Raw genomic sequence first — 115,343 nt, forward strand, 5'->3', positions numbered from 1 at the left:
TGTGACCGACGTTGCTAAGTGTTATGTTTTAGCAGGAAATGATAAACAGGTAGAGGTTTATCGTAATCTTGGTGCTGATAGTAATGTGATTGCCCAATACTATGCACGAACTAATAATCATAAGATGGTTGAACATTTTCGAACAAAGCTTAATGCTGGTGTTAATATGATTGCTCAAGGTTACGTGTTGGCTGGAAATCATGAGCGAGTTGAATTTTATCGTACAAAAAATGGAGCCGGACCCAATGAGATAGCTCGAAGTTATGCGCTGGCTGGAAATCATGAAAAAGTAGATGAATATCGGGTAACACATCAAGCCAAAGCCGATGTAATCATTGTAGGCTATATTTTAGCTGGAAATCATGGGAAGGTTGAAGAATACCGCGTGAAACATGGTGCAAGCATTGAGAAAATTATCCAAGAGTATGCTTCCCTTGGAAATAAGAAAAAAGTCAGAGAATATGACATCAGTGCACTCCTTACCGGCTATCTTGAGGATAGAAAAAAAGTAGTGGATTCTAAAGGGAATACTAAAGAGTATTTTCATAATTTTTTTACCCCCTTTCAGAAAAGTTTTAAACAAAAAAGGGAAGCGGTTGATGCCGTACGCGAAGCCTTAAAGGGAAAGCACGTTGATTTAACCCCGCATATACCGACTTTGGAAAACGGTAATTTAGGTAAAGAATTAAGCGCCTTTATTAAGGCAGGTAAAGCCGACTGCCTTTTGGGTCAGGAGGTGCGTACAATCAGAAGTTTTGTGAGTGCATTGCAACAGAAAAATCAGCCTCACCCTACAGTCCCTTGAAATTTATTATACGGCTCAAATCAGATTCGACGGAATAATTCGAAGTATCGAGTCTGATCCATTGGTTCAGTAACCTCTGATAGACTCATTTTTAAATTTTAATTTGTCTAATTTAAAATTGCGATATATTCTAGATTTTCATCAGAGTTCTGGCATATTTTGTAGATTTTGCTTTAACACTCGGTTTCTTTGTTTCAAGAGGCTGTACATGAACAGCACATCAACAGAGATAGGTAGCAACAAAAAAGCAGATTATGCAAAAGCTCTGTTATCGATAAGTTATAAGGACTATTATGCACCGGTTTATGAATAGAGTTTTATATAACATCCTTTTTTTAGTGAGCACTTCTGTTCTTGCTTCTCCTGTTGAAATTAATCTTGAGCCTAATAAATCAGTGGTTTTAACGAACACCAATAAACAGAAAATATCTATGCTTTGTGAAGTGCATGCCGTTTCAAGCGTAAAAAGCCAGATTTCTATTCAGATAATTCGTGGGAGAGGGACATTTAATGGAACTACATTTAAACAGGGTGATTTTTTAGTATCAACTGTAACCAACATGCAACAGATTCCTGTGTTAGCAGAGTCTGGCACTCAAGCGCAAGTTAATAATTTAGGCACTTATCCGATAAGATCAATCTGTAATTAAATAACCAGTTTGTAGGGCTGGTAGCCCTACTCCGATCTCATTGCTTACTTAATCCAATAAGCGGATCATATTCCCGACTCTGTTTTCCTACGCGATCATTATCCCAAATACCCTCTTATGTAAATCCTCTATCCGAGCCCCGTGTTCTTCCGTTTTTATTATGACTATTGTTTTTTATTTAAAAATTCAACCGTTTTAGAAGAATAAAAATTAAATTTTTAAAAATTCTATAGCTTACCGGTAATACATTGGCTATCCTCAGTGAGGAAGTAATCCATTTACCATCACAAGGAGTGACCGACTATGAATCGTTTCTTTTTAAAAGGAATCGGTATAGCTATTCTTGCAATGTTATGTTCCTTAGCTACTTATGCTGATACGCCCGACGATTTTCAATCTCGTTGTACTAATGCCTGGATGAAAAAAGCAGATGATGTAAAAGACAAAGTAGATTTTAAGAATTTTGGGGAAAAATATTGTGCCTGTGCAGCTAAACAACAATTAGATAGTGAAGCAGCCGTTCAAAAAGCCGCCCAGGTGTGTATCTCAAGAACATTGCTCCATGATGCGATGGATTCCATAGAAGCTGATGTTGGTTTAGATAAAGCCAAAGATAGTGATGTAACTGATTATTGTCAGGATCGCTGGGCCCTGGTTATTCCCAAACAATCTGACGAAGATAAAAAATTAATCACTACTTTCTGCGATTGTGCCAAACCCAAATTAGTGGATTTGCTCAAAAAATCCAATGATATGACGGACAAACAATATGACGCAGAAATTGATACTATTGCTGATGCTTGTGCCGAAAGTACTGCTGCTTCTTCCAAATCTGAACCTGCACCAGCCACTACATCAGCTCCAACTTCTACACCAGAACCTGCATCTAAACCTGCACATTAAGTAGTTTGAACCGTTGAAACCGTAACCCAGGTTGATTTGATAAATAGATCATCATGGGGTACGGTTCACATACATCACGCTTGATTTTCGCTGCTTTTGCCTTATATCTTATACAATCACGTAGGGTCCGACATATTAATGGAAACGTTCTCTAAGAATAAATACGGTCTTTTTAAGGAGTTAGCCCACCCTCTCCCCCAACAGGTTTGACAAGGTATAAACCGCTTGATACAGGCAATTTTTTCTTTGGTGATATAAATCATGCAGGTTCGAAACGCAATATGATATTCCAAACCCGCACCAATTTTTTTTGCTATAGCGTCACAATCCGGCTCTACCACCTGTGTTGCTAATGCTTCTGTTGCAGCAATTGATGCAACAGGGGTTAAATTACTATAGAGCTGGCTAAATTTATTGTCATAGAAGACCATCTCTTTTTCCAAACAATAAGCATATCTATCGCGAGTCAATGTAAACTGACATCTACCACTATAGTTAAGATAAGTTGCATGTACATGAGCCGAAAATAAAAAAAGACCTGAAAAAACGATATGTGATGTTTTTTTCACAAATATACTCCCTGTTTCGATAGAGTGCTTCATACTTCCATCGAGTTAATAGAGCTCCTTAAAATTACTATAAATGTTAATGCAACATTAATTCAACTAAACCATATGTTATGATAACAACCTGATAAAAGAGATAATAAAACGCATGCACTACTCTAAATTTGGTTATAGGATAAAACAACAGAAGGAAGGTTTTGGCTATTCCTGGCTATTCTTACCTGCTGGTCCAGGTTTAGGATCGGAATATCTCACGGATTTATGTAACACATTACATTTGCCTGGCTCTTCTTTTCTTTTAGACTTCCCTAAAGATGGCACCAATACTCAAGGTGAACTGGGTATTCAATATTGGCAAGATGGTTTAATTGATTTATTAAAATCATTTCCTAAACCGATATTGGTCACGCACAGTTTTTCAGGAATGTTCGCTTTAAATCTACCCGAATTAAAACACCATCTGGCCGGTTTAGTATTAATGAATACTACTCTGGAAAACAGTTTCTTCCAACATGTACATGCCATGCAGCAACTGTACCAGTTACCCGATCTGGTTCCTGCTGCCGGTCAATATCATTTGAATCCATCAAATGATACCTATAAAGAATTTTGGAACACTTATAAATATTATTGCTTTACATCCGATGAATTGGAGGCAGGAGAGAAAGTTATCGCTCTTTTTGCGTTTAATAATGCAGCTTATTATCATGCTATTGAACATTTTTATCCAAATTATTCCTGTAAATGGGTTCCAAAATTCATACCTACAATGACAATTGCGAGCGAACATGACTTTATTTGTCCGCCCAAAATCTTTGTCGAAAACCAAAGCTTTCAAGAAAAAAACATTATCAATAAAATAATCACTAAAGCAGGGCATCTACCATGGTTAGTTGCTTTCGAGCAAGTTCAACAGTGCTTTTCGGATTTTATAGATTCATTTTTAGAGGAGGGATAAATGTATCCGGTAACAACCATCAGCAGTTCCTTATTGGCTCTAGCTTATGTTTATCTCTCAATTTATGTTGTGACCTTGCGGCGAAAATATAAAATTACTATCGGCTGTAACGAATGTGTTGATCTGGAAAAGGCAATAAGAGCTCATGGCAATTTTAACGAATATGTTCCGCTCACATTGATATTGCTTTTTTGTGCGGAAGCAAATAAGGCTAGCTGGATAACTCTGTCTATCTTGGTATTTCTCTTTTTCCTGGGGCGATTTTTCCATGCATATGCATTTCTTCAGAAACAACATCATTTAAAATTTCGTGTCCAGGGAATGATTTTGACCTTTCTCGTAATTGCGTGCCTTTCATTTTTAAATTTGGCATTAATCCTTCTAAAATAATAAGCATACTTCTTATTTGATATTTTTGAGCCGATCCATTATTTTCTTTTAATAAAGATCATAAAGCCTAGGTTATGGATGACCAATCACCTTATCAATAAAAATATTGATATTTATAAATTTCCAAATGCGTTGGAATCCAATTTAGGCTCCATCACTCTCGGAGATTTACATGGCAATCCAATCAATCTCCTTCATTTCCTTTTTCGGCATCAAATAATTCGATTTAAAGATTCCGTTAAAAATGCTGAAACAGCCTATCAACAATTTGTAGCACTTTATGAAGAATATGGTGAGATCCTTGAAGAGTACCTGGAAGCTCGTACTCTTTTACAATTAACTCAAATCAAAATAGATAATGCAAAAGAACGCATTGCCCATCTTGATAAATTATTATCCGTTGAAGGCAACAATGAAACTCAACAGTATCAAGCCCTGCGGCAACAAACACTAGAAAAGTTACAAACAGCTGAAAAGGAACACCTAAAATTAAACAACAAGTTAACTGAACCTAAAGATAAGCTGTCTCATTATGTTGCCCAATTTAATCACTTCTTGGAACAGATAGAAGTCCATGATAATCAAACCATGATTCGCCTTCTTGGTGATGAAATTGCGGATCGTGGAAATTGTGATTACTTCACACTCAAAATTCTCAACTTACTTCAACAAAATCGTTGTCCCTTAAATATTCTTATCTCTAATCATGGCAGTGAGTTCCTCTACGCGTTCGAGCAGTTGATGGCAGGGAAACCTTTTTTGCCTGCAGGTTATATAGGCGATTTCCAAATCCCTTCATTTTGGGGACTTAAGCTCTTACTTGAAAACGATATAATTTCCCATGAAGAGCTAAGGCGTTTAGTCAATGAACACTATAAACCCACTTTAAAAGTACTGGACTACACAATAAGTGAGCAGGGAATTACTTTATTTAGTCACGCTCCCATCCGTTTTGATGCCATTCAATTGATGGCTAAAAGTTTGGGGGTAGACTATGATGACTCCACCGCTGAAGCTTTAGCAGCAACTATTGAACGAATAAATCATCAATTTCAATTCTATCTTGACAGTAATAGTGTTCACACTCTTTTTCATACGGATGCAATCCACGACAGAACCAATATGTTAGAACAAGAAAGAGCAGCATGGCCTTTAGTTTATCTTTTCTGGAACCGCTGGGATGCAACAAAAGAAACCGAAACAGCAAGACCAGTAATACACAATAACTACCATATTACTTATGTTCACGGACATGATGGTTTTCAAAGTCTCCTAGCACATATTTTCAATTTAGATACACTTTGTGGAAAGGAAGCACGCAAAACTGAAGAGAAACAAATCGAGCAGGTATTTCGCTATATTTTGGAGAATCGTGATAAAGCAGTGGATAAAACAACTGCAGAATTTTACCTGCGCAATGTTTTAAGATGTAAAGTGCTTAATTCAGATGAAGGCCCGTTAGCATATAAAGAACGAAACAAAGCAAGGAGCCAAAAAATTCTTCCGGATAATGAATTAAATAGCAGTATACAAAAACTAAGTCTCCTTGGTAGACCTGTAGTACCATCCCCAATATCATTCATGGAGTTAAACACCTTAAACAAAATCAATCCCAAAGAATTGATCCTTGCATCGAAGGAGGAAGAAATCGTCCTTCCCCCGGTGCGTTTAGTGAACTAAAGATTAAATGATTAATAAATCATGTAGCCTATGCTGCAATCAACTCGGGCTTGATATAAAGATGGCGCCCCTGAGCTTAGGCTACGATTGATGGATTATCTTTGATGCTGAAAGAATAGTTTTTTGTCACCATAATTTGAAGCCAATAAAGGACTTTCCAAGACTAAGGTGCCAATATGGTACTCTGTGCCTTGATATTCTCCATAGACTTCATATAGAGGTCCCATAGGTACTTGCAAGAACGAAACTCTAAAATCCTCTCGAGAGGTTTCCGGAATCAAATCTTTGACAGAGCTAGTGGGTCTAAAATAAAGTCGCTCAGGAAACACAGGTATCCCATTATATTTCCCTTCACTTGACCAGGCGGCCAAATGCCATAGAGGTAGATTATTCGCTGGGTCACGAGTAAATTCGAATATTTTCTCAATGGCAATCAAGGTCCAACTGGTAGGATGGGGGATTTGATTGGAAAAATCTTTTGCAAAATAATTCCAATTCTCTTTTTGTCCCTCAAGCAAATTCATGACGTGTAAATTTAAAGAAGAATGATTCGAGATTAAAATTTTAATTGCCATTCCCGGAATATAAGTATCATCTGCAGGTGGCGTGGCCAGAGAAAGACGTACAAGCCCAATTCCACCGGATTGATAAAAACCGGTGAACGGATGACCCTCTGCAGGAATCCAAGCAATTTTTCCTACCGAGCCATTCGCATGAATAATTTTTACCCGCCCCTCGGGCAGTTCATCACTGGCATAATCAAAGGTGGGTTTTAAGTTAAAAAGACCTTTTAATTTTTCGAGTACTTCGTTAAAGCTACTACCCGTTAATGGGGGTAATTGATCTTCTGCATTACTTAAGATGATTTCATTCCATAATAAATTTTGCTTTTCTGCAGCAGATAATTCCTGATAATCACAGGGTAACTGAGCATATAAACCAAAACTCAGGAACAAATAAACGAGTCCATGAATAACCAAAGTCAAACAACGGCGCATCCCAACCTCCTTGTCAAAGTTTAATTTTGTGACAGAGTATACGAAATAAGAGAGCTTTTCTAACATTTTTTTGAAAAATTCGTCGTATTTGGTGCAGCGCAGCGAAACCCGGGTTTATGTGATAGATACCGGGGTTAAATGAATAGGATGACAATTATGACTTCATAAAATGATCATAAATAGCGCGACTGGCAAGTGCAATAGCGCGGCTGCGAGGATAATCACTCGCTGATTTAGATTTAACATATACTGCAATTGCAATGTGTCCCTTATTCTTGGGTAAAGTAATAATCCCAACATCACTGACAAAACGATACAGTTTTTTGGAACCGGGATATCGTAAATAATCCCGTTCATAAATTGACCAAGTCCCCGTTTTATGAGCTACCTTCACATTGGGTGGTAGTAACCCTTTTATTCTACTTCGACCCGTTCGGCATTGCTCCATAATATTCATCAGAAGATCAGTACTCGATTCCGAGAGTGCTTCCTTTTTGTATAATTTAACGAGTAATTTTGCCATATCATCAGGCGTTGTGGTGTCGCGAATATCTTTTTCAAAACGTTGCCATGCTTGCTGCTTTTCTTTGAGAGGCACACGATTGGATATTTTTTGCCAGGAAGAGATAGGTTGACGTTTTCTTAAAAATGAATGGTCTACATGGTTGGTATCCAAAAACATTTCCATAATAGATCGATTAATAAAAATATTTTTAAATCCCAGTACGCTCATCCGTTTTGCTACATATTTAGGCCCATTAGCCGCTTGTAATAACGCATCACTCGCACTGTTATCACTATTTTTGAGTGTATGCATCAATATCTGCTTTAATGAAATGCTGAGTTTTTTCTTTTCAAATAGATAGTGCAATGCTCCAGAACCTGGAACAGAATCACTCGAGTCCATTTTAATCACGCGATCTAAGGAGTCTTTTTTTTCATCGACACGGTGCAGAAATGCCATTGCGATGGGTAACTTGATAGTACTTGCCATGAAAAAACGCTGGTTACTATTGTGTGTAATTGTTTTATTTTTCTCTATGTAGATAGCAGTAATCCCCATTACTGTATTCGAATTCTTTTCGATAGCTTGTAATTTTTTAATGAGTTCAGCCTCGCTAGGAGCCGTAAAACCATTCACTGAAAACACAAAACAAAAAAGCCAACATATTAAGGTACTTTTTTTCCTTAAAATATTGACGCATTGCGCCAGTAATTTTATTTTCATAAAGTATTAATCCATTTCTCATTATTTTTATTCAATATTTTTTAGCGTACCTATTGTGTAAATAGGTCCATTTCTGGGTAGTTCAACTCATGTGATCCACGTAATTAGACATTTCCCTATCCGCATGTAACAGTCCATAGTTTTTATGAAGGTGTGGCCTTGATAAGGGTGTACTTTGTATCAATGAGACGGTACAAATTACTATTCAATTTTTTATTCTATTTTTAGGTTGATTACAACCTATTTTACATTTCAACCCGACAATCTGTTTATCATTTTTTTGAAAATTAATCACTCATGTTTGAGATGATATAATTTTTACGCATGGAACAAAAGATGACAATTCAAATGTCTTCGATGAAGTTCATATAAGCCCGATAAAGGATATGCCGTTTTGGAACGCAATAATGTATAATCCTGAATCAAATTTGAGCTTCCACCTGCAAATAAGTATGTTCCATATATTCCAGTAATGCTTCCTTATTGACTGGCATTTGAGTTAAACCAATATATTTATCCGGACGAATCAAGACGGCAGTGGCTTGATTGAGTTTAAAGTACTGATGCATTTTTTGATTCTCGTCAATTAATAGCGACATCTCTTCAACAGGTAATGTTATTTCAGAATTAGAACATATTATGTGTGTTTGGATTAACCCTTTAAATCGCTCCTCCATAGCGGCTGCAATTTTAAATAAAAGAGCGGATTGATTCGATGCAAGACCAGTAAACAATAATAAATGATGTCGTATCCCTTGGGTTATTTGGTGTAACTCCTTTTTCTCTTTACTGTGGGCATCAACCAAAGGAAAATCAAGAAGAAATCCACCTATTTTGAACTGCGTCTTTTGACCCAGAACTCTTACGATGGGGCTCTTAGCATAATTCACGGACAATTCAGCCAGATCATTAAGGATGAAATTTTTCATCGCATCAAACGACATGGCATTATGTAAAATAAAATTGCGTAACCTAATTAGCAATGGATTGCTTATCATAATTAAATGGGTCATTACCCCGGTTTTTTTCAAAACTCCTGCTGCAATGGGGTGACGTTCACTGTGGTAACTATCCAGTAAGGCATCATGTGCCAATCCTTTATGTACGAGCGCTAATTTCCAAGCCAAATTATAGATATCTTGTAAGCCAGTGTTTAAACCTTGTCCCCCCATAGGACTATGAACATGCGCTGCATCACCTGCAAAAAATACCCGACCATAACGATAATTTTGGATCTGTTTGTGATCGATACCGAATTGGCTGATCCAAACAGGATCATGAAGTGTGGCTGGATCCGTACATCGCAATTTAAAAGCCTGGACTATATCCTCCATTGTGGGCTCCTGGCTCATAATTTTTCCGGGGGCGGTCATAACGATACGATATCGTTTGTCTCCCATGGGAAAGCATGCGGCTGGACCTTTGTCACTGACATAAAGAATAAATTTATCTTCAGGTAATTTCCAATCAATCAATACATCAGCCAACCACCATGTTTGCTTATACGAAGAACCTATAAATTCGGCATTAACTTGCTTTCTTAAGGTACTATGTGAACCATCACACGCAATAACCCAACTCGCCTGAACTACTTCGATACGGCCATCAACATGTTTTAGGGTAGATACGACATGATTGGAGGCTTGTTCTATTTGTGTAAGTTCCGTTTGCCACTCAACATGCAATCCTCTATCAATCAACCCTTGATGGAGAATTTGTTCTGTTTTACTTTGTGGAAGATCAATAACAAAATGGTAATTTGCTTCGACGTTTGCATAGGTTGCATGAATTAACTCTTGACCTTTAGATTTAAACAAGACGCCATCAACTTTATGTCCTTGAATCAGAATTTCTTCGATAAAACCACAATCCCTAAGAAGATCAAGTGTTCGAATATGAATCGCTAATGCTTTGGATTTATCACTAGTTGTTAACTTTTTATCAATTATCCGACAATTCAAACCCTGACGAGTTAGTTCATTTGCACAAAATAAACCCACAGGTCCAGCCCCAACAACCAGCACATCTAGTAATTCGTCCGACATAGTCGCTCCATGCATTGAATCGGTCTCTCATAAAGCACACTTATTTATTGTAGCAATTTTATTTCTACAAGTTCGAAGCTCTAAATTTTTCCCTTATAACTATCATTAAAAAGTTGAGTTAATCCTTCTCTATAAGAAGGATAAAGCAGGTCTATCTTTAATTTTTCTTTAATCTTAGCATTAGAAACCCGACGATTACTTGCATAAAATTGTTGTTCCATTGGAGATAGGGTTGCTGTTTCCCATGAGAGAAGTGGTAAAGGCGGCCGATTGAGTAATGATGCAGCGTAGGCATCCACAATATGCGCCGGGGTAGGTTCATCGTCCGCAACATTATAAATTGAATAAGGCTGCGAATTCATTATAGAGGCCTTAATGACTGCAGCAATATCTGCAACATGGATTCTGGAGAAAACTTGTCCCTCTTTGTAAATACTGACTTTTTTTCCGCCGATGATTCGTTCTATTGCATTACGATGTGGTCCATAGATTCCTGCCAATCTAAAAATATGAAGTGGAATTCCATGTTCTCTGGCAAAAATCATCCATTTATTTTCAGCAATTAATCTTAACTTACCTTGACTTCCTGCTGCTTTAGAGTCCGATTCCTCCGTTACCCACGCCCCCTGATGATCCCCATAAACACTTGTAGAAGAAAGATATCCCATCCATTGAATATGTGTTTTGTTTTGCGTGATTAAATCACTAAAACATGAAAGGACAGGATCACCATGGCCTGAAGGGGGGATACTGACTAAAATGTGAGTTGCCTTATTTAAGTAATAGGCTATTTCCTCCCCATTAAAATCAATGAATTTGTAATCTTTTTGAACATTATTTAGAATTTTATCTTTATCTCGAGTTGTACCAACCACTCTAAAATTCAATTGAGAAAGTTCTCTCGCTAAAAATTCGGCCGTATAACCAAAGCCAAAGATAAAAAAGTATGGGAATTCAGGAAAGTGTTCCATGACTGTAAGCCTATAAATTGATAGTAATAGTTGATCTTATTCTTTGACCACCAGGTCCGCTAAACTAAATCCCACCACATTTTAATTCTGTTACTAACCGTGAACTAATTTCATGACACGCTTTCGAAAATTTGGACCGGGATCCTCTTTATCGGTTTGATAATTCGGATCGCGTTCAAGCCAAAGTGAGGTGTTTTTAAAATTCAAATATTCATTATGTCCAATAACATATTCTATTTCAGGATATTTCTTTTTGAGATAACACACTAAAAATGCATTGGCTTTAGTTTGGGCCTCAGTTAGATCATCCTTACCATCTATACCGCCTATATTTTCAATGCCGATCGCATAATGGTTCAATCCAATAACATGTCTTGCCATCCAGTGTTCTGGCATGAGCTGATAAATACTTCCATCACGATCAACTAAAAAATGACTTGAGACATTCAAGGTACCCGGCAATTCTTTAATACGGGGTGAATTCTGTGGGAACGTAGGAGGATCAAAAACACGAAAAGTTGCCTTGAGCGTGGAAATACACGTCCAATGTAAGACGATCATTTTAGGTTCAATTTCAATTGATTTAGAGTCAATCCCATAATGAGCTAATTGATATTGACGTGTTAAAGCAATTCGTTGTTTATTAAATTGGATAGGTTTCTTATGAATAACTTGCGGATCATAACACGAAAATGCATGGGCCAAAGAATTTAAAAAAAATAAGCAGAATATGAAAATTTTCATTTTTTCAATACCATAAAGTAGGCAGCCACATAATCGGGCAAATGGCGAGCTGCTTGGGTGAACTCCTCTCTCCCCGCATAACTCCCTGCTAGAAAATCAACTTGGTATAAATTGTTTTGGAATGCACCACCTGTATCTGCAAAAATACCAGCTCGGGTCACCATTTTACCTGCTCGATCGGGATATTGGATCAACAACAGTTTCCCTAAACCAAAATGTTCAAGATCTGCGGCAAAAGTGACCGCTGGATTTACTGTAATTTTATGATCTGCGTCTTTTCCATACCCTTTAATTCCTGCTACCGGTTTAAAATACCAGTAACGTTCTTGTTGATAGGGGTTTTTAGCTTTGTCGTATGCAATATTATTGCAACGATGAACATTAAAGATTTTTGTCTGGTTCTTGCCAAAATCTGCGACCAGAGTGCCCTGCATTAATGCCGCCTCTAGATCATCTCGGTTAAAGTAAGCCAAGACAGGAACATTCTTATCCCTCAATGCACCTTTTAATATAGCTTGCTTGCCGTAGTGGAACCGTGTCAGTCCGGGTTTTGCATCGGCCTCTTCAAGTGTTAATGATTCCTCATCTCGAGGAAGTCCGTACAGAGCAAATGGATAGGCTGCGCTAGGCTGGGTTGATGCCTTCGCACGGTGTACATAATATTTGGTCATTAAAATTTTATCTTGGGGCAAATGAGCAAGAAGTGATTTTTTTCTCTTTAAAGGTTTCGCTTGTTCCAGATCAGGATACCAGCGAACAAAATCAAAATGTTTTTTTATGAACGCAGGATTGTTCAATTCGTTTTGGTGTTGGCAAATGAATAGTAAAGTGGCTTTGACTCGTGCTACGGGTACAGGGAAAACAGTACCCTCATGAATAACACGTGAATCATAATGGTTGCCCTTATTTAAATAAGCCAGGGTTTCTTTAGCAGTGGAACATAATGCAGCTCCGTTGATCTCATACTGACTGGCCGAAGATGGTTCCGCCGGTACAAAATGAGGAGCAGCAAAAACTTGAAGATTTACTAATAATCCATAAAAGAAAATTTTTATTTTCATTCTTTACAATAAGTACGTGTGAAAACAAAATGATACCACATGCACCCCTTGAAATTCTAAGAATTACATAAGAAGAACTTTATACATCCTGGATTATGAATTTAATCAGAGTCTTCGTTGGGTAAATAACGTGCAGACTAGGCAGCTTCTGCCTCACGCAATCCTGAGTCATCCGATTCGGCTGTTAGACGATTAAAATGCCAAGAACTATAAAGCGCACCAAGTCCACAAACAATTAAACCTAAAGGCAAGGCATTTAGCGTTTGAATTAGCAAATAGGCACTTATGATTGTTAAAACCGATGAGCCAAACATACGCACGGTATGGATTATAGCCAGTGCAAGTCCGGTATTTTCTTTATAATCTGCGAGCATGATGGACATGGTAGCAGGAGCAGCTAAGCTAATTCCTAAATTACAAATTAATGCAAAAGATAGAGCATACAAATTGAATTCATAAAAAGCTGCACATACTAACATCGCAAATCCACCAATAATAATAAACCATGCTCCAAGACTAATAGTCGATGCCATGCTGAAATATTTACGAAGCCAAATACCTAAATAGTTGCCCACAATAATATTTAAACCATTAATAATAAAAATAACACCGTATACCAAAGGGGAAAACCCAAATTGATCAATAATAATATAGGACGAATTAATCACCGAAAGCATTACGGCTGCGAAACTAAACATCATAATAAAAGAACCACTCCAAAGAGCGGGAGATGGAATGATCTCTTGATAGGCTTTAATTACTTTTTTAACCATAAAAGATTCTTGGGGTTGTTTCCAAAAGGGAGACTCAAACAATCCTTTACGCGATTGCAGTAATAGTGTTAATCCAATTACCGCCATTAATATGAAATTAGCCTGCCAACCATAATAGGTAAAAATCAGTGAACCCAATACCGGAGCAAGAATAGGTGAAATTGAAACAATCATCGAAACATAGGACAGAACCTTAGCTCGCTCTATGGTATCCTCAAAATCCCGAGATATTGAAAAAGCAATCAAATTCGCACAACACAAAGCAAATCCTTGTAAGGCGCGTCCCAGAATGAGTACATAGATATTCGTTGCAAAAGCACAGATTAAACTGGCAAGAACAGCAAGAAACAAGCTGCCAGGTAACAAACGGCGTCGTCCAAAATGATCGATTAATGGTCCCCAGATCAATTGGGTCACACCAAACACAAGCAAATAAATACTTAAGGTTAATTGACTTAAGCTATGAGTGGTACCAAAAACATTAGTGATATAAGGCAGCGAAGGTTGATAAAGGTCAAAGGTAAGTAAGGAAAAGGCTGATAATAATCCAATTAGCAAAATCGAAGTTCGTGGTTGGGACATAATATTCATTTTAAAAAAGAAAGCGGGCCATTATAGTAAAATCTCGCTATTTTTGCTCTAAGTTTAAGAAAAAATTTGGGACCTTCGGCCATGATTTCTTGAGGCTTTAATAAGCGCAGCAAGACCTACAACTCACGGGAGATGGTAGCAAAATTCCCAAGGGTATGCTGCGCCCCTAGCGCTATTTCCAATTAACCTTTACGAATCAAATAATTGCTCCCAGCATGAATTACTTTTTTCATCCGATTGTCTTCTTCTGGGTTAGGTTGACATGCTTTAAAGGAGTCTTTTAGTGAGGCTACACTAATAGGTAAAACAGGACGACTATCCGTTTCTAAATAACCTTCTTTATTCTTAAAAATAGTAAAATGGTCCGAGGCAAATTCTTCACATTCGCTTAACATTTCATCCTGACATATCGAAAATTTAATCGATCGTTCCACACGGTAAGACTCACCTACTTCATCCGCAAACACCATATCCCCATATACTATGCTATGCCGGGTTCCACAAAAATAATAGCCATACCTATATTGACCATTCTCTGTAACATCAGTTCGAATATATCGTCCATCTCCTTGAGTGAGCCCATTGAGTGTCACAATATGGCGGACTTCCTCTTTGGGTCCGCTTTCCGCAATTGCTCCACCCGTTAGGGCCAATCCCATGATTAACAAAGTAATTCTTTTCATTTTTATTCCTTATCTGAAAAAACATCCTCAAGGAACCAGTCTTTAAGGATCAATGACCTAGTCTAATATCAATTTGGAGGAAAAAATTTTTACCAAACTGACATCGTGGTCTCATTATCCTAATAAAAAATCCCTTTGAACAGATAAAAAAATATTGCTTTTTGATTAAATTAAAGCCAAGTTGAGCGCAATAGTACTAGATCAAAGCCTTTAGCACAAAGAGTCTCTGTGTATACCTAAAACGAAAACACAGTATTTTAAATAGACCTTCAGGATTCGCATGATTCATGTTAGAATGATTTTTGTACATTGGGGGTGCCCGTTAAGGGCTGAGAGGAATTAAACCAACCCTTTGAACCTGATCTCATTCGTCTGAGCGGAGGAAAATGTGTCTATTGTTATGCTCTCAGGTATGATTGCTTTTATTACTTCCTTTATTGGTTTATTACCACAAATTATTAAATCGTTAAAAACCCGATCCACCCAAGATCTCTCCATGATTATGCTGATTAATTACCTCATTTGTTCGATAGCTTGGATTATATATGGAAGTAGCACCGACTCATTTTTTGTAACCAGCTCGAATGTAGTGGGTTTAATTGTCAGTTTGCTCCTTATTTTATTAAAAAGACATTATGATACACGATGTAATTAATTTAACTGGGTATCAATCCATTTTATGTCTCAATGGAAATTTACCTGATTCATCTTTTTTCATTGCGATGAATTTGCCAATTATTGCAGCTGATGGCGCGGCAAATAGTTTATTTGAACAGGGAATTCGTCCTCAATTAATCACTGGGGACTTAGATTCAGTCCATCCAGCTCTTCTGAAAAACCACCCTTTTCTTCATATCCCGGATCAAAGCAGTAGTGATTATCAAAAGGCCCTGGGTTATTTAAAAGACCAGGATTTATTACCCGCTATTGTGGTTGGGGTAAATGGGGGACATTTGGATCATGTACTAAATAACATGAATATCTTTATGGGGACCAACTGTCTTTTATATGCACCACCGATAAGGGGATTTGTGATGAATGCACAATCCAAGATTAATCTTTCCTTGCCAGTCCATACAAAAATTTCATTAATGGGAATACCAGAAGCAATCCTCTCTTCAATTGGTCTGCGATGGGAGCTCAATAATACTCATCTTTCATTTCCAGGACAAACCTCATGTTTTAATCGAGCTCAAACACCTGATATTGTTTTGGAGGTTCATCATGGTTCAGTTTTAGTTTTGGTTTATGAACAAATGATCGAGGATGCAGCACTATCATTCCGATAGACTCCATCTCGATGATGTTTCATTGAATACATCATAAAGCATGAACTAATTCTATAGTTCCTATTTAATTTACTACAATTGAGCAACTATCACCTTTAGTAATTAAAGTGACAATACTATCTTTAGTTAGAACTTGAGATCCGCATAGCACGTCGGGACCAAAGGCCGAATTTTTCCTAAATCCAAACACATATTCTCTATTTGCCGGCCCTTTTCCTTCATAATACTTTCCTCGAGCTCCTGCTTTTTTACCATCTACAGTATATCCTAATGCAGCAGCTGTCTTTTCATTCGTTTTGACATGCACTCGAATCGTATCATGGGCAAGGGCTTGAATTGAAAAAGAAAGAATGACAAGACCACTCAAATTTTTTATGGAATTTCTTATCATAATAAACACTCCTTGTTTATGAACTTTTAATATACCTCATTTAATGAATTAAATTATAGATAAAAAATATTATGGCCTCTCTTCAGCTTTTTTTCTAATAAAACGACGAAGCTCAAGAAAAACAAATATTCTTATCTTTCAACGAATACTAGTGAAAACTTAGAAGATCTTCTTGAATTCCAAACTAGATACACTATGATAAACATATGCTCTTATTGATTATTTTATTGCCCGCATAACCAAAGGAAAACTGGAGTCCATTGCGATATATGCACAAAAGTTAAGGATCTAGATTATGTTAGGTCGGTTGAGATTTTTCAGAGGTCGTGTATCTGCAAATGACATTTATTCTACCATTCATGAGGTTCACTCCTCACATAGACCCAACCTTCTGACAGGAAGCTTATCTGGTAATCTTTGGCGTCATGATAGTATCCACGAAACAATAATTAAAGTAACTACTCCCAAGGAATATCTAGATTTACAGAAAACGGCAATTAGTAATTTCGAACGTTGGAAAAAATTAAAACCTGTGGCTTCTTCGGTTGACCCGAAAGTTGAAGTCCAATATCAAGATTGGGGAAGTGCCACGTTAACAGCAACCAAAAAAAATGCGGTAATTTACACCGTATTGAATATGGCAAATTCTCGATATCCCGGAGGTGCTGTCCTAGAAGGTGGGAGTGCTCAAGAAGAAAATATGTGGCACCGAAGTTCATGTTTACTTTCATTGATGGATAAAATCGTCAAACTCGATAAGACTTCAAACCTGTTTATATATACTGAAGAAGGAGCCTCATTAGTAGAAGCTAGAAAAATGATGACCCAACTCGAGTACGATATTGTAAAAGCACGTTGTCCTACATTAGATACTGCAGATATTTATAAAACCCTCCATAGTGCAGAACCTAGAATATGTTTTAGAGGTCCGGAAGTATTGCTGCCTTCGACGGTAGATGACTATGGAGGATCTGGACTAACATCCAGTCCAGAATTGAGTTATGCGTTTCTCCCTTCAGAGAGTATTTTTTCTTTTTATGAATTAAGATCCGCTGCGCCCGAGCACTTTGCTGAATCGCAATCACAGGAGGCTAGTGTATTAAAAGAACATAGAGAAGATTTACGTCGACGAATCGCGGCTCAACTGGATACCTTAATCCTTGTGGGACAAACCCATGCAGTTCTGGGTGCCTGGGGTTGTGGTGCTTTTAAAAATGAGCCTGAGCTTGTAGCAGAGACCTATGCCGAAGAAATCGAAAAAAGAGCCGATTTTTTTCAACATCTACTTTTTCCCATAATTAATACCAATTCCCATTCCAATAATTTTGAGGTATTCGAAAAAATACTTAATGGTATGAAGCTTAGCCCCTCAACCAATAATAGTTTTAAAATGTAAGATGGATCCAAATATTCTTTGAATACTTTTTAGCCAAAGAATTTCCGCTCAGTAAATAATTGTTCTTAAAATACTTTTTTATTAAAACATGTGATTTAAATATTGTTTAATTTATAATGTGGCGCGAGGATTATTTTTTTGGATCACGAATTAGGAGTACTAATAATGTCTTATGAAAAGCAAGAAAAAACCCCCTTACAACCCGTATCTATGTACAACCTTTTGAACTGGAGTACTGTCTATCGTGGCTACAATGCCCTAGTTGCAACCTTAGTTATGGTTCAGTACCTTACTAATCCAGATGCCGCAGCAATTGAATATCTTCCCGACGTGGCAATTCACGCATTTGAAGCAATTGCCCCTAACTCATATAACAGTTTGGGTATAGGTGGTAATGTTGCCCGAGGAATACAAGCAGGATTCGCCTTTTTTTCAGGTAACTCTACAATTCCCAGCGTTGCAAACGTGGTTGATGTCTTTAACCATGGAGTGAATGTTTATCATCGTTTGTCATGATAGGCAAAATAAATCCTATGGCATCACTGAAAGTTCCTCATTGGAACTAATCGATTAAATTATTTGTTTTATCTCAATTCATTCATCGTTTACATGCTACTTCATTTGCATGTAAACGTTAGTATTTGCAATTATTACGCTTCAAGTTTTATGGTTCTATGTCTTACTAAACACTTGATTCTCAATGAAGGGTGGATACCGTATGAGTCTTGCCTCATTAGTCACTCCTATTAAAGCTTAGCCCATGGGTTCTTATGATAGCCCGGGAGTTTTGTCTCCCGGGGCTAGTTTAATGTAACTAGTGAGTGGTTTCTTTGGTTTCTCCAAACAACCAATCCATACTGACCTCGAGCTCATTAGCAACTTTTTGCATGGAGGTAGAGTCCAAAGCGATGACTCCATGTAAAAGAGCTTCAATTTTAAATTTAGGTAATTGGAACAACTTAGAGCACACTTGTACGCGTTCTGTCATTAAAGCAGGAACTCCAAGCTCATCAAGTTCTCGATTTAAACGTTCAGTTAGTTTCTTGTTTGACATGGTAGTCTCCTCTTGACTTTTTATCAGTGTAAAACACATAAGCTTAAGGATTGATTAACACGGAAAACTTTATATAAAAAAATTAAATTAAACGAAATGCAAAAATTTTAAGGCCTAGTTTTCCCCTTAAACGCCTTGCCCTAAGTTTATTAAGAGGGGATTGAATTGCCAGCTAATTTTTATCTCAACATGCCTTATGTTTTTTTACACTTACATATAAATGGAGTAGGTAGAGCAAATTTTGTTCTTTTGCGGTTCAATCTCAAGTTTGAGAAATTTCTTACACGAATATGAGATAAAAAGGCAATGCTAATTTAAAACATTTTGTTATGCTTACTACAACGAGGAATGACAGTGGATGTCTTAAAAGGAATTTATAGCATCATGGAAGACGCTATACCACAAGGATGTGGTTACTCTCCTCGTTGTAGTCTGCATGTAAGTCTGGTTATCGCCCATTAATCAGACTTACTCCCATTTCTTTACCTCCTATTTCAGTGTATTTCTCATGCATCAAGCTAGAATATTTTTTGCAACTCCCACTAACAACTAAATCCACAAACCTACTGTTTTTTTTTAATGCATACCATGCTCTATTTTTAGAGTGGTTAATATTTTTTTTCATTACCGATCTTCCAATATCACTGAGCTCAAATTTGACTCTGAAAGCACAAATAATATCTTGACTCAAGATCATTTGTAGTACATCTTATGCTTACGTTACCCTTTCGAGCCAAAAGATGATCACTAAGCTTTTTAACTGGCTTCAAAGTGATGAAAAAATTTTTCATCTATCTAATCAACACCTATCTCGAGAACTTCTCGAACGGGAAGAACTTCAAGCACGTCACACTAACCGTGTGCTTCTGAGTAATGCCCGTCTTGGCAAGCTACAAGGTCTTGATACTCAGGAAGACATTAAGAAGGTAGAGCAACACATTTTATTCATGGATTATCTTCAATTTTGCAGAAAAACATTCGAAGAAAATCCGCAGGATTCTTTATTTTTAATTACCCTTAAATATCTACTACCTAAAGTGGATAAAGAAAATTCGTTGCTCCATGCTAAATTGTTCAAATTGTTTCGAGCTTTATTGCAGGAAGACAGCGACCATACACTTAATTTTTATCAACAAAATGAAGCATTGTTTAAAAATCTTCCTGAAATCCAAAAATGTGTTGATTCTGAGTTGCATAACCAGAAATTTATTGACGACATTCAACAGGTTGAACACCATCTAAGCCTGTTTAACAAAAAGCTATCCCAGCAAAAAAATCCGTTAGGGATCATAGGATTATGTAGAGATTGGATCTCTGATACACAGAAGTTCGCGGCATTTATACTCTGGTTAGTTCAGCGCAATACTAGCCCGGAACAGATTTTGCAAACCTATTTACTTCATGATTTTTTGAAATACAATTTATTTACATTACACTCCGAAGACAACGAAGTGTTTCTCTTATATGCTTTACTTAATCATTTTCCGGAAGCCAAGCCCCTTGTGGAAGCGGTTAAAAAAACAAGTAGTGATGAACGAGGATTTCAAAGCTACTCACTCCAGGGAGTGTTTAGTGAGCACGAACTTCAGAATATTCCTCAAAAAGAAGAACCCCTACAATTTACCTTAACCGCAACGAATTTTTCAGCCCTATATGAACTATTTGGGACAACATTTTTACACGCAGCACTAGTAACTTGTGAAGAAGATACCGATTCGAAATGGGTGGAAGCCTTACGACATACTCTGAATGAGGCTGAGACGCTCACCAAAGTATTACCTGGCCTCATTAATGTAATTGCCCGCGAGTCTTCCCCTGCTATCCTAGAACATTTAGCATGTTTAATTGACGATCAACATGCACAAGAATTATTATCCAACAATGAAGGCGCCATATTTTACCTATTACCTTATAAACCAAAACTTTCTGAATACATCAATGAAAAAAATATCAGTGAATTTATTCAGCAAATCACGCTAAAACATACTTCTGATCCCGAACTCATTTTCCAATTAATGGCATTATTTCTGATACTTTCAAAGAAAAAAGGGCCCGTGACGCAACTTGTATTCCAAGCAATTATTGATAATCTTGTTCAACATCCATTCCTATTAGAAGATGAAAGATTACTACGCCAACTCAAAAGATACCCAGATTGCGAAGCCATACTTTCCCAACGAAGTGAACAAATAAAACAACGTGTCATCGAATGTATTGTTGAACAAACTACCGATTGTGAATTCAGTAGTCGTAATTATCAAATTATCGAAGATATTTGGCTTGAAGCGTCTCGCAAACTTAATGTATTTAAACTCATCCAACCGCAAGCAAAATACATCCTCAATAATAAATATGCATTGCAGGCAAAAATCGCTCAAACTGCCTTTCTTTGTCATGGAAATGAATTTAACCTGGATGCCTTTATTGAGGCTCTATCTTTACCCCTTGTAATTCCAGAAGATGGGGTCAGTGAATACGAGCGTGTTCTTATTGAAATTCTAGCGGCCATTGATAACGAATTAATCAGAAAAAAAATCATTAAACAATTAGAAAGTCCCCCAATACAACGGCTTAACTGGACAGAGAAAGAATATGAAGGTAAAAACGTTATTCTTAAGGCTGCAAAATATGGCAATCTTGGTTTAATTACTCTGTTGGAAGAACAAATCCCATTGGAAGATTGTAACCAAGCGATAATTATTGCTGCCAAAGCAAATCAATGGGATGTTGTATCTCATCTCTGTCACCTTGATAGGGTGACCTTAAATGAAGATGAACTGGAACAAATCATTCTCGGGGCAGCAGCAGAAGGTGAATTAAAGATCATCCATGACCTCTTCGATCTTTACGATTACGAATCCTCCGCTATCAAGATTAAAATCCTTAATCAAGCCATTAGCCGTGGCAAGTTCAACATAGTTCAATATTTTTATAATTCTGGTGTCACTCTCGCAAATCAATCAGCAATCAATAAATGGTTTCATTCGGCAAGCGAATTAGGATATTGGGATATTGCTCTATTTATGGCAGATGCAGAAGAACATCCGCCCTCTCTTTGTGCAATTGAAAAAGCATTCAACCATGCCGTAGCTGGTTTGGATCTAGAAGCAATTCAAGGGCTTTGTAATTTATCAACAAATCCCCCCCGAGGCACCATCATTCAAAGAGCTTTTGTAAAAGCCTGTCAGTCTGGTTGTTTACCCTTGGTTCGATGTTTTCATGACCTACCAAGGAAAATCGTTCGGGCAGAATTTGAAGAAGCAGTGGATCATGCCATTATGAATGGGCATTTGGAAATTGTTACCTACCTATATAATTCTCCTACTTATTCCTCGGATCAGAGTTTGATCAATCATGGCCTGATAACTGCAGCAAAAAAAGGAAAATCAGAACTCGTTGAATTTTTTTGCTCAATGACAACCAAGACCAAACCAACCCAACATACTTTAAATCAAGCCCTAAATTGGGCGGTGAAAGGCAATCATACGGAGACATTTATTACTTTATGTCGCTCTCCACTGAATCCGCCAAGTAACTCTGCTGTTAAAGCGGCTTTTCTGCTCGCGGTTAAAGAAGGCAGGCAAAGTATTGTTACCTATTTATGCAGTCAGGAAATGAATTCACTCACCCAACGTACTATCGAGGACGCGTTAAAATTAGCAGTTAAATTTAAACATCCTGGAATTGTTCGGTATTTATGTGAACTTTCTAGTAATTCACCGCAAAAAAAATCACTAAGCATTGCTTATAAGAAGGCCGTTGCCAGTATTCAAAACGAAATTGCAGACTATTTAAGAGAGCAACTCAATAAAGTAAACCATAAAAAAATTGATCTTGAAATTGATGAGAGTTCAGGAACTGATCACGATTCGGATGTCAATTCAGAAACCGATGTCCATTTAGAAATGGACGTAGAAACCGATCATAAGCCAACGCCCGCTCATGACCACAGTTTTGATGTGGAACTAAACTCGGATATTGACGTCGGAATCTCATTAAAAACCTTTGGTTTTTTTAAAAATACCACCTCCAAAGACCTTCCTGTATCAGTCCGGACATCTAAACCAGGCGTTCCCATTAATTAACCGGGAAGCTTAAATACATCCCGGCGCCTATACTAAAAATGAGATATAGTGAACAGGGAATGGAGATTTAGGTAAGGCTCAAATACAGAATCGAATGAAGGACGCTGTTTACTGGGAGATTTTTATGCAAGGATATTGTATTCAAGCAGCCATGTTTCGGCTGCCAATCCCTTTCTTTAAGCGTGTTGTTCATGATTTTTGGATTTTAAGGGAGATTGAAAGTAATAATGTAGTCGCCCAATTACATGGGCTAGCTACCTCGAGAAAGAGGGGTTGTGTCGTTCCCATTGGATACAATAAAGATCATAGTTTAAGAGCATACTGTATTGCATATGATCCTCAATTTGCGAATCAATATGGTTTGCAGACCGGCACTTTTGCATTACCTATTCATGCATATTGCACGGTGTACCAAAAAGAAGATTCTATACAACACTGGTTACAAGGTGTGAAAGCAGTTAAAACCATTAATGCCTTAGATCTTAATTATCCACCCTTCGGATTCCAAATACCTTTATCAGCAACCATCAATAGTAATTCCATTTATCATACTTTTGCTCATGTAATGGATATCCCTTTACATACTTTTGCGGGCTTTTATCATATAGGGATTAAAACTTCTTTGTACGAGAAAATTAAACAAAATTTATAACTAAAGTTCAATAACTTAATAGTAAAATACCTTTCTCTAATTTGGCTATAATCATCGGCTTTTTTTATAAATAAGGCTTTACCACCCTTAGTATTTTGGGTAGGCTTCGTTTTTTAATGATGAATAAGGATCGTTCATGCCAAACTTCTCTACGTTCAGCATCTATGAAAAAGAAATGCGCGAATTCATAAAAAAGGTTGTTAAAACGACTTCTTTAGACCCAGATGAATTAACTACCTGGCTTTATAGTGACGGAATAATGCAATTTCGTGGCGGCCAACGTGCAGATTATTATCCTTACGTTAATGAAAACCTAAAACAATTTGGTCATCGGCCATTAATCTCCAAACAACATTCCATGGGACAAATATTAACTGGTTTCATCACCCTAAAAAATGCATTTCTCAATCAGTTTGCAAAAGATGAGTCTGAGCTAAAAGCTCATTTAGAACAACTATTTACTCTCAATCTTTATACGGCTTTAGAAAATCATTTACCTTTTATTGCCATTCAAAGTGAAATTTCTTCTGAATTGAGTGCTTATCAAGATAAAAATGGCCCGCTAGAACCTGCTGAGGCACTTAGGCTTTCAATTAAGATGTTTGAAGAAAAACGCTTGGTTAATTCTCATCTGGAGGAAGATTTTAAAAATCAATTAACATTAATGGATGAGTTCTTGAAGCATTTAAATCAGCTTACAGCCTCTTCTGGACCAAAGTTCTTTAAAACAACTGACAAGAATTCTGATAGCACCCCATCCCAATTATCCTTATTAAAAAATAGTTAATAAGCTTTATTAATTGGCTTGTTCACTACTCTGGGTAGGGGTAACCTGGGAAAGGGTGTGTCCGGGACTATCGCTGTATCCCCTGGAGAAGCCACGGGAATAGCCACGTCACATAGCTATACCATATCAGGTTGCAATCACATCGGTTTGTGAGGGGATGGAATAAATCCCCGTTGTGTTCGTATCATTTGAGAAAGTTACAGTCATACCCAGATTATTTGCTGGTAATCCATCTAAAAGTACATTAAATGCACCCGTTAAGGGTGTGACTATTAGCATGAACGTTCCAGAAATCACTCCCCCCATAGTTCCTGCCTGATCCCCGTTTGATTCGGGAATAATCGTTCCTGTATTACAGCTTGGTGATGAATTGATTAACACTGCAGGAACGAAATCCACGCTCATGAGCCAAGTACCGATATTCATAAAAGGATTAGGAACCCCCCTTGGAGGCATTTTGCAGATATCTATGGGACCAGGAGTCAATACTTCACCACCTATCATACACGCCATTGTCATTTCATCATCCTAACTGAATTTGTTTCGCAGCAATTTTGGTATCACCCTCAGCATGAATTTCCATTTCCTCACAATCAATCCGGTAATTGTGTTTTACAATAGTTCGTATTCGCCCTAAAAATTGATGTTCCAGTTCCTTTACCCAGTGATAAACCCGTAATGCTTGAGTATTAACCGTGTCACTGATGGTATGGATATACTGACAAATCATCTTGAGCGATTGATATGAAAAGTTTAACTCTTGTCCTCGGAAGTGAGCGTGTTGTATCGAAAATTTTCCCGTATCACATTCCATATTTTGTGAGGATGCACTTAAATTAATTGTATCATTTGCCATTAGGCTGATTGTTGGTGCATTAATTTTTAAATGGTTATTTTCACCAACCAGACTTAAATGATTTCCCAATTTCATCGATAAAGCAGCGGTTTGTAGACGATGAATAATCGATAAAATATAATAGTTAGTTCCGTCTTTAAACAGTAATACTTCGTCATCAACTAAAGGCGTAAGTAAACAGGAGAATGCTGGCTGAGCACGAACTAATTGTCCCTGGAGAAGGATATGGTAGATATCATCTGAAAAGAATTTGATTTTTCCCTTCAACAATTCGCCTTTGTTATTTAAGTTGGCTACATCCGATTCAAGCATGATGAATTCCTTAATTTTATGTCCATTGTTCTGCTTCCAATAATTCTGGATTGGTTTTCAATACGTTATCAAGATTTGCATGCTCCCAATTAACCCTGACTTCGCTAATATGATGTAATGTGGCTAAATTTAGATTTGCCTTGGAAAAATTGCAAGCAGTTATAACACTGTTATTGAATCGCGCATAACTTAAATCGGCATGGATAAATGAGCTATCGCTTATTTCGGATTCTTCAAATAATGATTGAGTTAAATTAGCAGAATCAAAAAGACAATTTATTATCCTGGACTGATTAAAATTACTTGGATTTAATAGGCATTCAGAAAAATTTACCCCCTCTAATTGGGCCTCCTGGAGACAGGCTGCTTCCAAATTCATTCCTTTAAACGTCGTTTGTTTTATGGTCGTTTTAAATAAATTAATGTGTTTTGTTTCCGATGCGTTTGAAAAATCGGTGTCTTGGATTTTCGCCTGGATAAATAAACTTCTATGAAGATTACAGCCGTTAAAATGAATGTCATTAAACTCACTTGCTTCAAAATTTGCAGCAACTAAATTGGCATTTTCAAAAAGTACGCCAGAAAATTTTGCATTTTTGGCAGTTACTCGTTCCATATTGCAATCGATAAATTTACCCTGGGATAGATCACATTTTGAAAGATTGATTTTAGTAAGAGTACAGTTTATGAACTCACAATTTTTAAGGTCCTGTCCACGAAATTTAGTATTAGAGAAATCGGATTCTGTAGCCCCAATATCGATAGAACCTTCATTAGAGTTAAAATCCACACCCAGCCAATTGGACTTGTGACTTTTGAGTTGATTTATTGTAGAAGAAATTATTGTACCTAATTGAATCGTGCATGCTTCCAAGGTGACCTGTTCAAATCGACATTTTTCAAAAACAGATGCAACCAATAAGACGTTTTTAAACACCACATTTTTAAATGTCACATTCAAAAATACTGCACGTCGCGCCTCAATGTTTTCAATGGTTATGAACTCTAGTGACACGTTTTGAATTATTTCTCTTTTGGATAGTTTAATTGCCAATTCTTCAGCATTCATAAGGATTCATCTTCCTTTAACGAAATGGTTCTCATCAAGCAATCCTGTAGTTTTACATTGTTTTTTTGACAGTTTATAAACGGAATGCTGTATAAATTACAATGATTAAACTCAGTATTTTCAAATGTTGAACTGTGAAAAATACCTTGAAAAAAATTAATGTCCTGAAAAAAGCAAGAGTCCACTGTACAATTAACAAATCTAAATTTTTTCGCCTTACATTGACTAAATTTTGATTTAGTAAGGGTACTATTCATAAATTGAGAAGCATTCATTTCACACTGAACAATAGAGATCTGTTCGTAATGGCCACCCAGAATGGCCCCTTTGCTTAAATCACAATGTTCAAAATTACTTGTTGATATATGAGTTTGGTCGTTACACCGTAAATTGGTTATTCCACATTTTATAAAATCACCGCGAATTAATTGAGCATTCATCAGGTTTAAAGAAGACAAGGAGCAGTTGGAGAAACGACATTCAGAAATTTGTGATCCCTTACAGCTTAAATACTCAAAATTACTATCTTCCATGACCAGATTATCGATAGCACATTTAGTTAGTGAGAGTTTAGGTGCAATGACCTTATTCCCGCTCACTTTAGACAATTTTGTGCCATCAAAATGAGCATGTGATAAATCAGCCTTAATAAAATTGGAATCTATCCAAACGCATCTATTAATGGTAGCAAATTGCAGTCGTGACTCAGAAAAATTACAGGAGTCAAAGCTGCAGTCAGAAATATCGAGAAAATTGGCTTTAAGACTGACAAATAAGCTTTCATTAAGCTGACAGTTTTTAAGTTTGGCGTAATTTAAAAAAGCTGCGGAAAAATTGCATTCTTTTGCTGAACACCCTTCAATCTGGGTTCTAAGCATATCGCATTCTTTAAAATCAGTTCGATTTAAATCCGAGTTTTTTATTAAAGCCTGAGTTAAATTGGCACGAGCCAATATTGCTTCGGATAAATTGGTATTAATCAACGTGGTGGTCGATAAATTTGCATTGTTCAGGCGAGTACGTGCTAAATTACATTCGCTTAAATTACAGCCTGATAAGTTAATGCCTGATAAATCTAAGTCCGATAAATCGATACCCGCCAAATTCTCACTGGAAAATTCCTTTCCTTGTTGAAAAGCATGAATAATCTCTTCTCGTGAATAAGGTGATTTCCCCGCTTTCCCGGTTCGAAATTGTGTAAAGGAGCTGATTTTATCTATGCGGTTTAAGGGTTCTTTATATTGTTCCAGGGTTTTTAATAGCTCAGATTGTTTTTCTTCCGGAACTTCTTTTTGGATGATCTGTTTTTTAAGATACTCAAAAAAATTTATATTTTGTGGAGGGATATTTTTTTGAGCCCTTTCAAATGAAAATTTATCAAATACTGGGACTGTTTGATTTTGATTTTTATAAAACTGCGCAACTTCTTGTAGTATTGCTTCGGGTGTTTTTCCTTTAAAAAACTTGGCTTCTTCAATTTCTTCCAAGGTCTTGCCCGGACGAAAAATTTTAGCAATCTCTTGAAATTCTTTATCGAAATCCAAATCAAGACCAACGCGGCGACTCGCTCGAGCCTTGGTTCTTGACTCATTTAGCTGGGTTTGTACAACCCTTTCTTTGGATGGGTTGCGAAGCTTAATGTAATATTCAATATCCTTTTTCGGTTCATTTAAGGATTCACTTACGCTGTAGATAAAATCAATATCATTGGCAGCTATATCCTGGGTATCGAGTACCCCATGCCAAATGAGAATTCCTTTTTCTTCTTCAGGCAATAACCAAAGTGTATCCAGATTTAGGTTTAATTCACTTAAACTCTCAGTGCTGTCAATACGTTTATAAAAACACCGTACACGTACGCCGGGAAGCTGACTTGTGATCAATGATTTTTCAGGATGCATGTTGGCACAAGTAAATACTTCATCCCCATTAAAATAATGTTCACTTTGCTGATCCGCTTCTGCAAGATTGAAATAGAGCCAATCAATGTCAGATGGATAATAAGGGCTTTGATTTATTAGCCAATCGTCGTTAAATGTTCCTAATTTATCAAGTTGATATTTGCATGTAGGTGAATGAGGTAACAATAAAGCAGGCTGCGGAGCATCGGATGGGGATCTTATAAGGTGTGTCGGAATTTCAACATTTGGAACCTTCAATTCATTGAAAGAATCCGTTTTTGCCCATCCTTTACCCTCCGGATTAATTTCATGTTCCTTACCACCATATGCGTTCGTTAACGTTATCGGTATACGGCGGAAGCAAACCGGTTTGGATAAATGGTAATTTGATTCTACTTTTACCCATTGCCTATCGCCAAAAACATTTAATTGTTTTTGCATGTCGCCCAGCGTTACTTTTACAAAACTTGAACTGATATTGTCGTTATAAGCAAAACAGCACCCTTTAACAAAAAATTCCGCCCTTTTTTTGGGCATGTATAAATCAATAAATTCACCTTGGTTAGGATTAAATGATTTTTTTGCAAGCTTCCAAAAATCCGCATAACTTGAAAATTCGCCTTTTTTGAAAAAAGAAAACAGAGCCATAATAGTAATAGCGAGCTGGGGTTTACCTTGGTGGCGGAAGTTGAATGTAATGATACTGTGTGGTTTATCTCTTAATATCTTCATCTTTGAAGAATAGTCCTGGTGCAACAATTAACCTAAAGGTGGCTTACAATATGAGGGATGCAGTAATAGTTGTCAATTAGACAACTTGAAAAGAGAGATGGCATTCTGCCTATCTTGACAGGAAGAATAATCCTCCGATATTGTCACTAGAGTTAAGAGGTTGCAAAAAAAGTTATTAAGCTAAACAATACTATTTTTTTGTTAAGAATGTTTTTCGTCCCCCCATTCATCTAGGCAACAGGAGTCCTATGAACGCCAAGGTATTGATGCCTAAATTACAAATTCCAGGTGTTGCTCAAACAGAAATCATTGTACTTGAGTTTGAAGGGCAGCTTGCTATTGCAGCTTTATATGAATTTCAAATTGAGTTTGTCAGTAAAAGATTAATTCAAGGCCAACAAGTGATAGGTCAAAAAGCACAGTTAATCTTTAGCAAAAAAGTAGCTGGTACAACCCCATTAAGTGGAGAGGTATTTACTTTTACACAATTGGATAATTATGACAATTATTATCGATATAGAATTCTTATAAGACCTAAAGTTTATCGTCTGCAATATTCGCGCAACACTGAAGTATTCCTTAATAAATCAATACCACAAGTGATAAAGCAGATCCTCAATAAAAATGGAATTACGGTAGAACTTGATTTGATGATGGAACATAAGCCTAGAAAATTTATTTTTCAATATGACGAAGTGGATTGGAGTTTCATTAGCCGCTGGATGGAATTGGAAGGTTTATTTTATTACTTTAGACAAGATCTAAATGAAGAGAAACTGGTTATAACGGATAGCAATTCTACTTTAAAGACTAATTCAGATATCCATGAGCTGTATTATCAATCTTACACTGCTGCGAGTCAAAATAATCCGACTACAAATTTGGTATATAATGCTCAATTCACAACCCATGCACTACCTCAACGAGTAATTGTCCGATCATATAACCATAACCAATCTTCGAAATCATATACTTCCAAAGCAATTATTGATCCAACCGGTCATGGTGAAATAACATACTGGGCCGAAAACATTAAGAGTGCTCAAGAAAATCAACAAATAGCCAAATTTATAAGCGAGAGTTATAAGTGGAAAAAAGAAATATTGACTGGATATTCCTCAGGTTCATTAATCATTCCTGGAACAATCATTCAACATAAAAATTTAAAGATTGCATCACTTAATTTACCCCTATTAATTATCCAAACTACTTATCGAGGCTCTCAAAAACGATCTTTTGCCTCCCTACATAGTGGTGAGGTGAACAATCCTGAGGATTATTTTGAATGCGAATATAAAGCAATTAATAAAGCAATCCCCTATCGACAAACGATCGATGATCGAATCCCGCGCATTGTAGGTATGTTACCTGGATTTGTGGATCATGAAGGAGATGATGATACCGTCCAAATTAGTAAAAAAGGACTATATAAGTTTCGTTTAGCAATTAGCAGCGACAGTCCTGGAAAAGGATCGGGATGGGTTAGGAAAATGGAATCATACATTGGCGACCAATATGCATTTGATTTGCCACTCCGCAAAGGAGATGAAGTGGTAATCGGTTTCCAATTTGGTAACCCAGACTTACCCATAATACTCGGCGCAGTAAGTAACTCCACTCATCGAAATATCATTACGGCAAATAGCCAAAATTATATGGGACTCTATACTAAAGAAAACAATGTGTTCATTATTAATGAGCAGGATGGGAAAACAAAAGGGATACAATTCTCTACAACGAATAACAATACCACTATGGTGTTAGGCACTGATAATATCTTTAATTCACAATTAGATGCAGGATATTGTCTTAGAACAGATAATAGCGTATGCCAGACAGTGGGTAAAAATGCGATTACCGACATTGCTGCTCATAGCGCACTTAGCGTTGGAGGAAATCATCTAGTGACCGTTAAAGGTACTTCTTCAAAAACCATTTATGGAGCAGATTATTACTCTTGCTTTGGCGCTCGATCGTCTTCCGTGCTCGGACTGGATTTTATTTCAAGAACTGGTGCAATGATTGATACTACCTCGGGTTTTCAAGTTAAATTAGGTAGCGGTTGGCGATATGAACAAGACTCATCGACGAATTTGAAAACAGCTCCTATTATTATGCAGGAAGCAGAGGTCTCCATTTCACTAACTGTGGGCGAATCTTCTATTACCATAACTGAAGAGGGAATTACCATTACCGCCCCCACTATTGATCTTGTCTCCGAGGCGGCTATAACTTTGACTACTGATGCAACAATTAATCTAGCAAGCACTGACGTCAATATATTGGGCACTATATCGGGTGGGCCTATGGCGGAGTTAGGTGTCGGAGGGGGAGAACTTGCAGTACCCGCGCAGCTTGCTGCAATAACCCAAGCTCTAACAGAAGCAGGTTTAAATACTGCAGAAAGTGTACCGTTGATAGGGGGAGCAATGGCTGCATGGGGAAGTGCAAAACATGCGTTTACTGTCGCAACGGACGCACTTGTCGACTTAGGTAGTGCGTTAAAATCAGAAGTGGAACCACTTATTGGTAAAGCATCCGCCTTGGTCGAGAAACTGGAGCCTGTAACAGAGAAAATCGAAACCGGTGTAGCGAAAGTAAAGGGTGGTATCGCAACAGTAAAAGGAGCGGCAGTATACCCGGCACTGGGTTATGGAGGTTATTTCACCTCATTGGCGGCTAAGTCCCAGCTCTTAAGTCAAGGGCTGGGAGTCCCAAAATACGAAGCAGAGTTTGATGAGGATTAATAGTGTTGAAGGGCTTAATCGATTAGTAAAAAGAATTATTGCAAATAATACATAAAGAAGTAATTCGTAATGACATTAATTAGATTTATCTTCAATTTCATTCACTTAATTAATTGTAGATTAGGAGAATAATTTTGCAAATTTGAAGATTTATGCTAGTTTAATTTATATAAGAAGATTTTTTTATTTTATCATTGCCTACCTTATTCATAAGGAAAAAAAAATGACTAATAAGGATCAATCTGTCGCTCCAAAGGAACGGATTAATATTGTTTATAAAGCGCTCATTGAAGGAGTTGAGGAAGAAATTGAGCTCCCTTTGCGTCAACTCGTTCTAGGTGAGTTTTATCCTCAGGGAATAAATGCTCCTTTAGAAAAACGTCCCACCGTAAATATTAATAAAGATAATTTTAATGATGTGCTCAAAGAACATGACATCAAATTATCTGTTCGCGTACCCAACCGGTTTAGTAAAAACAAAGATGATACCGTCAGTGTTGATTTAAAGTTTGAATCGATCAGAGACTTTGATCCTGATGGGATTCTTCATCAAGTTCCTCAATTACAAAAACTGTTTGAGTTACGAGAAGCGTTAAAATCGCTTAAGGGACCTCTTGGTAATATTCCAGAATTTCGACGCAAATTGGATGCAATCATCAAAGATTCTGCGGCACGCGAGGAACTGGTCAAAGAAATTAAAGACAAAAAATAAGCAGTATCGAGTCGCTGAATCAAGGAGACAGCCATGGCTGATGCACAAGATAACGCTAAGAAAAAAGAAGAAAAATCTCTGCAAAAATTATTTGCTGGCACTAATATTACTGAGGATGAGGAGCAGTATGCCCTCACCCAGAAAGGATTACTCGCCTTTATCGATAATGTTGTTGAAAGTAAGCTTACTGATGAAACAGTAACTCCTGCTTTAGTGGACGACATTATCGCTCGCTTAGATAAACAATTATCTGCCCAAATGGATGAAATACTCCATAACCCTGAATTTCAAAAACTTGAGTCAGCATGGCGCAGCTTAAAGTATTTGGTGGATCGCACAGATTTTCGCGAAAATAGCCTTGTTGAGTTCATCCATGTATCTAAAGACGAGCTTTTTGATGATTTTATTGATGCACCTGAAATTCCAAAATCGGGTTTATATAAACAAGTGTACACAAAAGAATATGGACAATTTGGTGGTAGACCCTATGGTGCAATAATCGGAAACTATTCATTTGGTCCAAGTCATAAAGATGTTACCTTACTCAGAAATATTGCTGCAGTCTGTTCCATGGCCCATACACCTTTTATTGCCGCTGCGGGCCCTGAGTTTTTTAACATCAAATCAATGTCGGAGTTGCCTCATTTAAATGACATTGAAGCCATATTTGAAAGTCCTGTCTATGTTGCCTGGCGTAGCCTACGTGAATCGGAAGATGCGCGTTATGTAGGTCTGGTTTTACCTCGATTTATGTTACGTATGCCTTATGGCAAAGAATCTTATGGTGTCCGTTCGTTTAATTACGAAGAAAATGTTCGCAAAAGTGAAGAATCCTTCTGTTGGGGAAATAGTGCTTTTGCTTTTGCAGGCTGCTTATCTCAGAGTTTTGCTAAATACCGTTGGTGTGTGAATATTATAGGTCCCCAAGGTGGGGGTGCTGTTGAGAATTTACCTTCCTACTTTTTTGAAGCCATGGGTGAAATTCAAACAAAAATCCCAACGGAATTACTCATTTCAGAACGACGGGAATATGAATTGTCCGAACAAGGATTTATTCCCCTCACCATGCGTAAGGGAGCAGATAATGCTGCTTTTTTCTCTGCGAACTCAATTCAAAAAGCCAAACATTTTCCAGATACTCCTGAAGGTAAAACAGCACAAACCAATTATAGTTTAGGGACTCAGTTTCCTTATATGTTTATTATTTGCAGGCTTGCTCATTACTTAAAAGTAATACAACGTGAAAAAATTGGTCTAGCAAAGGAACGTGATGATATAGAACGTGAATTAAATACTTGGATTGGTGCTTATGTTGTTGATATGGACAATCCAGTTCCCGAAGTGAGAGCAAAAAAACCATTGAGACTGGCCAAAGTAAGTGTAGAGGATGTTCCTGGCGAACCTGGATGGTATAAGTGTGTATTAATTGTTCGTCCTCACTTCAAATTCATGGGTGCGTATATAACATTACAATTAACGGGTAGTCTCGATCTTACACAAGGAGAATAAAAGTGGCTTCAAGAGAAAGCGATGGGAATGAAACAGCCATGCTACCTATGCTCCCCAATAGTGAAGTAGCAAGAACCCAGTATAAGTTAATGGCAAAAATAACCACTCAAGCTTCAGGGGTTGTTAAAGGAAGCAGTACTGTAAAAGGATATGAGGGGTGGGTTGCTCTTCTGGACTTTAAACAGCGGATTACTCGAGCATTTGATGCACAAAATCAACTGATTGGTGTTCCCGATTGCCAATATTTTCGCCTTACCGGGTTATGGGATCAAGCAGGTGTGGTTCCTCATACTCAAAGTATTTTTACAGGTGAAAATATAAATACAGCTCTTATCCATTGCTTGCGCTCTAGTGCTTCTGGCGAAGTTGAAGTGGCGGTCGAAATCACCTTAGAAAATGCTAAGGTATTAGAAGTAGACTATGCCTATTCGCATCCAGCAGGACCATTATTCATCGTGGATATGCGTCCCACAGTTTATAAAGTAATGGATAAAAAGAATAACCAGGAATTTGGCTGGGATTTAACTAAATTAATGCGAGTTGGTTAATGAGAGCAGAGCGTTTAACTGAACGAGTACGGCGCTATGCTCGTCAAGGCTCCCTTTTGTCAGCCAAATTGGATTCATCGATATTAATTGAATCGATACGTGACCATCTTGAAAAAATATTATCTACAAGACAAGGTAGCGCATTAATTGACAGAGAATACGGGTTATCTGAATTACCCACTCTAGTTGAGGATTATTCGTTTGCATACCAAGAGGAACTGAGGACTCATTTGGAGAGCACCATTCTTCGCTATGAGCCACGGCTTTCCTCTGTAGAAGTGTCTAAAATCTTAATAGACTCAGGAAAGCAAACCATTACCTGTAATATTTTAGCGCATTTAAATCAATCCTTTGATGGCCTCAAAGTTTATTTTACTACGATTCTAACAAGTAAAGGTCGAGTACTTGTTACGTTGTAACTCAAGGTAGAGACATGATAATCGATTACTACCAGAATGAATTAAACAAAATAAGAAAGCTCGCCAGAGAATATGCCGAGCATTACCCCGCGATTGCTCCTTTGCTCAGAGAACAAAGCACCGATCCCGATGTGGAACGCATCCTGGAAGGGGTCGCTTTTCTTACGAGCCAAGTACGGATGGTAATTGATGAAAAGCTACCTGGAATGGTTGATGATTTAACCCAATTATTTTTCTCTCAATACTCAAAACCTGTACCGAGCACCTCAGTGATCCAGTTTATTCCTAAGGCTAATTTAGGCGAATCGCTTGAAGTGGCTAAAGGTACCGAGTTAGCCTCACTCCCGATAAATGACGTAAAGTGCATCTTTCGCACCACTGTACCTCTCACCGTGGAACCCGTTATAATTACAGATATTAATTTTCAAGACACCATGAGTGGAATAAGTCAGATTGAAATTAATTGTCACCTTTGCGGGATTACCTTAAAAAATTGGCAAGCCTCTTCCCTACGCTTTTTTATTAATCAAAATTGGCATGATGCCAGTAATACCTTTTTTTTACTCCAGCGATATGTGCGTAGAATTACTATTGAAGCACCAGGAGAAGATAAACTGATTTTATCGCCGGATTATTTACAACCTTGTGCATTCGAAAATGAAGAAACTTTATACCCTGCCCCACCAAATATTCACCACCCCCATCGAGTTTTATATGAATATCTTCATCAACCGTATAAATTTTTATTCCTTCGGCTAGTTGGCTTGGAGAATTGGCAAACAAGAACGGATGAGTTCGATTTTAAAATTAATATTGAACTAGAAGAAGTACCCCCATGGGCAGCTAATTTAGATAATTTCCCACTGATCTTGCATGCTGTACCTATAATTAATTTGTTTACTCATCATGCAGAACCTATTGCTTTGGATCATAAACAACCTGATTACCAAATTATCCCTAATAATGATTTTAATGAAAACTACATTGTATATGATGTAAAGAAGGTTACCGGTTATCGCCAACAAGAAAAGCAAAAGATCGCATATGATCACTTATTAAATTTCAATCCGGAGCTCAATCTAAATTATAAGTATATTTATCATCACAGGCCTTCTGTAACGGGACCGGGTCGAAACACCTATATTAGTTTTTTTTATGATTTTGAAAAGGAATTCCCTGTTGATGAAACTTTGTCTATTGAACTCGTATGTAGCAATGGTGCTTTAACCAGGCTCTTAGATAAAGGAGATATTATTTTACCTACGGATAGCTCACCCGAGAATCTAACTTACACAAATCTTATTCCGCCCTCATCGTTCTTAGTCCCAACTTACGATCGCGGTTTAATCTGGAATTTTCAGTCCTTATTAGCGTTAAATTTACTTCAACTCTTAGATAAAAATCACCTGAAGCATATTTTTAATTTATATATCTATGAAAAAGGTGAGAATTATCAACTCAATATGAGCAGGATAAAAGGAATCGAAAATATAATTGTTGATAAAGCACGACGTCTTTACTACGGGGAAATGATCCCAGGATCCCATATTACTTTAATCTGTGATCCTGATTGCTTTAGATGCATTGGAGATATGTATGTATTTGGTTGCATTATGGATGCTTTTTTTGGATCCAACGCGCCATTTAATACATTTACTCTATTACATTTGCAAAACGCGAGAACTAAAGAGGTATGGAAATGGCAACCGAGGTTGAACAACCCGAGCTTAATATCTTAGATAAACTACTTACTGATCCTAAAAGTTTTAATTTTTACCAAGCAATTCGCTTGATCAGTCATCTCTTGGCTTATGAAGCGAAAAATGGACTTAAAGGTACCTTAGAGATCATTCCTTTATTGAGCTTGGCCTTTCCAAAAACGGATATTCATCAAATTCAAAAAAATCAGGAACAGAATCAATTTACCCTAACGGCCACTTTTTTTAGTCTTTATGGGACGACCTCTCCCCTACCTACATTTTATACGGAACAGTTAATCCAAGATGATGATCTGGATTCTAATGAAATGAAATGTTTACTTGATATTTTACATAAGAGGCTTTACAAACTGCTTTTTGAGGCATGGTCAAAAAATAGAATATTCGAACAATTTGCAGAACAAAACGATGAACTCTATAAAAAAGCACTATATGGATTTATTGGATTAGCGGTCAAAGATGTTCGCGAAAAAATACCTGATTACAATTATCTCTTGCGATATGCCAGTCATTGGGTTTCTGATACTAAATCCATTTGGAGTTTACAGAGTTTCTTAAATGATTACTTTAAAGTACCATTCAAAGTTTACTCGTTTTACCGATCCATGCAAGATATCCCTAGAGAACAATATTGTCTGGTGGGGAAAGAAAATCATTGCTTAAGCAAAACTGCATATTTGGGTAGTCAGTTTAAATCAAATAGCAACAGTTTACTCATTTCTATAGGTCCTTTAAAAGCGGATATTTTTCCTACATTCTTAGCAAATACCGAAAATATAAATCGCCTGAAATTACTCCTTCAACTCTATGTGAGAGAACCATTCTCCTATTTTATTGAAGTCATCTTAGATAAGGGTTGCTTCAAACCCATACGATTGACCTGTGAAACCACAAGTATTTTGGGTGTGGTCAGTTGGCTGTCACCACAAAAAGAGATTGACCTGTTTAAGGTACGCTACTGGCTGAAATGAGTACATAATATACAGCTCTGCTCGCATGAATGTCACTTAACATTAGAGCATGTTGGAATCAGAACATTTAACCAGAGTTAGAATTTGAATTTTAGGAGTTGTTAAACGTCGGCTTGACCTCTCATGTGATTTAATGTCCTTGATAGAATTGTAATTTTAGTTTGGATTGAGGCTATAGGTGGGATCTATTGTTTCCCTAAGAGTTCTGATAATATGGGACTATTCAGCTTGTTACTAATTAACGCTCATCTCATGTTAAGGATAATAAAATTAACATCATGCTAAGAATAATATTTTGTATTTTATTTCTAATGCTCGGTGGATGCACGACAGGTGGAAAAGAAAAAGAGCCGCAGTTAGCCAGCAGCTACCAAGATAATGCTATTCTTATTCGAGCAGTAGCCAGTAAGGATTTGAATCAATATGATCATCGAAAACATACTTTAAAGTTTGCTGTAGTTCAGGTTGAAAAAATAGAAGATGTACAAAATCAAATAGTAACTGCAGAAGGCATTAGTCAATTACTCAATGGTGATACTGAAGCCGATAACGTCACGCAAACGAACAAGAAAGTCCATATTCAAACCTTTTTTATCGCGCCGGGGATGACCCAAACCTTTACGCTTGCGCGTTTTGCAGCGGTAAAGAAAATCGTGGTTGTTGCAGGATACTTTAATCTAACCCCTGCGAGTGCTGTACGCGTCTATGAAATCCCAGTATTTAAGAAATGGAGTCCACTGACATTTTGGAAAAAAACAAAAGAGATGGGACGAATTGCCATTTATCTTGAATTTGGGTCACGAGGAATTAACTATACTGAAAGTTCTTCGAAAGCGACAAAAATCACGAAACAGAAAAATCGTGAGTCCTTAAAAAAATATTGGGATAAATAAATATGATTTGGAATACACCAATTGATTGGGAACATGGACTTTTTTTACAGCCACAACATTTCCAATATACTGAACTCAATCAGCATTATATCCACTCTCAATTTTTACGTTATATAACCCCCTTTTTTTGGGGATTTACTGATTTGGTAGTGAATGAAAAATCATTAAAGAGCGGCATTTTTGATGTGGAAAAAATGGCTTTTTTTTTACCCACTGGCGAGTTTGTTGAGATCGATGTTAATGCCAAATTTTTACCTCGTTCCTTTATATCGGATTGGCCCGCGAATACAAACTCATTAAAAGTATATATCGGTGTCAAAGAACTTTCGAAAAACATAGGCAACGTAACTGTTGTAGAGAGTCTAGATAATTTGAGTAACGTGAATACTCGTTTTATTAGTTGGAATGCGGGCGATGAACTTCCTGACTACTATCATCAAGGAGCACAAGCTCATCTTAGATCTTTATTCTATGTAGTCAAATTATTTTGGGAATTCGAAATTGAAAATACCCATAATTACTCGATCATCCAAGTAGCAGAATTGAGAAGAACAACAAAAGATGAAGTGCTCTATGATCCTAATTTTTATCCATCTTGTGTCAGCCTCTTCGCACACCATAATCTCAGTTCATTAATGAATCAGCTTCTAAGTGATTTGGTTAAAACCACAAGTAAGTTAGAAAAATTCAAACAACCTCTTGATTCATATAGCACCCAAGTGGATAAAAGTAACTTCGGACGTTTATTTTCCTTACGCTCCTTATTACGAAATGTTCCGGTTATGGAACATTATCTCAATGCCAAAACAGTTCACCCCTGGCAAGTCTATGGCCTTCTCCAACATATGATTGGTGAACTAAGTTTTTATTCTACTGAAATTAACTTTTTTGAAAGCGGAAGTGGTAACGTGTCGGCAATACCGGTCTATGATCACAGCAATTTGAGTAAAAGTTTTAATCTAATTGTCGCGTTGTTGAATAAGTTATTAATCGCCATTACTGCAGACCCCGATCGTATTCGACGCATGGTTAAAGAAAAAACTCATTATTGGGCCGATTTGGGTCATAACTTCATCCAAAAAAACAGAAATTATTTCTTAGTCATGTATGCACAAAATGATTTAGAAGAAATTGCTGAAATGATACAAGATTTTGGTAAGTTATGTGCTTATTCAGAAATAGAAAATTATATAGATTTTGCTTTACCTGGAGCTCCAATTTCCCGACTTATTTCCGCTCCAGAAGGAGTACCCAAAGGCGCGAATTGTCTTTATTATCATATTGATCATAAATCGGTTATGTGGTCTAAGATCGAAATGGAACAAAAAGTCGCCTTCTATCTTGGTAAAACACCTGTAGACATAGTGATTGACATTGTCGCGGTAGGAGGGTAAATGAATCTGCAAGCCATTTTTTATGATTTATTTAAATACGTGTGGGATTTAAATAAAAATCAGTTCGCGACGGTTAGTTATGATGAATTCAGAGGGAAGGTCACTTCTTTAATCGCTGAAATTAAAATGAAAGAAAGTGAAGTGGATAAGCATAATCTAAATTCCGCTTTATTCGCGGTTTGTGCATGGATTGATGAAGTGGTCCAAAAAACCAGTTGGCCAGGTGTGAGACAGTGGCAAGATAAGTTATTGCAAGCTGAATATTTTAATACAACTAGTGCTGGGGAAGAATTTTTTGTTCGCTTAAGTAAAATTCCAAGCAAACAAGAAGATCTCGTAAGAATTTATTATCGATGTTTGGTTTTGGGATTTGAAGGGGTATATCATAAACCCTTAGATAAACCTGACTTATTAAAATATAAGAATTTTGCATTAGAACAATTAAGTCAGGGATTTGACATGACAAATTATCCCTCTGAATTTGTTGCATTTCCGTTAGCTTATAAGAATGATAATTTACAAATTATCCCTCCAAAATTAGATCAGTATCGAAGCGTTCTTTGGTGGTTGCTACCTATTCCGGTGATTTTAATTATTTATTTCTTTTTTTATTTTGTAATTAATAATACAGTTACTAATTATTTACATTTAATTAAGTAAGCAAGAGAGTCAAATGGGACGATTAGGACATATCATTTTTTGGATCTTGCTTGTGGTTATTTTGGGGGCGTATGCCACCTTTATAACATTTCATCTAGATTATCCAATATGGGTAGGAATACTCATTTTCTTAGCAATGCTATTGGGATTCTTAATACTCGATAGCATCACGTGGGCAATTCGGAGATGGTATAAAAATAGAAAAGCTGAAAAAGCAAAAGAAACCGGCAAAAAAATAGAGACGGAAGGATTACGCTTAACTCTAGAAAATGCCCTGAATTATATAGAGACCAATCATATCGCCGGTGGGGCAAAGCGTTTTTGGCAAATGCCCTGGATTATTTTTTTTGGTAAAACCACAATTCTTCTTTCTAATGGATTGAAACTACATACCCATTTTATGGTTGGCGATGCTGAGGATGAAGCCCTGCAACGAAATCAAGTTTATGTACTCGACCATTTTGCCATATGGTGCGTTGATGCGGAACTACTAGAATCCAACCCATCAAAAAACGTAGAGAAACAATGGCTTGATTTTCTAAAGCACATTAAGAGTCAAAAAAAAGCAATTACCCCTATTGATCAAATTGTTATCGAACTACCAGCCTCCAAGCTTTTAAATGGGGATAAATCTGATATAGCCCACTTAGCTCGAACATTGAAAGATAGAGTGGATCAAGTCAGTCTTATGACGGGTTACCGTCAACAAGTACTTTTTTTGATTACTCAATGCAATGAATTGAGCGGTTTTGATGAATACGTAGCCCTTATGCCTGATAACTTATGGAGTCAGGCCATGGGATATATCGTAACCAATCCACTAAAAGATTCAACTTCTACAGCCCCACTGAAATACATCAGCAATCGTGCAGATGAAGTAATTGATATTGTCTTGTTTGATACTCAAAAGCCCATCGATGTCCCTGTATTCAATTTTCCTTTAAACGTGAAAAAACTTGAAGAAAACTATTCAAGGTTTACAAGTTTATTTTTTGCTTCCTCGCCTTATACCGAACCCGCAGTACTCCATGGGGTTTATTTGCTGGGTGAATATCAGCATAACGGTAAAAATGAGAGTGTTTTTTATTATGATTTTATTGATCAGATTCAGCTCTCTCTCATCCGTCCTATGTCTTTATTAAACTCTGAAATAAAGCAACGTAATAAACGGCGATGGGAATATCTAGGCGTTTGGTATTTTGCAGGTGCTCTTGCTGCGGGTTATCTAATTTATGTCTATAACGCAACCTCAAATCGTTTAGTCGAATTGATCAAACCTTTACCGAAAAAAGAATCGTTCTCGGATCAATTAGAACCCAATTTACTACAATTTGGCGATTATCATGTTTTGATGGGGCAACTTGATCTTTTTAGGAATCAATTGCAAATTAAAATATTGCCTTACCGAGGCGGTTTAAATCGGTTATATACTTTTTACAGCGAGCAATATGTAAAGCATTTTAAACAATATATTTTAGTACTTCTCGATAATCGAATGGAGCAAATGCTTACTCAGGGAGGTCTTACGGACACCCAAAAAGCCTATTTGGTCCAGAATATGGTGAGTCGGATTAATTTAATCCAAGCCAAAATTATTAGTGGTGTAAGCCCGGCAACGCTAATGCAAATGCCTAATCCGCAAATAAAATACTTAGGATACAATCGATTACCGGAACGATTTCTCAATACCTTTGGTCCCTTATACAAAGATTATGTAATTTGGAATCCAAATTCTGAAAAACTGCGTAGCGAGGCTGGTAAATTAACCCTCTGGCTTGATCAATCTCATCTTTTGGCTTCCGATTTGCGTTGGCTTCTTGCTTGGGCAAATACTCAAGATAATGTCTCTGAGCTTGGATTAAACAGCTTCTGGATAGGCTCCAATATTGTCAGGGATTACCTCATAGACCCTGCATATACCAAAGCAGGGTTTGCAGCCATTCAATCGTTACTGATACAAATTAATCATGCTTTACCGCTCTACATGGATATGAGCAGATCAAAAAGTAGCTTTGATCTATGGTATTCCGAAACACGTCTTAATGTATGGAAAAATTTTGCACTTAATTTCTACAAAGGAACTAAAACCCTAGCCTTTCAATATGAATGGGATCAAACCTTCAATGATATGTTGCAAACCACTAGCCCTTATAATGGCTTCTTGCAGGATTTAGCCTCAGAATTCCAAGGTAGCCTTCCCTTTGCGAAGCCTCATTGGATTCAACTCGTTTTGCAATTTTCTGATCTCATGGTGTACAGTCATAGCAGTGAGAAGGGAATAGAATTTAAGCAGCTTTCCAATTTGATTGCAGATTGGATGAAAAAACTCCAAGAAAAGCCTTCTCAATGGAATGGCGATAGTCCGAGTAATGTTTACAACAGACCGCCAAGTGTTGCCAATAAATTAAATTTCAACACCCAGGTGAACGCAGCCAAGTCGTACATGAAATATCGTGATTTATTAAAGCAACTTTATAAAGAACCTTATGTACAAGCAGTGAAAGCGTATACGAATTCCCGAGAGTTGTATTTAAGCCAAATTGAAGTAGACAGACAATCTACATTAGTTATGCAAGCCTATCAGTCTTTAGTTGATATGAGACGCGCGCTTGAACATTTTGACCAACTCGATGCTTCGAATCCTTTTTGGACCCTCATGCGTGGTCCATTGGACTACTACATCGACTACACAAATCGTTTTGCATCGTGCTATATCCAGCAGAAGTGGCTCGATGAGGTGTATCTCCGAACGATTGCTTTAAGTGGCGAAGAATTGAATCAAACTTTATTTGCTAAAGGGGGTCTTGTCTGGATTTTTAACGACAAATATGCACTTCCCTTCATGAAACAAATAGGAAGCCGTTTTCTTCCCAGGTACATTCTGGGACATGAGTTTCCTTTTAAAGAGCAGTATTACCAGTTGTTAACCTTTGGAATGAGAATCAATGAAGATCTGGAAGCATTAGGCCATTTAAAACAAAAACCTGAAGAGCGCTCTCCCGTGAACTTAATGATTTACGCTCAGCCTACAAATCTTGATGTGGATGCTACCGTACTGCCTTATAAGACCATATTGCATGTTGAATGTAAGGACAAAGAATATTCCTTAGAAAATTATAACTATCCCTCACAACAAAAAATTTCTCATTGGCAATTAGAAAGTTGTGGTCCAACTGAGATTACTTTGTTTTTTCCAGGGACTAAATTAGTCATTCCTTATCCAGGAGATGAAGGTTTTTTACACTTCTTAGAGGACTTTGATACTGGAATTAAAGATTTTTATCCGCATAACTTTCCGGAACATGCAAAATTTTTAAAAGCACACAAAATTGATAAAATTCGCGTGAGTTACCACATAAAGGGTGGCCATGACATCATGTGGCAAATTGAAAAATACTTTGCAACCCAAAAAGATTACAAAGTGGCACAACAGAATCTTTCTCATGTCTCTAAGCTTCCAAGGACCATCACGGATTGCTGGGCTCAGGGCGAATACGATGTTTAATATTGACTCAATTAATAAATTAGGAACCCAACCTATTCCTGGGACCAACAGAGCTGGGGAACAATGTTATGAGTTTACTCAATACGCCTTAATTCGCAATGAAGTGCAAAAATTATCGCGAATCGGGCAATCCTCGGATGTGCATTGGCTGAGTATTATTGATAATTCGATTGAGCTACTCACCTATTATACTAAAGACATTCAAATCGCTGCTTATTTGGCTTATGGTTTATTTCATCAATATCAATTTAAAGGACTGGCTGCGGGATTAAATTTTCTTTTAGATTTTATTGTAAATTTCTGGGAGGATGCCTATCCCCAAGGACGAATGAAAGCCAAAATTGAGACGCTAAACTGGTATGCAACTCAATCGCTGAATCATTTAAAACAAGTTAAATTAAGTACGGACGACGAAGAGTTTCTACATCCCATTCTTAACACCTTAAAAAATCTCGAGCGGGAATTACTCACTCGAGGGGTACACATCGATCTTTTTTCAAGTTTACAAAAAAAAATAGAAGCAACCGAGGTAATCACCGTCCACACACCTGTACAAAATAAATCGAGTACAGAATTGCCTAGCTCAAATCTACAGAATCAATCAAGTGTTAATTTAGAACCCGCCCTTATTCTATGTACTCAATTCGCTCGAGAGCTTATGGAGAAGGATCGAGCAAATCCTTATGCTTATTATTTAAATCGTGTTGCAGCCTGGGGTGGAATAACCGGAATACCTGTTAACGACAATGGAGTTACCCTTGTAAAGGCTCCTGAATATTTCAATCAAGAACGGATTAAAAAAGTCCAAGATACCGGAGATTGGGCTGAAATAGTAGCCACAGCAGAAGAAATAATTCCTCAAGAACCTTTTTGGCTGGATTTAAATTTAATAAGTCTTAATGCCTTGCAAAGGTTAGATGGAGTATTTAATGCTGCTTATGAAACTGCGAAACAAGAATTGGCTCATTTTATCCAAAGAATTTCTGGAATTGAAAAATTAAGATTTAACGACAAGACTCCTTTTGTAAGTGACCAATATGTAGGGCAACTTAGTCAGATTATTGCTAAAAAAAGCGCGCAAATTTCGAATAATGAAAAAAATCTATCTGTAATCGAACAAAATCAACTGCGAGAAATAAAAGAGGTAATCGCTCAATTCAACACGAAAAAGCCAGATGTCTCGCGACAACAACTTGAATTGCTCCATAAAGAGTCCATCAGCAACAAAGTAAAATTATTCTCTTATATGGCCCTGTGTGAATCATTACTTGAAGCAAATGAACAATCTATTTTAAAACCCTATTTAAGGTTGATGCTAGAAATAATCGAGCAACATCATTTGACAACTTGGGAACCTGGCTTGGCATTAGAAGCACTTATTTTGACTTATCGCTCTATGAAATTTTTAAAGAATTCTTTTTCGACCCAGGAAATGGATCACGTATTTTACTTAATCACAAAACTGGATCTGAGTGCAGCAAAAGAGCTTGCTCATCTTTGAGAAAACCTTCTTTAAATTTTTTTATCAAACATTTAAAATTCTCTTAATTATTAGCTGATTCATTACTTCCAGTGGATGGTAATGATGGAGGACAGGTAACTTAACAATCTTATCAAAAGCAGTTCGGCGGTTGAGAAAGATTATAAGTTAACTATCCTCTTGGTTCTCGTTGATTAACCCTTCACGTTTTATTCAGGAAATCTACAACCGTTAGGTCTTATTTTTCTCATTCGATTTGGCAACTGATTCAACTCTTGTTTTCAGTATGCGTAACTAAGAGATTTTTTTTGCTCGATCTCTCGTGCAATCTCTACGTTTTGAAATGGAATTAAATAATGAAAAAATTAAATGAATTTCAAATTAAAAAAATTTATCCACAAATGTCAGATATTGGAGGATTAATCAGCATAGCAGAGAGGCTGGCTCCCGAGCTGCGTAAACTACAACAATTTTGTGATACTTATAGCGTTCCAAATGATGAACTACTCAACAAAAGTACTGAACTCTTCCCACCGAAAATGATTTATATTCTTTTGTCATTAAAGAAAAGAATAGACTACTTAAAGGAATGGATGGCTTTTGTTGATGAACTCTATGGAGTCGATGCGCTCATTTGCATAATTGTTCTCCAAAATGGACTTAATGAAATACAATTCCGAAATCATTGGACTGCGTTCTTTTCAATGTGCGACAAAATGATAACCCATGTTGTTAACATTTTTAATAAAAGACTATCCGAAAATGATACAAGCCATACCCCAAAAGACATAGATGAACGATACCAGTTAATAAAACATCTTTATGTACAGATCATTAATTTTTCACTGAAAGCCAGAGAATTTATTCTCCTTTTGGACGATTCCGAGTCAAGTGACCAACACACTTTAGGTCCCTCTCTTACGCCAACAAATGAGCACCCTTTTTTTACCTTGCCAGAAGAAGTAAAGGCCCGTATCTTTTCTCATTTGAATACAGAAGATGTATTATCAACTTTGCTTGCCTCTAAGGATTTATCGAATACTGCAATGGCCTCTTTTGCAGCACGCTTTAAAAAAAATCCAACACAAGTTATCTCTTACTTAAATCAAATCACTGCTGAAGAAGCATATGACTTTGTTGAAGGATACCGATGCACCACTGAATACAAGTCACTAAAAAGTCTGATTGAACATAATATGCCAATGTCTGATCAGGAAGTTGCCTGTTACATGCTGACTCGACACGATAGCCATCTTCCCAATATTGAACAGCTGCGAACTATTTGTACCGCCACTTCTCTAGATGAAAAGACGAGAACGCATCTGCAAATTCTATTTCAAAATACTCTGGAAGTTGATATAGCGAGTCAAGCCGGTTGTTTACCCAAAAATCCTGAAAAAATGAATGCATTATTCGAGCTATTTCTGACCAATTATTTAAATAGCTATCTCAATCTTTTACCCTCCATCGACTTTGACCAGGTTAATCTTGTGGGTATTGATTTATCTCATGCTCCGCTATCACATAAGCAGATGGTTAGGATGGATATGTCTGCGACAAGATTGTGTGGCACAAATTTAAGTTATGCAAATTTGGAATCCAGCACTTTAAAGAAAGCAAATTTGCAGCATGCAAATTTACATCATACCAAGCTCGTAAAAGTCTGCTTGGACAATGCTTTTCTTCAACAAGCCAACCTAAACCATGCCGATTTGAGATACACCACCCTCTGTAAAACTATATTGAAACAAGCTAATTTGAGGTGGGCGAACCTATGTGGAGCAAAACTTGACGGTACTGTAATTGAAGGTGCTGATTTTACAGGAACCAACTTAGCCTATGCCCAGCTTATTAACCTGGATATGCGTACCGTTAACTTGAGTCAATTTAATGTTGAATGGACTTACTTGAGAAACGTACGTGTGGTTCCCGATGCTGCTCTTGAACATGTCGAGGCATTGGAAGAATTTTTTAAATCCTTTGAAAAAAATCTTGAACATCATTCTCATGGAAGTCAAATGAAATGGCGAATTCAGATGATAAAGGATCTAAAACGATTAATGTGTTCATTGTCACAAAGCCAGGAAACCTATTTGCTGTTTTTAAAAAAAATACTCGCGCATTATCCTCCTGAAACATTCACGAGCACTATTTTCAGCAAAAAACATCCATTCAAACAACTATTTGAACGATCCCAATTATTGGAGGTAGATCACGAAATAGAGGAAGTAGAGCTCCCTCTGCAAGCTGAAATGATTTCCATATTAGATAAATTGCAAGAGCGCATTGATCATCTCACTCCGGATACGCCCATCCGCTTCAAGAAATTAAGAAACAATTTTTATAACTGCGTTACCAAAGTTCCTGATATAACCAATGTGAATCAAATTTGTCGGTTCTCCACTCATCATTTTTTTCTTCTGCAACTATTTTATTTCATCGGCACGAACCAAAAGAAATTATTTAAGCCTTATTTAGTGAGTTATCCCCAAGATAATTTGAAGGCAATGCATCATTCACAACGCTATGCGAGTCAGATATTTGATGGTGAATTGTTCGACCTTAGGAAATTACAAACAATTCATCCTGAAGAGTTGGACCATTATCTTTATAATGAGGAAGATTTTATTATTAAACACAGCGGCCGCAACTTAAACAGAGTCAAATTAGGTGGTTTATTCATCAGTTATGTCCCGGGAGGAAAAGGCTCCTGCTTGTCAAAGGTTGAGATTATTGATTATGAAAACAGGTGCTTAACTTCGGGGTTTACTATCGATTCCTCCCGGTATTCCGCTTTAAAAACAGAACTATATCTTCCCTTGAATGTATTCGATGATAAGGCGACAACTGTTGAATGTAATTTATACTCTGATGAAATTTCTGCTATTCAAGCAGCTCTTGAGTTAAGAGCAAACATCACCCAATTTATTTTTGCTACCCAAAAAGGCCCTGTACCAGAATTAATTCCAATCACAAGAATCGCGCCCCTCTCCGAGGATAAAAAAACTAAATCCCCCTCCTCAATTGAGAACGCTGAGCATCTGTTATTGGGAGAAAACCCCTTTGGCTTATATCACCAAAAACCCAAAAAACCACATTCAAAGGTGGCTGAAAAAATGCTTTGCGTGCTGATGTGAGGAATTTGAAATCGCAGTTTTTTAAATTCCTCACTTAGAAATGGAGATAGAAATGGTACTCGCTGACTATTCGTGATTGTTTAGAATTCGAAACAGAAAAAAGCATTGCTTGCCCAATATCTCATATCCCTTATATTGAAAAGGAATTAGTATGAAAAATTTAAGACAACAACTTAGAACGATCTATCCTCATATACCCAACTGCAGTATTACCGATTTACTATCCCACATAGAACGATTTAATACCCAGCTCTGTGAATTACAAAACTTCTTCAATTTTTATGGCGCGCTCAGTATTGAACTACTCAAAGGCACTGATCCCTTGTCCTATAAGATGATTCATATTCTTTTGTCACTAAAGAAAAGGATTGGAAATCTACAAGAATTTTATCAGTGGGAGAATCTCATCTATGTGATTGCCCTGCAAAATGAACTTGACGATACCCAAGTTCGCAACCACTGGACTGTATTTTTTTTAACATGTGAAGCACTGCAAACCAGTATCATCAATGCTTTTGCTAAACGACTCCCCAATACTGATACAAAGCATAACGCTGAAGACATACCCCACCATAAGATTGATGATGAACTGCCCCACTTGCTAGATCAGCTTTGTGCTCAGATTGATGATTTGAAATTAACAACGTATGAATTATTTGGACTTATGAAGCACGCTGAATTGAGTGACCAACAGACGGCAATGTCTTTTATCATGCCATCAAAGGAGGAGCATCTTTTTTTTTCGATGCCAGAAGAGTTAAAAGTGAGTATTTTGTCTCATTTGGATGTAGAGGATTTAATCTCCGCCCAGCTTGCTTCAAAAGATTTTTCAAATACTGCAGGTACTGCTTTTGCAGTGCGCTTTAAAAAAAATCCAGTGCAAGTTCTCGCCCATTTAAATGAGGTCCCCCCAAAAGAAGCCTTTGACTTTGTTGAAGGATACCAACGGACAAGTGAATACAAGGCTCTAAAAAGTCTGGTTGAACATAAAATGCCAATGTCTGATTATGAGGTGGCCTGCTACATGTTGACTCGGCATCATCAAAGGCTTCCCAATATCGAACAATTAAAAAGGATTTGCACTGCTCCGCATCTTGATGAAAAGACGAGAGACCATCTACTGATACTTATCCAAAATAGCCTAGAGATTGATATAGCAAGTCAATCTACTCATTCAGAGCACAGTATGTTGGCGAAAGTAAGCGCATTATTCGATTTATTTCTAAAAACCTTTCCTAAACGCTACCTCAATATTTTACCCTCTGTCTATTTTCCAAGTATCCAATTGGTTGATGCAGACTTATCGCATGTGCCGCTTTTTCATACTTCTTTCTTCTTGATGGATATGTCCAAAATAAACTTAGCTCATGCAGACTTAAGATATGCACGTTTAGGTAGTAGCTTATTGAATTTTGCCAATATGCAACAAACAAATTTGCAATGGTCTAATTTGAGCGGTAGCTCATTGAACTTCGCTGATATGCGACAAGCAAATTTGAAAGGGGCTAATTTGAGTGGTGCTGTGCTTGATGGCACCCTCATTGATGGGGCTGATTTTACCGGCGTGAACCTAGCCTATGCTCAACTTATTAATCTGGATATGCGCAACATCGATTTGAGCCAAGTTAATGTTGAATGGTGTTATTTACACAATGTGCGCCTGGTTCCTGATTCAGCTCTTGAACATGTAGAATTATTGGAAGATTTTTTTAACTCCTTTGAAAAAAATCTTACGGAGCATTCGCTTGAGAGTCAAATCAAATGGAGGCTCCAGATGTTAAAGGATTTGAAACGACTGATGCATTCATCTGCAGAACGTCATGAAACAAATCTACTGTTTTTAAAAAAAATACTCGCGCATTATCCTCCACAAACATTATCAAGCACAATTTTTACCAAGAAACATCCATTTGACCACCTATTCGAACACGTTCAATTAATTCAAACGGAACATCCAATGGACAAGGAAAAACACCCTCTTCAGGAGGAGGTAATTTCCATACTCGATGAGTGGAAACTTCAAATTGATCGCGCCCCCTTTCCTGACTGTCGAGTCACCACTGGAGACTTAGATAAAAGATTCGGAAATTGTTTCGCAAAGGTGCCAGGGTTAACGAATGTGAATCAGATTTGTCAACTCTCAGGCAGCCATTTTTTTCTTCAGCAACTGTTTTATTTAGACTACAAATACTCAAAGATTAAACCTTATTTAGTGAATTACCCCCAACAGGAACGGAGTGTTGGAGACGATTACTCGCGCTATGCCAGCCAAATATTTGATGGCGAGTTGTTTCACCTTGAACAATTACAAAAAATTCAACCCGAAGAATTGGACAGTTATCTTTATGGGGAGGAGGACTTTATTATCAAGAAAAGTGGGCACAACTTAAACCGAGTAAAATTGGGCGGCTTATTTATCAGCTATACCCCTGGAGGGAAAGGCTATTCCCCAACTAAGTTAGAAATTATTGATTTTCAGAACAAACGTTTAAAGTTTGGGTTCAATATTGGACCTTATTCTTCAATTAATTCTGAAATCTACCTTCCTATGAATCTCTTCAATGTGGAGTCGACTCGTTATGGATATTATCTATATCCCAAAGACGTAGCCGCCACGCGAGCAGCCCTTGAATTAAGAGCAAGCGTCACTCATTATATTTTTGCAACCCAAAAAGGTCCCGTACCTGAATTGACTCCAATCACAAGAATTGCGCCTCTCTCTGAAAAAAAACATAGTGAAACCAAAACTTCGAATGGAGAAGCTGAATATCGGTTACTGGGAGCGAATCGTTATGGCTTATATCACCAAAAAGCCAAAAAACCGAGTTTAATGGTCGCTGAAAAAATGCTTTGCGTACTAACGTGAGAACATTAAGGCACATTTTATGGACCAGCACACCGTTGGTACGTAACTCTTACAACTTGTCATGGTTATTATTTTGAGTAATATTCTTGGCTTTATTTTCAAAATTTTATCACTAAGGTCTGCAATGAAATCGTATCGAAAAGAATTATGGTTCCACGTTCCAGAGCGTATGGGTTTTATCAATATTACCGAACAAGTACGTGAATGTCTGAACGATAGCTGCATACAAGAAGGATTTGTTTTAGTTAATGCAATGCACATTACTGCATCGGTTTTTATTAACGACGATGAGGAGGGTTTGCATCAGGATTATAAAAAATGGTTAGAAGAAATGGCGCCGCATAGTCCTATATCCCATTATCAACATAACAACACTGGGGAAGATAATGGGGATGCCCATATCAAAAGGCAAATAATGGGACGAGAAGTAGTTGTCGCGATTACTGAAGGAGCACTTGATTTTGGACCTTGGGAGCAGATTTTTTACGGTGAATTCGATGGATGTCGGGATAAAAGAGTATTAATAAAAATTATTGGCGAATAAAGTACCTAACAACCCAGCTCATCGTGCTACACCCTATGATTCCTCGATATGTGGGTTGATGAAAGCGGCCCATTTTTAGAAATCCTAAAAAAATCAACGACTCGTCTGATACTAAAGCCAGGGTTAAGAAACTGTATTTTTAAGCGATGGGTTGCTAAATATTCTCTATCTGTTGGCATCCCCGATCACATCAATTAGGGAAAATAGTCCAAAGCATATCATTAGCTTAAATTTACCTCAAAGGAAACAAAATCAGACCATTCTCCGTGAGCCATTTCAGTGGATTTATTTATAAAAAAAAGCGGCGCACTGCATTCCAATTAAGACGGAAATAGCGCATCGATAATTCGCTATTATTCCCTTTTAATTCTGTGTATTATCCTCAACCACTTGTTTTTATTTTAATAAAAGGGGAGTTTTATGAAGCATCTTGCAAATAATATGCTGCGCACAAAAAATATGTTGGAATTGTTGAACGCGATGGGTGTCCATTTGGACAATACCGAAGTGGTTTGTCATGATGAGCGCGTCGTTTTCCATCCAAAAACTACAAAGGAAAATGAGAATCTGGCAACTGAATTGCAAGAGCTTCTACAACAAAACACCGTAAAACCGGCCTTGAAAAGAGTAACGCTGGCTGATTTATTGACTGACGAGATTACACAAGCAACCTGTGTTGATAGTGTAACAGCGGATACCCATAAAAAATCCTGCCTTGCGGTATTGAATGTTTTACAACTCAGCGGACTCGATTTTACCATCGATGAACCACAGGAGTTCTTGAATATACCTTTACCGTCCGCCGCTTTTGCCCCCTTATTTAATTCATTAAATTATAAATTCATTCATATTGAAGACGATAAAATTAAATTTAATTTGAAAGAGTTTCTTAAAAGTCACAAACAAGAACTCATTTTAATTGATGGTAAAAAACCTTTACTTTTAGCGCACTCAAATTCATTTGAAGAAAAAAAAGTTTTTTATGCAGAAAAACAGGTTAGCGAGGACACGCTTGAAGTCACTCCTTACTTTTTTGTTCCTGATGCGCTGACACCCCCAACCTATCATTTTGTTTTAGATACCAGCAGCAGTATGGAAGGTGAACGCTTAACCAAGTTGCAAAAGAGTGTGGTTGAATTTGCTGATGCCCTATTCAAATTCCAACCTGATGCCGTGATTAATATCACCGAATTTAACGATGAGACGAAAAAGGTGGGCATAGGCAGTTATCAAAGAAAGGACCTTGTTCAATTGTCCGAAGATATCAATGGTTTAAGAGCCACAGGTCTAACTCGTCTTTTTGCTACAGTTTCCGAGCAACTATCCATGCTTAGAAAATCGTCGCAACACAATAATGTTTTATTATTTACCGATGGCGAAAATACTATAGGCCACAATCAAAAACTAAGTACTGATATAGAAGAATCTATCGATGCCTTGAAAAAGGACTCATTTCTGGTTTCAGTGCGCAATAAATTTTTCATTTTGAGTTATGGTAGAACTCAGCCGCAGGTTTTGCATAAAGTCGCTGAGCTATTTGCATCACTCGTCCTTACGACGGATACTGTTGATTTTGTGGAGGCTTTAGATAAAAAAGATAAGCTGCAGGAATGGGCTGCTGCACGGGAGTTATTTAACTGTCGTATGGAAGTGATTGATAATACCACTCTTGAGGCGAAATCAGAGGAATATGTTTGCTCTTATGACATGTCGGGTCAATTTGTAGCACTTAAGCCAAAACAATACCAAAACAATGAAACCCTGCATTTAACGATCAATGACAGTAATGGAAAAGTACTGCTGGATGATAAAAAGCTGTTGACTAAGAAATCAATGCAGACATCTGTGATGCCGGGTAGTGCAAAAACAGCAACCCAACTCGGTGTTTTTGCCGTTCAAGGAAATAAATCCAAAGAAGAAGAGAGTCTTACAACGACATACTCATCTAATTTATAATTTATAAACGGGTGGCTTATAGATAACTCTTGCTCCCCTCTTCGAGCCTTTCCCAAAGGCAGGTCGAAGGGGGGATGTTGAGTAGTGGGCAACATAGAGGATCAAGGATATATAAATTGAGTGCAACCGATGAGGATTTTTTTGGTAGAACAATAATTTATCAGACCTATGATTCTTGGGGCAATATTTTTGTTCTTGATAGAGGAAATATAAGGGCGCTAAACTTCGATCCAGTTTATGATCAGACGGGTATTTATATTCAATACCCCCATATCCCTGTACATGAATACACACGTGCCATGCTATTAGTCCTTGCATTTATAAATCCTGAGCATATTACTTTATTAGGTTTAGGAGGCGGAAGTTTGATTCATTGCCTTCATTTTCTTTTCCCCCAGTGCTCGCTTTTCTGTATTGAATTACGTGAGAAGGTTTATGAAGTAGCACTGGATTTTTTTCAATTACCGCAAAGCCCAAATATCGAAATATTAATCGCAGACGCCCACGTTGCCATGAAATTTCAAAAAAATAAGACAACGCAAGTGATTTTCGCTGATATGTATCACGAATATGGAATGGACGCATTTCAAATTCAACAAAAGTTTATCGAACAAGCTTATCGTGTTTTGGACGATTCAGGTTGGTTGGTTATTAATTTTCATGAACTTCCTGAGTTACACTCTACCTTCATCCAATACATGCGCGATTATTTTGCTGAACTATTTATCTGCCCTACTATAAGTGATAATTATATTTTATTTGCAAGTAAGGCTACAGTCTCTGACGTGCAGGCAGATCACTATCAAAATGTCCTTTCTGAATTTGAAAATAAACTCAACATTAAATTAATACGTTTACTAAAAAAAGTGAGACGCTATAGCGAATAGAAAAAATCAATTGTGATTCTGATTACTCCATTACCAAACTGCTTTACAATATAAAGAAATCAACTATGAGTTTCTTACTACTCAAACTATAGAATACAACTATGAAAAAAATATTCTTACCATTCATTATACTCATCTCTGCTTTTTTATTAACGGGATGCTGGTCCGTACAAAAAGGACAAAAATCTGGGGTCATTGTCAAGGTTGCCAAAGAAGGTAGATTTTGGGGAACCTATGAAGGAGAAATGATTCTTGGCGGTTTGGAAAATGCGAGTGGAGCAAGTGGGCGTGCTTTTCATTTCACCCTTGGACAATTCAAATCCAAACTGGTAGAACAAGCTGACTTTGCCATGCAAAATAATAAACATGTGGTTATCAGCTATCATTGTGATGCATTTACTCTTCCCTGGAGTGGCGAAACCAAATGCTTTGTAAACAAAATTGATGTATTACCGGATAAATAGAATTGGCTTCTCAAATTGCTCTTATAGAAAAAACCAATTGTGCATGTCCATTTTAAGAAATCTCTTACAAACCTTTAAGCATTGAGGATTATGAGCTTTAGAGGATTCTTGCTATGCTTTACATAACGAGGAAATAACAGTGGATGTTTGAAACGGAATTGAAGGCGTCATGGATGATGCAAAACCACAGGGAAGTGGTAACTCCTCCTCGTATATTTCTTCACTATAACAGCGCGACTCAAGTATCATTTCCCTTTCTTAAAAATTTTGTATGAGCCCTTAGGGTGTCATTCTAAATTGCTCAAGGTCAAACCCATGAGTAATACAATAATAAGCAGAAGTAGACTTCATCCTTTAGGATTTACTTTATTTGAATCCTCAATTATTTTGAGAGCATCCTCAACCATATCATTAATAGCATCGACTGAAGAGGTCGTAATCAAACTACTAAGCCCAACTTTATGAGCTCCTTGAGTAAACGCCCCTTGTCCAGTCGCAAGAGTTTGATATTCCGGGCTTAATTTATATGCCTCCAAAAACTTTGCTATTTCTTGTTTCGTGGTAAATTGTTCAATCTGTGATTTAAAATCTTTTAAGATACTAATTTTTAATCTATCGCCTTTAAGCGCTTGATATTTTTGTTTAAATTGATCTGTTGTATTATTGGCAGTATCTGTGGTCACTTCGTATTGAGCATGATCTCTTGGCTGTTTTAGGTTAGCAGGACTATATACCGTTGTAATATAAAGCGCTCTGAATGACTCTTTTAATTCTGTAAGCGTTGGGACGGATGTTTTGGACAGATAAACTGCAACAGGATCGTTTTCACTCTTAAGCACCTTTTGGAAATTAGTAACTGCTGTTTTATGCGGCTCTCTCCATTTCTCGATGTCTTTGGCACTCGCTTCCTTTACCGTGATTCCAAACTTGTCTTTCAATAGCATTTCATATTGTTTTCTTAAATCGGATAGTTCTTTTTTTTTGAGTTTAACATTTTCTGAAAAATCAGGATGGCTTATTTTATGTAGTTCCTCTTTAATCCCCATAATACTATTGGTTTTTGATTGTGCTGACATATAAAATTCTGCGGTGCTCAGAGCTTTCCCAAGACTATTTTCCTCTTTAATTGCATTCTGAATATCATCCAGTTTTTGTAAATTTATCACGGCAGTTTTTTTTGGCTCCGCTAATTGGCCCCTTTCATTGTAATTCATCTTGACGGCAATAGCCGGATCTATGCCAAGCTCGCGAATAAAAAGTTCAAATTGACTTCTTATTGTGGCTATTTCATCATTTATTTTGCTGAGTTTAAGCTCTACTTCTTCAAAAGACATTATTCTGCCTTTTGATACCACGAAACGATTTGGTTTCTTCTCAAGTCCTTCGAGTTCCTGTAGATTTAAATAATTGTCATCAAAATAATCTTCTTCCAATTCAGAACCATCTTGAGTCAAGGTTTCCCGCAAATTTATTAGTTGTTGTTCCTTGTTCACAGGATATCCATCTACGTCCGTAGTTTTATATTCTTCATGCGTAGATTGATACTCTGCGACGACTTTTTTTTCCTCACTAATTTCATTTTCTAATTGTTTTTTTAGTTCCTCTATTTCTGCTAACTCATTATCCGTAAGTAAACGTCGTCTGATTACTTCTATTTCTTTTAATTTATTACGTGCAGATTCTGCCTCTCCGCCCAGTTCCTCTATTTTTCTTTTGTCTGCTTGATGAGAACGAAGTTTGGCTAAATTACTTGTATTATTAAGGATGAGTTCTTCAGTAGTTTTTAATTGCTCAAAATAAGTAAACGGTCCATCAAACATAAAATCTACAGAAGTAGATACCTTAACAGGCTTTCCTAGTGCCTCTGAGAGATGTGAAACGGCATCATTCGTGGTTTTGATTTCATCTTCTGAGAGTTGTCTCGGTAGGCTTAATGACTGGACAAATTTACTTCTCTGGGTAAATAAAATGATTTCATCGTACCCCCCCTGACGAAGTCGCTCCACCAGATCGGCATTAAGTTTACCCTCTATAATAAGACATCCATCAATATCAACAAGCGCTACTTTCTTTTTATTATGAACTTTAACTTGTTCCAGAGTTTCAAGTTTGCCATCACTCATATTTTTTACCTTCTAACATCGGTTTGCATGATGTGCCATTGATATTACTATTGACTCTATAATTGTATATTACAAGACCCCTGTGTTCAATTTTTACAACCAATTCGTTTGCCGTTACCGTAGCTTCTCAGAGTATCTTTCCGCAATATTATAAAAAATATGATCCAGTTTGGTTTATAATATGGGGAGAAGAACATTTTGAACTCTATGAGGGAATATTATGATCAAAGGTTCCGAGCTCTTAGTTGCAGCCCTTGAGAATGAGGGCGTCCAACACATTTTTGGTATTCCTGGCGAAGAAAATCTCGATGTTGTCGAGGCCCTTCGCAACTCATCAATCGAACTGGTGCTTACTCGACACGAACAAGCAGCCGCATTTATGGCAGCGACCTATGGGCGACTAACCGGAAAGCCCGGCGTATGTATGACCACTCTTGGCCCTGGAGCACTAAATCTCACTACTGGAGCTGCCTATGCGCTTTTGGGTGAGATGCCTATGATCATGATAACGGGACAAAAGGGAATATTATCCTCCCATCAGGCGCGATTTCAAATGGTGAATACCGTAGCTACCATGCAACCTTTAACAAAGATGTCGCGCCAAATTATATCACCGTCGATGATCCCCACTATTGTGCGCGAAGCGTTTCATCTTGCTCAAGCAGAAACACCAGGACCTGTGCATTTAGAACTTCCTGAAGACATTGCCGCAGAACGAATCAAAAACGTTCCTCTCATTCCACCACACACTATTGAATATCCTGTAGCAAGTGAAGCGGCTATAAAACGCGCTGCAGAAATGATGATACAAGCCAAGCGACCTCTGGTGATGCTCGGTGCAGCAGCATCTCGTCCCCGAGCGACTAACGCGCTTGCCCAATTTATTTTGCGAACAAAAATTCCTTATTTCACCACCCAGATGGGCAAAGGGACTGTTTCGGGAGCAACCGAGCTTTATATGGGAACCGCAGCCCTTTCAGAACGGGACTACGTACATGAAGCGATAGAACAAGCGGATCTAATTATAACCATTGGTCATAGTACTGTAGAAAAACCCCCCTTTATCATGGGCAGTCATCTTAAGGTCATTCATGTTGGGTATCAATCTGCTACAGTGGAACAAATTTATTTTCCACAAGCCGAAGTTATAGGTGATATGGGGCCTTCATTAAATTTGCTTGCGGACAAACTCGAAGGCAAGCTTCCCCATGCAAACGCACTGTTACATTTACGCGAAGATATTTTGAACAAAATCGCTGCGCGAGCAACTGAAGATCGCTTTACCCCGCAACGCATGGTCTATGACGTACGGCAAGTCATGCCACATGATGGAATTCTCGCATTGGATAATGGGATGTATAAAATCTGGTTTGCCCGCAATTATCGGACGCAAATGGCAAACACCCTCCTTCTTGACAATGCTCTGGCAACAATGGGAGCTGGCCTTCCATCAGCAATCATGGCCTCACTTTTATATCCTAATCGCCGGGTAATGGCGGTATGTGGCGATGGAGGGTTTATGATGAACAGCCAAGAGTTAGAAACCGCGGTTCGGCTGAAATTAAACCTGGTAGTCCTAGTGATTGAAGATCATGCATTTGGAATGATTCGCTGGAAGCAGGCGGTGGATCATTTCCCTGATTTCGGCATGACATTTACAAATCCTGATTTAATAAAATATGCTGAGGCATATGGAGCACATGGAACCCGAGTGGAAAAAATAGAGGATTTTCGATCCATTCTGGAGAACGCATTTACTGCTGGGGGGGTTCAGCTTGTTATTTTCCCAATTGATTATTCAGAAAATAAACGTGTTCTGGTCGATGAGTTACAAAAACGTCTACCCCCAGCATCAGTGAAAAAGGGAACTTCATGAAAAAAACACTGCAAGTGGTTCAAGCATTTGATCGGATCTTAATTAAAGAAATTCCTGTCGATGATGAACACGCGCTTAAATTAAAGCTGGATACCGCTGCATCAACACTAAAAAATCGCAAAAATTGGCTCAAGCCCTATGAGCGCATGGACATTTTAAAACGCGCAGCCCAATTATTAACCTCTAAGCAGGATCATTTTGCCAAACTCATTGCGCAAGAAGGTGGAAAACCATTAACTGACGCAGCAATTGAAGTAACACGGGCCATAGATGGCTTAAACGATGCCGCAGAAGAATTGCGACATTTCGCGGGCCAAGAAATTCCTATGGGGCTTACTCCTGCAAGCGAGCATCGCTGGGCGTTTACAATTAAAGAACCTATTGGCGTAGTAGCAGCTATTTCTGCATTTAACCATCCTTTAAATCTCATTGTACATCAAGTTGCTCCAGCAATCGCAGTGGGATGCCCGGTCATCATTAAGCCTGCTTCCACCACTCCTTTATGTTGCATTGAACTCATCAACTTAGTCCGCGATGCCGGACTTCCCGAAGGATGGTGTCAAACCTTGATTACGGAAGATAATACCCTGGCGGAACAACTTGCAACCGATGAACGAATAGCTTTCTTAAGCTTTATTGGCTCTGCTAAAGTGGGATGGAGTTTACGAAGCAAGCTGTCACCTGGCACCCGTTGTGCCTTAGAGCATGGTGGTGCAGCACCCGTAATTGTAGATCGCAGCGCGAACATTCAGAAAACCACGCAATCGCTTGTCAAAGGTGGGTATTACCATGCCGGCCAAGTGTGTGTTTCCGTACAGCGTATTTTTGTGCATAAAGATATTATCACCCCTTTTATGGATGAATTCGTGAAACGAGTCACATCATTAAAGGTCGGGGATCCACTCTTCAAAGAAACCGAAGTAGGTCCATTGATTCTCCCACGTGAAACAGAACGTGTCATCTCTTGGATTGATGAAGCAGTTGCCAAAGGCGCAAAATTATTTGGTGGAGGCCGTCTTTCTGAGACAACCTTGCTTCCAGCCGTATTACTCAATCCACCTGCTGATGCTAAAGTGTCTCAATTGGAAATTTTTGGTCCTGTAACCTGTGTTTATGAATATGAACAACTCGATGAGGCAATTCATATTGCGAACTCCCTACCGGTTGCTTTTCAATCCAGCGTATTTTCTGAGGATATAGAACCTGCACTAAAAGCAGCAGAATACCTAGAGGCTTCTACCGTACTGATTAATGATCATACTGCCTTTCGTGCGGATTGGATGCCCTTTGCAGGATTAAAACAATCAGGTTACGGCATCGGAGGGATCCCATGGACAATGCACGATATGTCCAAGGAAAAAATGATTGTTTTGAAAAAGAATTAAATAGTGTGCATCAAGGCTATTTGGGAACTTAACCAGGAATTTGTCATACAACTCGATTCTTTTGGGTAAGATTTAAATTATCGTTATCAGCCGACTATACTTAACATAACGTGTTGAAAAAATTTTGATGATGGCACCCATTCTAGTTTTACAACATTCTCCTTATGAACCCTTAGGTATAATTATTAATACCTTAAAGAGTACGAATTTGCGTATTCGCTATGTCAATTTTGCTAAAGAACCCCATCGACGATTAGATATGAATTGTTATCATGGTATTGTTGTACTGGGAGGAATGATGCATCCTAGTGAGATTGATCTATACCCGCACTTAACTCATGAAATAGAATTATTGCAAGTAGCAATTGCTAAGGAAATACCCATATTGGGGATTTGTTTAGGCTCCCAACTATTGAATCTAGCTCTGGGCGGGAACTGTTATGCCTTAGAGAAACCTGAATTTGGATGGGTAAGTGTCAACAGACGTGGGGAACATGATCTATTTGGAGCTTTTTCACAGCCAATACATGTTTTTCAATGGCATCAATTTGCAAGTGAGACGGGTCCAGGTGTGGAAGTTCTTTTAGAAAACTCTCAATGTGTGCAAGCCTTTTGTTATCATCAAAATAGTATAGGGATACAATTTCATTTGGAAGTCGATCCCCATCTGATTCAACGCTGGCTAGAGCATCCCGACTATTTAGAACATTTGCTTCGTCATCTACAGCCAGAAGATATTAGTGCAATTCGCGCTGAGACCCAACTGCATTTACCTCAATCAATGACTATAGCACAACATTTTTTTACTAACTTTTGCAATTTATTTCACAGGGAAACCTCATTGCCACAAAGAGCTCGGAGAGAGCTATTTTAATTGTCAAATCACAAATAAGCGAATTTAAAAGGATGCAGCGTTAGTTTATGCAAAACCTATCACCAAGACCCCGATAAAAATTAAAAAACCACCAAGAATGACGGAAAAATTCACATGAACTTGATTAAATAGAAACCAAGTAAAAATAATGGTAAATATAGGGTAGGTTAATTCAACGATTCCCGCAATTGTAGCGTTTTTAAGTGTAATGGAGGTCGCAATAAAATAACTGGCGATGAGAACGATTGCAATCTCAGCTCCAGTTAATAAAAGAAGACCTGAGTCTGTTGTTAGTATTTGAATGTCTCTTTTCATCGTTGTAAAAAAAGAAATTACTGTAAACAATATCGCTCCAATGGTCATTTCCAATGCCAATAAGGTGATCGGTGAAATGCTATTTAATATTTTTTCCGCTAATGCGTAATTAAATCCCCATAAGATAGAGGCAAAGAGAGCGAAAGTGAACCACATGATGTACTCCATGGACAAACGAATTTCTTTTTGATTTATTCTTATTTGTAATACGAGATCGAGTCTAAAGCTGATCTGGACTCAACAACGAATGCCTATTATAACAACAAATAGATAAAAAATCAATCACCTGTTGCGTAAGCAAATACCCCAACCGGTGTTAGACCTCAAATAGTTCGCCGGATTTATGGATGATATTTTCTTGTTGGCCTATTTTTGAATAAACAAAAACGATTTGTTTAAACCTACTCGTACATTTCAAAAAGTTCGAGCATACTCTATATTAAGTGCTGTATTTATTACTCAAGTGCGTTATCGCAAAAGAGAGAAAATGGACAATCGGAAATTTAATTTAATCTTTGATTTTGATGGAACATTAGCGGATAGTTTTCCCGTTGCTATTGAAAAATTAACGCTCTTGGCTGATGAGCTTAATCTACGCAAAATCGATCCCTCAGAATTTGAAACATTAAGGAATCTGACCTCCAAAGAACTCATCCATTATCTAAAAATTCCATTTTATAAACTACCTCATATAATGCATCGAGCTAGAGAGCATATGAAAAAGGAAATTCCTATCTTGTCTACGTTTATCGATCTGCCTGAAGTACTTACTGAATTAAAAAATTTAGATTGTATCTTAGGGATTGTAACCTCAAATTCATTAGCAAATGTCTCAACCTGGCTTGAACAACATCAAATGCAGAATATATTTAATTTTATTCACGCAGAATCAAGTTATTTTGGTAAACGATATTTATTAAAAAAAGCAATTAAATCGTACACCATGAACTTACAGCATACTTTTTATATAGGAGATGAAACACGAGACATTGAAGCGGCTAAAAAATGTAATATTCTATCTATAGCGGTCACCTGGGGATTTAATTCAGAATCATTGCTAACCCGTTATAATCCAACCCATATTGCAAGAAGCCCCCAAAGCATACTAACTATAGTGAAGGATCTACTTTAATTTTATGGCAACCCAAAGGCACACCCATACTCATGAATTCCTAATTACAGCGGAAAGTAACGGTACTTTAAAATCATTTTGCAAGTTATTTATCTCTAAAAAAGCATCAGAGAATTGATGAGCAATCACATGATTAGGACACAGGTTCACACAAAACTGGACTTTTTTAAACCAGGATGATTGGATAAATTTTTGGATTTCCCTGCGAGTTGCTTCAAGAATTTGATGCAATTGGCTGTTTTGTGGACCCGAAAAAAAAGAAACCATCGTACTGGTTCCATACTCACGCGCTATAGCTCTTTGAACTTCTTCCAACCTTTTTTGGCATCGAAATAATTTTGCAAGCGGCAATTTCAAGGACCTAACTTCTTTCTTTAAATTCTTGATCTCCTCCACCTGATCTAGGCGCCTTCGAGTTTTTTGGGAGTAACTCTCAACGTTTTTTATCAAGCTGTTCGATATTGCCTCAAATTTATCAATTGAAATTATCGTGGGTTTGTCACGCGCAACATCATTAAGAAAGAGTTCTGCCGCAGATTCTCCTAATTTCTGCCACTCTTTGCTTACCTTAAACAATGAAATCCAATCCCGAATAGGGAGAAAAGTAAGAAGCTCGCATTTTACTTCTGCGGGTAGGAGACCGATAAAAGGAGTAATGTCTTTCAGCACTTCAGAGATATGAGTATCCGCATAACTTTTATTTCGAATCAACTCAATACTTAAGAACGGATCTTGAGCCACTTGAGCAAGTATCATATCTTGCAAGCTGTTTGGAGAGTTTGTTATTCCGTCTTCGGATGGCTCTGCTGAGGCATCCATCGCTTCGGACAACTTCTTTTCTTCATAGTTCTTATCGTAATTTGTTGAATCCCGAGAATTATCAGGCATTTTATTTAACCACTCCCTCAATAAGAAACACAGTGTACAACATTTTATAAAAACACAAAACTTGGTTGTTTGGGGTGAATTGCTCCTCCCCCTAGCAACCACCAAGTTAGACCTGCTTACAATACTCGCGTGGATAATTACATATATGACCCTGCCTCAAAATGTATTATATTTAAGCCAACAATTAATTTATTAAGTATTTAGAAAAAAATATGAACTCACGCATATCCTACTTTCAAGAACAAATTAATCTTATTCAAGCTGTTTATGTGCGATTAGCACAATCGTATGACTATTTAAAACGATTTGACCTACAAGGCATTAATCAGTTTCATGGGGTGAGTCAATTATTCAAAATTAAACTGGCTCTGGAGCACTATACAGAACGTGTGAGCAAGGTACAGGAGATGCTCCATGAGCTAAAACAAAAAAAAGACGACAAATCAGCATTTAATTCTCTGGGCGCTGAGCTAGGGATGCGAGTAGAGCAACTACTCACTGAACTCATTGATCTGAGCAGCCCTTCTTCATCCCAAACAGCTCTCAAAAAACAATATAGTATGCTTCTTGCTAAAACCTTTAGCGCACTTCAGTCTCAAGAAAAATCTTTATTAGCTCAATTTACCTCAACTTTTACAGGTTTCCCTGCTATCAAACAATTTAAAGATGGATTAAAAAAATATAATGCTGAATTAGCTGTAGCAATGCAACAGCAACAAAAATCCATGGAACGTGAATTACCTCAAGAAATGCAAAACGAAATAATTACTATAAGAGCGGGCAGTTTTGCTACATTACCTCGGGAAATATCAGCCTATATGACTTCATTTCTCAACCCACAAGATGTATGCAGACTTTCAGAAACGGGACAGTTTTTTAGAAAAATGACCGAGATTACCCGAGCAAATTATAAAACCCTTTTTGAAAAAAACGCCCCCAGAATTCTGATTAATTTGATTGGCGATACAAGAATTGGTATTAGAAGCCTGATCTGTCAGCTCACCGAAAACGAATTCATTGATTCGAATATTACACAGATTGAGAAAAGTCAAATTCAGCATCATAAGAAATATGGAACATTGTTGTTGTGTTATGAAAGCCCTTTGGTTCAAGGACGCGATTATCCAATGACACATAATGCAACTGCTTATTATAGAAGGCAATATTTGGGGGATAAAATTCATCTTCTTTGCTTTGATATAAGTTCTCGCGAGAGTTTTAATAATTTGAAATTCTGGTCTCAGGATGTTTTTCACTACAATGAACATAATCCGCATTTCAGATTTTTATTCGTAGGATTAAAAAGCGATACGGCGGAACGTCTGGTAAGTAAACATGAAGCCACCGAATTTGCGAAAACGTTTCCTACAGTTTATATCGAAACATCTGCGAAAAAAGCGATTGGGCTTGATCAATTAAAATCTCATATTATCGAAACGTACGTGGCAGACCATAAAGCACTGTTTGGAAAATTAAATGAAGAATCTCATTCTTTTGCAAAGCCTTAAGTAATGATGGGCTCCCTGTGACAGCAAAATGGAGTTGGAATCTTCACACGGCAATCTCCTCATCTGGAAGCGGTTATGTTTCACTTTGTACAATTTTGAGCAAATAGTATATATATTATATAGTGTTCTAATTAATGATATGGCTATTCCTATGAAAACCTCGGAACTACTGGAAATAGCGAAAGAAGCCTGCGCTTATGCTAGGGAACATATAAAACAAGGAGAGACCACGCCGCGGATTAAGTTTTATAAGAAGAGTGCTGCATTATTGGATAACGATTTAACCTCCGTAAGAAAAGAAGAATTAAAAAATAAATATGCAGAGCGTTATAACCAACGTAAAAGCGCCGGATATTATGAAAGCTCTATTTTCCATAACTTACAGTATTTGGATAGAGTAGCTCTTGCAAATGAAGTAGCTGATATACGGAAACAAGCGGATGAGTTATGGATGGCTTTTTGCGCCTTAAAAGGTGTGGAGGAAGACTCTACACGCGGTCAATCAATTAGAAGGCATTGTTTAGAACTTTGTGTTTTAGAGAAAAAAATAGGCAATTGCGGGGAGTTTGCCACGTTGGCCTTTCACTATATCCAAAAAATGTACCCTGAACAACTTGAGGAAATGAATCTCACTGTCCTTGGTGTTAACATCAATAGACATGTGGTGGTCAGTCTGGGGAAAGATGAAGATCGAGTGATATGTGATCCTACGTTGAATCTTGTTTTTGAATTAAATAAAGAGCCTGAAAAGTTACATAGCTTTAGTCAATCTCGCGGCAAAAACACTTATTATCCGTACAATCCCGAGTTTGATACGCTTAATCCTTTAGTCAATTATTCCCCAGAAGGAATGCTTTCTCGGGAAGAGATAGAAGAATTAAACCAATTCAAAATAGAACAAAGTCAAGCTGTAAGTCCATCATCTACTCTAGGAAAAAATTGAATTTGCAGCTTAGCAATGTCGCCTGGTTGTCTCCAACCAGGGCAATTTATCTATCATTAAAAATGAGTAATTTGTGACTTTAAATACCACATAGAGTGTTGCTGGGTACGTCCTTTTCAAGCATCAGCTCCACATTAGGATAGCTAGTTAGGAAATTTATACCTGCATCAATCTCACTCAGTTGTTTATCCCCTATAAATCGTGCATCTACATAAACACTATAGGTAGCAATGGATAAAACGAGTGCCGACAAGAGGGTCATTCCTATTCCTAAAAGAGCAATACCTAAGGGGCCAGTTACTGCAGCAGCCCCAAATAAAACAACACCCAGAGCAGCTGCCGAAGTCACAATTGAATTCGCGAACACGTTGCATCCAGAAAAACACTTTTCTAGATTCTTATGTTCTTCAACCTCATCTTTTAATAATGAAAATTTATTGTTCAATACATTAAAATGCTGACTTCCATCGAAGGAAGGATTGGATATTGCTTCTTTAATCACCTCCTGAATGAGTTTATCCATCGAGTCAATTTGTTGAGCCTCGGTAACTTTTTTTAACTCCTCAAGACTTGATATCATGCGAGAAGCTTGCTTCTTTAAGTTCAATAAAGCTTTGTATCGAGTTAGTTCCCAATTCAAAGTATCGGTGTCATCAAGCTTGTCTTGAATTGCTTTTTCAAGGGTTGTCGGAAAAAAACGCGGAAAATATATTTTGGAATAAAAAATCATAATTTAATTAGATGATTAACATTTTGGCATTATAAAAACTTAATGTGAGTTTTCAAGTATAATTAACTTAACCTCTCCGGAAACTCCGGTTTTCATTTTCCAGATGATTTGCAAAATACTCTGTTGGCCTTTAGCACGGAAAATGCACCCTGTAACCCAGGAATTTGCGTGAAAGCCCAGGTTACGTCCAATCAAGGTAAGGCAAAATGCCAATTCATGGCTTTAGACAAGCCTTCAAGCATGATTTCGCCACGAATACTGTTGCCCTTAGCATTTACTCGCGGACTTAATACTACAATCCCAGCTTTCCCAGGAACAACCGCAATGGTATAGCCCGATACCCCGCTTTTAGCCGGCATTCCAGTTTTAACCATATGGGTTCCTGTCTCATCATAGAGTCCACACGTTGCCATAATTGCCAAAGTAATTTTAGCGGTTTCGGTGGAAATGATTTGCTCCCCGTTGTCAGGATTTCGTCCTGCATTGGCTAATAGAGTAGGTAGAAAAAGCATCTGCTCTAACTTAGCTTCATAGGAACATAGGGCAAAATATAAATCCAAAGTTTCATGAACATCTGCTCTAAGGTTATTCCTACTCTTTAATAAATAAGCGAGTGCACGATTGCGATTACCAGTACGTTTTTCAGAAGCAAAAACTAAAGGATTAATACTCAGGCGTTGATTAAATAATTTTTGCGTCCAATGTTCTAACCATCCAAATTGTTGCTCGCCCTTGCCTGGAATTTGTGAACATAAAGTAATTGCCCCTGCATTCAGCATTGGATTTGAGGGTTTAGGTCCAAATTGTTCTAAGCGGGTAATCGAAGCAAAATCATCCCCAGAGGGCTCAACTTTAACCCATTCGAACACCTGTTCATCGCCAAACTCTTCAAGTAACCCAATCAAAGGGATCATCTTAGAGGTACTTTGCAATGTCACCGGATTTAAAAGGTTATTGCTGTATGAAAGAGGATCCCCTCCCAAAGGTTGGACAGCAATTGCGGTTAAATCTGCATCCACATTAGCAAGTTCAGGAATATAATCTGCTGTCTTACCTTCTTGATTCAACTCAGCGGCACGAACTAAATCCTCTAGCAAATTGATAGTAAGCAATGATGACATAAGATCCTTAGACTCAAAAAGCAGCATTATGATAAATTTAGCACATTAAAACAAATAAATTTGCAATACGAATTAATTTGGAGAAGCCCATAATGATCTGTTTATGCTAAAATCAAAATTTATATTAAACCTCTTTTGTAAAGATTAAAGATCATGAACATCGATAAAATCACTTGTCCTATTTGTGGGAAACAAAATACCTGGCGTCCGGATAACCAGTTCAAACCTTTTTGCTCACATCGATGTAAGCTTATTGACTTGGGTGAATGGGCTAGTGAAACAAGAAAAATTTCTGGCCCCCCAATTGATCCAGACCTCATTGTGGATGTTCATAATGGTGAAGACTAATAGTTTTTCTTAATTCAATAGAACCCAAAGATCATTATTTAATTGATTTTTGTTTTAGTTGTTCTTCGGTAGGCAACTTGATTTCTTGAACTAGACCAATACATGAGAGTAAATATATTAATATATAAGATAGATCTATCTGCCATTTTTTTAGCCCATGTCTGGCGGAGCTTGGAAAAGCATGATGTCCATTATGCCAACCCTCGCCATAAGCAAGAATTGCCAAAAGCCAATTATTTTTACTGTTGTCCTGCGTTTTAAAATCTTTTCTTCCCCAAATGTGACAAACTGAATTAATGGACCAGGTAACATGTTGTTGGAAACAGATTCTGACAAATCCACAAACAATAACCCCTTCCCAGAACGAATACCAATTCATGTACAACAATCCATTGATAATTCCGGGAACAATTATCCCACTCAGGGCAATAAGGCTATAGTGTTTGTTTATAAACAATAAATCGCGATCGCGAAGCAAATCGCCTAAATAATATCGCCAGTTCTCTAGGGTGTGGTCGACCATCCATCCCATATGGGCGTGATAAAAACCATATAGCCACCCTTTCTTTGTCGAAAGAGGTGAATGCGGATCAAACTGGGTTTCTGTATATTTATGATGTCTTCGGTGAGCGGCTATCCAAAAGAATGGAGGACCTTCATAAGCCATACAACCAAAACAAGCAAACACAATCTTCACCCATCGCTTTGTTTTGAATGAATGATGCGTTAACAAACGGTGAAAACCGATCGTAATTCCTAAAACAGTACAACTGTAACAAATCAAAAATAATACTAATGTACCCATACTGATATTAAATAACATCCCTGAAATAATACTATAGAGGGTCACTATTAAAGGGATCCCAATGATGGCTCTACTGTATCGCTTTTCCGAACTGGTTAAACCACGATACAAATGCAATTCGGTCTGATTCATAACTAGTTTTTATAGAAGACTTGTTAAGTCACTCCAGAGTGGTTTTTTTTAAATATAGGTAATGAATTTCCACAATTCAACCAAATAGAGCAATATTTATACACAAATTTCCGATCATACGAGGTACTCCAATTCCTGGACTCAATAGTTTGGAGCCCTCCTTCTGTCAAAAATATCATCAAAATCTGACTATTTTTTGAACATTTCCAAAAAACGACTACACTCATAAAATATGAGAAAACAATGATAGAGATGAATTGTATTTTGTATTTGTAACTATTTGGTTGTGAAATGAACGCAAGGAAAAAAATTGAAAATATAGTTGAGCTGTTCAAAGAACGGGCTTTCGCAAACCCATCAGCTCCCTTATATTACTTTTCAACAACGGGGCTGTTTGAAAACAGTGAACAATATACTTACGGGGAACTTCAACAAAAAATTTATTCTATAGCGGCATTGATTCAACAATATGCTAAACCTGGAGACCGTGTGTTGTTGATTTTTACGCCCGGCATTGATTATATAGTCACTTTTTGGGCTTGCTTATTTTCTGGTGTACTTGCAGTACCCGCATACCCTCCATTTGATAAAAGTACTGTTGAAAAATTACAAGCAATTATTAACAACTCGAAACCATCTATTATCCTATCCAACACAGAAATAACCCAAAAAATTAAAAAATTGGGATTTATAAAAAATCTTGCCTCTATTCCTTTAATTCAAAAATTTGTGAGTAAATTTTCTACAAAAATAGACCATCTAATGGAATGGGATTTTCAAAATTTCCGCTGGGTTGACATCAATAAGGCTACCATTGCAATGGCTGATTTATATAAACCTTTATCATTTAAAGGTTCCGATATGTGTTATTTACAGTATACCTCGGGCTCAACCGCTTTGCCTAAAGGTGTCATCGTACGACATGGAAACCTATTAGATAATTTGAGCTTAGTTTATGAAACTATAGGAAAAACAAGCAAAGAACGGATGGTTTCCTGGTTACCCCCATATCATGATATGGGATTAATCGGCAATTTATTGTTCCCTGTATATACAGACTTTAGTATTTTTATGATGTCCCCTATTTCATTTCTTAAGCATCCTTACCTATGGTTAAAAGCCATTTCTGATTTTAAGGCCAATATCAGTGGGGGACCCAATTTTGCGTATGAAATCTGCGAAAAAAGGATCAATGAACAATTTATTGAACCTAATTTTCAATTAGATTCATGGAGAGTGGCATACAACGGAGCAGAATATATTAATCATAAAACTTTAAATAATTTTTATAACAAATTTAGTCAATATGGATTTCAAAAAAAATCTTTTTATCCAATTTATGGGTTGGCTGAGTCAACCGTATTTGTTAGTGGCCACAAAAATGGGCATGAGCATCCGCAATTTTTGAATATAGAAATGGATTCCTTACATCAAAATAAGGTGGTGCTTGCTGATGAAGCGAATAATAATACACAAAGCGTTCTTGTGGGATGTGGTAAACCCATGGTCCCTGTAGTGATCGTATCTAAACCTCCTTTTAGAAGATGTGCCGAAGGTGATATTGGAGAAATTTGGTTGTGTGGCCCAAGTGTTACCTCAGGCTATTGGGAAAATGAGCAGGCAACCCAGGAATCATTTCATGCAGATATCGATTCAGAGACTACCAAATATCTTAGAACGGGTGACTTAGGATTTTTATATAAAGATAATTTATTTATTACCGGAAGAATAAAAGAACTTATTATAATCAATGGTAAGAATCACTATCCCTATGACATTGAAATACACCTTGGATCTTCAGATTCACGTTTGAAAACGGGTTGTATCGCTGCATTTTCTGTTAACATGGACAATTCGGAGCAATTGGCTATTGTCGCCGAAGTCAGACAACTGTTCCCTAATAATGAACTTGAAGACATTGTTAACACAATAAAATCAAATATTAGTTCAAGCTTTGGCTTAAGCCCTCAGTTCATTGCCTTATTACCTCCTAAAAAAATTCCTAAAACTACTAGTGGTAAATTGAGAAGAAACATCATTAAAAAATTAGTGACTGATAATGAGTTACCCCCCCTTTTTGTATGGCAATCTGGAAGTAAAGACTATGATAAGTAAAGAACACCTTACCGTTTGCAAAATCGAAGATTATTTACAAAGTAGTATTGCAAACATTTTAAATCAGCCTAAAGAAAATATTGATACAACATCCGCTTTAATCAATTTTGGGTTTGATTCTTTGCACGTCCAACAATTCATTGCCAATATTGAAGATGGCTTACAAATTACAGTCGACAATGATTTAATCATTAATTTCGAAAATATTAGAGGGCTTGCTGGCTATTTGCTAGAGTGCATTAATGAACAACAAGCAAAACCCGATTTGAGCAGTTTTTTTGATACCAAACTCAAGAGCATAGAAACAATTAATGGGAATTATACCGAGTTTAAAGCATACCCCCCTTATCTGCAGCTGAAGAAGTTACAAGCAAACCTCGGTAATACTATTTTTTTTGATGCCCAACAAGGAGCTTCCAATAGTACATGCATTATTAATGGAAAAGAATACATTAATTTTACCTCTTATAACTATTTGGGTCTGGCCTCTCATCCAGAGGTTATTGCAGCAAGCTGTGAAGCAATTAAAACCTATGGTACCTCTGTTTCTGCAAGCCGGCTTGTCTCTGGACAAAAAGTAATTCATCAAGAATTGGAGGCTGAATTAGCGAAGCTGTTGGGAGTTGAAGATGCAATCGTATTTACGAGTGGCCATGCTACCAATGTTATGACCATTGCTCATCTCTATGGACCGGATGATTTAATATTGCATGATGAACTGGCCCATAACAGCCTGGTCTTAGGTGCAGTTTATTCTCGAGCCACACGCATTGCTTTTCCGCACAACGATTGGCAGGCTATTGATACTATTTTAACTAAAGATCGGGATTTTTATAAAAGAGTTTTAATTGTTGTCGAAGGTGTTTATAGCATGGATGGTGATATCGCGAAACTCCACGAACTCATTAGCATAAAAAACCGTCATGGTGCCTGGCTCATGGTAGACGAAGCGCATTCCATGGGCGTTCTTGGAAAAACCGGCAAGGGTATTAGTGAGCACTATGGCATTAATTCCACGGATGTAGAAATATGGATGGGAACTTTAAGTAAATCTTTTGCAAGTTGTGGGGGCTATATTGCAGGTAAAAAAGAGTTAATTGAATACTTAAAATATACCTGTCCTGGGTTTGTATTTACCGTAGGATTACCTCCAGCCAATACCGCTGCCTCTTTAGCCTCAATAAAAATCATGGAAAGAGAACCCGAGCGAATAAAGCGATTAAATGAGTTGAGTCAGTTGGCAAGAGAGACCGCAATTCAATATGGTTTCGATATAGGATTAAATGAGAGTACACCTATTTTACCCATTATTTTGGGAGACTCGAAAAAATGCATCACTACCTCAAAACAATGTTTTCAACAAGGATTGAATGTTAAACCCATTATATATCCTGCAGTTCCTGAAAATTCAGCTCGATTACGATTTTTTATTACCGCTATTCATACACCCGAACAAATTCTAAAATCGTTAGAAATTTTATCCCAATCAATTTGACGAGCAATAAATATTTATCGCATTTAGGTCATTATTTTAAATTCCCTTCCGGATGAACAACACCTTTGGGGTAAATGCGTACTTTAATAATTTTTGAAGGCGTTGCTTTTTCAATTTTGGCATTAAATTCTGGGAATTCAATGCTTTCCCCTTCTTTAGGTAAGTACCCTAGTCGATGAAGGAATAATCCATTTAAAATATCAATTTCATCTTCTACATCAATCTCTTGATTAATTGCTTGTTCTAAAAAATAAATCGAGCAATTCCCCGAGGCAGAGATGCTTCCATCCTCATTTAAGACCCAATCCACTTTAGTACGATGAAATTCATCTTTAATACGGCCCAGCATTACTTGAAGCAAATTATCAAGAGTGACAAAGCCCAGAATGCTTCCTTTGCCACTGTACACCACAGCAAAATGAGACATTCCTTCACGAAATTTGTTTAATAAATCTAAAGCAGGTACACGACGGGATATTTTAAGAACGGGTCTAAGTAGTGAGTGCAGTTCTTTGATTTCGCCCTGCTGATAGAAAATGGGCAGTAAATCTTTTACATGAATAATACCGATCACCTCTTTTTTATCTGGATCATAAACCGGATATCGACTGTAACGATGCTGCATGATCACATCGATAATGTGTTGTATGGGCTTATTTAGGTTAATCATAATCATTTCTTCACTAGATCGCATAACTTCAGTGACCTTAAGGTCGGCTAAATCAAGAGTATGTTCAATAATTTCGACTTCTTCTTCAGTAAGCTCACCATGTAAATGACTGGCGCCCAAGAGCAATTTGATTTCCTCGGTGGAGTGAAAATATTCTGTATGATGAACTTCATCTAATTTAAAAACTTTTAAAAGAAAATTAGAGCAGTTATTAAGTATCCATATAGCCGGATACATTATCCAATAAAAGCCATATAAAGGAAGGGCCGTCCATACCGATACTCGTTCTGATTGACGAACTGCAAGGGATTTAGGCATTAACTCTCCCACCACTATATGAAGAAAGGAAATAAATGAAAATGCCACAAAAAAAGCAATTACTGTAATTAATCGTGGGGAGTCTATACCAATAAAAAGTAGAACAGGCTTTAGTAATTCGGCAAAAGCAGGTTCACCTACCCATCCCAATCCAAGAGATGCGATAGTGATTCCGAGCTGGCATGCAGATAAATAAGCATCAAGATGTTTATGAATATGAACTAAAATAGTTCCTCGCAAACCATAATTATCCTTGATTGCCTCGACGCGAGTAGCACGAAGTTTTACCATGCCGAATTCAGCAGCAACAAAAAATGCATTGAGTAAAACCAACAGGAATGCCAACAAAACCTGTACTAAGTGAATCACTTATAGTTCCTTACCGAAAAGCGCTAGGGGGTTTTATCCTTTTTAAGGGACTCTTTCCATGCTTGCTCTTCAGACTCGGTTGAAAAAATTTCTGTGTCTGATTTTTTCGACAAATCTTCCGCTACTTTTTTATGTTTAGGAACAGGCATGCCACGCGGTTCATTTCGAACTTTATTGACTCGTTCCACTGCATGTGGCTGGGGATTCAAATAGTTTTTCATATAAGTCCTTTCTAAAGTTTCACTATAAATATAAGTATAGACCTCTCCACTAAAGTAAGCATATGAGTTGAAAAGGTCAGAATTTGCATGAATTTACCAAATGGAGCAAATCTTAGCCTTGGCCTGCACCGTGGAACCGAGAGAAATGGGTGCTAAACCAGGTTTACTGCTCTTCCCAGCACAGATTATTAATGGGTTCTTGGTGCTCGGCTATTGTAAGTTGCCACCCGGGCTCCCCACTCCAACAAATTTTTATTGCAATCATCTTTGTCTAAAATGACCTCAATAAAGCATAAAGCGTCAGTTTTTTTTGTTTCTTCAATTGCATCAAGAAGCGTTTGATGGGTAGGGGCCCTAAACGCACGAGCGTTTACTTGCTCGCCATTAAATACCTCTACTAAATCTGCGTAACGCCAATTATTAATCACATTATAGGGACCATCATGAATTTGAACTTCAATCGTATACGAAGCATTATTCATTAGAAAAATTATCGGTTTATATCCATAACGAATGATTGTTGAGAGCTCTTGGGCACTCATTTGAAAAGAACCATCGCCAATCAAAGCAATGACGCGCTTTTTATTATGAAGTGCTGCTTGCATGCCCAGAAGCGCACCAACAGACCACCCAATAGATCCGTATTGCATTTGGATTTCGAATGGGCAGCCTTCGGGTAGATTCAGCCGCATGCCATTAAACCATGAGTCGCCAGTCTCTGCTAACACCCCATAATCGCTATTTAATAGCTTTTGAATTTGCCCAAATAGAAATCGAGTGGTTAATGGTGAATTCAAATCATCAGGTTCATTGTATAAAGGGGGAGAACCGGCGATTCGTTTATATGCTTTAAGAGAGGCGTCATTGAATTTTAATTGATCCTTTAAACCGGATAAAAATTCATTCATATACACATCGGTATAGACCTTTCCTGCGATTGAAACACTGCCATCTGCAATAACAATAATCTTTTTTGGCTGGATATTACATACATGGCCTACCGTTGTATAATCATTAAAATTAGGTCCTATAAAGAAATACAGGTCACTTGATTCTACAATTTCTCCACATCCCGGTGAGCTCACTGGCCCCCAATAAATACCAATGTAATTGGGATGCTGTTCTGAAACAAAACCTTTAGCATCCGGCATTGCCGCTAAGGCATAACCACAGGATTGACTTAAAGTTTCGATCATCGCTGTTGCTTCACAAGGACGAGATTTACTGCCGGCGATTAGTACAGGTTTCACCGCGGCGTTGAGTTTAGCAGCCGCATCTTCAATTGCAGCAGCAAGGGATGAAGTATCGCTAAATCGTTTTACATTTAGGGCCCGTTGCGTGGGTGGCGAAACACTAAGTCCTGCAATATTACAAGCGATTTCAATATATACGGGTTTTTTCTTTGCAAGTGCAATCGCCAGCGCGGTATCAATTTGCATGGGCGCATCACTGGGTCTGTGGATAAACACACTATGCGCGGTAATTTTCGCAAAGATTTCGCGAACATAGCTGTAATTTTCGGTGGCCAGAGTATGATGTAAAATTTCCGCATCTTGCACGGAGTTTGTATTCGGCCCCCCTGAAATAACGATAATGGGCAGATTCTCAGCATAAGCACCAGCAACAGCATTGACCGCACTTAAGCCCCCTACACTAAAGGTAACCAGCAGAGCTGAAACACCTTTTATACGTGCATACCCATCCGCTGCATAACCTGCATTCAACTCATTACAACAGTTGATCATTTTTAGTGATTCGTTTTTTAATAGCTCATCCAATAAGCCCAAATTATAGTCACCAGGAATAGCGAAATAATCAGTCATACCTAATTCATGGAGGCGTTGTGCGAGATAAGTACCTACAGTAGCCATAAAGAATCCTTTTCTTAAAATACTGCTAGTTAATTTATTATGGCAGCGGACTACTCTTTCTTCAAGAATTCATTGAACGCGCAATGGTAATCTGAAAGTGATACCATAGTTAGTTTTTTAAATGTTCCACAAAATAATCCCAAATTCTACGCCAAACATAAGGGTGCATAAAATACAAACCATGGTTTGCATTCGGAACTAATAACATATCAAAATTTTTATCTGCCTTAATCAATGCATCAACAAATTGCAACATATTGGAGGGATGAACATTATCATCTAAATCACCATGGATCAGGAATAATTTACCTTTAAGTTGGTCCGCAAGGGAATAATTTGATTGCAAGGTGTAGTCTACATCGTGCGGAAGGCCATGATATCGCTCCCCCCAAAATGCTAAATAACTCCGTAAATCCTGTAATCCGGAAACACAGACTCCCACTCGATAAAAATCAGGATAATTCAATAACGCTCGAGTCGCCGCATATCCCCCTGCTGATTGACCTAAAATACCTACTCGATTTAGATCAATATAAGAGCAATGCTTTGCGAGGAATTTAATAACTGCAACATGATCTTCTAATCCTCCTGCAGTTTCTAAATGTTGATAGGAATATTCATGGAATTTTTTTGAACGCAAGGGCGTTCCTCGGCCATCGATGTTGACCACGATAAAACCTAATTCTGCTATGCTTTGTGGCCACCAACAGCCATAAAAATATTCAGGAGGATCATAACAATATGTTTTAGGAACTCGCGTTAATTGCGGTCCTGGATAAATATCATCAATTATAGGATAGGTGTTCTTCGGATCAAAATCAGTAGGGAAATAAATAAGACCATGAATATCGGTTTCTCCATCCGCGCCTTTTAGACAAAAAGGCTCAGGGTGTTTATATCCTAAGGAAAAAAGGTGTGAAAAATCAGCCTTTTCTAATGTATCGATTTCTTGGCCATTTTTATCGCGTAATTTTGTGATTGGAAGGGACTCCATAGAAGAATAATAATCAACAAAATATTCTTGAGAAGGTGAGAAAACAATCGAATGGTCTGCAGTTTCAGGAGTCATCAATTGCACCTCACTTCCATCCAAACGAGCACGATATAAATAACGGAAGTAGGGATCACTTCCAGGCTCTTTTCCATTACCCAAAAAATAAACCCATCGATGTTTCTCATCAACATGGAACACTTTACGAACCGTCCAAGTACCTTGCGTGATCGGATTTTTTATTTCTCCCGTTCGTAAATCGTGTAAATAAAGATGCGCCCAACCTTGATGAGTGGATAACCAAATAAACTCATTTGACGGCTCCAGAATTCGCGTGTAATTCTGCCACAAAATTAATTGACTAGGCTCGACATACTCTTTGGCATTTTCGGTAAAAATAACGCGCAACTTTTGGGAGCCCACATTGAATTCACATAAAGAAAGTTGATGATTACCTCGCTCTTCTTTTAAAAAAAAGATTTTTGTACTATCCGCACTCCACCAGACATAGCCTGCTTCGATTGGAGAACCCACCAAGGCTGGCATCAGGGGAGGCATGTCAATTTCATTTACCTTTTTTTCCTGGACATCAATCCAACATAATTTAATTTCCGGAATGAATTCATCACCTAAAAAAGGAATATGTGCCTCATGTACTTGAGGGCGAAAAGAACCATCTTCAGGCACATGTTGTAATAATGCCAATTTTTTTACATGTCCTTGTTTGCATTGGAAGCTTACAATTTTTTTTGAATCAGGAGACCAAATAGCCATAGGAGGGAGTTCGGTTTGCATACGACGCAAGGTAAGTGAACTTAAATTAGTATCCGGGGAAACTCCATAAGCATTCGTTGCAGTACCTTCGGTCGTAAGTTGATATTCTTTATTTTCCTTAAATGAAAAAAGAAATAGATTATGCTGTTTACAGTATAAATCCCAACATGTATCGGGTGAGCGAACTCTAGGAACAATGAGAGTGGGTAAAAGTCCCCATAGCTCCATGATTGTGGGACATCGAGGCATCGCGGCCGGTTTTTCTGCCTGGGGAATCTGCGAGAGCACCTGCGTTGTTCGTTCATATTTAAAAATAAATTGCTCAATGTGCAAGTACAAAATGTGTTCCTCGACACATTCGATTTGGTGGATTGGCAAGGCAACAGCTTGTACTTCTCGATTTAATTGTTCCGCAATTTGTTTTGCCAGGGCTGAATGATCAAAAGCGAGTTCCTTAATCCTGGTTTGTAGATTAAAAATAAAATACTCATAACCTTCAGTGGTATCATGACGATAACAAATATACTTATCCTGCGGCGCCCAGGAAATTGCAGGTTGGAGATTTTTTATCAAACTCACAACATTTTGCGGAAGAAATTTTTTTGCACGCTCATAACGCTTTTCCCAATCTTTTTCCATAATCACGCCTGTTATTTTTGACCTTGTTGCATTTGGATGATCATCTCGTTTAAATCACTATACACCCAAGCTTCAGTAATTTGATGATTAGTATCTAAGCGAAAAATAGTAATGCCACTATAAAATACAGGGCTTCCTGTGGCGGGAATTCCAGAAAATTCAGCTTTATGGGTACCCTGACCGTGCCAGCGAGCCACAACTTTATCTTCACTCACTATTAAATCATCAATGGAATGCATCAGATCTGGAAAAGCATGGAACCATTGAAGTAATGCTTCCTTAAATTCTTGCAAATTCGCCGCTTGATCATAACTAAAATGAATTAAGGTCTTTGCTGAAAAGAGTTCATCTGCTAAGGCTGCCTTTTGCTGGTTCCACATCTCATCAAAAACTCTTCGCACTGTTTTTTCCATTGTTATTGCAGTCATGTTCATTTCTGTTTTTCCCTAATCTATAAGATTCATTAAATCCAAGGGTTCTGCTGGATTTTGAATAATTACATTATAGTGTACTTCATTGCGATTTTTATGGTGCAGACTTGCTGAGCCCCGTAGTTGCCGCAAGTGCACTCACCGTAGTTAATCCTAGAGCCAATGCAGGTTTAAAAAAAACAAAATGATTTGATTTTTTTTCTACTTCTTCCTTAGGTTCTTGAAGCATTGTGGGACCGTATGGCGGGCTTGCATTCACAATCATTCCTTTACGTGCTTTGATTGCTACTTTAGAAAAAGGAATATTGTCCTTTTTGGCTTCCATTACGTAATCACCGGGTGGGACATTGATGAACGCAACTCCGCCATCTAGTGAAGTCGATTTCAATTTGTGAATAAATGGATTTGTTTTGTGAACTATAGGAAAAATACCAAAATAAAAGGTTTCTGCATTAACTTTTGGCGTTAGAGTAACGGTTACTCCTTCCACTCCTTGCGGGATATCATCCATCGTGGTATTGGGTGGGGTAACTGTTGCAGCGATTTGGCATGCGTGCGGATCTTCAGTTTTCCACATTGCGTAAGATAGGAATTGATAAGCCATGTTTGAAGGCACTTGGAAGGAAATATTTTTTAAAAAATTCTCATTATTTATTCCTTCTGGGGGAACGATTAGAGTTGCTGTTTGTATGGTTTTATATCCAGTCCAAAAAGATCCAGGTTTCTCAAAAACTAAGGTGATCGGATCTCCAACCGGCCATTCAAAGGGGCCAAATCTTCCTGAAGAGTCAGTTTTTAATGCTAATTGCTCATTTTCAAGAACTGTAATTGTTGCATCTGCGATGGGCCAACCGGATATAAATGAACGAGCAAATCCAGATACCAATGCTGTTTTCATAATAATTCCTTTTAATAAATTGAATAGAAATCCTAATTCAATATGCATAAAGTTAACAAGCCCGATTTATTTAAATTGTTAGTGCCTATCGGGCTTCATTGTCGACTGTTTTTTTTATCTTTGTTTAACTGTGTAATGCATTGTTTTCCCGTTCAACCGGTTCCAATTGATTTCCCATAGCCTCTGGTTCCCCAACAGATCGCTCAAGACGTTCCTCCGGATGAGATTCTCCACCAGCAGTCAGAGACCTGGCTTCAGTTGAGAAAAACATTTTCTTATGTACTAAAGAACTGACTTGGCGCCAGGAAGATCTTCGTGCTTTCTTAAGAGTAGGTTGATCAGACGATCCCGTATGCTGCATTAAGCCCTTTATTTTAGCCTGATAAAATTCTGGACTGAGGGGTCCCATGAGTTTTTGTTTGACATAGAAGGTTCTGTTTACTTCAATGATCCGTTCAACCGTTTTTCCAAGCTGCTCAATCAACTGGTCCAATTTTCCATGTTCTTCTTTTAATTTAAGCTGCTCGGTGGAAAGTTCCCCCAATTCGTTCAATTCCTTAACCGCTTTACACAAATTTTTTATATGGGTACTGAAATAGGAGATTAAACGATTTGCCAATTGAATCGGGGGATGAAGTTGCCCTTTAAAAAAAACGGATGGAAGCAAATTATCGTTTAAAAAATTCTTGTTCAGCTCCTCCAGAATGGACTGACAATCTTTACTTGAGTCATCAAGATTAATCACATCTGACTTTCTTGGTCGAATTCTAAGAGAAGCCAAATATAAATCGTCCTCACTGGCTTCAGGATTATTATTTATAAAAACTATCAGATCCGTAATATTACGGCTGTATTTATTGTTTAATAAAGTCTTAAGTTCAAGTATTCGCATTAAGATTGCGCCCACGGTTTCAAACCGGCCCAAAGGATAAGGATTTCCATCACGAGCAAAGGTAACATCAGTCAAAATCATACCTAAAAACGGCAGGGTAGTTCGATAAAGCCGATAGACTTCACGCATCCATTTTGAATTCGATTCCTTACTAAGCATTTGCTCTAATTCAGCAAGGGCTCTTCTTTCTTTAGTTGACAAAAGTTCAAATGAATTGGACAGGCGTAAAATATTAGAATTATTCAATACGCTGCAAATTAACATTAGATTATTTAAATCAGGGTATTTTTCACCATCTAAAAGACAAAGTTCATGAGCCAATTCCAGCATGAATTGTAAAGAGTTTTTAATATTATCCTGGGGCTGGCTTAATATTTTTTTTACAAAATAGGAGCTTAACTTATTAAAAAATTCAGTTAACTCATTAATATGCGGCACATTATTTTTATTTTCTCCTTTGGTCCAATCGTTTCCGAATTCTTTTATAAGAACTTTTTGGTAGAAACTTATCGTAAGAAGACGCATTTCTTGAGCAATTAGTTTTAACTCATGCTCTCGTTCGCCTTTTTTTAAGTCTAATGCTCGATCCACGAGCTGATCAAAAGAATCTTGTGAGATGTCACATTCTGTCAGCCAGTTGGTGATTATTTGGTAATTAATTAATGCCGGATCCTTGAACACATCCAAATTACTTTCGATCAATGCTTCAAAAAGAGAGTTTATGTGTAACCCCAACAAACCTAAGCCTATTTCCTCATCAACATTACATTTGAAAAAGAATTTCATTTGTAAAAAAACTAAGGAATTAGACCTAAGTCCTTCAATACATTGATAGGAAAATAATTGCCAAACAACATAATTGGCTACTAGCTTTTGATGATAATCGAGATCCTTATATAATCGTCTTAAGTTAATAAGAATGGTTACTAAATCATAAGTACTTAACAAACCTAAAGTTCTATGGGCGATTCGTTCAAAGTCAAATTCGCGTATTGACTCCGGTGTCTCCTTGCAGGCTGTTAATAATATGAGGGAGTTAACAAGCGATTCTTCTTCGGAAACCTCTATTTCTTTTTGCTTAGGGAGCATTAAATTATTGTTAAGTAACAAAGAAGAAAAATCTTTGAATAATTTGCAATTTCTGTTTTGAATTTGTTTATATTGCGTGTTTACAGCCGAATACGAAGAAGAAAGAAGCTTCAGAAAGACCTCTTGAACGGTATCAGCTGAAAACTCAGTTAAATCGAGATCATCACTTAAATGATATTTACAAAATAGCTTACACACTCGTTCGAATAATTCTTGAAAAGAAGAGTCTTTTGCTTGATATGCCGCCAGTAAATCCTTGAAATAAGGTGTTAAAGAATAAGGTTCTGCAGCTTTCCTAGAAAAAACCTCTGTGCTCCCTTGCTCTTCCATTAACCCAAAATTGAGTGTCCGTAAGTTGATTTCTTGTAATTTATATAAGGGACTGGAAGAGCCGCCACTATCCGGAGAAGATAAACTATCCGAGGAAGCACTCCTGGAAGACATCAAAGGAAATGATTCATGAAAACTATCAAGAGAACTAGAATCAGCACTACTCGGACGCTTACGTAAATCGAGTAGTTGAATTTTTGATAAGTCAATATTAAGTATTGCCTGTCTTAGTGCAGGATTTTCAACAGCCAATTCCGGGGCTGTTTTCATATTCCCATTTTTTATTGAACGCTTCGTTTGCTTATGATTAAGAAAAATATGGACCGCCCAAAGCTGATTGAAAAGAACCGCATCATGAAAAGGGGTATTTCCACTGCTATTTTGACTGTTTACCATTTCAGGGAAATGCTTAAGCACAATATTCAAGACATCTTGATTTCCTTCTCCATTCCTAACAGCAAAATGTAAAATGGTGTTCCCTAACCGATCCGATTTTTGCGCAACTTCTTTTCGATGTTCATCGGATAACAATTTATCAAGAACCTTCGCTTTGTTTTTTAATACTAAAAGATGAAAAATGTTGCGTTCAAAAATGTACGTTTCTTCGATTAATTGTGGCTTTTTACTAAACCATAAATCTAACTTTTTGAAGAGCACCTCTTGATCTACTTCCGTAGAAATTAAATTTTGTATTTTTTTTGTTTTCATTTTTTTTACATCCTGTTTTATCTATACGACTTGGCCGATTTAAAATGTCCCAATTTTAACCTTTATTAAAGAGATTTATATATGCATCAGCCAATTTTTTAGCTAAAGGTATGACCTATTCAGTTTTCGTTTAAAATAAGGAGGGAGTCTAAAAGAAGGTGTGGAAAACAGTTTAATTGACACATTGCAGAAAAACGTTGAATCTGAGTTATAAAATATGCTTAATGTATTGGTCTTTTTTCATTTTAAATATAATTCGGAACGAAATCGCAATGACCCCTATTAAAAAAATAATTTTCTTCTTCTTATATTTGTTTTTAAGTATCAACTCCTATAGCCAATCACAAGAAAATGAGCAAAAAATTCTTGTGAGTTACACTTATTTAGGCGAGTTTTCTAAAGAGATGGCGCAAATGGCATTAAAAAAATCGCCGCCGCTTAATGTACTTGAAGCCAAATACGATGTAACTCTTTATAAAATCAACTACAAAACTCCCGCCCCGAATGGTTCTATCACTACCGCTTCTGGTTTGGTTGCTGTACCCAGTGTAGCCGGTACTCTGGGAATCGTCAGCTATCAGCATGGAACACGTTTTAATCATGAGGACGTACCTTCGAGGATGAAGGAAGGGGATGCAATATATCCGGCTCTATTTTCCAGTCATGGCGGTTATCTGACCGTTATGCCAGATTACCTGGGTTTCGGAGACAATGAGTTAGCACTTCATCCTTATGTACAATATGAAACCCTGGCCAGTTGCAGTATAAATATGCTATTAGCTGCCAAGGAGCTTACTAAAATAATAAAGATTGATCTCAATGACCAGCTGTATATTGGTGGCTACTCAGAGGGCGGATTTTCTTCTTTAGTACTGTTTGAATCCCTTGCCACCCAGTATCCTGATATCCCAATTACTGCAGTTGCTTTAGGTTCGGCCCCTTATGACTGGAATGAAACAATGCAATTTATTATGCGCGATCCGGGGCCTCGAGCAACCGCATATTTAGCCTATTTTTTCTATTCACTACAAACCTATAAAAACTATTGGGCTGATTTAAATCAGCTATTTGTTTTTCCTTATAACAGTATGATCCCAGAGCTTTTTGATGGACATCATTCTACTAAAGAAATAATTAATGCTTTGCCGCAAAATCCCGCATTAATTTTTCAAACCGAATTTTTTGAGGCCATTTTAAATCATACTGAAAACAATTCTGAAACCTTGAAGAACTATTTCAATCATTATAGTTTTTCCCCATCCGCACCTTTATTGCTCGTGGGCACAAAGGGGGATCGGGATGTTCCTTATCATGGAGCAGAAATAGCCTATGAACAGTTTAGAAAAACGGGGCGTAATGTATTTATTCATTCAGTAAGTGACACACTTGACCATCGAGATGCAGGGCCCTATGTCTTTTATGAAATGCTTCAATTTTTTAAACGATATCATCCTAAATAAGAGCAAGATGAAATCGATACCCAAAGAATTCTCCTGCTCCAGTGGGAGAAGAATGTTTCCCTCCTTTTTCTGGACTTCGGGAGGGAAGCCTACTTATTCGTTAATTTCTTCCCGCCATAACCCCACCATCAACATTAACAATTTCCCCAGTGATCCAGCTGGATTTATCGGATAGCAGGAATTCAATAGTGTTTGCAACATCGGTGGCCTTCCCTATTCTACCAATAGGGTGAAAGCTATTAAAATCTTGCAGCGAGACTTCAATTTGATCTTCAGCAATGAAAGACTTATAAATAGGTGTTACGACCACTGCAGGTGCTACGGCATTCACTCGGATATTGTACTCTGCCAGCTCCATAGCTAAATGCTGGGTTAGTGAATGAAGACCTGCTTTTTGCATCGAATAGGCTGAGGAGGGAGTAGCCTTGATGGCTTGATTTGCCCACATGGATCCAATGTTAACGATTGCCCCGCCGCCCTCTTGTTTCATTTTTTTTGCAACGGCCTGCGTAATAAAGAAAAATGCTTTGTTGAGGTTTACTTGTAGATCATAATCCTCTTCTTTGTGGTCTAAAAAACTTATGGGTTTAAAATATCCCGCCGCATTAATGAGATATTTTATTTTGCGCGTCTCATTTTTTATGTTCATAACCAATTGTGCAACCCGCGCCTTATCATAAAGATCAATAACGAACTCTTCGACTTTAACTCCCATCCGTCTTATTTGATTGGCAGCATGGTGCAACTTGTGCTCATCCCTTCCCGTGATGAGTAAATCAAGATCACTACTTGCGGCAAGCTTTTTTGCTGTTTCCAATCCCATACCACTAGAACCACCTATAATAAGGGCTAAATTATGATGTACCATGTCCTTCACCTTTTAGTTAATAAAAATCTGTTCCGCGGAGTATGGGAGATATATAATCCTAAAAAAAGTAGGTACTTAGTGGTACAGTAGGTACTTATTGGTATACTTTATTGAATTACTTGAAGAACACGTTGAAAGAAAAAAAACCTTTAAAAACAGCAAATATGGTTGAGACAATTTACGGTTGCAAGTGGTCTCTTACCATTTATTCTCTTTTGCGAGATGGAATCAATCGTCCCGGGGAAATGGTTCGCTGTGTTGAAGGTCTCACCACTAAGGTTTTAAATCAATGCCTTAGAAAAAATCTTGAATTTGGTATCCTTGGCAAAACAACGTTCCACGAACTCCCCCCCAGGGTTGAGTATTTTGTTACCCCATTTGGAGAAAAATTTCTAAAGATTCTCGATGAAATCGAAGCACTAAATCGTTTGCTTGAACCTTAGCGAGCCCGCCTATGAACCCCTAATTTATTTTAAGGTACAGGAAAGCGGACCATTATCCAGTTGCAGTTCATTGCCGCCAGAATCCGTCATAAATTGGCCAATATAAGCTTTGTTTTGTTTATTAAATTGTGCTGAAAAGAAAATCCGTGGGCGATCTTTCTCATCCTGATCCATAGCGACAAGCAGTAAATTATCAGTTCGCAGGCTGAATCGGGTGACATTCACTGGATAATCAAAATCAATTTTGGGTAAATCTCCGATTTTATTAGGGGCTAAAAAAGAGAGAGCATCTTCTATTCCTTGCATATGACAGACAACTGTCTTTTGCGCGGCAGACGCCACACCGAAGCCAACCAGAATCAGTAGCAATGATAAACTCAGACGTTTCATTAAAAATGAACTCCTATCCTGCAAAACCTTCTCCTTAAGAATAAATCATAGCTTAATCGTATTCATTTAACCAGCTACTAGCAACCTGTTAGTTAGTCGTTCTATTTTTTCGTACGGATCAATTAGATTACGGGTGCATTTGTGTAATTTTTTTTCATTACTTTCCTTTGTGGTAATATTAGCCCTTTTTTGATACACATCCTGTTGTGCTTCATAGGAAACCCTTACTAAAAAATGGATAAAAGACTCAGTTAATTTATAAAGTATGCTCAATGATCCTACTACTCGCCAACCATACCTGTAGACAAAAATCCTACAAATACAATTGGCGACATAGGTGAGAGTTTATGAAATCAAACAATTTCCAGAAGTGGTTACATCCACTGCGATCGGTTTAGGAAGTGTTTTTTTGCTAGGACCTTGCGTTTCATTTTGAGCGGATCGCTGTGCTCTATCGACTACAGCAGGAAACATCCTTGGCTGATTTTGGACCGTTTGTTTCGATAAATTTCTGCTTTCTTGAGAAGTACCAGCAAGTGTGCCTGCTTGATCGGGTTTCTTTGCCGCATTCTTAGGTACAGCGACCGAGATCACAGAGTTTTGCTCTGTTGGAGATACGGGCAGAGAGCGCTGATGCGGAACTTCTTTCGGAGCTGCAAACAATCCTGGACCTTTAGATGGTGCATGTTGCCCTGCCTGGACCGGCCTTTTTAATACGTTTTGTGGTACCGGAACAGGGATTTTTGAGTTGTGCTCTGGAATATTCCTTTTTAAAGATGCATCAGGTGCGAAGCGTTGCTGAGGGATTTCTTTCGGAGCTGTTAATAATCTGTGATCTTGCGACCCAGGGACAGTATGTATCGATGTTGGGACCGAACTCACCGCGGCGTTCTTTGGTGTTGCAACAGATACTTTGTTTTGTTCTGAAATATTTCTTTTGGGAGGAACATCAGGCCTAGCCGGTTCCTGTGCAATTACCTTTGCAGGAGATGTAAACAATCCTGGACCCTTTGATACAGCAAGTTTTGTAGATTTGGGTTGTGTATTCTCCCCCCTAATAACCTCTTTCTCTTTGCCTTTTTCCTTCTCCTTCTCTTGTATAGGGGTGGAGGGTACAGCTCGCTTAGGAAGTGATTTGACAGGCATGGAATGAAGATGTTCTCTGGAAAACAATTCATGTAATTCGTTGACTTCAGCTAGAGGTGAAATGTGCTGGTGTTGTTTCAATGTGTTCCCATGAACGTAAGCACAAACTACATCGACTAATTCTCGAGGCAACCTAGCAAATTGACTCTTTTCTTGAGCTTCATATTGTTCAAAAATCGGATAAAACTTATGATGACGGTGCATTTTTTCAGAGGTAAAAATCCGTTCTATTACTTGTTTTTTAAATGTGAATGCTTCTTGTAGATTCCTTATATCATCAACTGTCCAATGATTACCTACCGCTGTTGCAGAATAATTAACAAAAGGATCAAGTGGCATAAATGCCTCAAAAGGTATGTTTCCATAACGCTCTAAATCAAGAGAGAACGCCGGTTTTAACTTCCGATTAACAAAATCTATAATCTCAACATTTGAAAAAACACTTCCCTTACCACCTGGACAAAAGGTAATAAACAAATCACCCAATTTGACATGCACTTTACTACGTCCTTGGCCTTCGTAGATGGCAAAATCTTCTGCTTCATACAGATATTGGTCTAATTCGGTTAATTTTATTTTTTGCAAACTGCGAATATCAAATTGATGACCATTAAAAACCTGACTTGCATAATACTTTTCTCCTTCTTTAATCTTCAGCGTTTCACAGTGATAACCTGCTAAAATTGGTGGTAGATCATAGGGGAGCAACATGATAGAAGGGCATGTAATAAATAACAGATGCCAAATTTCAGGGGTTACCCCTAGTGCTTGAACAACTTTAAAACTCGTGTTTAATTCAGGGTATTGTTTAATACATCCCATTAATAACCTGTATTGGGTTCTGTAGGCATCCATATTAATTTTTTCTGGGATTTGATTCGTTGCCAAGGCTTCTGCGGCACCCCGTTTAGTTCCATTAAGAATAGTGAAAATCCGTTCAAGAATCTCCTTTGCCTCTTTTTTCAATGGATGCTCTATACTGGCCTGCTTGGGGTGTGCAAAAGTCATTTTTTCTTTTAATTGCTGGCATGCATTTTGGAAAGGGAATACCCCGACAATCATCTCACCTGGATTAATCTCTGCTATAGCAACATCTAACAAGGCTATTTTTTCTTTTAAGCTGTGTTCCGCGGATGTTTCAAGTTGCTGCGCAATTTCCTCTAACATGTGCTCTTGTAATTTACGCTTGCTACCAGCCGAATGTTTTGCAATGCGTTGTGCAAATTGAGTTAACGCAGCATACAATTGTTGTGGACTATTTAGGGCGTCCGTAGGTAATAATTTTGCACCGCGGATATGGGCCCATTCAAAGTCAATTCCTTCCAAATCCAGCGCAGACAGATCCATATTCCCAAAATTCGTTCTATGGAACTGCACGCCCCGTAATTCTGCATCGGTAAAATCTACACTGTGCAATTGCACTCCATTTAGGTTTGCACCTGCCAGATAGGCACCTCTAAAATTCATATTTCTAAATTGGGCATCAATAAATTTTATGCCCCTAAGATTAAGATAAGAAAAGTCAGTGCCTGAGAATTGCCCAGCACTAAAATCCGCTCCAGCCAACAAATTAACAAATTGATGCGGATGATATGACTTCAAATGAGATAATAAGTGAGCCCAACCATCTTTCATATGTGTACGCTGCGCCTCTATTGGCCAGTGAGTGTATTGTTCACGCAGAGCCTCAATCGCCTGAATTTCCTCTGAGGCAGTCAAAATCAGCTCAAGATGGTTTTTGGTGACTTCATCTAAGGGTAATTTCTGCATCGCTTCTTTTAAATTAGCGGGCAGGACGTTGCAATCTCGAGTGAGCGTATAACAAATGGCTTCCTCGGCAGTAAGTGCTTTATTTGCAAGAACTTTGCGCTTTAGTTTTTGATAAGCTTGGGTTTTCTGATAAAACGCTGTAAATTGATGGCCTGTGATTCCGTCGGCTTGACTTAGAAAACCGATGATATAAAGTGGTTGGGTTATCATTTTAAGGGTGTCATCAACTAATGCAGTTTTTGATTTAGCCATTTGCCGTACATTAAGCAGATCCTGTGGAGGGATTTGACTTAAAATGTAAATCATCATTTCATTAGGAAGTGCAAAAAAAGGATTGTCTTGATTTATATCCTCATCAAATTCAACAGCCTCCACTGATTGAACTGGTGCAGTTACTACTGGTTCGCTCTTTTTTTTCTCCCTATCATTGAATTGCTTTCCAGATAACTGGAGTAGGATATGTTGCAAATGCTCCTGAATTATCTTGACCTCAACAATAATATTCTTATCCTGATTGCGTCGTTCTTCATTTCGATCATTAATATGCGACACTACTTCATTTATATGGTCTTGCAGCAAAAGGACATATTTAAAAAACTGTACGAAATCGTGTTCGAATGAAGCGTCTAAATCACACGATTTTCCAGTGGTACCCAATTGTTCACTCATTGCTTGACCCAGAGGTTTTAAATCGGATTCCCTACTGCTCCATATATTAATTAACCCATTGATTTGATGTTGTAACTCGATAACTGCAGTTAGATATTTATTCGCACGTTCTGCTGAGGCATAAATATCCTCACTGCTGTCTTTGGGAAATGGATTGCGTTGAAAACATTCATTAAGTGAATTTAAATGACCCAAGAGCACTGAGGCCTCTTTCTTTGCTTTTTGTTCTGCAAATCGCTGAGCCCGTTCTGCTCTTATCATAGCCATTTGCTCTTGTTGATTCAGATCGTGTTTATTATTCATGTGAAAACCTACTTAAAATTTAATATGGAAACTCAGCAAACGCCGAAGTCTGTTTCGTAAATCGAGAAATAAGTTGGGAATAATCTCTAGCCCCAAGAAATCTTATTCAATTCGCTGTAGATATTTTTTATTAAGAAAGTTTATGAAAAAAAAGTTGATCAAAATGTAAGCGGCCACGTACTTGGTTGCCTTAGATCCTTATTTTTATTATTGGATTGTTTTGAGCACACTGATAACTTAAAAAATCTATCTCAACATAATTCCAGCTTATTGATTTAAGATTGCCTAAGTTGTATCAGTCCTCCGCTCATTCAGATATTTTACTATTTGGAGATTATCTGCATGAATAGCCCATAAATTGGCAGCATTATAATCGCGCAATCCTTAAGAAAATATTAAATGCACTCATTGATTCAAAAGTTTTACTTTCCTGACGTTTTATTATTTATTTAGAAAATCATGCTTAGCGCGCTGGTGTAGACGGATTCTCATCCACTAAAAAATATATCTCTATTAAACTTAATCGATTAGGATTATTCTTTTGCAATGGAACCCATTATCCTCATTGGTTGTAAATCCAATGTTCAATACTTATTGGTTTATTTGAGTGCAGCATCTTTCATGCAGTTGCCTTTATGCCGGATAATTTAAAAAGCCCCGGCACAAAGCAAACTCCATACGATTCACTTAATTTTGATATTTCAAAACGACTGGATAAAATTATCCTTTCTTCCCAAAGTTACTTCCCGTTCTTTATTACCTTGTTTCTGAGTAAATAAGGTTATTCCGGTTACAAAAACAGAAATGTGTTCTTGATGTTTTGTGGGAGGTGTCATTTCTTCAAGTTTAAATTCGTATTTTATTGAGCGAACCAAGTCTGCAAGGTATTTATTAGAAATTTCTTTAGTATAAAAAGGTAGCCGCTCTTTAAAAAATGCTTGAAGGTCAGGAGCAGTACAACCAAATAGCAAAGGGCTTTTCATTTTAAACAACTTCCGCAGCACTTCGATTTCATAGATATATGCATTGGCTTCCGAATTAGCAATTTTTGCAGCTACATTAAACGCATGACCTGCTTCATGAACAATTGCTCCGATAATATTAATTGTTTTTTGTTCTAAAAAGCTTATCTTTAAGGCAATAGTTTGATTAATTATCCAATCCTTATGATGTTGTCCTAATAATTTGTAAGTATTTTTATTTACAAAAATCGCGGGGTTACCTTGCGCACCTAAAAAATCGTGTGGGGGTTTTAAGATATCAATTTGAAGTTGTGGCATAGCAGCGGTGACACCACTATCGAGTCCACTCCCACCTATTTCCCGACATTTTTCTATAAGCAATCTAAGGTGATAACTTGTCAGCATGATATTCTCCTGGTTTGCAGATTAACAGAGTGCATCAAATTGAGATCAAAATGACTAAATAATTACAAAATCATTATTGCGAATAGAAATTTTCCAGTCAATACACTTTTTGATCATCAAGAGCTTATTTAGAATATCTTGTTGAAAATAATGGAAATAGAATTGATTAACATACATAAAACCAAATTTTTGACTTATTGGTAATTAAAAACTACAGATTTATTTTGGATAGACAAGGTTTAAAAAGGTCTCATTTAGATTAGACACGCCCTAACCCATCCCTTGAGCATAACGATCATATCGTGGGTAGAAACTCGAGAAGGTTATTTTTATGGCAACAAAGAACATAAACTCTAAGTTTGTTTTCATGAAACAATTACCTCATTGCGAATAATAATGTACCCCTCATCTGTTGGACAACATCTTACTGCAGCTAGGGTATCGATTAGGTCATGCAAGGATTTTTTTTCAATTGGCTTGATTAGATAGCCTGCGGCTCCTAGTGCGGCAGATTTTTCTCTGTCTTTACTATAATCTGATCCGGTGCACATTATGACTGGCGTTTTATTGAGCTCTTTATCCGTTTGAATTTGTTTCAAAATTTCGAACCCATCCATCCCCGGCAAGTTGATATCAAGAAATATCAAATCAATCGGATTATTGCGAGCGCATTGGTCATGTAATAGATTAAGTGCATCTGTGCCGCTTTGCGCTATAAATAGATTAAATTTTATACGCGCGCGCTCTAAAATAATTTTAGTGAACTCTAGATCTTCTTTAAGATCATCTACAAATAAAATATTAGCCAAGGTAGTAATAGGTATATTAACTGGGCTCGCTGAGATGTTCTTTACTTTTCTTCGTCTCTTTATCTTTAGAGCACAGGGGAGAGTAAAGGAAAATATGGTTCCTCCTTCAAGTTTGGATTTACACGTTATAGTTCCACCATGCAATTCTAAAATTTTGGAACATATCGCTAACCCTAACCCAGACCCCTTACTTATAAAAGTAGCGCGTTTAAATGGCTGAAAAATGAGCTCATGGTCTTTAGCCTCAATACCTAAACCATTATCCGATACGTGAAACTCTACAAATTGTTTTTTGGGGATTGCCGAAATGGAAATTTCGGGAATATTTTCATTATAATAAATGGCATTGCTAATTAAATTTTGCATTAATTGGATCATTTGGGTTCGATTTGCACTTACATGAGGAACCTTTTCGGCAATAATATGCACATTTTTTTCTCGAATGAGGTAGTCAAGGTTTTTTGAAACTTCTTCGATTACCTCATTCATATCACATTCTTCTCTACATTCTTTTTTAAATTGATCAAGCTGCATGTAATTAAAAACGGTATCGATAAGCGTCAACATACGTTTACTGGCATTGTAAATATGCTGAAAATAATCAGCGACCCTACCCGAAAAATGAGGTTGTTCTTGGGCAATAACGTCAACGAAAGAACTCATGGTTCGTGCAGGTTCTCTTAGATCATGTGCTAACGCACGAGTAAAAATCTCGAGGGTATCTCGTTGTGCTCGGGCATGCGCCTCCCGCTCGCGTATGGTTTCTATATGTTTATTGAGATCAATGTAAAGGTGGGCATTTTTCAGTGCAACCGATGTGGTATCTGCTAGTGCTTGTAAAATATGGAGCTCTTCTGGCGTGGGTAGACGTTTTTTAGCCCAGTAATTACCAATAGCACCTATCGGATCCTCTCTTCGTATAGGGACCATTGCCAAACTCTTAACAAATGTAGGTCGATATGCATCTTGTGGAATTCGCGGATCACAATAGATATCCTCAATGACGGCTAATTCTTGATGCAGCATAACCCAACCACTGATGCAGGTTTCCATTGGAAAACGTTTACCTTTCCATAATGGACCGATCGCATTTTCCTCCACATAGTAACAACAGTTGTCCTCCCTTAGGACAAATGTTGCACCATCTGCTCCCGTAAGTTCGCGGGCAGCATGGCGTACAATTTCGGTGATCGCTTGAATATCATTTGCCTGAGATAAATCCTGTACGACCTTAACCAAATGTTCCATTGCTGAAACATACCAAGTAGAAGATTTAATGTTAGAAGGTAATTTGGCATCCTGCATACAAAAACTCGCTGAGTGAATTAATTTAAGTATAGCAGCGTGCAAATAGGAAAATTGTTCCTCTTGAGTAGTCTTTTTATTTAACCATCCACAATCAATTCGGAAAAATTAAACACCTTGACACTGAACCTTGCGCACTGTAGAAATTAAAGCAATAAAGGATAGAGTAGGAGAAATTATGGAAGGAAAACTGGAACTCCACCGACAAGAAATAAACAAGGTAATTCAACCAATTTTTACCCGTCTTGATCACTATAAGATGGCGATGTTTAAAATAAGGGAGTTATTAAAAAACTATTTTTTTAATGAAGGACGAACACAAAAACTCACCGAAGTGGCTCAGGGAGAAGAACAAGTTTTTAGTTTCAATATGGTTCGTGCAGGGATGGAACAATGTCTAATTGACGAGGATTTATTAGTGAGAACTGCAGAAGAAATTATGGGTTCAGCAGAACACCCAAGTCTCGTCGCAGCTTTTGATAAACATGTTTCAGGAAGTGGCTTACCGTTAGAGTTTCACCAACAAGAAGGTACCTATGTTTTTAAACCCGAAAAAAAATATACTCCAGAAGCACAAGCTTTTATGCGTCAATTTGCTTATGCTTTGGGTGCTTACAGAGTAGGCTTGGGAATTGGTGAGATCTATTTTGCTATTTATAGTCATCGAAGCATAAAAACGGAACAACTCCCGAATTACATTGATTCAGCGCACTATCTGAAACAACAACTTAATGAGGACGTCGATTTAATTTCGTTATATAAACAAGTAAAAGCAATACAAAAAGAAATCAAGAGCTTGCTTCGAGCGAATAAAGTGCATGAAGGATTAACTCAATTCGAGAACGATATTAGCTTGCTTAAAAGGAAATTGATTGACCTGTTAGAGTCTGGGGCTGTTCATTTAGAGAATTGCTATAAAGAATTTCCTAACAACCCCATATTATGGATGCTGCATGATCGCAGCTGGCATACCTTACTTAAAACCCTTTCCGGACTGCTCTATGCAGAGCAATATACCTATTCGACTTTATATGGCACATTGGAGATTAAGAAAGAATTTATGGGTCTTATCAAAGCCGAAATCGATCAGTTCGAAACTACTCACAGAGAGCAAATCCCCTTACTTAAAATTGAACTCTTAAGAAACGCTGCAAAGATAATTGCTGAAACGAAAATTGATATACAAGCAAAGCTTGCTGAAAATGGAATCGAGTTGATTGAAGCACCTGCAGTAGGTATGTTTTCTACACCTCTATCGAATAGTATTTATGGATTAATGCTTGCCTATCACCAAAGACAATTAACCGGTATAAATGCGGCAGAGGATGATAAGTTCGATAAGGATGAAGAGTCTGATCAAGGTATTCCATTAAATAGCTTTTCATAAGCATCTTGTCATGACAAAAGGAGACTCTCACGAAGACTCCTTTGATTCTTTTTCGAAAAACGAATCGTTTTAGAATACATTGAACATCCAAACGCAAGAGCAATAATAAAAAGCTCATCATTGTAGTTCCTAAGATATTGGTTTCATAAAAAAATTTTGTTCACCGTGAATTTCTTTCAAAAGAGCATTGCTCATCCTTCCCGCCAAATTGGTCAAAATATAATCGTCTATACTATTATTAAATCCAAATGAACTTATTTAGATCATGAGAGAGAACATTGAGGTTATTTCTAAACAATTATCAGAGCTGGGTATTAAGCATCAAAGCGAATTTCCTCAAAACAATAATCCTGACCTAATGCAACAAGCCGCTTATGTAGATCAGTTAAACCACACATTGTATAGGGCAATCGAAGCAGAATATGCACAATTTAACCCTCAAGCGACAAAAGATGCTCAAATTATATTTTTTAAACGAATTCTCGCGATAAAAAATCTTTTAAGAGGTTTACAAGTTGTCCATAATGATTTGGCTAAGAATTTATATGAAAATTCAGCGCTCTATATTCATAATGAACAAGAGGTTGCCTTAAACCCACAATACATTCTTCCTGAATTGAAAGAAAAAGAAACTGCAGAAGTTGTACGCGCCAATTTTTATCAACTTATTGCTAACCTACGTAAAAATAATTCACTAACTAACGAAGAATTCAACTATATAAATTCTCTGTTAATGCAACTTGCCTCGAGACCAGAAGGAATAAAACTGATTGTAAAACTCAATTATTTACTTACAACTAAAGACGCTCAGTTAATACTAACGCGCAGCAATAATTTTGAATGTTCCATGGCCGCAGGAGGACTCGCAGAAACGAGTCCGGAATATGCCAGAAAAAAAATAACCCCTGAGCAAGATTTTAAAACCATTTTTAAAAGAGAGACCGTTCGTGGCCCTGGTACACGAAGAGTAAATGTCGGAGTAGATTATCGCTATAACGATAAAGTTTCTTCTTTGAATTTAGAAGTCTATGCCTCACCCGGCAAGGGACTAACGGATATTGGCCCAGCATTTATCTTATTGGGTCATGAGCTTATTCATGCCCTGCACAATCTTACTGGCAAAGCGAGACATAATTTTGGACCTTTTTTCCAAGGACCAAAATATAGTGATGATCCCTTACTTCAGACATTATATCCTACCAATTCCATGTACAGTTATGGTCCTTCGGCTGAGGAATATTGGACCATTGAAGGTGGAACTCTTTGTGAAAATTCGCTCCGCAAAGAAAATGGACTCTTTAATAGAACCGGCCATATCAGCACCGAGCCGGGTAGCAGGGCCATTCGAGATCTTTATTACATTGGCTTAGCTCGAAGTTATTCACAATCTGATTTAGAAACCATCGCACGATACGTCACAGAGGCCGATACCCTAGACGAGCTTAGCGAAGAAGATCAAGAAATCGAACGGTTTCTGCAACTTGAAAAATTTAATTATATGACTTATTCCTTCGCTAATCTAATTGTCTTATGTAAAATCCCTTCCTACCAACTCAAAAAAATGGGAAGAATCATCGACCAATTGAAAAGTTCAACTAATGGGTCGATGGATGATGAAGAGGTCTTACATATTTTATTAATGAACGCACCACCGAAAATAACTCAGTTATTTATTGCCGTTCAGCGTTATGAGAAACTGGACAGCGATGCAGAAATTGATGCTCAAACTCTTCATGAGATAGTACCTAATCTTCAAAAAATGAATGAAATGCTACAATCCTTAAACTTGCCGGAGCATTTTTTAAGTACTTTTAATCGGATCACTGAAGAAATAGAAACAAAATCGGCTAAGCCTCATTATTCGCTATAGCTTTGCATGTACAATAGCTTAGGATTCGAAGGGGACACAATTGTATCCATACATAGGCAGTTTAAATCACGGTTTTAGTTGGCATAGTGTTTTGGACTATAACGCTTGAATCCAATGGTTCTGGCTGCTTATTTACCCTATTATTATTCATTTCATCTTTAAAATTCTTAATCTTTTCAACTCCCTTTGAAATAATATTATCATCAAAAATTGAAGCCACTTTTAAAAAAAACTCAGATATTTTTCTTAAAACCCTAGGTAGTTTGTGTTTTAGGCTGGAAGCAAAGTGCAAATCCACCTCATCTTGTAATAAATCTTTGTTCTCAATTCTATCAACCAGTACATTACAAAATTTTTTAAGCTGATCTTTTCTCATGATTTTATGGGATGGGTCGACCCTTTGGACTTCTTTATCGAGTAACCACACCAAATTATAAATATCCTTCTTATATAAAATAACCTCACTCAGATGTTGAACTTTTTCTTTTCCTTCTTCTTCAAGTCTGTTATTGACCACCTCTAACAATCGGCTTCGAATTCCATAGGTAAAAGTCCCCCCTTTAGGAATCCCAGTAAGCTCACTGAGTACCCGAATTAAGTCCTTTGCTTTAAAATTAAATTGAGCATTTCCTTCAATCAATTCCGCTATATCTTTTGGAATTTTTACATCCCCGAGAACTAAACAACACCCTAACTCCAAGCTCTCATAAATTATTTCTCGATCCGTGCGACTGTACCTTTCTACATCGGCTAAAAGCCCCCTCACCTTCTCCCATTGGCCGCTTTGTGCATATAAGGGCATCAATTGCCGCTGAACTTCAATATTATCTTGAGTTCCAAGATGTTCTAAAGCTGTAATTTTCTGAGGACGACTATGTAGGTGATGAATCCGGTCAAACTCCATTTTAATCTCGGGCGTAACTCTTGGAATAATCGATATTTTTGAGGGAACCATAAGCGCTTTTTCTTTAGGTAACCCCTCAATTGCATCTTGAATTTCCTTGGCTGCTTTATACCAAGTTATTCCATTGGAATGCTTAAAAGCCTGGTTTAATAACTTATTAATTTTTTCATATCCAGGGGTGTCTTCGATGATATTTTTTACATACAAACAATATGCCTCAGGAGAACAATACGTGTTACGCTGTAAATCATCTATCTCTCGGGCTCGACTATGGAACATAAAATTCATATAGGGATCTTGTCCAACCACCGCTGAGCCCACAACTCCTATATTTTTTTTCCATACATCAAACGGGATTGATGCGAATTGTTCCCTTCCCCACGTCAAAATGCGAACATTAACCATATCACTTTGTTCATCATATTCAATATTTCTAATAATAAAAAAATGACCATCCATAAAACGTTGTATGAGGTTTTTTCTCTGGGGCTCTCCTTCCTCTGGATCAAGAATATATGAAGCAAGGCTTCCGGTACCTGCAAAACCAACCCTATAGCCATCCTGGATGAGTAATTGTAATTGTTTTATTGCTTCTCGATTATGAATAGGAATATTTTGCACCTGGTGATAACCTGCTTGTTTCATCCAACGATTGATTTCCTGATGAGTAGTAACACCAAACAACTGTTTGGCCAGCTCAGCACCTTCTGCACTATAGCGAACAATTGAATTTTCCGAAGAGCGTATCCCATTTAAAATAATATGATCTACATCACGAATCGTATCTTCCTGGCCACTTTTTTTATTTGCAACCGCATCCGTTACTTCAATACGCAATACACCTTCTTTGCCTGCAAATTCTTTAAGATCACACACCCCTTTAGAGGCAAGTTCCGAGACTATTTTCACGTAGTTTAATGGATTAAATAAAGCAATGTTGTGTACAAAAGCATTGACACCGCAGACCTGCTCATCGCGCTGATTGATATAACGGGGATCCAATACCCTAATCATCATTTGCAATGCAAGTAAATTACGGTCAAAATTCTTAAATTTAAGCGGATCTAAATTAGTTAAAAAGTTCTCATGGCTATACACTTCATAATCACATTTTACTGATTGTAATAAGGGAAATTCTGCGCGTATTTGTTTCATTGCTTCTTGTTCGCCTATTAGAAAAGCAAAGGCTTCCAACTGTTTTGCTACGGTGTAGATTTGAGGATTATTTTTATCATACCAATCGCTTTGCGTTGCCCTAAGATGCTCTTGGAATTTTTCCAATAAAACTTTAGCCAAATTCTTCACGTACGCCGGGGATAAGGGAGCATCCTCTTCGTTTTGACAAATTTGCGTAACATTATCTAAAACAAGTAAATAATCTTGGTAAGAAGTGGCTTCTTTTCCATTGATGAATGCATTTAATTGGACTTGCCCGTTCGCATCATAATCTAAAAATTCAGATAGTGAAAATCCCATGTGATCCTCTAATAAAACTTTATTTCTCAATAAGCGAACACCTGAAATGTCTTCGATATTGAAGGAAATTCATTATTTTTTTCATCAGATTAAAAAAACGTCAGATGCTCTACGCTTCACTTATAATCTTATTATAGTTGAACATTTTGGGTTTAAATTGTTTTAATAAGGAGGAACACTACTAGGTTTTATATTCCTGTATTTATTGGGTTTTAAAAAAGAGTGCAACACGAGACATGGATTGCATTCTCTTGGGGTGCAAAATAATAATATAGCGTGTTTTTGTCCAATCGATCCTGGTAAGGAAATTCTTTATTGCTTAATAAATGATTCAGCCATGAAGCATTCATATTAAGAGATGAATTGTAAAATGTGCAGAGGTCTGTTTCAGTTAAGGGAAAAATCGTACCTATCCAGGGATCAAGCAAAAAATCTTTGGTGATAACCACTGTATGTTTAATATCTTCGATATCATAAATAAATGCGGGAATTTTTTGGTCTCGAAGTAATGCAGCTAAATAGAATGCTTGGTGTTCACAGTTTCCAGCCCTACATCCAGACATGGTATATTTTATGGAAGCTCGCGCATCAAGAAAATTAATCTCCCTATTTTCAATGTATTGGGACACTTTAAACAAAAAAGATCGGATCTTGCCTATTTCTCCATTCGGTAGGTACAAATTTTTGCTGTTAATGGATTAATTAATAGTGCAGAAGTACTAGCAACACACACCCTCATGGTTGCCTCTAGTGCTTTATGTAGGGCAGGATAATATTCATTTGGCGGATCGACTGACTTTTTTTTATCTTTAAAAAATTTAACCATAACTAAGCCCTCCTTTGAATAATACAGTAATTCAATTGTAAAAAATTTAAAATAGCTTCCGGTATAACCCTCGATAACATTCCTGTAATATCTCGAATTTTCCCTAATATTTTCGACAACAAAACGAGATTTTTTTTACTCAAGAAAATAACTTTTACTGTAACTCACAATGAGTTAATATTAGGCACTATGATTATCCTAACTATTTTCATAGCTTCATTTTGAATACTGGTTTTCTGCTTAAATTGAACAATTCGTTATGAAGTATTCGTAAAACTACTTAATAATAAGGACAAATATATCGCGTTTAGAACATAGGCTGTTGTTATCGAAAAATGTAACTTTTTTGTCAGCCTATCATTTGACATTCGTGTTTTGAAAACAATGCTGTGAACGGAAGAATGGATGTCCTCGAGAACAAATAAAATTGAGGATTTTTCTGGCTAACTAAAGAAGAGAGGGATAATGGGCATTTTTAAAGATATGACAGACCGTTATTGTCAAAAAATATTGGAAACCTATCAAACGCAAGCGGATGAGAAAACTTATAAAGGCAAAGAAGCAGAGTTATTGGTTCAAAGAAATGATTTTGCTAAATGCTTAGTCAAAAAAATAAAAGAAATAGAAGTTAAGGATAATGATTATCTCGCCTATTTCGATCTGATCTTAAAAGAAATCCACTTACATCGGAAAGAGGTTAAGGCTGCAGTCAAAGAATACAATAAAGAAAATAAGACTGAATTCACACTTGATCTTTATGAAAGTCTTTTTCATATCGGCCTCGTCAATTTTATTAATGCCTTACGCAATCTCTTTGAAAACAGCCCTACTCTCATCACTGACATTAAAGAGAAAGATAAATTGTTATTTAGCAACACGAGAGGAGTCCCCTGGGCTTTGCAATTTTCAGCTGTTTTATATGAATATATTCTTGAAAGAGAGTTTGACATGGCGATCAATAAAGCGGATAGAGATATTTTTGATGCAAAAAAACAAATGATCCTTAGATACATTAAAAACGTAGAGGATCTCTGTTCCCGTGTGAAGGAAGATGATACCAGCTATTCAGAATTAATGAAGGCGTTACTAAAGAACATGCAGATGGAAGAACAAAAAATACAACGACGCCAAGAGGACAATGGTTCAGGTTATAGTGTCATGTCTTATTTTTATAAAGCCTCTGAAAAAATCGTGGGGAAAAATCAATTAGGACAAAAAATCGCGCTCTTGGTGAGTGAGTTTGATGAAAGGGCGGAAAAGGGATTTGTGTGTAAATAAATCCCTGAGCCATTACTTTAATAACTTGTGTTCCTGAATTTTATTTGTTCTTTATATGGTGCTGCAGATACTCGTACGCTTTTCGCGCGTACACAAGTGGGGGCGCTTTAGCCGGATCTTGTTCCGCCTCCACGATCATCCAACCCGAATAGTGATGTTTTTTTAGCACTTTAATGATAGAGGCAAAATCAATGCCACCATCACCAGGAACAGTAAATACCCCAGCACGTACAGCATCCATAAAGTTCATATGTTCCTTCTTAACTCGGTTAAGAACTTCTGCACGAATATCCTTTAAATGCACATACATTATACGATCATGATGTTTATGGATTAAATCAAGCGAATCAATATTAGCAAAAGCGGCATGGCCTGTATCAAGCAATAATGAAATCAATTGAGGACTTGTGTTTTCCATTAAATGATCAATTTCATGTTCATAAAAAACACCAGTCCCTGCATGATAGTGGTATGCAAGACGCATATTGTGATCATGAGCAATTCGGCCAATAGCATGCAAACCTTGAATTAGTTTTTCCCATTGTGTCTCACTAAATTCAGGCTTGTGGGGGCTTAAAATAGGCAGCCCCGTTCCTTGAATTGAATGGCCGCACTCGCACACATTGATAAACGAGGCCCCCATAGCCTTCATAAAACTCAAATGCTCCATAAAACGCGATAACGTGTGCTCATACTGCTCTGACTCAGTAAAAAAAGTACTGAACCAGGCGCTTGATAAGTGTAATCCATGCTCATCTAATGCTTTTTTTAAAACAGATACCTCACGCGGATATTTATGACCGAGTTCCGTACCTATATAACCCGCATCCGTCATTTCGCTAATGCATTGTCCAAAACTAATTTCTTTGCCTAACTCATGATCATCATCATTGCACCAATTAATTGGTGCTATTCCCAGTTTAATGTGCATACCTTGATCCTTAATATTCTCTAACTCTTTTTAATTGTTCCTGCATCCTGTGATGCGCTTTCGACACTTCTTCAGAATTGGATATTTCTGCAACCGCAACACGCCACCAAGTTTGATAACCATTACTCATCGTTTTAGGCAGTATAGGCACTACTATCACTGAAGAATGTTTTTCATTGCGTGCGGCCTGCATAGCAACTGCTAACTGATCATAAGAATCTACAAAAAAAGCTTTAGCGCCTAGTCCTTCAGCATACTTACAAAAGTCTATGGGTAAATAATCTCCCGATAACTTATTGGTGTTAGCCTCTCGATATCGAAACTCATTACCAAAACCTTGGCTACCCTGACTTTCCTGTAAATTTCTAATGCATTGAAAACCATGATTATCAAAAATGACAATGGTAATTTTTTTTCCTTCTTGAATGCTCGTCAGCAATTCTGAATGCATCATCACAAAGCTGCCATCGCCCACCAAAACGTATACCTCACCCGGCGCATTTTCTTTAGCTAATCGCACCCCTAGACCGGCCGCGACTTCGTAACCCATGCAAGAATATGCATATTCCAAATGGTAATCTTTAGCCTTTTTGGATTTCCAAAGTCGATGTAAATCACCGGGTAAACTGCCGGCGGCACAGATTATGACATCCTCTTCAGTCACCATCTCATTTAATAAACTGAGCACCTTTACTTGTGATAACCCCTCCGCTACAGGATGAGACAAAGTACAGACGCGTTTTAATTCATGCTGCCATTCATTTTGATAATGTTGCACCTGCTGATGATATTCTTCGGGGGATTGGTAGGTTCCTAGTTTTTTTCCTAATTGCTCTAAGCCTATCTTTGCATCCCCTTGCAACATCAAACCATTCATTTTGATTGCATCAAAACGAGAAACATTGAGATGAATAATTCGACACTCTTGGTTTTTAAAACCCCATTTAGACGCAGTAGTAAAATCTTGCAACCGTGAGCCAATCACTAAGATCACATCGGCTTGTGCGGCCAGCGAATTTGCAACTTTAGAACCCGTAACACCGACTCCCCCCACATTCATGCAATGACTTGCTGGCAAAGCACTTTTCCCTGCTTGAGTTTCAGCAACGGGAATTTTATGATGCGCAGCAAATTGCGACAAGACATTGGTTGCTAAGGAATAATGCACTCCACCTCCGGCAATAATGAAGGGCTTTTTGGCTTTAAGAATAAGCTGAGTCGCTTCTTCAAGCGCACGTTCACTGATCGGTGTTCTATCAATGTGCCAAAAACGTTTTTCAAAAAAAGAAGCGTCATAATCATAAGCTTCAGATTGCACATCTTGCGGTAAACATAAAGTGACTGCCCCTGTTTCGACAGGATCAGTGAGCACCCTCATTGCATTGATAACAGCCGTCATCAATTGCTCTGGGCGGGTAATACGATCCCAATATTTACTCACCGGTTTGAAACAATCATTAACCGATAAAGTATAGTCATGGGACGCTTCAAGTTGTTGTAATACGGGATCCGGTTGTCTGCAACTGAATATGTCTCCGGGCAATAACAATAATGGAATTCTATTAGTTGTTGCAGTAGCCGCTGCAGTAATCATATTGGTCGCACCCGGACCTATTGAAGAGGTGCACGCAAAAATACCTAATCTATTTTTTTGTTTCGCATAAGCCGTCGCGGCATGAGCCATTCCTTGTTCGTTATGTCCCTGGTAATAAATCAAACCATAATTATCGTATTCCAGGGCTTCTCCTAATCCAGTCACATTACCATGCCCAAAAATTCCAAATACCCCAGCAACAAACTGATATGATTTACCATCCAACACCACATATTGATTTGCCAAAAATCTCAATAATGCCTGTGCCATTGTCAATCTAATCTTCATGAAACCCACCATTAAACATTATTTTTCCAGGCTTGAAGCACCGCCTTACCCTAGCTGCAAAGTCTACTCATAACCTCAGTCGAGGTTTTTTTTCCATACTCTATTATTTGCTTTATGTGTTCGCGTCCATTCATGCTCTTTGATAAAGGTTGGCGTCGTATAAGGATTATCTTTTAAATGACGTATAAACCATAAGGTATAAAGAGCATATCCCGGGGCTGCACAATGAGCATGGGTCTGCCCATTCATAATTCGATAGGTGTCATAATTTTCGATACGTAGCACCTCATCCCCATTTTCACCAAATGCATAACCTTGCGGTTCTGAAAAACGATAATGGTAGATTTCTGGCTGATCGTGATAATGAGAAGGATAACTTGACCAGCGTCCTTGGAAGGTAATAATTTCGCCAACAACCAAATTAGATTCAGGTCTATTGCGCTTATCAAATACAGTTCTTACGATGCGATACGAGCTATCGTCTAATAGGTCTTTTCCTCGATTATCCAACTCCAAAAGATTGGCCTGATTAAATAATAAAGGAGTAAAAGATGCATCATTCTCTGTTTCAATCAATAGAATTTCACAATCAGTCAATGCTTCAACAGCAGCTATTTGACCGGAAGGGCAATGCAAGACTATAGGTTCTTGAGAAAAATAATCATAGCGGGCTACACGCTGACTTTGATGTGCAAAATAAAACTCGACGCGTCCCGTCATTAATAATGCAGCAAACTCATAATGCTCACTAAAGAAATATTTTTCTCCAGCAGCGAGTTTAAGCGAGCTAAAATTCATATTGTCATTTGATAAAGGATTTATAGTAACAATCGGATTGAAGCCTCTAATAAACCCTAGTGGATTTTTAATAAGCACCTGAGGAAGTTTCTTTTTTTGGTGCAATTGCATTAAATGAGTACTGTTCCAGATCTGGGGATGCTCATCAAAATGTTGTATAAAATATTCTAATTCATCTTTATAGGGAATGGCGGGGGCGCAACCATGTCGCGTGACGACTAAAGCACCACTCGCATTTGCAAAAGTAGTAGCAAGCTCCCAGGATTTTCCTCGTAAAAGAGCTGATAGAAGGCCGGCCATAAATCCATCCCCAGCGCCTAGTACGTTAAGTATTTCCACTGGAAACGGTTTAGTGGGTAGATTCTGGCTACTGTGAGCAAAATTAACTTCACACCCTTTTGCACCTAGTTTAATCACTACAGGTGCTTGGGTTAACTCTCTTATTTTCCTTAAGGCGCTCTTAACCTCATCGCATCCCCCAGCAATACAAATTTCTTCTTCAGTACCCACAATTAAATCACACAGAGGCAGAATTCGTTGGTAGGTTTGACTCACGTTTTGGCTTTGGAGATATCGCGTTTCTCCATCGCCCAATGCGGTCAATCCCCAAAGAACCGGACGATAATCCAAGTCCAGAACTACTGCAGTTTCGGCGTGTCGGGCACGTTGCGTCACTTCTTCCGTAGTTTGCAGCATATCTTTTGTGGATAATCCCGTGCCCGTAATTAAAATGGCTTTTGCCTGCTGCAATACATTTTGGTTTATTTGGTGCGACTTAATTTGCATATCCGCACAATCAGTGCGATAAAACATCAATGGAAATTCATGAGGCGGCTTAATTCCAAGCAAAACAAGACCCGTCAAATGATGAGCCGTCTCTTGCAATAGATTCGTGTTAACGCCCTCACTTTCAAGTTCATTTTTTAAAAAACGGCCCATTTCATCTTGGCCAATACACGAAAACATCATGCAGTTTAGACCCAGACGAGCCGCTCCTACAGCGATATTTCCCGCGCAACCGCCTAGGTATTTTTTAAAACTCTGGACCTCACTGAGTGCAACTCCAATTTGCTCGGCATAAAGATCAACTGCCACCCGTCCCATACAAATTAAATCTACAGGTCGGGTTGCATCAAAATAGAATGATGGATGTATCATGCCGGCCTCAACTCAAAGAAACAGGTAATTTAGTTACGAGCGATTGTTTCGCTGCTTGAGCTATGCGTAAAGCATAAAGCCCATCCCTTCCTGACACTGGACTGGGTTGACTATCTCGCCACGCAACATAAAATGAACTTAACTCTGCTTTAAACGCCTGATGATAGCGCTCTAGGAAAAAATATTCTGGATTCGCTTGTTCTGTAAATGTATTGGTAAAATGCATCACTGAATGTTTCAATTGATTATTTGCCAGCAACATTCCTTCTTTCCCGAAAACTTCAATCCGCTGATCATAACCATACACAGCCTGGCGACTGTTATCGATTACTCCTAAAGCCCCACTGGCAAAACGCATTTGAATGATTGCTGTATCCACATCATCCAATGCCTCAAAATCAGGATTAATAAGTACTGCTCCTGTTGCATAAACCTCAACCACTTCGGATTGGGTTAGAAAACGGGCCATATCAAAATCATGAATGGTCATATCCATAAACATACCGCCGGAAGTAGCGCAATATTCCTTAGATGGACAAGCAGGATCCCTGGAGGTAATTTTAATTAGATGAATCGCTCCAATGTCACCGGCTTCTACCTGTTTTTGTAAATGGGCAAAACTAGGATCAAAACGTCGATTAAACCCCAGCTGTAATAAAGTATTATTTGCTTGTACGGTTTGTAAGGCGTCTAAAATTTCTTCTTCATTCAACCCAATTGGTTTTTCACAAAATATCGCTTTGCCTGCTTCACTTGCTGCTTTAATTTGCTCCACATGTAAATTTGAAGGTGAGGCAATCAAAATCGCATCCAAATTAGGATGAAACAATACTTGCTCAAAATGAGCGTATTGGCCCGCAATAGATAATTTATCGGCCCATGCTTTATTCAAAAATGGATCGGCGATGGCTTGTAATTCAAATTGGGGTAAATAATTTTTGATATTTTCTGCATGGAGTTTACCGATTCGTCCCGCACCAATGATTCCTATACGACATTTTCGTTGCTGATTTTCATTATCCATTTTTAATCTCTCACTAATTCCAATTCATTTGTTTTTATTTCCGATATAGGCTTTCCAATGTCTCTGATTTTTTTACCTGCTCGCAAATTTTTTTCTATTTTTTCTAAAGACACTCCTGTTGTTTCAGGTACAAAATGATAAATAAAGAAAAAGGCTACTAAGCATAATGAACCGAATAAAGCAAAAGTAAGCATTTCTCCTAAATTTTGATAAATCGTCAAAAAGGATATAGACACTACAAAGTTAGCGGCCCACTGCACCACAGTCGCAATGCTCATCGCAAGACCCCGGACGGATAAAGGATAGATTTCGGAGATTAACACCCAAAATAAAGATCCAACACTAATGCAGTAACCTATTACATAGACAGAGAAAGCGCCCAATATCCAGAATTTTTGACCCGGTAATGGTGTATTAAATAATAAACAAACCACAAAAAGACTCAATGTAGCGATCATCGTCCCGCTTAATAATAAGAAACGCCGACCTAATTTATCAATATAAAATAAAGTGAGTAACGTAAATAAAAAATTAACAGCCCCCATACAAAAAGTTGCCAGAATAGCATTAGTCACCGGATAAAAACCTGCCGATTCAAAGATCACCGGCCCGTAATACATTACGGCATTAATTCCTGAAAATTGTTGAAAAACTCCTAAAGCAACGCCCACAGCAAGTACAAAAATAATGGGCGCTTTAAATAATAAATTATTCGCCGAGTGACTTTGTTTTAAATTACTCTGTATTTCATCGATTTCTTTTTGAATGTCATAACCTGAAGGGCGGATTCTTTTTAAGAGCTGTAACGTTTTGTTTACTCCCTGTTTCTTCATAATCCACCGCGGGGAATGGGGGACAAAATACATCCCAATAAACAAAATCAAAGCGGGGATACTCCCCATACCAAATAACAACCGCCAACTGTTTGTAGAATAATCATGAAGCAAATAACCGATTAAATAGGCTATAGCTTGACCAAAGGTAATTGTTAAACCATTCATCAGCACTAAAGCCCCTCTTTTATTTGGAGGAGCAATTTCTGCGATAAACAACGGAGCAATATAAGAAGCAATTCCGATACAGATACCAATGATGAATCGACCTGCTAATAATACGATGAAGTCATCGGAGAGAGCACAAAGAACAGTCCCCAAAATAAAGCCTATTGCCACTGTTTTGAGTAAGAAACGCCGACTGAGTCTGTCAGCAAAGAAACCACTTAAAGGAATACCAAGAACACAACCCAGGATGCTGATGCTTACTATTTGAGACCATTGCCACTCAGATAGAGATAATTGGGCAATAACTTGATCTTTAACATCCGCTATAACACTCGAATCAAATCCAAATAAAAACCCTCCAAATCCTGCAATGAGGGCTATAAAAAAAATGAATGAATTGACTCCTTCCTTCATGGATCACTTTCCTTAGCTTATCCTTAATCGTTGCAGATGTTATCACCCTAATTAGCCAATAAACAGATGTTAATTGTAAGAATAATTTAACAAATTTATCAGGCCAAAGACTTTTATGAATCCAGTTTGTCGAAAATATATTTCAAGTGATATACTAAATATCTTTAATCTTTTTAGTTCAGGCCATAATGCTACAAAAAACGGAGATTGAGAGAGTAGATAAAGTTAAATTTTCTCCTGCTCAGAATTCAGGAGATTGTGGTTACCATGTGGTTGTCATTGGTATTTTTTATTTAGCGCTTAAAGCCGCAGTAGATGAATCTATAAGGTCCGCACTTAACTCCAGTAAGCTGCTCACCAAAATTTTGGAAGCACAACCAAATTCTCTTAAGGGCTGTCTTGTAAAGTCGTTTAAAACCAATCATGAATGCTTACTCAGTTATCTGGACGCAATGGCTGCACATGGTTTTGAGCAACTTTCTTTTAACGAAATTTTATCTAATTTCACACTACAATTAAAACAAGCGAATACCAATTCCCCCTGGTTACATGAACGTCTAAAAAATGAAATTAAAAGCGGTTTATGGCTTGAGGATAATCGAGTTTGGGAAAAGTTAGCTTCATTCAAAAGCATCATGAAAAAAATTGAAGCTAAATCAGATGAACTCTATGAGAAAGCCACTCGGGAAAAAAGCCTTAAATCAGATAACGATTCATTGTATGCCATTATTTTCCAAGCGCAAATCGAAGTGTGTAATGCGTTAGCCGATGAAGAATTGAGTGCTGCGGCCCAAGAGGTAATTACTCATTTTTATACGGGAGATGCACCAAAAGTCTGGGTAGACAGTGAATTTCTCAAAACTCTGGTGGGTGATTTACTGGGCACATCTTCCTTCATGTTTGATAAGGATGGGGCTCATATCACAAGTAACGGGCCAAGTGAAAGTCATTGGTATGTAAATCTCCCTAATGATGAGTACACAAAACAATTTATGTCAATTTATAAGTCAGGTTATCACTCGGGGCTTACTATAGTGTTACCGGGAACCAAACTTGAAGTAAGTTTATCAAGTTATAGCTCCCTCTTTTCACCCGCAACGAACATCAATATCAATAATGATTTTGAAGGCTCGATTTTCTTCCCTTATCAATAAAGAGTCTATTAAGGTGGCAACCCTTTATTATTGGGACGCTTTTCGCGACCCTCAAGTTCCTCGGATGTATCATGAGTCGAGGTTTTTCTATGCCCTCTAAAAGACATACCTGCACTAATAAGAGAAGTAGCAGAGGTTTTGTCTTTTTTTAATTCAAGCTCCTTTTCAACTTTGCTGATTTTTTGGTTGAGCTCCACAATTGACTTCCGCGCCATAGACAATTCGGTATATGCTGGAAAACTCGTATCATCATGTGAAATAATTATAAGTAAAACCTTATCTATAGTTTCTTGATCCGGAGGGTCTTTATCAAAACAACTTAATACAGAAAGATCGAATTTTAAATCTTCTGAGAATGAAGAATCCAGATGTTTTGCATAAAGCCCTGAAGCCGTAACTTTAAATTCGGAAATTGCTTTCTTTTGTGCTTTAAGTAGCTCATGATGTTCCCGGATTAAGGAAGAAATATCTTGTTCTACTTTTTCTTTTACCCGGTATACTTCAATTTCTTTTAGCCATTTACTGGATCCTGAATTAACACTTGTCAATAAAGAATCGGTTATCTGATCTTTAGGAACATCAATATACCAGTGGGTTGAAGAGGGACCTATACTGGTGATTTCAATTTTTCGTGGATCAAAAAATAAATTGTCGGCATCAGGAAACATTTGTTTCGAACAATATTTTAGAAAATCCGCATCGAGCCAGGCTTTTTCGGAGCCGGGGCCATAATATTTTCTAATAACTGCTTTTGCCATATCCTCTAATACCGACTCATTCAAATTTTTAAAGATTTCCAGTGTCGCCTGGAATCTTAATTCACCTGCTTGTTCTGCATCAACTTTCTTGCCATTTGCAAGCTCCTCCATCCTATCTAAAATTTTTCCGTTCAAACGTTTAAATGGGGGTAAATCCATCCATTTTTGATTATCAATCACCCATGCACCTTCCTTAAGCATTGCTTTAAAAAAATCAGTCCCCCAATCGGACTCGACCATCGAACGACGTATCCCATTACTAAATTCACTCAATAACTCCCGCAATGAAAGACTATCCCAACCGGGGGCACTAAGCGCTTCTAACACATGTTCGAGGGTCTGAACATTATTAGAGCCCAGTATCCTATTTACCTGTGGCATATTAGTAAAAATAGTGGTGAGAATCTTACTCTTATTAATTTCTGCAGCCAGAACCCCATTGCTTTTAGCTTGCATTCCAAGATGCAATAAACCAACACACAGTGCATAATATCCGCAATCCCCCGCATCATAAGGGGGCTCGAGTTTGGAACGTTTTTGAACAGAATCACCTTTTGCGACACTCATTTTGCTTTTCATAATGTACTCAACATGAAACACACATAATCAAATTATAGTACAATGACTCAGGCTGGTTTATTTTTCATCAAATACTATCTTGCGTAGCACCGTGCTGTTTTAAAAAAATTTTTAAAATTAGTGTCTTAAGTAAAAATAGAAGCTAACATTGAATACAGATATTTTTATTTTTTCCGAGAAAAGCGAGAAATAAAACTACTCGTTTTTTGATTGTCTCAAGATTACAATATGGACTATTTCATTGAATGATTATTGAATAGTTATGGAAAAGTAAATGATTACCAATAAATTATTTCAACGAGCTACCCTGATTTTTTATTTGTTAATGACCATACTTTCTCTAAGCGCCTGTGCGAATTCTGGCTCATCAAATAGTGGTATTGGTGAAGAATACGGTACCAGCGATCGGGGTTGGCATTAAAATGAAATTTGATCTTGATACAGAGCCAGGTCAAAATATCTCATCGTTGATTACTTTAATTTAAGAAAGTTTGTATGTCATTCTTAAGGCGGGAATGACGAATGCGATCCTATGCTTCCAAACTATTTATTCGGATAAGCCTTTTAGGGATACTCCTATGAGAATTTTTTTGTTCTTATTGGTCTTAATATACTGCGCTTTGGGTCAGGCTAAATCGATGATTGCTTTTGAACGTCATGGTTCCATTTGGACAGCTAATATAGATGGCAGTAATATCAAAAAAATTACAGAAGGATACATCCCTGAAATTTCCCCAAATGGAAAATATATTGCCTATAATGTAGTGGATAAGCGCAAATTCGAAAACCGTTACCTGGCAATCATCGCTCTTGAAACGGATCAAGTTACCTTATTGAAGAATATCCCTTCTCCAAACAACTTTAATCCAGTGTGGTCGCCTGATGGGCAAAAGCTATTATTTAATACCTTTGTAAACAACAATTGGCATCTGGCATTAATCAATGCTGATGGCAGTGGGTATCGCCTTATAAAAAATACCCAAAACGCATTCAGTCCGACATGGGCAGAAAATGACACTTCTTTTTTTAGCCATGATTTGTATTCAATTTATTGGAGAGACTTTGCAGGAAATCTAATAAAAAAATGGCGCATTAATGACATTATTCCACACGCGAGCATGAGTAGTGCTTCGCACATCCACGCGGCTCCCAATGGAGCAATGCTCATTATGGATGTAGATATGGATGAAACCATTCATAGGAACAATTGGAGTGAACCCCCACTTGCAATATGGACATTTGATCTTAATTCCGAAAAAGCAACTCGTATTACTTCGAAAGGCAGATTGGCATGGAGTCCTTTTTGGATTAACTCAGAAGAGTTTATTTTTTTAGAACAAGAAGCTAAAGAGAAATCCCCCGCGTTATTTCGAGGCTCAATAAAAAGTCCGTCTAAAACACTCTTATTAAAAGATGTTCAAACTCCCAGTGTTTCAGGCTAGCGAATCATGTTCCTTTTGAAATAAGAAATAAATGGAGACAAATTAAAGTAAAATAGTTTATAAAGAAGTAAGGGGAAACTATAAAAAATACAATTATGGATCGAACGAAGAAAAAAAGTATTTTTGCTGGTTTATACGGAAATACTTTAGAATGGTTTGATTTTCTTCTTTATGCCAATTTTGCTCCCTTATTTGCACAAATATTCTTTCCATCTGATGTCTATTTTGTTTCCCTTCTCCTCACCTTTGGCGTATTTTCGGTAGGCTTTTTTATGCGTCCATTAGGAGGGGTATTATTAGGACATTATGCAGATCATATCGGTAGAAGAAAAACGTTGATTATCTCCGTGTCGATTATGACCTGTTCCACAGCGTGTATCGCCTTAATCCCTGATTTTCATACTTTGGGAATCCTCTCTCCGTTGCTGTTCGTTTTTTTTAGATTAATACAAGGAATTGCCGTTGGAGGAGAACTACCCGGTTCGACTACTTTTCTCATAGAACATATGGCTGGTCATCGACGTGGTTTTGCCGGAAGTTTAGTTTTAAGTACTGCTTTTCTGGGTATTTTTTTAGGTTCTTTTACGGCCTCTGTACTCAGTGTTTTATTGACCGAGGATACGCTGCGATCTTGGGGATGGCGTTTCGCTTATTTAATGGGTGCCCTCCTTGGATTAATAGGCATTTATTTGCGTCATACAAGTGTTGAGCCTGAGGCTTTTTTGCACACCAAACCTACCACCGAACTTCCCGCAAAGCTTGTGGTCATAGTACATCAGCGCAAATTATTATTAGCTATTATTTTTACGAGTATATTAGCAATGAGCAATTATTTACTCATTGCTTATATAACCAGTTTTTTAGTGAAATCTGAAGGATTTTTATTAAAAGATGCTCTGGTTATAAACTTTATAGCACTACTGGTATTAACGATATTAATTCCGATAATGGGCTTATTATCCGATTTCTTAGGTAGGAAACCTATTTTTTTATTAGGGGCTGTTGGTATTTTTATTTTTATTTATCCTCTTTTTATTCTTTTTTTGAGCGGTAACTGGTGGTATGTCCTTGTGGGAGAAATAGGGCTAGCAATCATACTTGCACCATTGAATGCTACAGTGCCTACTATGCTTGCAGAGATGTTCCCCACCGCGATTCGCGCCAGTGGCGTATCTATTGGGTATAACATTGGCCAAGCAGTTTTTGGTGGAACCATGCCCTTAGTTTCCTTAACCTTGGTTGAGCTAACCGGAAATAAATATGCTCCTGCGTTGTACATTATATTTTGGGTCGTTATCGCAATTATTTCGGTCCGGTACACCAAAGAGACTTACCTTGATGAACTGGATTAATGACTTTCAAAGAACCATGAAAAAAAACTTGAACGGCTTTAATGATTGCTTAATAAAAATAGGATGCGGCGACTATGAATCACAAGATTATAAAAATTACTTTATTCAATCTGTTTGTTGTTTATTCGGCATTGGGTTTTTCCGAATCCCATAGAGACAGTGTTTCTAAAGAAGAAGTAAATGGTACCTTTATTATGAAATTTCCTGCCCCTCATAATGATATTTCCAATACCTTGACGGTTCGTGCTTTGGGAGGAGGCAAACTTAATATTTCCTTCGAATTAATTTATCCTTATATGGTAAATGGCGAGCTGCAAGCCAATACCGGGGAGCTTTCGGGTGTGGCCAATATTAAAGGGGATACGGCCGTATACTCTTCTTCTGAATATGGCTCATGTATGATCACGATAACATTCCTCAAACCTGGTATGTTATCTGTTAACCAAGAAGGTTCCGATGCAGATTGTGGTTTTGGTCATAATGTTTACGCGAATGGGACTTATTTTAAGAAGAAAAAATAGTGATGGATCCCATCCTGTCTTGTCTGGATAGATTATAGGGAATTCGTCAACCTGATTTTATATTTTGAGTACTTGCACTTCAGGCAA

93 protein-coding genes and 1 riboswitch (1 of these 94 cut by a window edge) are annotated in these 115,343 nt (G+C 37.6%); of the genes, 50 read left to right on the forward strand and 43 right to left on the reverse strand.

Features of this window, described 5'->3' with window-relative positions; genetic code table 11:
* The 3 genes from HBNCFIEN_RS14325 to HBNCFIEN_RS14335 all read left to right on the forward strand — a co-directional run.
* Nucleotides 1–805, forward strand: the final stretch of a protein-coding gene (locus HBNCFIEN_RS14325; RefSeq protein WP_182391729.1) for a hypothetical protein. 887 nt of this gene lie to the left of the window's left edge; 805 of the gene's 1,692 nt are visible here — the last part of the coding sequence; its start codon lies beyond the left edge, outside the window; it ends in the stop codon at nt 803–805.
* A 293-nt stretch (nt 806–1,098) separates the two neighbouring features.
* Entirely contained in the window at nt 1,099–1,455 is a 357-nt protein-coding gene (locus tag HBNCFIEN_RS14330; RefSeq protein ID WP_182391730.1) for a hypothetical protein, read from the forward strand.
* A gap of 303 nt (nt 1,456–1,758) precedes the next feature.
* On the forward strand, nt 1,759–2,358 hold the full coding sequence (locus HBNCFIEN_RS14335; RefSeq protein WP_182391731.1) for a hypothetical protein: 600 nt from the start codon (nt 1,759–1,761) through the stop codon (nt 2,356–2,358).
* Between the two features lie 116 nt (nt 2,359–2,474).
* On the opposite strand, the gene HBNCFIEN_RS14340 is transcribed toward HBNCFIEN_RS14335, so the two are convergent.
* Nucleotides 2,475–2,927: a hypothetical protein gene (locus HBNCFIEN_RS14340; RefSeq protein ID WP_255464233.1), complete on the reverse strand. Its 453-nt coding sequence runs from the start codon at nt 2,925–2,927 to the stop codon at nt 2,475–2,477.
* Nucleotides 2,928–3,072: 145 nt separating this feature from the next.
* Here HBNCFIEN_RS14340 and HBNCFIEN_RS14345 point away from each other — a divergent pair, with 145 nt between their 5' ends.
* The 3 genes from HBNCFIEN_RS14345 (at nt 3,073) to wip (ending at nt 5,952) form a co-directional block, all read left to right on the forward strand.
* Nucleotides 3,073–3,882, forward strand: a complete 810-nt coding sequence (locus HBNCFIEN_RS14345) for an alpha/beta fold hydrolase (protein WP_182391738.1) — start codon at nt 3,073–3,075, stop codon at nt 3,880–3,882.
* Complete coding sequence (locus tag HBNCFIEN_RS14350; RefSeq protein ID WP_182391739.1) at nt 3,883–4,272, forward strand: MAPEG family protein; 390 nt, start codon at nt 3,883–3,885, stop codon at nt 4,270–4,272.
* Between the two features lie 78 nt (nt 4,273–4,350).
* Nucleotides 4,351–5,952: a Dot/Icm T4SS effector Wip gene (wip, locus tag HBNCFIEN_RS14355; RefSeq protein ID WP_182391740.1), complete on the forward strand. Its 1,602-nt coding sequence runs from the start codon at nt 4,351–4,353 to the stop codon at nt 5,950–5,952.
* Nucleotides 5,953–6,047: 95 nt separating this feature from the next.
* On the opposite strand, the gene HBNCFIEN_RS14360 is transcribed toward wip, so the two are convergent.
* From HBNCFIEN_RS14360 to HBNCFIEN_RS14395, 8 genes are all read right to left on the reverse strand, one after another.
* On the reverse strand, nt 6,048–6,950 hold the full coding sequence (locus tag HBNCFIEN_RS14360; protein WP_182391741.1) for a hypothetical protein: 903 nt from the start codon (nt 6,948–6,950) through the stop codon (nt 6,048–6,050).
* 154 nt (nt 6,951–7,104) lie between these two features.
* Complete coding sequence (bla, locus tag HBNCFIEN_RS14365) at nt 7,105–8,178, reverse strand: class A beta-lactamase (RefSeq protein WP_182391742.1); 1,074 nt, start codon at nt 8,176–8,178, stop codon at nt 7,105–7,107.
* Between the two features lie 422 nt (nt 8,179–8,600).
* On the reverse strand, nt 8,601–10,223 hold the full coding sequence (locus HBNCFIEN_RS14370; protein ID WP_182391743.1) for an FAD-dependent monooxygenase: 1,623 nt from the start codon (nt 10,221–10,223) through the stop codon (nt 8,601–8,603).
* 80 nt (nt 10,224–10,303) lie between these two features.
* On the reverse strand, nt 10,304–11,194 hold the full coding sequence (locus HBNCFIEN_RS14375) for an SDR family oxidoreductase (protein ID WP_182391744.1): 891 nt from the start codon (nt 11,192–11,194) through the stop codon (nt 10,304–10,306).
* A gap of 93 nt (nt 11,195–11,287) precedes the next feature.
* On the reverse strand, nt 11,288–11,938 hold the full coding sequence (locus HBNCFIEN_RS14380; protein ID WP_182391745.1) for an N-acetylmuramoyl-L-alanine amidase: 651 nt from the start codon (nt 11,936–11,938) through the stop codon (nt 11,288–11,290).
* Nucleotides 11,935–12,999 (reverse strand): hypothetical protein, encoded by a 1,065-nt coding sequence (locus HBNCFIEN_RS14385; protein WP_182391746.1) that lies wholly within the window; start codon nt 12,997–12,999, stop codon nt 11,935–11,937. Before HBNCFIEN_RS14385 ends, HBNCFIEN_RS14380 begins: the two co-directional genes overlap by 4 nt.
* 137 nt (nt 13,000–13,136) lie before the next feature.
* On the reverse strand, nt 13,137–14,354 hold the full coding sequence (locus HBNCFIEN_RS14390) for a multidrug effflux MFS transporter (RefSeq protein ID WP_182391747.1): 1,218 nt from the start codon (nt 14,352–14,354) through the stop codon (nt 13,137–13,139).
* Nucleotides 14,355–14,545: 191 nt separating this feature from the next.
* Entirely contained in the window at nt 14,546–15,046 is a 501-nt protein-coding gene (locus HBNCFIEN_RS14395) for a hypothetical protein (RefSeq protein WP_182391748.1), read from the reverse strand.
* A gap of 301 nt (nt 15,047–15,347) precedes the next feature.
* Nucleotides 15,348–15,448, forward strand: a riboswitch (TPP riboswitch).
* Between HBNCFIEN_RS14395 and HBNCFIEN_RS14400 the strand changes: the two genes are divergently transcribed.
* Both HBNCFIEN_RS14400 and HBNCFIEN_RS14405 read left to right on the forward strand, forming a co-directional pair.
* Nucleotides 15,435–15,701, forward strand: a complete 267-nt coding sequence (locus HBNCFIEN_RS14400; RefSeq protein ID WP_182391749.1) for a SemiSWEET family sugar transporter — start codon at nt 15,435–15,437, stop codon at nt 15,699–15,701. It overlaps the preceding riboswitch by 14 nt.
* Complete coding sequence (locus HBNCFIEN_RS14405; RefSeq protein ID WP_182391750.1) at nt 15,682–16,335, forward strand: thiamine diphosphokinase; 654 nt, start codon at nt 15,682–15,684, stop codon at nt 16,333–16,335. Before HBNCFIEN_RS14400 ends, HBNCFIEN_RS14405 begins: the two co-directional genes overlap by 20 nt.
* Before the next feature lie 64 nt (nt 16,336–16,399).
* On the opposite strand, the gene HBNCFIEN_RS14410 is transcribed toward HBNCFIEN_RS14405, so the two are convergent.
* Nucleotides 16,400–16,726 carry a hypothetical protein gene (locus HBNCFIEN_RS14410; protein WP_182391751.1) on the reverse strand — a complete coding sequence of 109 codons (327 nt, stop codon included), beginning with the start codon at nt 16,724–16,726 and terminating at the stop codon, nt 16,400–16,402.
* Nucleotides 16,727–17,021: 295 nt separating this feature from the next.
* Here HBNCFIEN_RS14410 and HBNCFIEN_RS14415 point away from each other — a divergent pair, with 295 nt between their 5' ends.
* Both HBNCFIEN_RS14415 and HBNCFIEN_RS14420 read left to right on the forward strand, forming a co-directional pair.
* Entirely contained in the window at nt 17,022–18,122 is a 1,101-nt protein-coding gene (locus HBNCFIEN_RS14415; RefSeq protein ID WP_182391752.1) for a poly(ADP-ribose) glycohydrolase domain-containing protein, read from the forward strand.
* A gap of 165 nt (nt 18,123–18,287) precedes the next feature.
* Entirely contained in the window at nt 18,288–18,638 is a 351-nt protein-coding gene (locus tag HBNCFIEN_RS14420; protein WP_182391753.1) for a hypothetical protein, read from the forward strand.
* Nucleotides 18,639–18,936: 298 nt separating this feature from the next.
* Here the strand turns inward: HBNCFIEN_RS14420 and HBNCFIEN_RS14425 are convergent, their stop codons facing one another.
* Both HBNCFIEN_RS14425 and HBNCFIEN_RS14430 read right to left on the reverse strand, forming a co-directional pair.
* Nucleotides 18,937–19,176, reverse strand: a complete 240-nt coding sequence (locus tag HBNCFIEN_RS14425; RefSeq protein WP_182391754.1) for a hypothetical protein — start codon at nt 19,174–19,176, stop codon at nt 18,937–18,939.
* A 448-nt stretch (nt 19,177–19,624) separates the two neighbouring features.
* The gene (locus HBNCFIEN_RS14430) at nt 19,625–19,801 is read right to left on the reverse strand and encodes a hypothetical protein (protein WP_182391755.1); all 177 of its coding nucleotides are present in this window, start codon (nt 19,799–19,801) and stop codon (nt 19,625–19,627) included.
* A 115-nt stretch (nt 19,802–19,916) separates the two neighbouring features.
* Here HBNCFIEN_RS14430 and HBNCFIEN_RS14435 point away from each other — a divergent pair, with 115 nt between their 5' ends.
* The 3 genes from HBNCFIEN_RS14435 to HBNCFIEN_RS14445 all read left to right on the forward strand — a co-directional run bounded on the left by HBNCFIEN_RS14435 (nt 19,917) and on the right by HBNCFIEN_RS14445 (nt 24,700).
* A complete protein-coding gene (locus HBNCFIEN_RS14435; RefSeq protein ID WP_182391756.1) occupies nt 19,917–23,261 on the forward strand; it encodes an ankyrin repeat domain-containing protein in 3,345 nt (1,114 codons plus the stop codon).
* Nucleotides 23,262–23,385: 124 nt separating this feature from the next.
* Nucleotides 23,386–23,913: a hypothetical protein gene (locus HBNCFIEN_RS14440; RefSeq protein WP_182391757.1), complete on the forward strand. Its 528-nt coding sequence runs from the start codon at nt 23,386–23,388 to the stop codon at nt 23,911–23,913.
* Between the two features lie 136 nt (nt 23,914–24,049).
* Nucleotides 24,050–24,700, forward strand: a complete 651-nt coding sequence (locus HBNCFIEN_RS14445; protein ID WP_182391758.1) for a hypothetical protein — start codon at nt 24,050–24,052, stop codon at nt 24,698–24,700.
* A gap of 126 nt (nt 24,701–24,826) precedes the next feature.
* Here the strand turns inward: HBNCFIEN_RS14445 and HBNCFIEN_RS14450 are convergent, their stop codons facing one another.
* Genes HBNCFIEN_RS14450 through HBNCFIEN_RS14465 form a run of 4 tightly spaced genes read right to left on the reverse strand, consistent with a single transcriptional unit; the run spans nt 24,827 to nt 29,570 of the window.
* Entirely contained in the window at nt 24,827–25,219 is a 393-nt protein-coding gene (locus tag HBNCFIEN_RS14450; protein WP_182391759.1) for a PAAR-like domain-containing protein, read from the reverse strand.
* A gap of 4 nt (nt 25,220–25,223) precedes the next feature.
* Nucleotides 25,224–25,868, reverse strand: a complete 645-nt coding sequence (locus HBNCFIEN_RS14455; protein ID WP_182391760.1) for a DUF3540 domain-containing protein — start codon at nt 25,866–25,868, stop codon at nt 25,224–25,226.
* A gap of 16 nt (nt 25,869–25,884) precedes the next feature.
* Nucleotides 25,885–26,937, reverse strand: coding sequence for a pentapeptide repeat-containing protein (locus tag HBNCFIEN_RS14460; RefSeq protein ID WP_182391761.1), 1,053 nt, complete (start codon nt 26,935–26,937; stop codon nt 25,885–25,887).
* Nucleotides 26,934–29,570, reverse strand: coding sequence for a DUF2169 domain-containing protein (locus HBNCFIEN_RS14465; protein ID WP_182391762.1), 2,637 nt, complete (start codon nt 29,568–29,570; stop codon nt 26,934–26,936). The genes HBNCFIEN_RS14460 and HBNCFIEN_RS14465 overlap by 4 nt, the downstream gene beginning before the upstream one ends.
* Before the next feature lie 248 nt (nt 29,571–29,818).
* On the opposite strand from HBNCFIEN_RS14465, the gene HBNCFIEN_RS14470 reads away from it, so the two are divergent.
* From HBNCFIEN_RS14470 to HBNCFIEN_RS14555, 18 genes are all read left to right on the forward strand, one after another.
* Nucleotides 29,819–32,317 (forward strand): type VI secretion system Vgr family protein, encoded by a 2,499-nt coding sequence (locus HBNCFIEN_RS14470; RefSeq protein ID WP_182391763.1) that lies wholly within the window; start codon nt 29,819–29,821, stop codon nt 32,315–32,317.
* A gap of 223 nt (nt 32,318–32,540) precedes the next feature.
* Nucleotides 32,541–33,029, forward strand: coding sequence for a type VI secretion system contractile sheath small subunit (gene tssB / locus HBNCFIEN_RS14475; RefSeq protein ID WP_182391764.1), 489 nt, complete (start codon nt 32,541–32,543; stop codon nt 33,027–33,029).
* Between the two features lie 33 nt (nt 33,030–33,062).
* Complete coding sequence (tssC, locus tag HBNCFIEN_RS14480) at nt 33,063–34,538, forward strand: type VI secretion system contractile sheath large subunit (RefSeq protein ID WP_182391765.1); 1,476 nt, start codon at nt 33,063–33,065, stop codon at nt 34,536–34,538.
* Between the two features lie 2 nt (nt 34,539–34,540).
* Nucleotides 34,541–35,086, forward strand: coding sequence for a type VI secretion system tube protein Hcp (locus HBNCFIEN_RS14485; protein ID WP_182391766.1), 546 nt, complete (start codon nt 34,541–34,543; stop codon nt 35,084–35,086).
* The gene (gene tssE, locus HBNCFIEN_RS14490) at nt 35,086–35,505 is read left to right on the forward strand and encodes a type VI secretion system baseplate subunit TssE (protein WP_182391767.1); all 420 of its coding nucleotides are present in this window, start codon (nt 35,086–35,088) and stop codon (nt 35,503–35,505) included. The genes HBNCFIEN_RS14485 and tssE overlap by 1 nt, the downstream gene beginning before the upstream one ends.
* Nucleotides 35,506–35,519: 14 nt before the next feature.
* Nucleotides 35,520–37,244 carry a type VI secretion system baseplate subunit TssF gene (gene tssF / locus HBNCFIEN_RS14495; protein ID WP_182391768.1) on the forward strand — a complete coding sequence of 575 codons (1,725 nt, stop codon included), beginning with the start codon at nt 35,520–35,522 and terminating at the stop codon, nt 37,242–37,244.
* Nucleotides 37,205–38,194: a type VI secretion system baseplate subunit TssG gene (gene tssG / locus HBNCFIEN_RS14500; protein WP_182391769.1), complete on the forward strand. Its 990-nt coding sequence runs from the start codon at nt 37,205–37,207 to the stop codon at nt 38,192–38,194. Before tssF ends, tssG begins: the two co-directional genes overlap by 40 nt.
* 278 nt (nt 38,195–38,472) lie before the next feature.
* The gene (locus tag HBNCFIEN_RS14505) at nt 38,473–39,087 is read left to right on the forward strand and encodes a type VI secretion lipoprotein TssJ (RefSeq protein ID WP_182391770.1); all 615 of its coding nucleotides are present in this window, start codon (nt 38,473–38,475) and stop codon (nt 39,085–39,087) included.
* Between the two features lie 2 nt (nt 39,088–39,089).
* A complete protein-coding gene (gene tssK / locus HBNCFIEN_RS14510; RefSeq protein ID WP_182391771.1) occupies nt 39,090–40,481 on the forward strand; it encodes a type VI secretion system baseplate subunit TssK in 1,392 nt (463 codons plus the stop codon).
* Nucleotides 40,482–41,141, forward strand: a complete 660-nt coding sequence (locus tag HBNCFIEN_RS14515; protein WP_182391772.1) for a DotU family type IV/VI secretion system protein — start codon at nt 40,482–40,484, stop codon at nt 41,139–41,141.
* A gap of 13 nt (nt 41,142–41,154) precedes the next feature.
* The gene (locus HBNCFIEN_RS14520) at nt 41,155–44,646 is read left to right on the forward strand and encodes a type VI secretion protein IcmF/TssM N-terminal domain-containing protein (RefSeq protein ID WP_182391773.1); all 3,492 of its coding nucleotides are present in this window, start codon (nt 41,155–41,157) and stop codon (nt 44,644–44,646) included.
* Nucleotides 44,639–46,147: a type VI secretion system protein TssA gene (tssA, locus tag HBNCFIEN_RS14525; protein WP_182391774.1), complete on the forward strand. Its 1,509-nt coding sequence runs from the start codon at nt 44,639–44,641 to the stop codon at nt 46,145–46,147. The genes HBNCFIEN_RS14520 and tssA overlap by 8 nt, the downstream gene beginning before the upstream one ends.
* Before the next feature lie 335 nt (nt 46,148–46,482).
* A complete protein-coding gene (locus tag HBNCFIEN_RS14530; protein WP_182391775.1) occupies nt 46,483–49,263 on the forward strand; it encodes a pentapeptide repeat-containing protein in 2,781 nt (926 codons plus the stop codon).
* Between the two features lie 151 nt (nt 49,264–49,414).
* A complete protein-coding gene (locus HBNCFIEN_RS14535) occupies nt 49,415–52,129 on the forward strand; it encodes a pentapeptide repeat-containing protein (RefSeq protein ID WP_182391776.1) in 2,715 nt (904 codons plus the stop codon).
* Between the two features lie 124 nt (nt 52,130–52,253).
* The gene (locus HBNCFIEN_RS14540; RefSeq protein WP_182391777.1) at nt 52,254–52,673 is read left to right on the forward strand and encodes a secondary thiamine-phosphate synthase enzyme YjbQ; all 420 of its coding nucleotides are present in this window, start codon (nt 52,254–52,256) and stop codon (nt 52,671–52,673) included.
* Between the two features lie 420 nt (nt 52,674–53,093).
* Nucleotides 53,094–54,629, forward strand: coding sequence for a vWA domain-containing protein (locus tag HBNCFIEN_RS14545; RefSeq protein ID WP_182391778.1), 1,536 nt, complete (start codon nt 53,094–53,096; stop codon nt 54,627–54,629).
* A gap of 116 nt (nt 54,630–54,745) precedes the next feature.
* Nucleotides 54,746–55,516, forward strand: a complete 771-nt coding sequence (locus HBNCFIEN_RS14550; RefSeq protein WP_255464235.1) for a methyltransferase domain-containing protein — start codon at nt 54,746–54,748, stop codon at nt 55,514–55,516.
* A 101-nt stretch (nt 55,517–55,617) separates the two neighbouring features.
* Nucleotides 55,618–55,980 carry a hypothetical protein gene (locus HBNCFIEN_RS14555; RefSeq protein WP_182391780.1) on the forward strand — a complete coding sequence of 121 codons (363 nt, stop codon included), beginning with the start codon at nt 55,618–55,620 and terminating at the stop codon, nt 55,978–55,980.
* 347 nt (nt 55,981–56,327) lie between these two features.
* Here HBNCFIEN_RS14555 and HBNCFIEN_RS14560 read toward each other — a convergent pair whose 3' ends face one another.
* Entirely contained in the window at nt 56,328–58,103 is a 1,776-nt protein-coding gene (locus HBNCFIEN_RS14560; RefSeq protein ID WP_182391781.1) for a hypothetical protein, read from the reverse strand.
* 220 nt (nt 58,104–58,323) lie between these two features.
* On the opposite strand from HBNCFIEN_RS14560, the gene HBNCFIEN_RS14565 reads away from it, so the two are divergent.
* The 3 genes from HBNCFIEN_RS14565 (at nt 58,324) to HBNCFIEN_RS14575 (ending at nt 62,238) form a co-directional block, all read left to right on the forward strand.
* Nucleotides 58,324–59,979: an acetolactate synthase large subunit gene (locus HBNCFIEN_RS14565; protein ID WP_182391782.1), complete on the forward strand. Its 1,656-nt coding sequence runs from the start codon at nt 58,324–58,326 to the stop codon at nt 59,977–59,979.
* Nucleotides 59,976–61,364, forward strand: a complete 1,389-nt coding sequence (locus HBNCFIEN_RS14570; RefSeq protein ID WP_182391783.1) for an aldehyde dehydrogenase family protein — start codon at nt 59,976–59,978, stop codon at nt 61,362–61,364. The genes HBNCFIEN_RS14565 and HBNCFIEN_RS14570 overlap by 4 nt, the downstream gene beginning before the upstream one ends.
* Nucleotides 61,365–61,491: 127 nt before the next feature.
* On the forward strand, nt 61,492–62,238 hold the full coding sequence (locus tag HBNCFIEN_RS14575) for a type 1 glutamine amidotransferase (RefSeq protein ID WP_182391784.1): 747 nt from the start codon (nt 61,492–61,494) through the stop codon (nt 62,236–62,238).
* 45 nt (nt 62,239–62,283) lie between these two features.
* Here HBNCFIEN_RS14575 and HBNCFIEN_RS14580 read toward each other — a convergent pair whose 3' ends face one another.
* Complete coding sequence (locus tag HBNCFIEN_RS14580) at nt 62,284–62,709, reverse strand: DMT family transporter (protein WP_182391785.1); 426 nt, start codon at nt 62,707–62,709, stop codon at nt 62,284–62,286.
* Between the two features lie 331 nt (nt 62,710–63,040).
* Between HBNCFIEN_RS14580 and HBNCFIEN_RS14585 the strand changes: the two genes are divergently transcribed.
* On the forward strand, nt 63,041–63,685 hold the full coding sequence (locus HBNCFIEN_RS14585; RefSeq protein WP_182391786.1) for an HAD hydrolase-like protein: 645 nt from the start codon (nt 63,041–63,043) through the stop codon (nt 63,683–63,685).
* Nucleotides 63,686–63,715: 30 nt separating this feature from the next.
* Here the strand turns inward: HBNCFIEN_RS14585 and HBNCFIEN_RS14590 are convergent, their stop codons facing one another.
* Nucleotides 63,716–64,573 carry an F-box protein gene (locus HBNCFIEN_RS14590; RefSeq protein WP_182391787.1) on the reverse strand — a complete coding sequence of 286 codons (858 nt, stop codon included), beginning with the start codon at nt 64,571–64,573 and terminating at the stop codon, nt 63,716–63,718.
* A 212-nt stretch (nt 64,574–64,785) separates the two neighbouring features.
* On the opposite strand from HBNCFIEN_RS14590, the gene HBNCFIEN_RS14595 reads away from it, so the two are divergent.
* Nucleotides 64,786–66,081, forward strand: a complete 1,296-nt coding sequence (locus HBNCFIEN_RS14595) for a hypothetical protein (RefSeq protein ID WP_182391788.1) — start codon at nt 64,786–64,788, stop codon at nt 66,079–66,081.
* A 151-nt stretch (nt 66,082–66,232) separates the two neighbouring features.
* Nucleotides 66,233–67,024 (forward strand): hypothetical protein, encoded by a 792-nt coding sequence (locus HBNCFIEN_RS14600; RefSeq protein WP_182391789.1) that lies wholly within the window; start codon nt 66,233–66,235, stop codon nt 67,022–67,024.
* A 79-nt stretch (nt 67,025–67,103) separates the two neighbouring features.
* On the opposite strand, the gene HBNCFIEN_RS14605 is transcribed toward HBNCFIEN_RS14600, so the two are convergent.
* On the reverse strand, nt 67,104–67,754 hold the full coding sequence (locus HBNCFIEN_RS14605) for a hypothetical protein (RefSeq protein ID WP_182391790.1): 651 nt from the start codon (nt 67,752–67,754) through the stop codon (nt 67,104–67,106).
* Between the two features lie 191 nt (nt 67,755–67,945).
* Nucleotides 67,946–68,875 carry a glutaminase A gene (gene glsA, locus HBNCFIEN_RS14610; RefSeq protein ID WP_182391791.1) on the reverse strand — a complete coding sequence of 310 codons (930 nt, stop codon included), beginning with the start codon at nt 68,873–68,875 and terminating at the stop codon, nt 67,946–67,948.
* A 150-nt stretch (nt 68,876–69,025) separates the two neighbouring features.
* On the opposite strand from glsA, the gene HBNCFIEN_RS14615 reads away from it, so the two are divergent.
* The gene (locus HBNCFIEN_RS14615) at nt 69,026–69,223 is read left to right on the forward strand and encodes a DNA gyrase inhibitor YacG (protein ID WP_182393713.1); all 198 of its coding nucleotides are present in this window, start codon (nt 69,026–69,028) and stop codon (nt 69,221–69,223) included.
* Nucleotides 69,224–69,257: 34 nt separating this feature from the next.
* Here HBNCFIEN_RS14615 and HBNCFIEN_RS14620 read toward each other — a convergent pair whose 3' ends face one another.
* A complete protein-coding gene (locus tag HBNCFIEN_RS14620; protein WP_182391792.1) occupies nt 69,258–70,160 on the reverse strand; it encodes a fatty acid desaturase in 903 nt (300 codons plus the stop codon).
* A gap of 291 nt (nt 70,161–70,451) precedes the next feature.
* On the opposite strand from HBNCFIEN_RS14620, the gene HBNCFIEN_RS14625 reads away from it, so the two are divergent.
* Both HBNCFIEN_RS14625 and HBNCFIEN_RS14630 read left to right on the forward strand, forming a co-directional pair.
* On the forward strand, nt 70,452–72,275 hold the full coding sequence (locus HBNCFIEN_RS14625; protein ID WP_182391793.1) for a fatty acyl-AMP ligase: 1,824 nt from the start codon (nt 70,452–70,454) through the stop codon (nt 72,273–72,275).
* A complete protein-coding gene (locus HBNCFIEN_RS14630) occupies nt 72,265–73,770 on the forward strand; it encodes an aminotransferase class I/II-fold pyridoxal phosphate-dependent enzyme (protein ID WP_182391794.1) in 1,506 nt (501 codons plus the stop codon). Before HBNCFIEN_RS14625 ends, HBNCFIEN_RS14630 begins: the two co-directional genes overlap by 11 nt.
* 31 nt (nt 73,771–73,801) lie before the next feature.
* Here the strand turns inward: HBNCFIEN_RS14630 and HBNCFIEN_RS14635 are convergent, their stop codons facing one another.
* From HBNCFIEN_RS14635 to HBNCFIEN_RS14665, 7 genes are all read right to left on the reverse strand, one after another.
* Nucleotides 73,802–75,127 carry a hemolysin family protein gene (locus HBNCFIEN_RS14635; RefSeq protein WP_182391795.1) on the reverse strand — a complete coding sequence of 442 codons (1,326 nt, stop codon included), beginning with the start codon at nt 75,125–75,127 and terminating at the stop codon, nt 73,802–73,804.
* Nucleotides 75,128–75,150: 23 nt separating this feature from the next.
* Nucleotides 75,151–75,348 (reverse strand): hypothetical protein, encoded by a 198-nt coding sequence (locus HBNCFIEN_RS14640; protein WP_182391796.1) that lies wholly within the window; start codon nt 75,346–75,348, stop codon nt 75,151–75,153.
* Nucleotides 75,349–75,536: 188 nt separating this feature from the next.
* Nucleotides 75,537–77,219: a thiamine pyrophosphate-binding protein gene (locus tag HBNCFIEN_RS14645; protein ID WP_182391797.1), complete on the reverse strand. Its 1,683-nt coding sequence runs from the start codon at nt 77,217–77,219 to the stop codon at nt 75,537–75,539.
* A gap of 109 nt (nt 77,220–77,328) precedes the next feature.
* The gene (locus HBNCFIEN_RS14650; RefSeq protein ID WP_182391798.1) at nt 77,329–79,623 is read right to left on the reverse strand and encodes a S9 family peptidase; all 2,295 of its coding nucleotides are present in this window, start codon (nt 79,621–79,623) and stop codon (nt 77,329–77,331) included.
* 11 nt (nt 79,624–79,634) lie between these two features.
* Entirely contained in the window at nt 79,635–80,057 is a 423-nt protein-coding gene (locus HBNCFIEN_RS14655) for an ester cyclase (RefSeq protein WP_255464236.1), read from the reverse strand.
* A gap of 91 nt (nt 80,058–80,148) precedes the next feature.
* Entirely contained in the window at nt 80,149–80,952 is an 804-nt protein-coding gene (locus HBNCFIEN_RS14660; RefSeq protein ID WP_255464237.1) for a carboxypeptidase regulatory-like domain-containing protein, read from the reverse strand.
* 124 nt (nt 80,953–81,076) lie between these two features.
* On the reverse strand, nt 81,077–83,971 hold the full coding sequence (locus HBNCFIEN_RS14665; RefSeq protein WP_182391799.1) for a RasGEF domain-containing protein: 2,895 nt from the start codon (nt 83,969–83,971) through the stop codon (nt 81,077–81,079).
* 272 nt (nt 83,972–84,243) lie between these two features.
* Between HBNCFIEN_RS14665 and HBNCFIEN_RS14670 the strand changes: the two genes are divergently transcribed.
* Complete coding sequence (locus HBNCFIEN_RS14670) at nt 84,244–85,431, forward strand: S9 family peptidase (protein ID WP_182391800.1); 1,188 nt, start codon at nt 84,244–84,246, stop codon at nt 85,429–85,431.
* Between the two features lie 100 nt (nt 85,432–85,531).
* On the opposite strand, the gene HBNCFIEN_RS14675 is transcribed toward HBNCFIEN_RS14670, so the two are convergent.
* Entirely contained in the window at nt 85,532–86,299 is a 768-nt protein-coding gene (locus HBNCFIEN_RS14675) for an SDR family NAD(P)-dependent oxidoreductase (RefSeq protein ID WP_182391801.1), read from the reverse strand.
* A gap of 164 nt (nt 86,300–86,463) precedes the next feature.
* Here HBNCFIEN_RS14675 and HBNCFIEN_RS14680 point away from each other — a divergent pair, with 164 nt between their 5' ends.
* Entirely contained in the window at nt 86,464–86,742 is a 279-nt protein-coding gene (locus HBNCFIEN_RS14680; protein WP_182393716.1) for a helix-turn-helix domain-containing protein, read from the forward strand.
* A gap of 24 nt (nt 86,743–86,766) precedes the next feature.
* Here HBNCFIEN_RS14680 and HBNCFIEN_RS14685 read toward each other — a convergent pair whose 3' ends face one another.
* The 4 genes from HBNCFIEN_RS14685 to HBNCFIEN_RS14700 form a co-directional block, all read right to left on the reverse strand.
* Nucleotides 86,767–87,132, reverse strand: coding sequence for a hypothetical protein (locus tag HBNCFIEN_RS14685; RefSeq protein WP_182391802.1), 366 nt, complete (start codon nt 87,130–87,132; stop codon nt 86,767–86,769).
* Nucleotides 87,133–87,477: 345 nt separating this feature from the next.
* A complete protein-coding gene (locus tag HBNCFIEN_RS14690; RefSeq protein WP_182391803.1) occupies nt 87,478–91,020 on the reverse strand; it encodes a pentapeptide repeat-containing protein in 3,543 nt (1,180 codons plus the stop codon).
* A 701-nt stretch (nt 91,021–91,721) separates the two neighbouring features.
* Nucleotides 91,722–92,387 (reverse strand): hypothetical protein, encoded by a 666-nt coding sequence (locus HBNCFIEN_RS14695; RefSeq protein WP_182391804.1) that lies wholly within the window; start codon nt 92,385–92,387, stop codon nt 91,722–91,724.
* A gap of 365 nt (nt 92,388–92,752) precedes the next feature.
* Nucleotides 92,753–94,501, reverse strand: coding sequence for an ATP-binding protein (locus HBNCFIEN_RS14700; protein ID WP_182391805.1), 1,749 nt, complete (start codon nt 94,499–94,501; stop codon nt 92,753–92,755).
* A gap of 178 nt (nt 94,502–94,679) precedes the next feature.
* Here HBNCFIEN_RS14700 and HBNCFIEN_RS14705 point away from each other — a divergent pair, with 178 nt between their 5' ends.
* Nucleotides 94,680–95,888, forward strand: a complete 1,209-nt coding sequence (locus HBNCFIEN_RS14705) for a hypothetical protein (RefSeq protein WP_182391806.1) — start codon at nt 94,680–94,682, stop codon at nt 95,886–95,888.
* A 265-nt stretch (nt 95,889–96,153) separates the two neighbouring features.
* A complete protein-coding gene (locus HBNCFIEN_RS14710) occupies nt 96,154–97,758 on the forward strand; it encodes a M91 family zinc metallopeptidase (RefSeq protein WP_182391807.1) in 1,605 nt (534 codons plus the stop codon).
* Between the two features lie 61 nt (nt 97,759–97,819).
* Here the strand turns inward: HBNCFIEN_RS14710 and HBNCFIEN_RS14715 are convergent, their stop codons facing one another.
* From HBNCFIEN_RS14715 to HBNCFIEN_RS17810, 3 genes are all read right to left on the reverse strand, one after another.
* Nucleotides 97,820–100,138, reverse strand: a complete 2,319-nt coding sequence (locus tag HBNCFIEN_RS14715; RefSeq protein WP_182391808.1) for a hypothetical protein — start codon at nt 100,136–100,138, stop codon at nt 97,820–97,822.
* A 212-nt stretch (nt 100,139–100,350) separates the two neighbouring features.
* The gene (locus HBNCFIEN_RS14720; protein WP_304599260.1) at nt 100,351–100,776 is read right to left on the reverse strand and encodes a hypothetical protein; all 426 of its coding nucleotides are present in this window, start codon (nt 100,774–100,776) and stop codon (nt 100,351–100,353) included.
* Nucleotides 100,777–100,793: 17 nt separating this feature from the next.
* A complete protein-coding gene (locus HBNCFIEN_RS17810) occupies nt 100,794–100,964 on the reverse strand; it encodes a hypothetical protein (protein ID WP_304599261.1) in 171 nt (56 codons plus the stop codon).
* A 465-nt stretch (nt 100,965–101,429) separates the two neighbouring features.
* On the opposite strand from HBNCFIEN_RS17810, the gene HBNCFIEN_RS14725 reads away from it, so the two are divergent.
* Complete coding sequence (locus tag HBNCFIEN_RS14725; protein ID WP_182391809.1) at nt 101,430–102,242, forward strand: hypothetical protein; 813 nt, start codon at nt 101,430–101,432, stop codon at nt 102,240–102,242.
* Nucleotides 102,243–102,282: 40 nt separating this feature from the next.
* Here the strand turns inward: HBNCFIEN_RS14725 and iolE are convergent, their stop codons facing one another.
* The 5 genes from iolE to HBNCFIEN_RS14750 all read right to left on the reverse strand — a co-directional run bounded on the left by iolE (nt 102,283) and on the right by HBNCFIEN_RS14750 (nt 109,450).
* Nucleotides 102,283–103,173: a myo-inosose-2 dehydratase gene (iolE, locus tag HBNCFIEN_RS14730; protein WP_182391810.1), complete on the reverse strand. Its 891-nt coding sequence runs from the start codon at nt 103,171–103,173 to the stop codon at nt 102,283–102,285.
* Between the two features lie 10 nt (nt 103,174–103,183).
* On the reverse strand, nt 103,184–105,055 hold the full coding sequence (gene iolD, locus HBNCFIEN_RS14735; RefSeq protein WP_182391811.1) for a 3D-(3,5/4)-trihydroxycyclohexane-1,2-dione acylhydrolase (decyclizing): 1,872 nt from the start codon (nt 105,053–105,055) through the stop codon (nt 103,184–103,186).
* 75 nt (nt 105,056–105,130) lie between these two features.
* Nucleotides 105,131–107,011, reverse strand: a complete 1,881-nt coding sequence (iolC, locus tag HBNCFIEN_RS14740; protein ID WP_182391812.1) for a 5-dehydro-2-deoxygluconokinase — start codon at nt 107,009–107,011, stop codon at nt 105,131–105,133.
* A gap of 7 nt (nt 107,012–107,018) precedes the next feature.
* Complete coding sequence (iolG, locus tag HBNCFIEN_RS14745) at nt 107,019–108,035, reverse strand: inositol 2-dehydrogenase (RefSeq protein WP_182391813.1); 1,017 nt, start codon at nt 108,033–108,035, stop codon at nt 107,019–107,021.
* A gap of 2 nt (nt 108,036–108,037) precedes the next feature.
* Nucleotides 108,038–109,450 carry a sugar porter family MFS transporter gene (locus HBNCFIEN_RS14750; protein WP_182391814.1) on the reverse strand — a complete coding sequence of 471 codons (1,413 nt, stop codon included), beginning with the start codon at nt 109,448–109,450 and terminating at the stop codon, nt 108,038–108,040.
* 188 nt (nt 109,451–109,638) lie between these two features.
* On the opposite strand from HBNCFIEN_RS14750, the gene HBNCFIEN_RS14755 reads away from it, so the two are divergent.
* A complete protein-coding gene (locus tag HBNCFIEN_RS14755) occupies nt 109,639–110,604 on the forward strand; it encodes a hypothetical protein (protein WP_182391815.1) in 966 nt (321 codons plus the stop codon).
* Nucleotides 110,605–110,612: 8 nt separating this feature from the next.
* Here HBNCFIEN_RS14755 and HBNCFIEN_RS14760 read toward each other — a convergent pair whose 3' ends face one another.
* Nucleotides 110,613–111,941 carry a hypothetical protein gene (locus HBNCFIEN_RS14760; protein ID WP_182391816.1) on the reverse strand — a complete coding sequence of 443 codons (1,329 nt, stop codon included), beginning with the start codon at nt 111,939–111,941 and terminating at the stop codon, nt 110,613–110,615.
* A gap of 274 nt (nt 111,942–112,215) precedes the next feature.
* On the opposite strand from HBNCFIEN_RS14760, the gene HBNCFIEN_RS14765 reads away from it, so the two are divergent.
* The 4 genes from HBNCFIEN_RS14765 to HBNCFIEN_RS14780 all read left to right on the forward strand — a co-directional run bounded on the left by HBNCFIEN_RS14765 (nt 112,216) and on the right by HBNCFIEN_RS14780 (nt 115,256).
* The gene (locus HBNCFIEN_RS14765) at nt 112,216–112,362 is read left to right on the forward strand and encodes a hypothetical protein (RefSeq protein WP_182391817.1); all 147 of its coding nucleotides are present in this window, start codon (nt 112,216–112,218) and stop codon (nt 112,360–112,362) included.
* Nucleotides 112,363–112,519: 157 nt separating this feature from the next.
* Complete coding sequence (locus HBNCFIEN_RS14770; RefSeq protein ID WP_182391818.1) at nt 112,520–113,383, forward strand: PD40 domain-containing protein; 864 nt, start codon at nt 112,520–112,522, stop codon at nt 113,381–113,383.
* 95 nt (nt 113,384–113,478) lie between these two features.
* The gene (locus HBNCFIEN_RS14775; protein WP_182391819.1) at nt 113,479–114,735 is read left to right on the forward strand and encodes an MFS transporter; all 1,257 of its coding nucleotides are present in this window, start codon (nt 113,479–113,481) and stop codon (nt 114,733–114,735) included.
* Nucleotides 114,736–114,809: 74 nt separating this feature from the next.
* The gene (locus HBNCFIEN_RS14780) at nt 114,810–115,256 is read left to right on the forward strand and encodes a hypothetical protein (RefSeq protein ID WP_255464241.1); all 447 of its coding nucleotides are present in this window, start codon (nt 114,810–114,812) and stop codon (nt 115,254–115,256) included.
* Nucleotides 115,257–115,343 lie beyond the last annotated feature (87 nt).

This window comes from Legionella sp. PC997 (assembly GCF_014109825.1).
In the GTDB taxonomy this organism is placed as follows: domain Bacteria; phylum Pseudomonadota; class Gammaproteobacteria; order Legionellales; family Legionellaceae; genus Legionella.

Excerpts from the sequence above, each read along its gene's own strand:
- HBNCFIEN_RS14770 (WP_182391818.1), top strand. The coding sequence starts at position 112,520 with ATGAGAATTTTTTTGTTCTTATTGGTCTTAATATACTGCGCTTTGGGT.
- HBNCFIEN_RS14755 (WP_182391815.1), top strand. The coding sequence starts at position 109,639 with ATGCTACAAAAAACGGAGATTGAGAGAGTAGATAAAGTTAAATTTTCT.
- iolG (WP_182391813.1), bottom strand. The coding sequence starts at position 108,035 with ATGGATAATGAAAATCAGCAACGAAAATGTCGTATAGGAATCATTGGT.
- HBNCFIEN_RS14590 (WP_182391787.1), bottom strand. The coding sequence starts at position 64,573 with ATGCCTGATAATTCTCGGGATTCAACAAATTACGATAAGAACTATGAA.
- HBNCFIEN_RS14420 (WP_182391753.1), top strand. The coding sequence starts at position 18,288 with ATGTCTTATGAAAAGCAAGAAAAAACCCCCTTACAACCCGTATCTATG.
- HBNCFIEN_RS14425 (WP_182391754.1), bottom strand. The coding sequence starts at position 19,176 with ATGTCAAACAAGAAACTAACTGAACGTTTAAATCGAGAACTTGATGAG.
- HBNCFIEN_RS14605 (WP_182391790.1), bottom strand. The coding sequence starts at position 67,754 with ATGATTTTTTATTCCAAAATATATTTTCCGCGTTTTTTTCCGACAACC.
- HBNCFIEN_RS14570 (WP_182391783.1), top strand. The coding sequence starts at position 59,976 with ATGAAAAAAACACTGCAAGTGGTTCAAGCATTTGATCGGATCTTAATT.
- HBNCFIEN_RS14505 (WP_182391770.1), top strand. The coding sequence starts at position 38,473 with ATGCTAAGAATAATATTTTGTATTTTATTTCTAATGCTCGGTGGATGC.
- HBNCFIEN_RS14715 (WP_182391808.1), bottom strand. The coding sequence starts at position 100,138 with ATGGGATTTTCACTATCTGAATTTTTAGATTATGATGCGAACGGGCAA.
- HBNCFIEN_RS14370 (WP_182391743.1), bottom strand. The coding sequence starts at position 10,223 with ATGTCGGACGAATTACTAGATGTGCTGGTTGTTGGGGCTGGACCTGTG.
- HBNCFIEN_RS14750 (WP_182391814.1), bottom strand. The coding sequence starts at position 109,450 with ATGAAGGAAGGAGTCAATTCATTCATTTTTTTTATAGCCCTCATTGCA.
- HBNCFIEN_RS14530 (WP_182391775.1), top strand. The coding sequence starts at position 46,483 with ATGAAAAAATTAAATGAATTTCAAATTAAAAAAATTTATCCACAAATG.
- HBNCFIEN_RS14675 (WP_182391801.1), bottom strand. The coding sequence starts at position 86,299 with ATGGTACATCATAATTTAGCCCTTATTATAGGTGGTTCTAGTGGTATG.
- tssK (WP_182391771.1), top strand. The coding sequence starts at position 39,090 with ATGATTTGGAATACACCAATTGATTGGGAACATGGACTTTTTTTACAG.
- tssF (WP_182391768.1), top strand. The coding sequence starts at position 35,520 with ATGATAATCGATTACTACCAGAATGAATTAAACAAAATAAGAAAGCTC.
- HBNCFIEN_RS14385 (WP_182391746.1), bottom strand. The coding sequence starts at position 12,999 with ATGAAAATAAAAATTTTCTTTTATGGATTATTAGTAAATCTTCAAGTT.
- HBNCFIEN_RS14560 (WP_182391781.1), bottom strand. The coding sequence starts at position 58,103 with ATGAGTGATGGCAAACTTGAAACTCTGGAACAAGTTAAAGTTCATAAT.
- iolC (WP_182391812.1), bottom strand. The coding sequence starts at position 107,011 with ATGATACATCCATCATTCTATTTTGATGCAACCCGACCTGTAGATTTA.
- HBNCFIEN_RS14600 (WP_182391789.1), top strand. The coding sequence starts at position 66,233 with ATGAAAACCTCGGAACTACTGGAAATAGCGAAAGAAGCCTGCGCTTAT.
- HBNCFIEN_RS14710 (WP_182391807.1), top strand. The coding sequence starts at position 96,154 with ATGAGAGAGAACATTGAGGTTATTTCTAAACAATTATCAGAGCTGGGT.
- iolE (WP_182391810.1), bottom strand. The coding sequence starts at position 103,173 with ATGCACATTAAACTGGGAATAGCACCAATTAATTGGTGCAATGATGAT.
- HBNCFIEN_RS14695 (WP_182391804.1), bottom strand. The coding sequence starts at position 92,387 with ATGCTGACAAGTTATCACCTTAGATTGCTTATAGAAAAATGTCGGGAA.
- HBNCFIEN_RS14390 (WP_182391747.1), bottom strand. The coding sequence starts at position 14,354 with ATGTCCCAACCACGAACTTCGATTTTGCTAATTGGATTATTATCAGCC.
- HBNCFIEN_RS14345 (WP_182391738.1), top strand. The coding sequence starts at position 3,073 with ATGCACTACTCTAAATTTGGTTATAGGATAAAACAACAGAAGGAAGGT.
- HBNCFIEN_RS14395 (WP_182391748.1), bottom strand. The coding sequence starts at position 15,046 with ATGAAAAGAATTACTTTGTTAATCATGGGATTGGCCCTAACGGGTGGA.
- HBNCFIEN_RS14375 (WP_182391744.1), bottom strand. The coding sequence starts at position 11,194 with ATGGAACACTTTCCTGAATTCCCATACTTTTTTATCTTTGGCTTTGGT.
- HBNCFIEN_RS14330 (WP_182391730.1), top strand. The coding sequence starts at position 1,099 with ATGCACCGGTTTATGAATAGAGTTTTATATAACATCCTTTTTTTAGTG.
- HBNCFIEN_RS14435 (WP_182391756.1), top strand. The coding sequence starts at position 19,917 with ATGATCACTAAGCTTTTTAACTGGCTTCAAAGTGATGAAAAAATTTTT.
- HBNCFIEN_RS14640 (WP_182391796.1), bottom strand. The coding sequence starts at position 75,348 with ATGAAAAACTATTTGAATCCCCAGCCACATGCAGTGGAACGAGTCAAT.
- HBNCFIEN_RS14655 (WP_255464236.1), bottom strand. The coding sequence starts at position 80,057 with ATGAACATGACTGCAATAACAATGGAAAAAACAGTGCGAAGAGTTTTT.
- iolD (WP_182391811.1), bottom strand. The coding sequence starts at position 105,055 with ATGAAGATTAGATTGACAATGGCACAGGCATTATTGAGATTTTTGGCA.
- tssC (WP_182391765.1), top strand. The coding sequence starts at position 33,063 with ATGGCTGATGCACAAGATAACGCTAAGAAAAAAGAAGAAAAATCTCTG.
- HBNCFIEN_RS14335 (WP_182391731.1), top strand. The coding sequence starts at position 1,759 with ATGAATCGTTTCTTTTTAAAAGGAATCGGTATAGCTATTCTTGCAATG.
- HBNCFIEN_RS14405 (WP_182391750.1), top strand. The coding sequence starts at position 15,682 with ATGATACACGATGTAATTAATTTAACTGGGTATCAATCCATTTTATGT.
- HBNCFIEN_RS14645 (WP_182391797.1), bottom strand. The coding sequence starts at position 77,219 with ATGGCTACTGTAGGTACTTATCTCGCACAACGCCTCCATGAATTAGGT.
- HBNCFIEN_RS17810 (WP_304599261.1), bottom strand. The coding sequence starts at position 100,964 with ATGGTTAAATTTTTTAAAGATAAAAAAAAGTCAGTCGATCCGCCAAAT.
- HBNCFIEN_RS14445 (WP_182391758.1), top strand. The coding sequence starts at position 24,050 with ATGCCAAACTTCTCTACGTTCAGCATCTATGAAAAAGAAATGCGCGAA.
- HBNCFIEN_RS14780 (WP_255464241.1), top strand. The coding sequence starts at position 114,810 with ATGAATCACAAGATTATAAAAATTACTTTATTCAATCTGTTTGTTGTT.
- HBNCFIEN_RS14620 (WP_182391792.1), bottom strand. The coding sequence starts at position 70,160 with ATGAATCAGACCGAATTGCATTTGTATCGTGGTTTAACCAGTTCGGAA.
- HBNCFIEN_RS14705 (WP_182391806.1), top strand. The coding sequence starts at position 94,680 with ATGGAAGGAAAACTGGAACTCCACCGACAAGAAATAAACAAGGTAATT.
- HBNCFIEN_RS14430 (WP_182391755.1), bottom strand. The coding sequence starts at position 19,801 with ATGAAAAAAAATATTAACCACTCTAAAAATAGAGCATGGTATGCATTA.
- HBNCFIEN_RS14595 (WP_182391788.1), top strand. The coding sequence starts at position 64,786 with ATGAACTCACGCATATCCTACTTTCAAGAACAAATTAATCTTATTCAA.
- HBNCFIEN_RS14685 (WP_182391802.1), bottom strand. The coding sequence starts at position 87,132 with ATGAAACGTCTGAGTTTATCATTGCTACTGATTCTGGTTGGCTTCGGT.
- HBNCFIEN_RS14555 (WP_182391780.1), top strand. The coding sequence starts at position 55,618 with ATGAAAAAAATATTCTTACCATTCATTATACTCATCTCTGCTTTTTTA.
- HBNCFIEN_RS14775 (WP_182391819.1), top strand. The coding sequence starts at position 113,479 with ATGGATCGAACGAAGAAAAAAAGTATTTTTGCTGGTTTATACGGAAAT.
- HBNCFIEN_RS14540 (WP_182391777.1), top strand. The coding sequence starts at position 52,254 with ATGAAATCGTATCGAAAAGAATTATGGTTCCACGTTCCAGAGCGTATG.
- HBNCFIEN_RS14680 (WP_182393716.1), top strand. The coding sequence starts at position 86,464 with ATGGTTGAGACAATTTACGGTTGCAAGTGGTCTCTTACCATTTATTCT.
- glsA (WP_182391791.1), bottom strand. The coding sequence starts at position 68,875 with ATGTCATCATTGCTTACTATCAATTTGCTAGAGGATTTAGTTCGTGCC.
- HBNCFIEN_RS14660 (WP_255464237.1), bottom strand. The coding sequence starts at position 80,952 with ATGAAAACAGCATTGGTATCTGGATTTGCTCGTTCATTTATATCCGGT.
- HBNCFIEN_RS14670 (WP_182391800.1), top strand. The coding sequence starts at position 84,244 with ATGACCCCTATTAAAAAAATAATTTTCTTCTTCTTATATTTGTTTTTA.
- HBNCFIEN_RS14585 (WP_182391786.1), top strand. The coding sequence starts at position 63,041 with ATGGACAATCGGAAATTTAATTTAATCTTTGATTTTGATGGAACATTA.
- HBNCFIEN_RS14460 (WP_182391761.1), bottom strand. The coding sequence starts at position 26,937 with ATGAATGCTGAAGAATTGGCAATTAAACTATCCAAAAGAGAAATAATT.
- tssB (WP_182391764.1), top strand. The coding sequence starts at position 32,541 with ATGACTAATAAGGATCAATCTGTCGCTCCAAAGGAACGGATTAATATT.
- HBNCFIEN_RS14470 (WP_182391763.1), top strand. The coding sequence starts at position 29,819 with ATGAACGCCAAGGTATTGATGCCTAAATTACAAATTCCAGGTGTTGCT.
- HBNCFIEN_RS14725 (WP_182391809.1), top strand. The coding sequence starts at position 101,430 with ATGGGCATTTTTAAAGATATGACAGACCGTTATTGTCAAAAAATATTG.
- HBNCFIEN_RS14765 (WP_182391817.1), top strand. The coding sequence starts at position 112,216 with ATGATTACCAATAAATTATTTCAACGAGCTACCCTGATTTTTTATTTG.
- HBNCFIEN_RS14535 (WP_182391776.1), top strand. The coding sequence starts at position 49,415 with ATGAAAAATTTAAGACAACAACTTAGAACGATCTATCCTCATATACCC.
- HBNCFIEN_RS14410 (WP_182391751.1), bottom strand. The coding sequence starts at position 16,726 with ATGATAAGAAATTCCATAAAAAATTTGAGTGGTCTTGTCATTCTTTCT.
- HBNCFIEN_RS14465 (WP_182391762.1), bottom strand. The coding sequence starts at position 29,570 with ATGAAGATATTAAGAGATAAACCACACAGTATCATTACATTCAACTTC.
- HBNCFIEN_RS14440 (WP_182391757.1), top strand. The coding sequence starts at position 23,386 with ATGCAAGGATATTGTATTCAAGCAGCCATGTTTCGGCTGCCAATCCCT.
- HBNCFIEN_RS14650 (WP_182391798.1), bottom strand. The coding sequence starts at position 79,623 with ATGGAAAAAGATTGGGAAAAGCGTTATGAGCGTGCAAAAAAATTTCTT.
- HBNCFIEN_RS14350 (WP_182391739.1), top strand. The coding sequence starts at position 3,883 with ATGTATCCGGTAACAACCATCAGCAGTTCCTTATTGGCTCTAGCTTAT.
- HBNCFIEN_RS14700 (WP_182391805.1), bottom strand. The coding sequence starts at position 94,501 with ATGCAGGATGCCAAATTACCTTCTAACATTAAATCTTCTACTTGGTAT.
- HBNCFIEN_RS14565 (WP_182391782.1), top strand. The coding sequence starts at position 58,324 with ATGATCAAAGGTTCCGAGCTCTTAGTTGCAGCCCTTGAGAATGAGGGC.
- HBNCFIEN_RS14580 (WP_182391785.1), bottom strand. The coding sequence starts at position 62,709 with ATGTGGTTCACTTTCGCTCTCTTTGCCTCTATCTTATGGGGATTTAAT.
- HBNCFIEN_RS14455 (WP_182391760.1), bottom strand. The coding sequence starts at position 25,868 with ATGCTTGAATCGGATGTAGCCAACTTAAATAACAAAGGCGAATTGTTG.
- HBNCFIEN_RS14380 (WP_182391745.1), bottom strand. The coding sequence starts at position 11,938 with ATGAAAATTTTCATATTCTGCTTATTTTTTTTAAATTCTTTGGCCCAT.
- HBNCFIEN_RS14360 (WP_182391741.1), bottom strand. The coding sequence starts at position 6,950 with ATGCGCCGTTGTTTGACTTTGGTTATTCATGGACTCGTTTATTTGTTC.
- HBNCFIEN_RS14520 (WP_182391773.1), top strand. The coding sequence starts at position 41,155 with ATGGGACGATTAGGACATATCATTTTTTGGATCTTGCTTGTGGTTATT.
- tssG (WP_182391769.1), top strand. The coding sequence starts at position 37,205 with ATGGCAACCGAGGTTGAACAACCCGAGCTTAATATCTTAGATAAACTA.
- HBNCFIEN_RS14415 (WP_182391752.1), top strand. The coding sequence starts at position 17,022 with ATGTTAGGTCGGTTGAGATTTTTCAGAGGTCGTGTATCTGCAAATGAC.
- tssA (WP_182391774.1), top strand. The coding sequence starts at position 44,639 with ATGTTTAATATTGACTCAATTAATAAATTAGGAACCCAACCTATTCCT.
- HBNCFIEN_RS14575 (WP_182391784.1), top strand. The coding sequence starts at position 61,492 with ATGATGGCACCCATTCTAGTTTTACAACATTCTCCTTATGAACCCTTA.
- tssE (WP_182391767.1), top strand. The coding sequence starts at position 35,086 with ATGAGAGCAGAGCGTTTAACTGAACGAGTACGGCGCTATGCTCGTCAA.
- HBNCFIEN_RS14515 (WP_182391772.1), top strand. The coding sequence starts at position 40,482 with ATGAATCTGCAAGCCATTTTTTATGATTTATTTAAATACGTGTGGGAT.
- bla (WP_182391742.1), bottom strand. The coding sequence starts at position 8,178 with ATGAAAATAAAATTACTGGCGCAATGCGTCAATATTTTAAGGAAAAAA.
- HBNCFIEN_RS14690 (WP_182391803.1), bottom strand. The coding sequence starts at position 91,020 with ATGAATAATAAACACGATCTGAATCAACAAGAGCAAATGGCTATGATA.
- HBNCFIEN_RS14625 (WP_182391793.1), top strand. The coding sequence starts at position 70,452 with ATGAACGCAAGGAAAAAAATTGAAAATATAGTTGAGCTGTTCAAAGAA.
- wip (WP_182391740.1), top strand. The coding sequence starts at position 4,351 with ATGACCAATCACCTTATCAATAAAAATATTGATATTTATAAATTTCCA.
- HBNCFIEN_RS14630 (WP_182391794.1), top strand. The coding sequence starts at position 72,265 with ATGATAAGTAAAGAACACCTTACCGTTTGCAAAATCGAAGATTATTTA.
- HBNCFIEN_RS14450 (WP_182391759.1), bottom strand. The coding sequence starts at position 25,219 with ATGACAATGGCGTGTATGATAGGTGGTGAAGTATTGACTCCTGGTCCC.
- HBNCFIEN_RS14545 (WP_182391778.1), top strand. The coding sequence starts at position 53,094 with ATGAAGCATCTTGCAAATAATATGCTGCGCACAAAAAATATGTTGGAA.
- HBNCFIEN_RS14665 (WP_182391799.1), bottom strand. The coding sequence starts at position 83,971 with ATGAAAACAAAAAAAATACAAAATTTAATTTCTACGGAAGTAGATCAA.
- HBNCFIEN_RS14760 (WP_182391816.1), bottom strand. The coding sequence starts at position 111,941 with ATGAAAAGCAAAATGAGTGTCGCAAAAGGTGATTCTGTTCAAAAACGT.